Below are 109,563 nucleotides of genomic sequence, written 5' to 3'. Positions count from 1 at the left end.
ATCGCCAACGGCGCACACGGCGGTACGGCACTGTATGAACTGGCGCCCACGGGCATCGACGGGTGAATACCTCGGCTCACTCCACCTGGCCCGTACGGACCGGCACACGTCGCACGGAGACCGGCCGACGACGAAATTGCCCGTCAAAGGGCCCTCCCGACGGCCGCGCGGATGCCGAGGACGTCCGTCCTCAAGCAGCCGCGGGGCAGTACCCCGCTTGGCGTGCCCGAGGCCGCGACCGCGGTACGGCATCTGCAGCGGTCGCACAGGGCGGCGGCCGCGTGGGGGTCGAGCGGGGCCCTCGAACGCGGGACACGCACCGGCCGCGACCGGCAGTTGATGACAGTCCCTGACGTGTACAGCACCATCGCTGGTACACACCGCACAACCACAAGCCTGAAGGGGTAGGAAATGACGGGAAGTTCGATACCCGAGGAAGAACTTGCATGGCTGGACGCGACGGCGCAAGCCGACCTGGTCCGCCGCAGGGTGGTGTCGCCGACGGAGCTCGTGGAGGCGGCGATCGGGCGGATCGAGCGGCTCGACCGCAGGCTCAACGCCGTGGTCACGCCGCTGTTCGAGAAGGCTCTCGCCGCGGCGGGTGCGCCCGGGCTGCCGGACGGCCCTTTCCGCGGAGTGCCCATGCTGCTCAAGGATTTCCTCTGTCTCACCGAGGGCGATCCCGCCTACGGTGGGATGCGCGCGCTGCGGGACCGGGACTGGCGCGCTCCTGAGGACTCCGCCCTCGCGGCCCGTTTCCGCGCGGCCGGATTCGTGTTCTGCGGGAAGACGAACCTTCCCGAACTGGCGACCAGCACCACCACGGAACCGCTCGCGCACGGGCCGACCAGGAACCCCTGGGACCTCACCCGCTCCCCGGGGGGATCGAGCGGCGGATCCGCGGCCGCGGTGGCCGCGGGCATGGTCCCGGTGGCACACGGCAACGACATGGCGGGCTCGATCCGGATGCCGGCCAGCGCCTGCGGAATCGTCGGCCTCAAGCCCTCGCGGGCGCGTACCACGCTGGGCCCCGCATACGGCGAATACTGGGGCCCGGTGACCCACGAACACGTGCTGACCAGGTCGGTCCGCGACACCGCGGCCGTGCTGGACGCGACGGCGGGGCCCTCGTCCGGCGACCCGTACACCGCCCCTCCCGCCTTGCGGCCCTACCGCGAGGAGGTCGGCGCCGATCCCGGCGTCCTGCGGATCGGGTTCCGTACGACTCCGCCGGGCGCGACGATCCCGGCCCACAAGCACTGCGTGGCGGCGGTCGAGCACGCAGCCCGCCTGCTCGACTCGCTCGGCCACCGCGTTGAGCCGACGAGCGCCGCCTGCCTGGACGATCCGGCCCTCTTCGAAGCACTGGTGCCGATGTTCTCGGCGGTCCTGGCCTGGGAACTCGACCAGTGGTCGGAGCGTGTCGGTGAGCGCCTCGAACCGGCGGACCTCGAACCGATGAACGGGCTGCTGGCCGAGGTGGGCCGCTCGGTCACGGCCGCGCAGTGGCTCTCCGGCACCCAGGCGTGGCAGCGGTGGGCGCGTGGCGTGGCAGGGCTCTGGGACGAGGAGGTCGATGTGCTGCTCACGCCGACGCTGCCCGCGCCGCCCGCGCTGCTGGGCGAACTCGCGCCCACGGCGCAGAGCCCCGAGGAACTGGTGGCCGCCGTGAGCGGGGGCATCGCCTTCACGGTGCCGTTCAATGTCACCGGCCAGCCCGCCATCTCCCTCCCGCTGTACCGCAGCGACGACGGGCTGCCGATCGGTGTGCAACTCGTTGCCGCCTACGGACGGGAGGACGTGCTGATCCGGCTGGCCTCACAACTCGAACAGGCCGCTCCCTGGTCGGGGCAGCGCCCCCCGTCCTTCGACTGAACGAATCGGTAAGGAAGGGGCGCGCGTGCCTGGCACACAGCGCCACGCCGGCACGTGCGCACCGGCCTTCACCGAACTACGCGTCCCGACCCGGTCGTTGGGGGCCCTATGGGTTTGGTCAAGGTGATGGTGCGGGTCGGGGTTCGCAGAAGGTGCCGTCGCGGAGCATCGCGAAGAGGAGACCCCCGCCGAAGCGCGCAGGGCCCTCAAACGACGTCTCTCAAATGTCGTCTATCGGATCATGAAACGAGACCAGCGGAGCCGGCTTGCACCAGCGGCTTGACACACAGAGGCGCTAATCAGCGGTCAGTCAGTGCCTCCGGGCTCGGTGACACCACCCGCCGGATCACGGTCAACAAGGGGGGAAGTCATGCCGAGCCCGGAGGCCGGTAGCCCCGTTGCGGGGTCACCGAAACGATAATGGGGGGAGCGACGCGGGGGGAGCGAGTGGCACAGTGCTCGTTCCCCCGCGCTGACGTGGCCGCCCTGATGGTCTGGTGCACCGTCGTCCGACTCGCCCCCTCGCCCGCCCGGGTCGCACACCATGCGGCCCAGCCCTGTCCGCCGTTCGACGGCCACGCTCCCTGCTCTGCGGTCACCGTCCGGCGTTTGACACTCGCCTTCCAGGCAACTACTTTCCTATCAGGAAACAGGTTCTGATCGAGAAACACCAAGGAGGCCATCATGACCCGAAACCCCACACCCGCCGAGGCGTCAAGCGCGCTCCAGGACGTCCAGCAGCGGCGGGAGGAGGCGCTCGGCTCGGCGCGGGACTCGCGCTGGGTCGCCGTCCTCTTCGGCATCGCCGTTTTCGCCCTGCTCGCCGCGCCCGACTTCTTCGGGCAGGGCGTCGAGTCCGCGGTGAACGTCGCCTTCGCGGCCGTGGCCGTCGCCTACGCGGCACTGCTGCGCAGCAGGCGCGGTTCAGCGCTGCTGGGGCGGCGGACCAAGGTGCGGCAGGACGCGGTCTCGCCCCGGTTCGCACTGTGGAGCAGGGTCATCATCCTGACGGTTCTGGCCGTCGGCATCGTCGCCGCCTTCGTGCCGCACCCGGGCCTGTCCGTCCCGTACGCGCGGACGATTGCCGGCGCGGTACTGGGCGCGATCCTGATCCTCTTCGGGAGCCGTCTCCAGAGCGCTCTCGCCTCTCGCGCCACGGGCGCGGAGCGTGGACGATCCGGGGCGCTCGATGGATCGGCCTGACTTCGACCCGGTGCTGCTGGACCCCACCCGCCTGTCGATCGTGTCGTTGCTCGTCGGCACCGAGTGGGCGGAGTTCGGCTGGGTGCGCGAAGCGGCGGGACTGTCGGCCTCCGCACTGTCCAAGCAAGTGGGCACGCTCGGCACCCACGGATACGTCGACGTGGAGAAGGGCTACGTGGGCAAGCGCCCCCGCACATGGCTGAACCTCACCACCGCGGGCCGCGAAGCCCTGGAACGCCAGGTCACGGCATTGCAGAAGATCGTCGACGACTCCCGGGCAGAGGGCTCCGAAGCACGAGTCCAGAACCCCGGACCCGGCGAACGCGGCGGGCGCACCACGCGCGGGACGTGAGCGTGCGCGGCGGCGGGAGGCCGCCAGCACCGGCGGGATGCGAGAGCTCGCGGCCCCCGGACCGTCGCAGCGACGGTCGGATACGGTCCTGATTCAACCGGTACGGCCGCTCACACTGCCCTCGTCCGAGCCGGTGCCGCGCTGCTGCTGGTACCCGCTCAGCACGGCGTGCAGGAGGCGCGGCTTCAGCCGGTAGTCGCCGGTGCCGGTGCTGGTGCTGGTGCTGGTCAGAGTTCGCTTCCGACCAGTGAGATCCGACGTGATCACACCAGGCGGCCGCCGGTCACTCGGGTGGCGGCCTGCTTGAGCCTGCTGAGCAACGGGACGACCTCGACGTGGGCCACTCCGGGGAGGCTGCCCAACTGCTCAGTGACAAAGCTGAAGAGTTCGGTGCTGTCGCGGCAGGTCACTGCGGCCACGATGTTCGCGGCGCCCGTGACCGCGGCGACCCAACTGGTCTGTCGACAAGCGGAGAGCGTTTCGCAGATCGTGACGATGCGGTCCGGCGAGACATGAAGGAACAGCGTGGCCGAGGTGTGGTAGCCGAACGCTTCCAGCATCACGTCCACGTCCACTGTGACCGCGCCACTGTCCAGTAGCGCCTGGAGACGGCCTCTGACGCGAGAGAGCGGCCAGTCGAGGGTGCGGGCCAGCGCTGACGCGGTGGATCTGCCGTCCTCGCGCAGTTCCTCCAACAGCGGGCGGTCTTCGAGGAGGACCGGACTGTACGTCGCCTTCCGTCGGCGCGGATCGCAGCCCTGGAGAAGATCTCGTTTCGCGTCCTCCCTCAGCGGTTCCTCGAAGCCCGACCACTCGGCAGGGCCGCCGGAGTACGAGTGCAGCACCAGGTGGGTGGTGAACGAGAGCACTTCTGATGTATGCGAGATCCGGGGCAGCACTCCCGTGCCTCCCGCAGCATCGGCGGGCAGGGTCGTGGTGCACATCAGCTCCGCGCCGCCGGAGTGCAGAGCGACCCAGAAGACGTCGTTGCGTGCGGCCAGCGCATGGCCGAGGCGTACGGCGGCAGCGGGGCGGCACTGCAGCCGCAGCAGCCAGAGCGGATGTCTGGCGGAGGCGGCCGCCTCGCTGACCAGGACGCGGAGCACACCTGCCTCGCGCATGGTGCGGTAGCGGCGGGTCGCGGTCTGCTCCGATACCCCCACTACCTCGGCGATTCGTCTCATTGGGGCTCGCCCGTCGAGCATCAGGCATTGGAGGATTTGCTGATCCACAACATCCATCACTGAAGTTTCGTTCTTCTGGGCGGACCGCATGGGAGTTATTGGCAGATTCTAGTAGGCTCCCTGGAGCTTTCGCCGTTGCGTGGCGAACACTCGGTACATGAGCGTTTTGAACCACCAGATCGTCTGGTCCCGCGATGCAGGGGCCTCCGCCCGTTTTCTGGCCGACATGATGGGCTTCGAGCCTCCGGTGAAGCTGGGCCACTTCGTGATGGTGCGGGTGAGCCCTGACGTCACCTTCGACTTTATGAGCACCGACCGCGACATCACGGCGCAGCACTACGCCTTCCTGGTCAGCGAGGCGGAGTTCGACGTGATCTTCGCCGGGGTGCTGGAGCGGGGCCTGGAGTACTGGGCTGACCCCCGGCATCAGGACGCGGGCAACATCAACCGCCTCGACGACGGCCGCGGAGTCTACTTCAACGACCCCAGCGGTCATGAGTTGGAGATTGTCACACGCCCCTACGGCAGTGGCGGGCTCGATGCCGAGCACGTCAACCCGCTGCTCATCGAGGAGGTCACGGTGAACGGGAAGTTGCCGGATCTGTCATCACCGAGCCGTTGACCGACCGTCCCCTCGTCCAGTTCCCGATCGCCGGCACCCAGCCGAACCGTGCGGGCAAACCCACCGCTCGGTGGATCGCCGAACAGGCCGCCGGGAGCGGCGTCTTCGACATCAAGGCCGTCGACCTGGCCGAGACCGACCCGCCGGTACCCGCCGAACCGGGGCACCCGAGTACGCGCGAGTACGACTGACATCCACGCGGGCGTTCAGCGAACCGCCGTGGCACTCGAACCGGCGATGATCTCGCTCCGGCTGCACGTTGTCGCCTTCGTCCCGATCCCGCTCATCGACGACTTCTCCACCCGCGGAGGGACGCCCTACCGAACCGATCGAGCACGGCCCCACCAAAGCCTTGGACGCTCTGCACCGGGCATTGCAGCCGAAGACGGCCTGACCCGAGCGCCGGATCACCCCGCCAGTCTCTGAAAGCGAACCATCATGCCGAAATTCCACGAGTTGGACGCCCACGTTGCCCTCGCTGACCAGCTCAACGAGGAGGGCGGACCTGTCATCCTCGTCAACGTCCTGTCCGTCGCCCCCGAAGATGTCGACCAGCTACTGCTGGCCTGGTCCACCGACGCGGCCGCTCTGAAGAATCAACCGGGCTTCATCTCAACCCAGTTGTACCGCGGTATCGCAGGCAGCAGCACGTTCCTCAACCACGCCGTCTGGGAGTCGACGGGCCACTATCGTGCGGCCCGGCTCGACGACAGCGTGCGTGCACCCGCTCGCGAGCTCTACCCGGCCAGCCTCGTCGCCACCCCGCACCTGTTCCGAGCGCAGGCCGTACCGGGGATTTGCGTCGCCTGACACGTTGGCGCACGGCAGCGCTGTGCTCCGAACTGACCGGGAACGGCAGGTTGCGCCGCCGGATAGCCGTACTACTGCTGGGGACACCCGGGCCGAGCGGCGGCGCCTGCTGGTGGAACGCGTACGGGGAGGGCTGGCCGGAAGGAGGAAACGCCGCACTACAGAAGAGCGGTACGAGCGAGATCGCGCCCAGCGCGGCGCTCACAGTCGCGACCACATCGCCCAGTGCGGCGATGGCGTTGGCATGCGACGAGAGCCATTCGACTGCGGCGGCCACGCCTGCATCGATCGCGTCGAGCACGGCGTCATCGAGCTTGCCCGGCACCTTACCGATGTCCTTGAGGGCACTGCCCAGCTTGTGGAGTGCTCCCGGTTCGTTGGGAGCGATGTCCATTGCTTTGTCCAGGCGTCGCGCGACAGACTGCTCTTCCAAGGCGTAATCACTGGCCGGTTTGCATGCTTGGGCCCGGATCTTTTCCAGTTCACCCTCCGCGATGCCTGCCGCCAGCTCGGTGGATGACGGGTCCTTCTCGGTCCGCTCACGCTTGCGCGCTTCGGCACCGTCCTTCGGACTGTCGAAGGAGGCGTGCTTGGGCGGCAGGCCGGCGAGCTTGCCCTTCAGCGCATCATGCTTGTCGCGCGCGTCCTGGGCCCTGCTCTCCAGAGCAGCTGCCTTGCTCCGCCATTCCTGCATGCCCTCGAACCAGTCCCGCAGGGCCGTGGCCGCCTTTCGGAACGACCGCTTCGCCTCGTCGATCTTGGGGCGGAAATTGTCGTCGAACTGCTCACGGAACGCCTCGGCGTGCTTCCCCTGGTGACGCTTCGGGTCCGTCTCCGCCTCGTCTAAGCACGAGTGACGGCCCAGCACACCAAAAAGCCCCCCACCACGCGGAGAACCCGCAGGTGGGGGGCTTACAGCTGCCTGCTTACTTCTTCTTGCCCTGGTTCTTGACCGCCTCGATGGCCGCCGCTGCCGCGTCCGGGTCCAGGTACGTGCCGCCCGGGTTGACCGGCTTGAAGTCCGCGTCCAGTTCGTACGCGAGCGGGATGCCCGTCGGGATGTTCAGGCCCGCGATGTCCGCGTCCGAGATGCCGTCCAGGTGCTTGACCAGGGCGCGCAGCGAGTTGCCGTGTGCGGCGACCAGGACCGTGCGGCCGGCCAGCAGGTCCGGGACGATGCCGTCGTACCAGTACGGCAGCATGCGGACCACGACGTCCTTGAGGCACTCGGTGCGCGGGCGCAGTTCCGGCGGGATCGTCGCGTACCGGGCGTCGTCGCTCTGCGAGTACTGCGCGCCGTCCTCGAGGGCCGGCGGCGGGGTGTCGTACGAGCGGCGCCACAGCATGAACTGCTCCTCGCCGAACTCGGCGAGCGTCTGTGCCTTGTCCTTGCCCTGGAGCGCGCCGTAGTGCCGCTCGTTCAGCCGCCAGGAGCGGTGCACGGGGATCCAGTGGCGGTCCGCGGCCTCCAGCGAGAGCTGGGCGGTGCGGATGGCGCGCTTCTGGAGGGAGGTGTGCACGACATCGGGGAGCAGGCCGGCGTCCGTGAGCAGCTCACCGCCGCGGACCGCCTCCTTCTCGCCCTTCTGCGTCAGGTTGACGTCCACCCAACCGGTGAACTGATTCGTCGCGTTCCATTCGCTCTCGCCGTGGCGGAGGAGGATCAGCTTGTACGGTGCGTCGGCCATGCCCCCGAGCCTAATCGACGGCCCGGGGGCCGCCGATTGACGCCCTGGGTCAATTGAGTGGCAGCCCGGAAGAGCCCCCACGTAATGTCTCCTCAGTCGGAGCACCACTTACATCCGGCCCGTTCGGCGCTCACTCGCAGGCCCGCCCGCTCGCGTGTGCGGAGACGTGTGCAGAGGCGTGCGCGGAGGCGTGCGCGGAGGCGTGCGCGGAGGCGTGCGCGGTTGCGTACGCGCCCGAACCCGCCGGGCCACTCAGCCATGGGGGAATGCACCATGTCCGCAGCCGTTCTCACCGGGCTCAGACGGGCCGCACGGGAGAGTGTCTCGGGTCTGCCCCGGGAGTTCTGGTGGCTGTGGACCAGCACCCTGATCAACCGGCTCGGTGCGTTCGTCGCCACCTTCATGGCGCTCTATCTGACGCTCGACCGCGGCTACTCCGCCTCGTACGCGGGTCTTGTCGCCTCCCTCCACGGCCTCGGCGGTGTCGTGTCCTCGCTCGGCTCCGGTGTCATGACCGACCGGCTCGGCCGGCGGCCCACGCTGCTCGTCGCGCAGGTCTGCACGGCCGTCTCGGTGGCGCTGCTCGGCTTCATGCGGGATCCGGTGGCCATCGCCGCCGTCGCCTTCCTGGTCGGTATGGCGTCGAACGCCTCCCGCCCGGCCGTGCAGGCGATGATGGCCGACATCGTGCGGCCCGAGGACCGGGTGCGCGCCTTCTCGCTCAACTACTGGGCGATCAACCTGGGGTTCGCGGTCTCATCGGCAGGCGCGGGCCTCGTCGCGCAGTACAGCTATCTCGCGGGCTTCATCGGCGAGGCGGCCCTGACCCTGGTCTGCGCGGTGCTGGTCTTCCTCAAGCTGCCGGAGTCCCGTCCGGTGCGTACGGCCGTGGAGCAGGCGGACGAGTCGGCGGTCCGGCTGGGTACGGTGCTGCGCGACGGCCGGTTCATGAGCGTCGTCGGGCTCTCCTTCCTGGTCGCGCTCCTCTTCCAGCAGGCGTCGGTCGGGCTGCCGGTGGCGATGGGCCGGGACGGCTTCAGCAGCGCCGACTACGGGATGGCCGTCGCGGTCAACGGCGTACTGATCATGGTGCTCCAGATCCCGGTGACCCGGTTCATCGAGCACCGCGATCCGCGCCGGCTGCTGATCATCTCGTCGGTGGTGGCCGGGTACGGGTTCGGGCTCACCGCGTTCGCCGGTTCGATCGGTCTTTACGCGCTGACGGTCTGCGTCTGGACCCTCGCCGAAATCGTCAACGCCCCCACCCAGACAGGGCTGGTGGTCCGCCTCTCCCCCGTCCACGGCCGGGGCCGCTACCAGGGGATGTACATGATGTCCTGGGCGGGGGCGGCGCTGGTGGCCCCGCTGATGTCCGGGGTGATCATCGACCGGTTCGGGGCGCGGTGGCTGTGGGCGACGTGCGCGGTGCTGGGCACGGTGGCCGCGCTCGGGTACGGGGTGCTGATGCGGCGGCTGACGGGCGACGGAGCGGCCACCCCTACCGCCCCGGCCAACCGATCCACCTCGCGCGTCTCCCCCGCCCCGGCCAACCGATCCACCTCGCCCGTCTCCCCCGCCCCGGCCAACCGATCCACCTCGCCCGTCTCCCCCGCCCCGGCCAACCGATCCGCTTCGCCCACCTCGCCGATCTCGCCCGCCCCGTCCACCCCTCGGCGCCGTCCCGTCACACCCGCGCGCCGTCCCCCGTCCGCTGTTGTGGGGGCTGCGGTTCCGCCGTCACCCGGGTGCCCGGATGGAAGTACGAGCAGATGAAGGCGAGGGCGAGCGCGCCTGCCATCCCGTAGAAGACCACCCGGTTCGCCTCGGCGAAGTCCAGCCGGATCGCGCCCATCGCATGCCGCGTCGCGCTCGCGACCGGCCCGCTGCCCGTCGGCCCGCTCGTATCGGCATGGCCGGTCACGGCCTCGGCGATGCTGTGCGCCGTGCGTTTCGCCGCGCTGTCCGGCAGGCCGTCGGCGCGCAGGGTGCGGGTGACCCGGTCGGTGGTGACATGGGTGAGGACCGTGCCGAACACCGCGAGGCCCACACTGGCCGCGTAGTTGCGCACCGTCTGCGTGATGCCGGTGACCTCCCCGTACGACGCGTCGATCGCGCGGTTGACCGCGTCCGTGGACGCCGGGGCGAGCAGGAATCCGATACCTGCCCCGGCCAGCGCCGCGTAGGGCCACTGGTCGTGCATCGCCAGTGTCGTCATCCGGTGCGCCCACAGGGCGAATCCGATGGCGCCCAGCGCGCAGCCCAGCTTCAGGGCAGGCCGGGCGCCGCGCCGGTCCAGGATGCGTCCGCCCCACTGGGAGGCCAGGCCGAAGCCGACGAAGAAATAGAGCAGGTAGAGGGCCGCCTGGTTCGGTGAGGCGCTCAGCGACACCTGCGCGTACACCGAGGCGAAGAAGAAGACCGGTACGAACGCGAGCATCGCCAGGAACAGCACGACCACATCGACGGTGAAGGCCCGGTCCCGGAACACCCGGAGCCTGATGAGCGGATGCCCGGTACGCAGCTCCAGCGCGCCGAACACCACCAGGACCAGCAGACCGCCCACGATGCAGAGCCAGGTGGCGGCACTGTCCCAGCCCCATGCGGACGCCTGCTGGAGTCCGAAGACGCTCAGCCCCATCCCCACCGCGACAAGCACAGCGCCCGGCACGTCGAGGGGCTCGTGGGTCGCGTTGCGGGGGATACGGGCCTTCGCCGTCAGGACCAGGGCGATGACGGCGACCGGCACGTTGACCCAGAAGATCGCCCGCCAGGTCCAGTCGGTGAGCCAGCCGCCGAGCAGCGGTCCGACACATGTCAGGGCGCCCGACAGGCCGAAGAAGAGCGCCAGCGCGCGCCCCCGGCGCTCCACGGGGAAGACCGCGACCACCACGGCGAGCGCCGCGGGGAACATCAGCGCCGCCCCCACGCCCTGCACCGCCCTGAAGGCGATCAGCCAGGTCTGGGCGCCTCCGCCCCTGGGCACCGCGCCGCACAGCGCCGACGCGATCACGAAGACCAGCGTGCCGGTCACCATGATCCGGCGGTGCCCGAAGATGTCCGAGAGCCGGCCGCCGAGCGCGAAGAACGCGGCCAGGGTCAGCAGATAGGCGTTGACCACCCACTGCATCCCGGACGCGGAAAGTCCCAGCTCACGGATGATGTCCGGCGCCGCGACGGCCACGATCGTCTGGTCGATGAACGTCATCGAGACGGCGAACAGCATGGCGGCCAGCGTCAGCGTCTGGTTCGGCGCGAATCTGCCGGCGGCGGGTGCGGAAGAGGAGGAGTGATCCCCTTTGTCGCTCATGGACGAAATAGTCCACCGGGGCCGGGCATCCCGCACGCGGGGAACGCCCGGCCCTACCCTGCCCCGGGTCGGGCCGGGCCGGGCCTGGCAGGACGGCTACGGGTGCAGCCCCCGCTGGGCCTCGTGCAGATTGGCGGGGCGTACGGATTCCGGCGCACCGTACGCCTCCAGGCGCGTATGCAGATCGCCGGTGAAGTCCGGCACGTCGATCTGGCCGAACGGTCTGACCTTGCTGATGCCGACGCTCGCGCTGTACGGGGCGAGGCCGTCGATCTTCATCAGGCCCTCGCGGCCGTTGGTGACCCGGATGTTCCAGTGGGTGAACCGGGCGCCGAAGAGCGGACCGGCCGAGGCGTCCCCGCCATGCTGACCGTCGTTGTTGACCGTGATGTCGGTGCGCACATTGGCGAACGGCAGGCCCCGGTGCGAGTCGAAGGTGCCCATCTCCATCACCCCGCGCGACCAGACGTTGTGACTGGAGAGCCCCTCGACGTTGATGCCGTGCAGCTGGGTGCCGGCCGGGGCGGGCACCGTGCGCTCGGCGATCGTGAAGTCCTCGACGAGATTGTCGTGCGACCCCTCCCGGCAGAAGTACGGGTGGTGCGAGCCCCGGCCCTCGACGCGCGTGCGGCGCAGGGTGGTGGCGGAGGCGGCGACCAGACCGAAGCCGTTGTCGACGTCGCGTACGACGACGTCGTCGGCCCAGCAGTCGTACGCGCACTGGAACGCGACGCCGTTGTACCCCTTGTCGAGCAGATGCGGCGACTGCGGGGTGAGGACCGCTTCGAGCGTGAGCCCCTCCACGGCCGACCCGGTCAGCGGTGCGACATGGGTGGTGAGCCGGGGGTCCCACTCCGGGCGGATGTCGAGCGGGAGGGGGCGCTCCAGGGTGAGCCTGCGGCCGTGCACCGCCGTGATGCGCACCGGCCACTCGTAGGGGACGTACGAGGTCAGCTTGGTCTTGTCGTCCCACTCGTACGCCTCGGGGCCCGGGCCGCCGCCCGCCATGTGCTCCAGGAGCGTGTGCCCCGCGTCGTCCGCGAGCCGGAGCAGTACGAGGTCGCCGCGGCCGAGCTTCGCGGTGTCCGCGACGGTGACCGTGCGGTCGCCCTGTCGCGCCGGGGCGACAGTGGTGAGGGTGCGCCACTCGTCGCGTCCGTTGCCCGTCCATCCCTCGAAGGGCCAGGCCGCGGAGGTGATGGCGGCCGTCAGGCTCGCGAACCGCGCCTCGGGGCAGAGCCAGATGAGCCCGCCCGCCCAGGACCACGAGGACTTGTCGCCGCCGTACCGGGAGCCGTAGGGACCGATCAGCTCGGTGAGGCTCTTCGTCGCGTGGAGCGTGGTGCGGCCGCTGCCCGCGCCGCGCAGCACGACGTTGCTGTGCCCGATACGGATGAGGTCGTCGATACGGAAGGTGCCGGGCGGGACGAGGACCGTGCCACCGCCGCGCCTGCCGGTGTCGGCGATGGCGCGGTTGATCGCGGCCGCCGAGTCGGCGGAACCGTCGGGGACCGCGCCGTACTCCCGGACGTCGGCCACGACGGGGAGCCGGGGGAAACGGCGCTCGCCCGTACGCCGGCCCGCGCCGCCGATGTACGGGATCTGGGGGTGGGTGTACGGGGTCCGGGTGAACTCCCGCCAGAGCGGGCCGGCGGACGGGGCCGCCCGCCCCTGCGGTGCGGCCTTGGCCGCCCCTCCCGTCGCGACGACGGCCGCGACGGCCGTGGCGCTGCCGAGCAGTGCACGTCTGCTGATGATCCCCACGAGAGCCACCCTTTCCCGGGTCTTCACGTATATGAACATCGTTCATGAGTGCGTCGGGACGTGAGCATGCCACGGCAGCCGGGAAGCAGGGAAGGGGTGTGCATACGGGAGTCGCACCGCGCTGGTAGCCGGTACAGACCGTGCGGGCGGACGCGGGTGCGTCAGTCCTCGACCTCGCGGGTCAGATGCGTGAACGCGTCCAGGTTCCGGGTGGGCTCGCCGCGCGACACCCGCCAGGCGTACTCCCGCTTGATCGCGCTCGCGAAACCGAGTTCGAGCAGCGTGTTGAAGGGCCCGTCGGCCGCTTCGAGCACGGATCCCAGCAGCCGGTCGATCTCGTCCGGTGTGACCACGGACAGCGGGAGCTTCCCGGCGAGGTAGATGTCGCCGAGCGAATCGATCGCGTAACTCACCCCGTACAGACGGAGGTTTCGCTCCAGCAGCCACCGGTGCACGGCCGCGTCGTTCTCGTCGGGGTGCCGGATCACGAACGCGTTGACCGAGAGCGAGTGCTTTCCGACGATCAGCGAGCAGGTGGTGGAGAGCTTCCGGGTGCCGGGGAGCTGCACCACGTAGGAGCCGGGCTCCGGGCTCTCCCACTGCAGCTCGGCGTCCCTGAACGCCCGCTCCAGAACCTCTCGTACGTCCGGGACGTCTCGTCCGTCCGCGACCTCTCGTCCGTCCGCGGCGTCTCCCGCGGCGGCACCGCCAGCCTGATCAGCCATGGTGCGAGCGTACGCGACGACGGTGTTCGTGCACGGCCGCCGTGTAGACGTCCGCGGTCGCCGAAGCCGCCGTGTCCCAGCCGAACCGGCCCGCGCGGCGTGCGGCGGCCCCGCCCATCTCGTCCACCAGCCCCGGGTTGTCGATGAAGCGGCGCAGCGCCACCGCGTACCGCTCCGGGTCGTGGCCGGGTATGAGGAAGCCGGTCGACCCTTCGCGTACGGCGACGGGCAGCCCGCCGACCTCGGCGGCCACCACCGGCGTTCCGGCCGCCTGGGCCTCGATGGCGACCAGGCCGAAGGACTCGTTGTACGAGGGCATGACCAGCACGGACGCGGCCCGGAACCAGTCGGCGAGCTGGTCCTGGCCGACCGGCGGGTGGAAGCGCACGAGATCAGCGATGCCGAGGCGGGCGGCCAGCTTCTGCAGGCCCTCCGGCTTGGCGAGGCCGCTGCCGCTCGGGCCGCCGACCACCGGCACCACCATGCGCTTGCGCAGCGAGGGGTCCTGGTCGAGCAGGACCGCCGCCGCGCGCAGCAGGATGTCGGGGGCCTTGAGCGGCTGGATCCGGCCGGCGAAGAGCGGTACGAAGGCGTCCTGCGGCAGCCCGAGGCGGGCCCGGGCCGCCGCCCGGCCGTCCGCGGGGCGGAAGCGGTCGAGGTTCACCCCGGGGTGGACGACGGCGACCTTGCCCGAGTCGGCCTCGTAGTGGCGTACCAGCTCGTCGGCCTCCTCGTCGGTGTTGGCGATGAGCCGGTCGGACGCCCGCACGATCTGGGTCTCGCCGATGACGCGCGCCGCGGGCTCGGGGGTGTCGCCGTCGGCCAGCGCGGCGTTCTTGACCTTCGCCATGGTGTGCATGGCGTGGACGAGCGGCGCGCCCCAGCGCTCGGCGGCGAGCCAGCCGACGTGGCCGGAGAGCCAGTAGTGGGAGTGCACCAGGTCGTAGTAGCCCGGCCGGTGGCCGGCCCATGCCTGCATCACGCCGTGGGTGAAGGCGCAGAGCTGGGCGGGCAGCTCCTCCTTGGCCAGGCCCTCGTAGGGGCCGGCGTCCACATGGCGTACGAGGACGCCGGGCGCGAGATCGACGAGCGGCGGGAGGCCGCCCGTGGTGGCGCGGGTGAAGATCTCCACCTCGATGTTGATCGCGGCCAGCCGCTTCGCCAGCTCCACGATGTAGACGTTCATCCCGCCCGCGTCGCCGGTGCCCGGCTGGTGCAGGGGGGAGGTGTGCACGCTGAGCATGGCGACCCTGCGCGGCTTGCGGAGCCCGGCGAACTTCAGCCGGGGCGGCCGCGCGGGTCCCGTGATCCGGCCGCCGAGCCGGGACACGTACTGGCTCACGTGGGCGGTCCTCTCCTCGCGCGGGCACGCTCGACTCCAGGGCAGGCGCACCCCGTCAGACGTCTGGAACAGCGGGACGCGCCGTCGCATTTCCGCTTTACCGAATAATTACCTTGACGCTGCTCACCTACGCTCAGCACATGGCCCAGTCGTCACCACCCCGCCGCTCCGCAGCCGCCCGTCCGGTGGGCGCGGTGACCCGTGGGACCACCAACCCCAACCGGCTGCGTCGTATGGACCGCTGGATCGCCGCCGTCCACGGGCCCGCCCTGCGGCGCTCGGCCGACCCCGTCGCGGTGGACCTCGGGTACGGGGCGGCGCCCTGGACCGCCGTGGAACTCCTCCAGCGACTGCGGACGGCCGCGCCCGCAGCCGAGGTCGTCGGCATCGAGATCGAACCGGCCCGGGTCGCGGCCGCGAAGCCGTACGAGCGGCCGGGGCTCACCTTCCGGCACGGCGGTTTCGAGGTGCCGCTGGGCGGCCGCCGCCCCTCGCTGATCCGGGCGGCCAATGTGCTGCGGCAGTACGACGAGGAGCAGGTGGCCGCCGTCTGGGAACGGCTGTGCGCGCGGCTCGCCCCGGACGGGCTGCTGGTGGAGGGGACCTGCGACGAGATCGGGCGGCGGCATGTGTGGGTCGCGCTCGGGCCCGGCGGGCCGCGCACGGTGACGTTCGCTACCCGGCTCGGCTCGCTGCACCAGCCGTCCGACCTGGCGGAGCGGCTGCCGAAGGCGCTGATCCACCGGAACGTGCCGGGCGAGCCGGTGCACGCCTTTCTGCGCGACTTCGACCGCGCCTGGGCGGCGGCCGCCCCGTACGCCTCGCTCGGCGCCCGGCAGCGCTGGATCGCGGCGGCGCGTTCCCTCTCCGCCGACTGGCCGCTGGCCGACGACGTCCGTAGATGGCGGCAGGGTGAAATCACCGTGAACTGGGCAGCGCTGGCGCCTCTGCCGGGAACTCGGGCCTGACTCCGTTCGTCGGACCAGGCAGGGAGTGACGCGGGGAGCGGGTGGGGCCGGGGAGTTGTTGTACACCTCTGTCGCATTCGTGCGGGGCATGGCACTATCGCGCCAGCGCCACCTAAGTTACTGACGGTAAATCAGGTCTGTTTCAGCTCTGGAGGGGGAGCTCGTGAACCGACGCCGCTGTGTTGCCGCCGCAGTCCCGCTGGTCTGCGCACTGACCGTGCTGACCGCGCCGACTGCCGCGTACGCCGATCCCGGGCCATCGGGATCCGCGTCCGCCGGCTCGGGCTCTGACTCCGGCTCCGGCTCCAGTACCGAGCGGCTCGAAGCCGTCCGTAAGAAGATCGACGGCCTCTACCGCCAGGCCGGGTCCGCCACCGACGCGTACAACCTGGCCAAGGAACAGGCCGAGAAGCAGTCGTCCGAGATCGTGAAGCTGGCCCAGCGCATCGTCCAGGGCCAGTCGAGGATCACCGCGCTGAAGAAGCAGGCCGGCGCCGAGGCCCGTGCCCAGTACCGGGACAGCGGTCTGCCGCCGGCGGCGCAGCTGATGCTGAGCGGCGATCCGGACAGCTTCCTGGACGGCGCCGACCAGCTGCGCGCGGGGCAGCAGGCGCAGAAGAACCTGCTGGCCGAAATGGACCGGACGCAGAAGGACTTGACGGCGTACACCCAGGACGCGAGCGACCAGTGGCAGAAGCTGGAGTCCAACCGCAAGGAGCAGGCCAAGAAGAAGAAGGACATCGAGCAGAAGATCAAGGCGGCCAAGAAGCTCGAATCGGGCCTGGCCAAGAAGGAACAGGCGCGGCTCAAGAAGCTTGAGGAGCAGCAGGAGTTCAAGGCGCAGACGGCCTGGCTCAGCTCGGGAATCCTCAAGGAGATCAACAACAAGGCGAGCGCGGAGGGCAAGAAGGCCGTCAAGTTCGCCACGGACCAGATCGGCAAGCCGTACGTGTGGGGCGCCACGGGACCGAAGTCGTACGACTGCTCCGGGCTGACCTCCCAGGCGTGGGCCGCGGCCGGTGACCCGATCCCGCGCACGTCGCAGGAGCAGTGGAAGCAGCTGCCGCACATCCCGGTGAAGGACATGCGCCCCGGGGACCTCATCATCTACTTCTCGGACGCGACCCACGTCGGGATGTACATAGGCGACGGAGCGATGGTGAACGCCCCGCGGCCCGGCAGGAACGTCACGATCGGCGGCGCGGGCTCGATGCCGATCCTGGGCGTGGTCCGGCCGGACAAGTAGCCGGCCGGCCCCGTGTGGGCCGCTCCTGTCGGCCCGCTCCGTCGGCCCGCTTCCCGGCCGCTCCTTCGGCTGCTCTCCCTGCCGTTCCTCCGGCTCTTCATCCGACCGGCTCCCCCAGCCCTTCTCCCGGCCGTTCCTCAGGTCACCCCCATCCCCCTTCCGTGGCGTGCGTCACCCCGGGCAGGCCCGGCGGCCGAGTGACGTTCGTCATGGGCCGGCACACCGCCAAACCGCCGGATGCGGGCCTGGAGTGGGCATATGACCCCGGTGGTTTCTCCGGCGCCATTCCGCTGGAGCCCCGCCAACCGCTAAGGTCCCCGTCTGGTGGTGCGTCGACTGGCGCTCCACCGCGCCCTCGGGGGGAGGGAAGGAAACCGAAGCGATGGAGAACGGTCAGACCGTTCTGCCCCACCAGACCAGGGGACCGGACTCCACCGGCAGCACCGACCTGACGCTGCTGGTGATCGAGAACGATCCAGCGGGCACTTTCACGGTCCCGGAGCTGCTCGACGCCTCCGGGACGCGGGTACGCGTCCGTACCGCGCGGAACCTCACCGAGGCCGAGCGGCTGCTCACGGACGACGTGCACTGCATCCTGCTCGACCTGGCACTGCCGGGAGCGGACGCGGACGACGAGCTGTCCGTACTCCGCCATGTCCTGAAGCTCGCGCCCGGCCATGCCGTACTGGCCCTGGCCTCCTCGGGCCATGTGGAGAGCGCGGCGGACGCGGTCCGGGTCGGGGCGCAGGACTACCTGCTCCGCGAGGAGCTGGACGGCAGGCTGCTGAACCGCGCGGTCCGGTACGCCGTGGAGCGCAAGCGCGCCGACACCGCGCACTACAAGCTGGCCGAGTCCCGGCTGCGCGCCCAGGAGAACGCCCGCCTGGAGCGCGGCCTGCTCCCGACGCCGCTCCTCGGGGGCTCGGACCTGCGCTTCGCCGCGCGCTACCGGCCGGGCCGCTCACGCGCGCTGCTCGGTGGCGACTTCTACGACGTGGTGCGGACCCCCGACGGCACGGTGCACGCGATGATCGGCGACGTCTGCGGGCACGGCCCCGACGAAGCCGCGCTGGGGGTGGAACTGCGCATCGCCTGGCGGGCGTTGACGTTCGCCGGACTGTGCGGGGACCAGCTGCTCTCGACGCTGCAGCGGGTGCTGGAGCACGAGCGGGAGAGCGAGGAGCTGTTCGCGACGCTCTGTACGGTCGACATCGCCCCGGACGGCCGCCGCGCCGGGCTCTGCCTGGCCGGGCACCCCGCCCCGCTGATCTCCCGCGACGGCGGGACCGCGCAGCTCCTCCCCCAGGACGACGGCGGCCCGGCACTCGGGCTGCTCCCGCAGGCCCGCTGGCCCCGGCGCCAGGTCGAACTCGGCTCCGCCTGGAACCTGTTGATGTACACGGACGGCCTGATCGAGGGCCGGGTCGGCCAGGGGACGCAGCGGCTCGGCCAGGAGGGCATGGTCGGGATGATCGACCGCCAGCTGACGGCGGGGCTGCGCGGCGAGAGCCTGCTGGAGGCCGCGGTGGCGGAGGTCCGCGACCTCAACGGCGGCGAACTGACCGACGACGTGGCGGTACTGCTGCTGGAGCGCCGACGGGGTACGCACCTGTAGGCACCGGCCGGCCGCGACCAGCGGGTGCGACCAGCGGGTGCGGGGACGGGGACGGGAAACGCCCCGGATGCCATGGCGTCCGGGGCGTTACGTGCCGGTGGGGGGCGGGATCCCCAGTCCGGATCCACAGTCGGGAGCGGCGGTCGGGATCGGCGGTCGGGATCGGCGGTCGGGATCGGGGCGGAGGGGGCTACCGCCCGCCGTTGTACGGGCCGTACGGTCCGTCGCTGCTGGAGCCGCCGCCTCTGCGGCCGCGGCCGCCACCGCCCGAGATCTGCCGGACCGCGGGACGCACATCCACCATGTAGACGATCGTCGCGATCAGCCCGATGACGGGCAGGAACGACAAGATCGAGAACAGCCAGTTCACGACGAACGCGATGGACAGGATGATCAGCCAGAACGGCTTCGTCTGCTTGCTCGCCGCCCGGTACGCGTCCTCCCGGCGGATCGCCGCGTCCACCACCGCGAAGCCGCTGAAGAGGATCAGCGCCAGACTCAACAGCGACATCAACCCTGCGAAACCCTGCATCAACACTGCACAACACCGCCTGTTCGACCGGCCATCAACACGGCCAAGCTACCGGGAGAACGGGCCGGGCACCCAGGAGGTGCCCGGCCCGGCCCGATCCATCCGAGTCCGTCCCATGCGGAGGGCTTCCCCGCTTCGCGGACTTCCCCGGAAGCCCTACTTCCCGGCCGGCGGCGTGTTCTTCTTCGCCGCCGTGCTGCGCGGGGTGGGGCTCTTCCTGGCCGCCGCGGGCTTGGCCTCGGCCTTCACCTCGGACTTCGAGGCCGCGGCAGAGGTGGGCGAGGACGTGGACGTGGAGGTGGACGCGGGCTTGGCAGCGGCGCGGGGCTGAGCGATCCGCGACTCGGACCTGGCGCCCGGCTTGGGCGCGGCCTTGGCCTCCGCACCCGGCTTCGGGGCGGTCCCGGTCCTGGCCTCGGTCCTGGACTTGGGCGCGGTCCGGCTGCCGGCCGCGGTCCGCGTGGTGGTCTTGCCGGCCGGCTTCGCGCCGGACTTCGGCTTGGCCTGGGTGTCCGGCTCGACGACCGTGCCGAACACGACGATGTCGTCGGCGGCCTCGCCCCGCCACTGCCGTACGGACTGCTCGCCGCGCTCGGCGACCTTCTCGTACGTCTCACGGGCCCGGACCGCGTACTCCGCGGCCACACCCACACTGCGCAGCGCCAGATCCTGCGCGGTCTCACCGAGCTTCTTCAGGTCGGTGTCGAACGCCCCGATCACCTCGTTGACCTTCGCGGTCACGGTGGCCTGGGCCTCCTTGGCCTGCGTGGTCACACGGTCCTGGACGTCCTTGGGGTCGGTGTTGCGCACCGCGTCGATACGGGCGGGCGCCTCGGCCTGGAACTTCTCCAGCAGCGCGGGCACCTTCTTGGCCTGCTGCACGGCGAGATCGGCCGTGCCGGCCGCGAAGTAGAGGGGGGTCGGGTCGGTGAGGGTCTTGCGCAGGTCATCGGTGATGGCCATGACTGTGGTCCTCCCGGATCAGTTCTGTTCGTGGTCGTCGCGTACGTCTCGTACGCCGCGTACGTCGTTCTGTACTTCTTGATGCACGTCTTCGCGCACGTCTTCATGCACGTCTTCGTGCACGTGTTGTTCGCCGTGCGCTGCGCGCTGGGGCGGCCGCGCGGCATCACTGCCGCCCGCCTGGCCGGTGTCCGCCGTGCGGGGCGCGTCCGGATCGAGCCCGTTCTCCTTGCGGAAGGACTCGTAGATCTGGAGCAGCACCTGCTTCTGGCGCTCGGATATGGAGGGGTCGGCCAGAATGACGGCGCGCGTCTCCAGCTCGTCCCGCTCCCGCTCATCGAGGATCCCGGCCTGGACGTACAGGGTCTCCGCGGAGATCCGCAACGCCTTGGCCAGCTGCTGGAGGATGTCCGCGCTGGGCTTGCGCAGGCCGCGCTCGATCTGACTCAGATACGGATTGGACACCCCGGCCGCATCGGCAAGCTGGCGCAGCGAGAGCTGCGCGGAGCGCCGCTGCTCGCGCAGGTACTCACCGAGATTGCCGACGTTGAGTGATGCCATACGACGACTCTGCACCCAAGTCGCTAACTTTTGCAAGCAGGCGCTTGCAAAAGTGTTACATCTGACCCGCGGGGCGGGGTACGACTTTCAGTTGCTGAGCGTGGACGCCCTTGAGGCCGGTCTCGCCGATGAGGTCATCCTGCTGTGGTGGGACAGGGGCGGTACGGGTCAACGCGACTTCAGCGGGCATTCCGGCGCGCGACGCTCCAGGAGCGCGCCGAGATCACCGGGTGTCCTGTCCGGCCATGTCGATGTTTTCCTCGACCCAGGTCCGCAGGAGGTGCAGCGGTACCGCTGCACTACGGCCGAGGGCAGTCAGGGCGTACTCCACGTGCAGGGGGACCGCGGGGTAGATGGTGCGGTCGACGAGCCCGGCACTCTCCAGGCGTCGCAGGGTCTGGGTGAGCACCTTGGGGCTGACGCCCTGCAGGAGTCGTTGCAGCGCGCCGAAGCGCTGGGGGCCGTCGTCCAGGGCCCCGATGGCCAGTGCTGACCACTTGTTCGCCAGGAGGTCCAGCATGGCGCGGCAGGGGCACTGGGCCGAGTAGACGTCGTGATGGGCGTGCTGGCCGGTCAGGCAGTCGGTGGTCACGAAAGCGCTCCTCAGCTGCATGCTTCCCATAGGGAAGTAGGTTCCCTTGATGGTAACTACCTCCCCATGGATACGTTCAAGCCCATGAGACGGAGGGCCGGTAAGCGGCTTTTCGGCATATGCGTTTCGAGGGAGATGGCCCATGGTGTCGATGCGCGCGGTGGTGCAGCACACGTTCGGTGGCCCCGATGTCCTGCAGGTGGCGGAGGTGCCCCGGCCCGTGCCGCTGCCGACCGAGGTTCTGGTTCGGGTGCTCGCCGCCGGGATCAACCCGGTCGACTGGAAGACCCGGAGCGGCGGCGGCATGGCCCAGGTGCTCGGCGAGCCCCCGTTCACCCTGGGGTGGGACGTCTCCGGCGTCGTGGAGGAGGTCGGCTTCGGTGTGACCACCCTCAAGCCCGGCGACGAGGTCTACGGGATGCCGTGGTTCCCCCGCGCGGCGGGCGGATATGCCGAATACGTCACCGCTCCGGCCCGCCAGTTCGCCCGCAAGCCGCCGAGCATCAGCCACGAGCAGGCCGCCGCCGTACCCCTGGCGGCCCTCACCGCTTGGCAGGCCCTGGTCGACACCGCCGACGTCCGACCGGGCCGGCGCGTGCTGGTCCACGCCGCCGCCGGAGGCGTCGGACACTTCGCCGTCCAGTTCGCCAAGCACTTGGGCGCCCACGTCACCGGCACCGCCAGCAGCCCCCGTCACCAGTGGCTCACCACCCTCGGCGCCGACGAACTGATCGACTACACCTCGGTCCGCTTCGAGGACGCCGCCAAGGACATCGATGTGGTCATCGACCTCGTCGGCGACGCGCACGACAACACCAGCACCCGATCGCTCGACGTGCTGCGCCCCGGCGGACTGGTCGTCGCGATCCCCGCCGGCGTCTCACCCGAACTCCACGATGCGGCCCGGTCCCGGGGGCTGCGCACCAGCGCCTTCCTGGTCGAGCCCGACAGCCCGGCCCTGACCCGCATCGCCGAACTCATCGACGCCGGCGAGGTGAGCGTGGAGGTCGAGGAGGTCTTCCCGCTGGAGCAGGCCGCCCAGGCCCACACCCGCGGCGAGAACGACCGCACCCGCGGCAAGCTCGTCCTGAACGTCTCCTCCTGACTCCTGCTCAGCCGCTGCCTGGCACAAGGGAGTTCGCTGTGTTCTACGAGATTCGGCGCTACCGGACCCGGCCAGGCGAAATCCCTGCCCGCACGGTCGATCACCCGCTCCGCCGCCACTGCCCTCGTCGAAGCGGTGCGCACGGCCGCCGAGGAGATCGGGTTCGAGGCAGTGGGTCAGTCTCCGAACCTGGTGACAACTCGCCCCAGAAGCACTCGGAAGTGACAGCTACCGCGTGAATCCAGTGACAGAAAGAGCTGGAATCCCAAGAGGACGTTCCAGGTCAGAGACCGTCACTGGTGACAGCCGGCGCTGGAAGGCACACGGGGTCAGGCAGTCGACTGCCCGTTCCGGAAGAGCTGTCCGGTGGGTCCGTCGGCGCCGAGCATGGCGGCCTTGACGATGTCGCGGGCGCTCTCGGCGGCCGGGCGGTCGTTTGCGTCGTCGCCGCGCTCGGGGTGGGTGGCGGTGTTGCCGGGATCGACGGCGTTCACGAGGATCGGGGTGTCGGCCAGGGCCCGGGCGAGGACCGTGGTCAGGGCGTTGAGCATGTACTTGGCCATCGAGTACGCCGGGGAGCGCAGGGGCGCCCCGAGGTCGAGCCCGGTGGCGATCTGCTGGGCCGACAGGCTGGAGACATTCACGATCCGGGCGGCGGGCGCGGCCTTGAGCAGCGGCAGCAGCGCCTGGGTCAGCGCCCAGGGGCCGATCACGGAGACCTCCATCGCCATGCGCAGGGTGTCCATGTCGGCGTCCAGCGCGTCGAGAACTCGGAAGTCGGGCATCGCGCCGGCGTTGTTGACCAGGACGTCCAGGTGACCGGAGGTCTCAGCGAGCCGGCCGGCCAGTTCATCCACGCCTGCGGGGTCGGACAGGTCCAGGCGCAGAGCAGTGGCCGCGTGCCCTTCCTGGCGCAGCTGGGCGGCCAGCGGCTCGGCAGCTGTCTGGTCACGGGCGGTGAGGAACACCTGGTAGCCGCGCTGGGCCAGGTCCCGGGCGACGGCGAAGCCGAGTCCGGCCGGGCGGCTCGCTCCGGTGATCAGGGCGGTCCTGGTGGCCATAACGCACACCTTTCAATTACTGGGGGGTGATTTGCGGCAGATTCGCGATGCTTCGATGCCACACCACGGCATGGCACGGCACGGCACGCGAACGCCATTCGACAGTAGAGCACTGCTCGTGCTTACGCGAACGATGCTCGTTCCAGTGGAACGTCGTCCGTCCGGGCGGTACGGTCGGGGCATGGCATCGACCCCCCAGCAGCGGCGCGCCGCGCGGCACCACCAGCCCGTCTCCGAAACGGGCCCGAGGCGGGGCCGGCGCGCGCAGCCGATCACGGTTGACGCGATCATCGAGGCGGCGCTCGACATCGTGGCGCGCGAGGGCTATCCGGCGCTGACCATGCGCCGCGTGGCAGCCGCTCTGGACACCGGATCCGCGTCGCTGTACGCCCATGTCGTCAACAAGGACGACCTGGACGAGCTGCTCATCGGCCGCCTGAGCGCCGAACTCACCCTGCCCCACCCGGATCCCGCCACCTGGCGGGAGCAACTCACCGGCGTCTGTGGCCGGCTGCGCGACCAGTACCTGCGCTACCCGGGCATCTCCCGGGCCGCGCTCGCGGCCGCGCCCACGAACAACGACACACTGCGCCTCGCCGAATGCATGCTCGCCCTGCTGCTCACCGGCGGCGTGGCTCCGCAGGCCGCCGCCTGGGGCATTGACGCCCTGTCGCTCTACATCAGCTCCTACACCCTGGAGATCTCCCTGCTCGGCCGCAGCGACCGCGAGTGGCTTGTCGGCCGCGACGACATGCTGCAGCGGTACGCCGAGCTGCCCGACGCGTTCCCGCAGACCAAGCGCTACGCCGCCGAACTCACCGCGGGAGCCGACCACGAACGCTTCGACTTCACCATCGGGCTGATCCTCGACGGACTCACGCGCCGCAGCTGACGCAGGGCCAGGACGATGGCCACGTCGGCCGACCAGGCACTCCCGTGGTCGGAAGAACAGCCGGTCCCCCGATAGTTGACCTTCACCTTGGGGGAAGCCACAGCATCGGTGGGGCCGGGCGACGCGCTCGGCATGAGGAGGAACGGGGGGAACGCGCATGGGGCTGCTGACCATCGGGGCCTTCGCGAAGGCGTCCCGTCTGTCGCCGAAGGCGCTGCGCCTTTACGACGAGCTCGGCCTGCTGCCCCCGGCCCGCGTCGACCCGGTGAGCGGCTACCGCTTCTACGCACCGGCACAACTCGACCAGGCCCGCCTGGTCGCCTGGCTCCGGCGGCTGGGGATGCCCCTGGCCCGTATCCAGTACGTCTCCACGCTGGAGCCGGGCCCGGCGGCCCAGGAGATCCGGTCGTTCTGGGCCCAGGTCGAGGCCGACACCGCCACGCGGCGGGACCTCGCTTCCTTCCTCATCGACCATCTGTCCCGGAAGGACCCCGCCATGTCTCCGACCACCAAGCCCCTGGGCATCCGCTACGCCGCCCTTTCCGACACGGGCCTTGTCCGCGAGAGCAATCAGGACACCGCCTACGCGGGCCCCCGTCTGCTCGCCGTCGCCGACGGCTGCGGCGCCCAAGGGGCTCCCGCCAGCGCGGCCGCCGTCGACGCGCTCAAGCACCTCGAAACCGGGACCATCGCGGAAGGCGATCTCCTCAACGTCCTGGAGGAAGCGGTCGAGCAGGCCAAACAGGCCGTGCACGACGTCACCCGGGCCGCCTCCGCATCGGACGGGACCACGCTCACCGCCATGCTCTGGACGGGGTCACAGCTGGCTCTCGTCCACATCGGCGACTCCCGTGTCTGCCTGCTGCGCGACGGAGAACTGTTCCAGATCACCCACGACCACACCCTGGTGCAGTCGATGGTCGACGAAGGCCGCCTCACCCCGGAGGAAGCCGTCTCCCACCCCCAGCGGGCACTGCTGATACGCGCCCTGGGCCATGGAGCCGCCGACGGCACCGCGGATATGCGCCTGCACGACGCTCAGCACGGAGACCGGTACCTGCTCTGCTCCGACGGCCTGTCCACCGTCGTACAGGCCACGGAAATTCGCCGGGTGCTCACCGACGTCAGGGATCCCGAACAGGCCGTACGCGAACTCGTCGCCCTCGCCAACGGCTACGGCGGTCCCGACAACGTCAGCTGCGTCGTCGCCGACGTCATGGAGCTGCGGCGTTGACAACCGATGAGAGCCGATGAGAGCGGATGAAGGGTCCGGTCCGCACACAGGGCACTTGCGACGCAACGGAACCACGCAGGAGCGGATCGGCGTCCGTCCCTGACATACGAGTTACAGGATCACGGATCACAGCTCCCACATCGCGGATCACCGATTCGCTGGACACGACAGAGCCGGGGACATGACAGACACAGACACAGAGAAAGCCACCCGATACCTCTACCTCGCCCGGCACGGTGAAGCCTCGGCGGACGAGACCACCCTGACGGACAGCGGTCGGCGTCAAGCCGTTCTGCTCGGGGAGCGGCTCCGGAGTGCCCCGCTCTCGGTGATCCACCACGGGCCGCTCCCCCGGGCGCGGCAGACGGCCCAGTTGATCGGCGCGCAGCTCGACGCCGTCCCGCTGCGCCAGTCGGAGCCGGCCGGTGACTACATCCCCTACCTGCCCACGAAGGAGGAGCTGCCGCCGGATTCGGCCGATGCCCTGCTCGGTTTCCTCGCGCAGTTCTCGGAGGAGGAGCGCAACGGCGGTCCGGCGCTGGCCCGGCAGGCAGTCGCGGAATTCACCGGCCCGGCCGACGGCGACGGTCCCCGCCATGAGCTGGTCGTCACGCACAACTTCCTCATCGGCTGGCTCATCCGGGCCGCCCTCGACGCACCCCAGTGGCGCTGGCTGGGCATCAACCACAGCAACGCGGCTCTGACGGTCCTCCGCTACACACCCGGCAAGCCGTCCGCCGTGCTCTTCTACAACGACATGCGGCACCTGCCCGAAGAGCTGCGCTGGACCGGCTTCCCGCCCGAGCTCCACATCTGACCCGCCACGGTCAGGCGCCCGGACGCGCAGCGCCCTCCTGGGCTTTGCGGGCGAGCAGATGGATCTCCTGGAACTGCCGCCGGTCGGTCGGCTGAGGTGCGCGAACCATCCGTGCCACCTCGGCCAGCCCGGCCTCGCGCAGCATCGCGGCCAGCTGGTCCGGCGACCAGCGGTACGCCGGCGCGACCGCGTGATCGAAGACCTGCGGCGGCTCGGCCGGATCGTCTCCGGCCGAGAAGCCGATCAGGAGGTGGCCGCCAGGTGCCAGCACACGGTGGAGCTCCCGCACGACGGCGGGGAGTTCCTGGGGCGGGGTGTGGATGATGGACCACCGCGACAGTACGCCGGCCAGCGCACCGTCAGCGATGTTCAGGGCTGCCATCGAGCCCACGTCGAACCGCAGGTCCGGATAAGCCCGCCGGGCCAGCTCGATCATCACCGGAGAGGCATCGACACCGAACGCCGCCAGCCCCAACTCACCCAGATACGCCGTGACATGACCAGGACCACACCCCACATCAGCCACCCGGCCCTCTCGCCGCACGCCGACCTCACCGACAGCGCCGACCGCGCCGACCGCCTCGGCGAAGACATTCAGGAACGCGCGGTCCAGGGGGCTGTCCCGCAGCGTGTCGTCGCGGAACAGCTCCGCGTAGGTGGAGGCCGCAGCGTCGTAAGCCTCCCGGGTCGTACGGCATGCATCGTGTTCGGCCATGCCCGCGACAGTACGTCCCCCGCCCGCCGTCCGTGGATGCCGACCGGTATTCACCCCGTCCAGCGTTAGCGTGGTTCCCGTGATCGTATGGCTCAACGGCACCCATGGTGCAGGCAAGACGACGACCAGTGCGCTCGTACAGCAGCTGATGCCCGGCTCACGGGTGTTCGACGCCGAGAAGGTCGGCGAGACGCTCATGGACATCACGCCCGGGCTCCCCTGGACGGGCAACTTCCAGGACTGGCCGCCCTGGCGGCCCCTCGTGGTCGAGACCGCGCGCCACGTACTCGACTACACCGGCGGCACTCTGGTGATGCCCATGACCGTGCTGGTCGAGCAGTACTGGCGCGAGATCATCACGGGCCTCGCCCAGCACGCCATCCCCGTACGGCACTTCGTCCTCCACGCCGACCAGGACACCCTCCGCGGGCGCATCAGAAGGGACACCGTCGTCGGCCCCGACTCCCCGTTCCGCCTCCAGTACCTCGAGCCCTACGCCGAGGCGGCCCGCACCTGGCTGCACGACGCTGCCGAGGTCATCGACACCACACACATCACCCCCGCCCGGGCCGCCCAGCAGATCGCGGACGCCGTCAAGGAGTGAGCGAGGCGTCACGCCCCGTGGTGGAGGTGCCGGGATCACCGGAAAACGGCTGGTTCGCGGGGCCTGCGGAACCGGGTAACGTCTTTGGCATGTCCTTCCAGGTCATGTTCTTCCAGACGCCGATTCACGAGTGAGAGCGTGACGGGCCTCTGCTGACGTCCTTCGACGTCGCCGCCGCCCCCTCCCCCACCGACGCACCCGTAGATCACTTCACATCACCACCGGGAGAACCCATGACCGTCAGCAAGAACATCAACAACCCCGTGGGCATGGGCGGCGGCCAGCGCAAGAAGCTGTCCCGCGCCGAACGGCAGAACAACGGCCCGCACCGCAACCTCGACCGCCGGGGTGCAGCCGACCAGAAGGCCGAGCTGGTGCGCAAGATGCGCGAGAAGGCAGCCGCAGCCGACGGCGCCGCGCAGGCGGGCGACGAAGGCACCGCACCACAGAGCTGACGCACCGCCGCCGCAGTGCCGTCCGGCCCCTGGGAGGGCCGACGCCCGCGCCGGCCCGCGCTACGCCTTCGGCGCCTGCGAGATGCGCACCATGTTGCCCGAGGGGTCACGGAACGCGCAGTCCCGCGGCCCCCACGGCTGCTCGATGGGCTCCTGGAGCACCTCGGCGCCGGATGCCCGTACCTTCTCGAAGGCCGCGTCGAGATCGTCGGAGCAGAAGACGATGTTCGGCAGGACACCCTTGGTGAGCAGTTCCTGCAACGTGTCGCCGTCGGCCTGGGACCGGCCCGCGTGCGGTTCCGAGATCACGATCTCGAGGCCGGGCTGGGCCGGGCTGCCCAGGGTGACCCAGCGGAACGCGCCCGACGTCACGTCGTTGCGGACTTCGAGCCCGAGCGCGTCACGGTAGAAGGCGAGGGCCTCGTCCGGATCGTTGACGGTGATGTGGCAGTACTGCAGAGCGATGGTCATGCGGCCCAAGCTAAGTCCTGTCCTGGCCCGTTTCCGCAATTCCGCCGCTTGCCGCCGGTGTGTTCCTGGTCGGACGGGTACGGACCTTCGCCACACACGCGGGCATCGCCCGCACGGCACTGTGTTCCCGGGCGCGGTACGCGGTCGGCGACTCCCCCACGAGTTCACTGAACCGCGAGCTGAACGAGCCGAGCGACGTACAGCCGACCTCCATGCACGCGTCGGTCACACTCGTGCCGCCGCGCAGCAGCGCCATCGCCCGCTCGACGCGGCGGGTCATGAGATAGCTGTACGGCGTCTCGCCGTAGGCCGCGCGGAACTGCCGCGAGAAGTGTCCGGGCGACATGAGCGCGTGCCGGGCCATCGCGGGCACGTCGAGCGGACGCGCGTACTCCCGGTCGATCAGATCCCGTGCCCGGCGCAGCTGCGTGAGGTTTTCGAGATCACGCGATTTCATGGCTCCCAGATTACCGCTCACGCCCCCGACCTGCGTAAACAGTGGGCACTGAACGCTCACCCGCCTGGACCCCGTGCGGCGGCCGCTGTCTCAGCGCGGTCAGCCCGCCGTGGCGCGGAACCGGAGGCGGTACTCCGTCGGTGTCGTGCCGAGCCTGCGGCGGAACGCCCGTACCAGCGTGTCCGTCGTGCCGAACCCGCAGGCGGACACGATCCGTTCGAGCGTGGCATCGGTGGATTCCAGCTGATGGCGGGCCACTTCGACGCGCGCCGATTCCACATAGGCGCTCGGGGTCATGCCCAGCTCGGCCTTGAAGATCCGGGTGAGCTGCCGCTCCCCGACATGGGCGTACGCGGCGAGGTCCGCGACGGTGAGCCGTTCGGTGATGTGCCGCATGATGTGGTGGCGGAGGTCCTCCACGCGCCGCGTCGTGGAGAGAGGTTCGAGGGGGACGCTGAACTGGCTCTGCCCGCTCGGCCGTTTCAGGTACATCACCAGCTGGCGGGCGACACGGAGCGCGAGCGCCTCGCCGAAATCGTCGGCGACCAGGGCCAGTGACAGGTCGAGGCAGGCGCTGATTCCCGCGCCCGTCCACACGTCGCCCTCGCGGATGAAGATCGGGTCGGCGTCGACCTCGACCCCGGGGTGATCGGCGGCCAGTTGCTGCGCGGTCGACCAGTGGGTGGTGGCGCGCTTGCCGTCGAGCAGACCGGCGGCCGCCAGCAGATGCGCGCCGACGCAGACGGAGGTGACCCGCCGCGCCCCGGCGGCGAGCGTCCGCACCCGGGCGACCACGGCCGGGTCGGCGAGAGCATGGACACGGCGGTCGCTGTCGATCTCGACCGCACCGGGCACCAGAAGCGTGTCGATGCTCCTCGTGGACACCTCGTCGAAGGTGGCGTCGGGCAGGACGCGCACACCGGCCGATGTGGTGACGGGGTCCATGGTCCCGGCGGCGAGGACGACGTCGTACCCGGCCGCAGCGCCTGCCTCCCCGGCACCTGGTTCCGCGCCCGGCTCCCCGCCCGTCGATCCGCCCGTCTCCCGTCGCACAAGCGAGAACACTTCCGGTGGTCCGGTGATGTCGAGCAGGTCGACGCCGTCGAACAGGACGATGACGACGAGTCGTCCGACCGTACGCATGGAGCCCCACCCGGTTGTTGTTCCTGTGTTCCTGGCCAGGCCGGCCCCGTGTCTGCCCAGGCCGGCCATGTCTGGATCTGCAGGTTAGACGACATTGCCGACACTCTCCGGCGGGCCGTAGCTTTCTGGACACAGCTCATCGAGCTGGACGCACTCACCGAGCGCGTGACATCCGGCACGGATCCCGAGGCGGTACTCCCATGGCTACGACGACCCTGCGCGAGCTCAACGGCTTCGACGAGACGCCCGCGTCGCTCGCCGACGCGACCCTGGTCCTCGTCGACTACCAGAACACCTACGTCGGCGGCGTACTGGAGCTGGAGGGCTGGCGGGCCGCACTCGACTCCGCCGCCGCGCTGCTGGCCAGGGCCCGTGAGGCCGGTGCCGGGGTCATCCACGTCATCCATGACGGCGGCGCGGGCACCCCGTACGACATCCGCGCCGAGACCGGCCGGATCCACCCGGCCGTGGCGCCCGTCGAGGGCGAGCCCGTCGTCGTCAAGACCGCGCCGAACGCCTTCGTCGGCACCGATCTGGGCGAGCGCGTCGATGCCGCCGGCCACCAGGACGTCATCATCGCCGGGTTCATGACCCATATGTGTGTGACGTTCACCGCCGAGGGCGCCTTCCTGCGCGGAAACCGGCCCACCGTGGTCGCCGACGCCTGCGCGACACGCCCCCTGCGCTCGGCGGGCGCCGAGGGAGGCATCGGCCTCGGCGCCGCCCAGATCCACCACAGCGCACTCGCGACGATCAGCGACCTGTACGGGGTCGTCGTCACGTCCGGGAGTCTCTGAGCCGTCACGTCCGGGAGTCTCCGATCCGGAGGACATGGGGAACCCCGACTCCGGACCGGGCCGCGGCTCAGAGAGTCAGGCGGTACTGCCACCAGCGGTGGCTGATCCGCAGCTTGGCCGACTTGAGCGCCGCGCCCAGCACCTCGTCGTCCTGCTCACGCACCTGGAAGGACTCAACGGACGGGTGGTCCTCGCGGACCTGCTCGACGAAGTCAGCCACCAGGGAGCCCAGTTCGGGCGCTTCCACGCCGTGGTGGCCGACCTTCTCGACGTACACCTCGGGGCCCGCGACCACGGCGGCGATCCGGGCCGCCGTACGTCCGTCGGCCGTCAGCAGCTCCAGGCCCTGCCACCCCGTGCCCCCCGGGGCACGGCGGGTCCGTACGGCCGGCATTCCCTCGGGGCGCTGCCAGCGGGCCAGCGCCGAGACGCCCCACTTGCGGCCCAGCTCCCGGTGTACGGAAGCCTCCAGCTCGGCCGCCGCACGGGCGTCCAGCTCCGCTCCGGTGTCACCGCGGTCCAGCCAGTCCAGCGCCCGGAATCCGGCCACGCGCGCCGCGTCGGCCGCCGCGCGGAAGAGGGCGACCAGGGCCGCCTCCTCGTCCCCTGTGCCGTCGGGATCGGCCACGGAACCGTGGACGATGCGCTCGCGCTCCCGGGTCACCAGCAGCCACTCGACGGTCGCCGCCTTCGGCTCACGGCCGGTGAACACGGGGGCCCACCCGAGCAGCGTGCCGTCGTCCGAGCGGGCGGTCGCCACGCCCAGCGTCCCGGGGTGCGGGCGGCTCCCCGCGGGCGCCGGGGTACCGGCGGGCAGCCCGGCGCACAGTTCCTGCCACAACTGGTGCTCCGCCCGGGGGGTCCGGTCGAACTCCACCACGATTTCCATGTCGTCCCCACTCACGCAGCCCACAGGTGACCGTCCCCGGCACCCGCGAGCGTCGACGAAGACCGGCGGGCGGGCGGGGACGCGGCCTTCCCGCGCCCCTCATCTGCCTGCTCAACCATGGTCCTCAATATGCGCCATGCCTGCTTCAGGGGGTGCACCCGGCCCCCGCACGAGTGATCGAACGAATATCACACCCCTGCGGCGGGACTCACTCCCCACCGGAGGACGCCATGAGTTCCGCGGGCAGTTCCCGGCAACCGCCGGCCACCCCGGAGCCACGGGCCTACCGGCACCCACCTACCGGCCCGCCCCCGCCTACCGGCCCCACAGGATGTCCAGGACCGGCTCCCAGGTGTTGAGCACCAGGTCGGCGCCCGCCGAGGCGAGTTCGTCGACGGCCGGGTCGCTCGTGGCGTAGCCCAGGAACGGCAGGCCGATCTCCTGGGCCGCCCGCAGGTCCGGCACCGAGTCGCCGATCACCAGCGTCGTCTCGCGGTCCGCGCCCAGCCCCGCCAGCGCCTGCTCCAGTGTGTGCGGGTGCGGCTTGAGCAGCGTGAGGTCCGCCGTCGCCCGGCCGTGGATGTGCGGCCCGAAGCACGCGTCGAGGCCGCGGCCCTTCACGTACGCGCGCACCGTCCGGGACGAGTGGTTCGTGGTGACGGCCAGCCGCCCGCCGGTCGCCGCCCAGGTGCGCACGACGCCGTCCGCGTACATCGCGGGCCACGCCCCCGCGACGGCACGCTGCTCCTGGCGCGTCAGCCACTCCTCCAGGTCCGCCACGAGATCGCTGTCCGGGTGGAGGGCCCCGACCGTACGCAGGATGGCGAGCGGATCGGTGAGCCCGCCGAGATCCGTGTCCGGGGCGAGTGCGGTGACCCCGCGCTCGTCGAGGAAGGCCCGCATCCCGTCGGACGCGGCCCGCTCGGCGCTCGGGCCGAACAGCCGGCAGAGCGGTCCGTCGAAGCCGAACAGTACGGAGCGGGTCGCGGTGATCCGGTCTCGGAGGTTCTCACGGATCACGGATACCGCCTGTTCGCTTCGCGTCGGGCCGGCCGTCGCAGTCGGGTCGGTCTCATCGGTCACATCAGCCGCCTCTGAAGTCACTCGGACAGGCTGCCCATGTCCGGTCCCTTCGCAGTCCTGACTGCATCGAACCACTTCTGAGGCTCTTTCACCACGTTCCGCTTTCCCTGCGGACGCTTCTGCCCGTACGTCAAGACGCCCGTCGCCGGACGGGCGTTCCACATCGGGGGCACATCCCGTACGTTCCGCTGCCACACCGCGCAGGCCGCCGCGATCCGTTCCGTATCCGGCACCCGGCGCAGCCCCAGCGGCCCCCGCGCGGCGGCGAGCACGGCGCGGATCCGCTCCGCGGTCGCCGCACGCTCCGCCGGGCCCGCCCGGTGCGGCAGCGCCAGCGTCAGCCGGATCACGTCGATGTGGACGGAGAGCAGCCGCTCGAAGTCCAGATAGATCCGCAGCGCGCCCCGGTGGCCGCTCAGCGCGCCGGGCCGGCTCGCCGCGACCGCGGAGCGCCAGGCCCGGAGCGCCGCCCTCCGATGGCTGCCCGTGGCGTACCGCATCCGGCCCAGATGGGCGGCTATCTCGTAGACCGGATCGCCGAAGAGCGCCAACTCCCAGTCGATCAGCGCCAGTTCACCGCCAGGACCGACGATCAGGTTCCCCGCGTGGGCATCCGTGTGCAGCAGCGCGAACGGCCGCTCGCCCAGCCCGGCCGCCCGCTCCCGCAGCCTCCCGAGCGCCCCGTCGTCCACTCCGAGCGCGGCGAAGAGCTCTTGGTGGGCCCGGCTGCCGCGGCCCTTGACCTCGGACTCGGTGAAGTCGACGAGCGTACGCAGGAATCCTCCGCAGTCCCCGTCCGCGGGCCAGCCGTCGGGCAGTGGCGGCAGCACGTGGGAGGGTACGGCGGCCATCTGCCGGAACAGCGACTCCAGTTGGCCCGTGTACGTACGCCCGGGGCGGCGCCCCGCCACGCCGCCGCGGCCGGAGAGCGGCACGCCCTGCGCGAAGGAGTGCACGCTGAAGCCCGGCCGGTCGGCGAGCACCCGGGGGCTGCCGTCCACCCGGCCCGCGATGGCGCGCAGCAGTTCGCCCTCCGGCCAGATCCGCAGATTGAACTGGACCGCTTCGGGAATGGGCGCGCGCACCTTCACCGGCGTACCGGCGGGGAGCGCGGCCGCTTCGGCGAGGTCGGGCGGCAGCCGTACGCGGTAGTTCCGGTGGTAGTAGCCGCTGAGAGGCTCTCCTTCACCGGCGGCTCGGTACAGCAGGTCCCAGCTGTCGGCCGTACGGCCGGAGGCGCTGCGGGCTACATCAGGCATGCGGCTCCTGCGCTCTCGTGACCGGAAGCTCGCCGGCGGACCGTCCCTGGCCGCTGCCCACCTTCATACCAAGAGTACCGATGGCCTCAAACCCGCCGAGGTGAAAGGGAGTTGAAACGAACGGCTGCGCCCGTGAGCCGCCGGGCCGCGCCCGTGAGCCGCCCGCCCGCGCCCCGGCCGACCGGGCCTGCCGTCCCCGCGGCCTACCCGCCGACCGCCTCCGTCAGGGCCGCCAGATCCTCCACGAAGTACTCGGCGCCCGCCTCAGCGAGCCGCAGCAGCTTGGCCGGACCGGTGCCGTAGCCCACGAACGGGACGCCGAGCGCGGCGGCCGCGAGCGCGTCGGCCGGCGAGTCCCCGATCATCAGCCCGTCGGCGGCGGCCGTACCGGTCTCGGCCAGCAGCCGCTCCAGGCAGTACGGGTGCGGTTTCATCAGCCGGGGGTCGTCGTGCCGTCCGACGACCGCGCCGAAGTACTTCTCGATTCCGTGCAGTTCCAGATAGGCGCGGGCGGCGGCCTCGCTGTTGTTGGTCGCGATGACCAGCTGCTTCCCGGCCGAGAGCAGCTCTTCCATCAGGTCGAACGCACCGGGGGTGGGCTCCGCCGTGGCGGCCGCCTCCGTCTCCAGCTCCTCCAGCCGCTTGCGCAGGGCGGCGACCAGCCCGTCCGGATCACTGGGGAAAGCGTTGTGGGCGCGCCTGAGCACCGCCAGGGGGTCGTGCGGGTCGTCCGGCTTCGACCAGTGCGGCAGCCCCGCGGCGGCCATGGCGCGCAGTTCGGCGGCGATCGCGGGGGCGCGCAGCCCGGCGAAGAGCCCGCAGACCGGGCCGTCGAAGTCCCAGAGGACCAGCGAGGCACGGGAGAGCAGCACGCGCAGCCCGGGGACGGCAGTGGCAGCGGGCGGCCGGACGAGAGGCAAGCGGGCGGGGGAGGAGGGCATAGGGGAGACAGGAGAAGGGCCGCCGGAGGAGGGGGCACCGGGAGAGGGGGCGCCAGAAGAAGGGCCACCGGAGGGGAGGGCACCAGAAGAAGAGGCGCCAGAAGAGGGGGCGTCGGAGGAAGGCAGCACGTCAGTCGCCGAAATCCGCATCTTGGGCCAGCTGGTCCCAGTAGGAGTCGAAGAATTTCTGCGCCGCTTCCACCTTCAGTGCCTGTCCGGGCTTCGTGTACGGGAAGAGCGTCGCGCCCACACCGAGCGAGTCGAGGATGGTGACCTCCACGCCGTCGATGGGCTCAGGTGTCCACTGCTCCAGGGTGTAGTAGCCCTCCAGCAGCTGGTCCTTGTTCAGCAGGTACAACTTCAGCGGCGGGGTGAAGGGCACGGTCCGGATCTGTACCGACACCTCGGGCACCAGCCCCTGGTGGCGCAGCCGCAGCAGGGAGTGGCGCAGCGACCTGGCGTGGTTGATCACCATGTCCCGGTGGCGTTTGCGCGGCCGGTCGTCGTCGGGGTCGTCGACCCCCCGCGGGAAGGCGAGCCGTATCCCGGTGATGTCGGGGAGCATCAGCCGCAGCGCGATGCTCTGCGGGCGGATCTCGCCGTCGCTGATCCGGGCGACCTGCGCACCGAGGTGCTGGGCCATCGTCTCGGAGGTCAGCGAGAGGACGTCCATGGTGATCGACTCGGCATCGAAGGCGGCCCGCAGCCTGGGCTGGAGGGTGACCTGCGCGGGCTGCGCCGACGGTACGGAGTGCGCGACGGCCGGGTCGGCGGGGCCACCCGTCACGGTCGCAGGGCGGCCCCGGCTGGACGTGATCAGCCCCTCGGCCCTGAGCACTTCGAGCGCCCGGCCGACGGTCTCGCGCGATACGCCGTAGGCGGCCTGGAGTTCACGCTGGGAGGGCAGTTGGCTGCCCACCCGGTGCACTCCGTCGGCGATCCCGGTCCGCAGGTCGTCCGCGATGACCTGGAACTTCCTGCCGTCTGTGCTGCCTGCGTCACGTGGGGCCACCGGACCACCGTACAACTACCGGGCACCTCAGCGTAATTGACAGGACCGAACAGGCAGGGGCACTTTCCCGGCCAACCAACCAGGCCAGTGACCAGACAAGTTTACGGACATCCAACCAGCGGGCATACCACTGTCAGGCCAACCAGGCCAACTTGTCTGGTACTTGACTGCAAGAACTCTCCACGGGGCATACGAGCCGATACAACGGTGTGCAGGCAACGGGTGCTCCCCGCCATCCCGAAGGAGGGAACCCCATGCCTACCGCAGCTCTCCTGGTCGCAGGACTCGGATTCATCATCGAGCAGACCGTTCAGTCCGCGTTTGGAATCGCAGGTCTCATCGGATTCGGCATGCTCACCATCGGCGTGAAGGCGGGCAGTGTGCCGTGCAGCTGTCTGGGCGCCTTCATGCTCTTCGTCCAGGTGAAAGCCCTGCTCGGCTGACGGCCCCGGCTCGGCCGACGACCTCGGCCGGCCGTGACCCTGCTCAGAAGCCGTCGGAGCACCAGGGCCTGACCGCCGTACGGAACAGTGCCTCCGTGACGGCGACCGCACCCGGCCTCTCCTCCGAGATCCGGCCCAGCGCGGCCAGCCGGACGGCCGAGGTGTCGCCCAGATACAGCGCCCCCAACTCCCCCACCTCCAGGGTGACATCGGCCGGGTCGGAGGTCGGCGCACAGGCCGCGCCTCCGGGCGCCGCGTCCAGCCGGTAGCGGCCCGCCGCGAGCCCGTCGTGGTCCCGTACCTCCAGGACCACCGTGCCGGTCGCCTCGTACGTCCGGGCCTCCAGCGCCCGTACGACATCGAGCAGCCGGATCCACAGATAGTCCGCCTGCTGGGTGATCCTGGCCGCGCGCGGGTCGGGCAGCAGCGACGGCAGCAGATCGTCCGGGCTCCGGTGCTCGGCCTTCACCGTGGTGATCCAGTCCACCGAGCAGAGGAAGTGCCACAGGGCGCGTTCGGCGGCCGTGGACACGGCGATCAGGTCCTGCACGGTCGCGGTGTTGAGCGGCTGCTTGGCGGCGCCCCAGTGGTCGTCTGCGGTGTACACGAGCAGGCCCTCGATCTCACCCCGGGGCGAGCGGTAGACCGCGTAGAAGGGCTCGGTCCACGGGTGGCCGGGCCCCGCCGGTTCCAGGCCCGTGCGCACGGCCCACCAGCGCTCGTCCCTGCTGATCGCGCCGGGCTGCGACTGCCGGAAGCGGGCGTGCAGTTCGGGGCCGAGCTTCCGTACGTCCGCGCCGTCGGCCAGATCGATCCGGCCGCCGCACTCCGGGCGGGCCCAGCGCCGGTCGAGCCCCGCGCGCGGCACGTCGACCGTCCAGTCGGTGGCGCAGGCGGCCGGGCCGAAGCCGAACCGGCCGTAGATCGGGTACTCGGCGGCGATCAGCGTGGCCAGCGCATCCCCGCGCTCCTTGGCCGCCGCCAGGTCGACCGCCATCATCCGGCTGAGCAGACCGCGCCTGCGGTGCGTCGGCGTGACCGTGACGCTGGAGACCGCGTCCGACGTGAGCGAGGCTCCGCCGACGACGGTGATCTCGTGCGCGAAGGACCGGAAGGTCGCGACACAGCGCCCGCCGTCGAACGCCCCCTGAGTGCGCGCCAGATCGGTGTGCGGGCGGCGGCTGCGGACCTCCTCGTCGGAGACCACAGGTGACTGGAGGAAGCCGGTGCGACAGGCGCGCAGCCAGTCGGGGAACTCGGAATCGGAGACCGTACGGACGTCAACTGCCATGGTGGCCACGGTAAGCACCCATCCTTCGGACTGTCGCGCGAATTTAGGACCGCCCCGTCAGGACGACCGTCGTCCGGCCCGGACAACCGTCGTCCCGTCCGGACGGCTTCAGACCGTCGCGCGGATCTCGCCGACCTTGGCGGCGCCGCCGAGCAGCGGCGCGTCCGCCAGCCTGGCCAGCACCGGGCTCTCCACGCCCATCCGTTCCAGAGTCCGCGCCAGCACCGGGCCGAGCACCCGGGTGGCGCCGTCGTCGACCTTGAAGGCCAGCGCCCGGCCGTCGGGGAGCGCCAGCGCCTGGACCGCCTCGGCGCCCATCTTGGAGAGCGTTCCCGGCAGTGCGCGCATCACCCAGGTGTCGGGCCTGCGGGTGCCGGCGACGTACTCGGGGTGGGCCCGCATCGCGTCCGCGACCCGGCGCTCCGGTGAGCCCTCGGGGGCCAGCACGAACGTACGGAACGCACGGGCCAGGCCCACCAGGCTGATCGCCATCAGCGGCGCCCCGCACCCGTCCGTACCGACCGATGCCACCCGCTCGCCCGCCGCTTCCTCGACCACCGTCAGGACCAGCCGCTGGAGCGGGTGGGAGGGGTCGAGGTAGGAGTCGGTGGGCCAGCCGTTCAGCGCGCAGACGGCCAGCATCGCGGTGTGCTTGCCCGAGCAGTTCATGGTGACGCGCTCGCGCTCGTGGCCAGCGGCGAGATATCCCTCGGCCTCGACGGGGTCCAGCGGCAGATCGGCCGGGCACTGGAGGTCGCTCTCGTGCAGCCCGTACTCGCCGAGCATCGTCCGTACCAGCGCCCGCTGGAACTCCTCGCCCGAGTGGCTGGCCGAGGCCAGCGCCAGCCGCTCGCCGGAGAGGTCGAGCCCGGCCCGCAGCACGGCGGCCGCCTGCATCGGCTTGTTGCTGGAACGGGGGAAGACGGGCAGTGACGGGTCGCCGATCGCGTAATCGACGCTCCCGTCGGCCGCGAGCACCACCAGTGAGCCCCGGTGCCGGCCCTCCACGAAGCCGGAGCGCACGACCTCCGCGAGGACCGGGGATACAGGGGCGGTGGTGGTGGCGGTCATCATCGGCCTTCCGGAACGGGGCCGCCCACCGGAAGGATCGCCTCAGGTGAGCAGGTCGTCTACTTGCGCTTCGCCCTCACGGTACCTGCGGGCGATCTCCGCGCTGCAATCGTCCGCGGTGCGCTGGAGGTGCTGTCTGCGGCTGGAGACCTGCTGCTCGTAGCGGACGAGGCGGCCCATTCCGGTGTGCAGCTCTTCGTCCGTACGGGCGCCGAGGTCGGACAGCTCCACCTCGGCGAGCATGTCGGCGGCCAGCCTGCTGTTCTCCGCGCTGCGCGGCGTCGAGAGCGTCACATGGCGGGCGGACGAGCGGTGCGACGACGGCACGTCGGCCAGGATCTCCGAGAGCCGCTCGACGACCGGGGACTCCGGGCCCGTGCGCCGGGACAGCTCGGCGCGGAGGATGTCGATCCGCCCGTGCAGCATCCGGCGTACGTAACTGAGGTCGGCCTCGTCCCGCTGGGCGTCCCTGCGCAGCGTGCGCAGCTCGGGCAGGCGCAGCCCGCCGATGTCGTGCTCGGTGACCGCGGGGAGCATGGCGCCCGCTCGTTGCGCGGGTGCCCGTTGTACGGAGCTGATCCGGGTCATGGATACGGGACCGGACGACTGCCCGGCGCCAGATGTGCTCATATGCGTATTCCGTCCCCTCGACCGGTGCGGTGCACCGCCTCTCGTGCATGGTGCCACTCCCGGTGGTGCCACTGCTGGCTCTCCGCGCCCGTTCGGCCCCGGATAGGTTGGACCGCATGCGTGCAGTGGTGCAGAGGGTGGACGGCGCGAGCGTCGTCGTGGCTGGTGAGACGGTGGGTGAGATCACCGGCGAGGGTCTGTGCGTCCTGGTGGGGGTCACCCATGAGGACACAACGGAAAAAGCGGCGCAGCTAGCCCGAAAGGTATGGTCGCTCCGGATCCTGTCGGGCGAAAAGTCGTGCTCGGACGTGAATGCACCTTTGCTGGTGATTTCGCAGTTCACGCTCTACGGAGACGCCCGGAAGGGCCGCCGCCCGACCTGGAACGGGGCGGCGCCCGGCGAGCTGGCCGAGCCGCTCGTCGACGAGGTGGTGGCGCAGCTGCGCGCCCTGGGCGCGACGGTCCGCACGGGCCGCTTCGGTGCGAGCATGCGGGTCTCGCTGACGAACGACGGCCCGTTCACGGTGCTGCTGGAGATCTGAGGCGGTCCTGCGCGCCCCTGCGGGAGAGCGGGAGATCCGGGCCGGGCTCGGTCCGGGCAGTCCGAGCAGTCCGAGCAAGTCCGTGCTCAGGCCGCGCAGTCCGGGCTCAGGCGTACTCAGGTCGTACTCAGCCCTTCGGCGCCTTGATGATCTTCCCGTTCCTGTCGACCGTGTGGGTCTGCCAGTAGGTGTCCCACTTGTCGCCGACGTGCTCGGGCACCTTGCCCTTCGGGTAGCGGGTGTAGCCCTTCGGCGGCTCGTGGCCCTTGGTTTCGCAGGCGCTGCCGGTGGAGCCCACGTTCAGGACCGGGTACTCGCCGCCGCCGCAGACCGCGTCCGCCTGGGAGCAGCCGGTGACGGCGAAGGCCGTCGATACCGCCGCCAGCACGAGGAGGGGCACGGAGCGCCGGCCGCGTCGGCCGCGACGGCCTCCGGACGGGGCGGTACGGGGACGCAGGGACGCGCGCATGGTGCACTCCTCGGGATCGGTGTAGCAGCCACTCTGCCCCGCCCCGGCGACCCGATCATGAGTACGGCTACTCAAAGCCCCTGTAGTCACCCCCGGACACCGCCTACGGCTCCACGACGACTTCCTGGGCCGCCGCGGTGTCCCCCGCCAGCAGCTCCGCGTCCACCGGCACATTGCGCTTCACCAGCGCCAGCGCGATCGGCCCCAGTTCGTGGTGGCGGGCCGACGAGGTGACGAAGCCCAGCCGGCGGCCCTCCGCGCCGTCCGACGCGAGCCGGACCGGCGTACCGGGCCCCGGCAGCACCACCTCGCTGCCGTCCAGGTGCAGAAAGACCAGGCGGCGCGGCGGCTTCCCCAGGTTGTGGACCCGGGCGACCGTCTCCTGCCCCCGGTAGCAGCCCTTCTCCAGATGGACCGCGGTGCCGATCCAGCCCAGCTCGTGCGGGATGGTCCGGTGGTCGGTCTCCAGGCCGAGCCGCGGCCGGTGCGCCTCGATCCGCAGCGCCTCGTACGCGAGGAGCCCGGCGACCGGGCCGTGCTCGGCCGCGTACGACTCCAGCTGCTCCCGGGGCAGGAAGAGATCACGGCCGTACGCCGTCTCCCGTACGACCACGTTGTCCGGCACGTCGGCGATCGAGCCGGCCGGCAGATGGACGACCGCGATGTCCTCGGTGCGGTCGGCGATCTCGGCCCGGTAGTAGAACTTCATGCTCTCCAGGTACGCGATCAGCTCCTGCTGCGTGCCCGGCTCCACATGCGCCCACACCGTCTCGCCGTCGTCCACGAGATAGAGGGCGTGCTCGATGTGGCCGTTGGCGGAGAGGATCAGCGCCTCGGTGGCCACACCCTGCGGCAGCTCGCTGACGTGCTGGGTGAGCAGCAGATGCAGCCAGCTCAGCCGGTCGGGTCCGGAGACGGTGACGACGCCGCGGTGCGAGAGGTCCACGAGGCCGGTGCCGTCCGACAGCGCGCGCTGTTCGCGGAACAGGTCCCCGTAGTGGGCGGCGACACCTTCGTCCCGGCCTTCGGCGGGGACGGCACCGGGCAGTGACAACAGCGGACTCTTCATGTCCGCAAGCCTACGGCCGCCCGGCGGAAGGCTACGAACCGCCGCCGGAAGCCGGGGGCTCGACGGCCTTGGCCGCGCACTTCGCGCACCGCCCGAAGATGGCGAAGTGCTTCATGTCCGTCTCGAAGCCGAACGACTCACGCAGCTGCCCGGTGAAGCCCGCGGCCACACTGATGTCCGCCTCGATGACATCGGTGCAGTCCCGGCAGACCAGATGGATGTGGTGGTGCCGGTCCGCGAGGTGGTACGTGGGAGCGCCGTGCCCGAGATGGGCGTGGCTCACCAGGCCCAGTTCCTCCAGCAGCTCCAGCGTCCGGTAGACGGTGGAGATGTTCACGCCGCCCGCCGTCTTCCGCACCTCGGTGAGGATGTCGTCGGGCGTCGCGTGCTCCAGCGTGTCCACGGCCTCCAGCACGAGCTGTCGCTGCGGGGTCAGCCGGTACCCGCGGCTGCGGAGGTCGCTCTGCCAGTCAGTGGTCACCACACCCCCAGTGTAGGAGCGGCCTACTTGAAGAAGGCGACTCCGTCGTCAGGAAGGTCCTTCAGATCCTTGACCCACTCGCTGGGGTCGACGGTCTTCTTGAGATGCGCGGACATGTACGGCCGCAGCTCGACCTCGGGGGTGGACTTCTCGCCCACCCACATCAGATCGCTGTTCACATAGCCGTAGAGCCGCTTGCCGCCGCTGTACGGGCCGGACGCCGCGGTCCGCGCGACCGCGTCCGTCACCAGGTCGATCTGCGGCTTCTGGTCGGCCAGCTCGCCGTACCAGATCTCGACGACGCCCTGGTCGCGGACCATCACGACCTCGACCTTGCGGTCCTCGTCGACGCGCCAGTACCCGGACTCGGTCTCCAGCGGCCTGACCTTCGCGCCCTCGGAGTCCAGCACCCAGGTGTGCGAGGTGTACTCGAGGAAGTCGCGGCCGTCGTGGGTGAAGGCGACTTCCTGGCCGAAGTTGCACTTCTCCTCACCGGGGAAGTCCGCGACACCGGCCCCCGTCCAGTTACCGAGGAGGAAGACCAGCGGGACGAGGCTCGGATGGAGGTCCGACGGAATCTCGATCATGAGGGCTCAGACGATCTGTGAGAGGGGGGTTCGGGCTGTCGCTGCGGGCCGCCCGGCGGTCAGCGCTGGCCCTGGTACAGCTTCTTCACGGAGAGACCGGTGAAGGCGATGACGCCGACGCAGACCAGGATCAGCAGGGCGATGTAGAAGGCTTCAAGCACGAGGTGCTCCTTGTATGAGCGACTGCACGGACAACGGCGGCCGCGTGAACGTGAAAGCATGAGGGGCCGGGTCCTAGCCTAATGGGTGGGCGCCGAGCCTTCTCTGCGAGGCCCGGTCCGGCTCCGCGGGGCAGGTCAGGCCGGGCCGCGGGTTCCGGTTCACCGTCCGGTTCTCGGATTACAGTTCGGCCATGGCGCAGAAGAAGCTAGTGATCAAGGTGACCGCGGGATCCGACGCCCCCGAGCGCTGCTCCCAGGCGTTCACCGTGGCCGCGGTCGCGGTGGCCAGCGGGGTGGAGGTCTCGCTCTGGCTCACCGGGGAGTCCGCGTGGTTCGCCCTGCCGGGCCGGGCCGCCGAGTTCGAGCTGCCGCACGCGGCGCCGCTGCCCGATCTGATCGACTCGATCAGGGCCGGCGGACAGATCACCGTCTGCACTCAGTGCGCGGCCCGCCGTGACATCACCGAGCAGGACGTGCTGGACGGCGTACGGATCGCGGGCGCGCAGCTCTTCGTACAGGAAGCGATGGGCGACGGCGTCCAGGCGCTCGTCTACTGACAGCTGACGGGTGACAGCTACCGGCGCCGCTTCTTGCCGTCCAGCTCGTCCCACCACTCGTCGGACGTGCGGTCGCCCGACGGCGGCAGATCCTTCTGCTTGTCGTCGGATCCCCGGCCCGGTGGCGGCTCGTCCCACCAGCGGTCGTCGGGGCCGCGCCGGTTGCCGACGATCGCCGCGACCGGCGGGATGACCATCGCCACGAAGCACATGGCGATGGCGGCAGGCACCGACCAGAGACGTACGAAGGCCCAGGCGGAGATGAAGAGCAGCAGACAGCCGCCCATCAGCAGGAAATAGCCGCGCCGACGTCGCGAGTACATGCCTCCAGCGTAAGACCGATCGGTAACTCCCCGCCCCCGGAAGGCGCTCGGCATTTTCCCGGCCATCCGCCCGCCCCGGAACGGCGCGGAGGGCCGCACCCGGTCCAAGTGGCGTCCAACCCCCTGGGGTGCGGCCCTCCGGCCGGATCGGATGGCCCGATGGCCTCCGACAGCTCCGTCAGACAGCGATCGCGATCTCCGCGAGGCCGCCGGTCTGCGCGACGACCGTACGGTCGGCCGTGCCGCCCGGGACGAGGGCGCGCAGCGTCCACGTGCCCTCGGCCGCGTAGAAGCGGAACTGTCCGGTGGCCGAGGTCGGGACCTCGGCGGTGAACTCGCCGGTCGAGTCCAGCAGGCGTACGTAACCGGTGACGGGCTCGCCGTCACGGGTCACGCTGCCCTGGATCGTGGTCTCACCGGGCTTGATCGTCGAGGCGTCCGGGCCGCCGGCCTTCGCTCCGCACATGCTGTTCTCCTGAGGGGCCTGAGAGGTTGAGGGGCCTGAGGTGGGTGAAGGCCGGTCCTACTTGTTGGCGCCGAGCTCGATCGGCACGCCCACGAGCGAGCCGTACTCGGTCCACGAGCCGTCGTAGTTCTTGACGTTCTCCTGGCCGAGCAGCTCGTGCAGGACGAACCAGGTCAGCGCGGAGCGCTCGCCGATGCGGCAGTACGCGATGGTGTCCTTGGCCAGGTCGACCTGCTCGCCCTCGTAGAGAGCCTTGAGCTCGTCGTCCGACTTGAAGGTGCCGTCGTCGTTGGCGTTCTTCGACCACGGGATGTTGCGGGCGCTCGGCACGTGGCCGGGGCGCTGCGACTGCTCCTGCGGGAGGTGCGCGGGGGCGAGCAGCTTGCCGCTGAACTCGTCGGGCGACCGGACGTCGACCAGGTTCTTGTTGTTGATCGCGGCGACCACGTCGTCGCGGTAGGCGCGGATCGACTCGTCCTGCGGCTTGGCCTTGTACGTGGTGGCCGGGCGGGACGGCACGGCGTCGACCAGGTCGCGGGAGTCGAGCTCCCACTTCTTGCGGCCGCCGTCGAGCAGCCGGACGTCGCTGTGGCCGTAGAGCTTGAAGTACCAGAAGGCGTACGAGGCGAACCAGTTGTTGTTGCCGCCGTAGAGCACGACGGTCGTGTCGTTGCCGATGCCCTTCTCCGACAGCAGCTTCTCGAAGCCGGCCTGGTCGATGAAGTCACGGCGGACCGGGTCCTGGAGGTCCTTGGTCCAGTCGATCCGGATCGCGTTCTTGATGTGGTTCTTCTCGTACGCGGAGGTGTCCTCGTCGACCTCGACGATGGCGACCTGCGGGTCGTCGATGTGGGCCTCGACCCAGTCGGCGTCTACCAGAACGTCGCTGCGGCTCATGCGGAATCTCCTCCGGGGATGGGGAATCCCCTGCTCCTGCGGAGCCCGGGGACGGTGCGGCGGGATGGTGCGATGGTGTCGGCGTACGGATCCACGGAGACCGGGAGACAGAGCGCGTCCGGCACCGCGGGGGTCCCGACGGACGGTCGGGGGACCCGGGGGATACGGGAGTCGGAGCTCCCGCTCAGAAGGCGCGACAGAGCATGGCGGCGACGCGGCACAGGTCGACTGCCCGCCGCTTCGTGAGATCCGCCTGTTGCTTCATGGGGTCGATCGTAGGGAAGTACGGCCGGAGATGTCACCGCCGTTTCAGACAGTGAGACGCGATCGTCCACGATGCGGGACAATCTCTCGACACGGCACACACGGCCCGGAATTCCCACGCCTGCGTACCTGCCCACCATCTACGGACCGGACGCCTCCGTCTCACGGGCCGGACGGACGGGCCGGGTCACCGGCGGGAGTGCGCCTCTGGCTCCACGGGTCACACCGGCCCCCACGGGCCGCACCGGCTCCAGGGGCCTCACTGACCGGTCAGCGCGACATTCGTACCCGTGACACCGATGTCGACACCGTCCGGTGTGGCCCGCAGCTCGCTGAGCTTCAGACCGGACGGCAGCCCGCCGATCGCGCTCTCGAAGTCGGTCTGGCCGCGGACCAGACCCTCGAGACCGGGGATGCCCTCGCCAGGCACCGTGTCCGCGTGGACCTTGATCCGGTTCGTCCCCACCATGGTCACCGACGACGTCACACTGCGGCTGACCGTGCGCCCCAGGATGGCGACCGAGCCGGTGACCTTGACCTTGCCGTTCCCCGCGTAGGCGACCTTGGCGCCGGAGTCGGACGCCTTGGTGAGGTCCGCGTACGAGATGTGCGCGCTGCCGCTGGCGCGCGCGGCCACGGCGCTGCTGAAGCTGCTGGAGACCGTGACGTCGTGCAGTTCGGCCCGCACCTCGGTGATCCGCATCTGGCGGCCCGACGCGTTCGCCTCGACGCCCTTGAGCGTGACGTCGACCCGGCCGAGCTTCTTGTCGAGCACCTGGGTCAGGAACGGGAAGCCCTTGATGTCCACGTCGGGCGAGGCCGAGAGGTTCTCGCTGCTACGTATTCGGTCGGCCGCCTTGTTCTCCGCGACATGCACCGCGATCCGGTCGGCGAGGACGAAGAGCCCGCCCAGCACCACGACGACGATGAGCAGTGTCCGCAGTGCTCGCATGAACGGTGTCCCCCTGCTCGTACCCGAGTCCTCGTGTGCCGGTGGCACAGGCCCGAGCCTAACGGCCTGTTCAGTTGATGATCCGGCCGATCAGACAGATCGCGGGTGCTGCGGCCGACAGCGGCAGGGCCACCCCGGCCGTCATGTGGACGAACCGGGACGGGTAGTCGTAGCTCGCGACGCGCAGCCCGATCAGGGCGCAGGCGCCGGCCGCGAGCCCGAGCAGCGCGCCCTGCACCCCGAGGCCGGTGACCGCGCCCGCCAGGGCTCCGGCCGCCGCGGCGGCGATCAGGGCGGCGACCGCTCCTGCGGGGCCTGGCAGCGGGAGCGCGCGGACGACTGCGGCGGCCGCCACCGCCGTACAGCCGACCGTCACCGCGTCCGTCGAAGCGGCCAGGATGCCGGTCGCGACGATGGTGAGCGCGGACGAGGCGATGGTGGCCATCAGCCCGGCCATCCGCTCGTCGGCCGGTGCGTGGCTGCGCAGCTGGAGTACGAGGGTGAGCAGCACCCAGACACCGAGGGTGCCGATGATCGCGGCCGGCCCGTGGCCGGCGCCCGCGACGAGCAGGGCGATGTCCGCGACGACACCGCCGAGGAAGGCGAGCGCGATGCCCTGCCGGGCGGGCCACATCCCGTTCAGCCGGAACCAGCCGGCCGCGGTGACGGCCTGGAGCACCAGCAGCGGCACGACCAGCGCGTACCGGCCGCCGAACGCGGCCGCGGCGAGCACGATCCCGAGCCCGGCCGTCAGCGCGGCCGGCTGCATCCCGGGAGCGATGATCGGCGACCGCCCCTCGGCGCGGGCCCGCTGCGCGTCGGTGACCCGCGCCTGGCCGACGGTGCTGGGGGCGCTGTACGCGGGCCCGTCACCGGGAGCGGCCGCGGCGGGCGCCTGCGCGACGACGGGCTCGGGCCGCGCGGCGTACGGGGCGGGAGCGGGCGCCTCGGGCGGGAGGGGAAGCGACTGCGGCGGAAAGTAGGTGGACCCGGTCCCGGCGTAGGGCTGCTGAGTCTCGTGCCGCGGGGGCTCGGGGTTGCTCTGCTGGTACGGGGGCTGCTGCTGCCCCTGCTGGGAGGGGGCCTGCTGGGAAGGGGCCTGCTGGGAGGGGGCCTGCTGGGCGTACGGATCCTGCGGATACTGGCCCTGACCCTGCCCCGGGTACTGGCCCTGCCCCTGACCCTGGCCCGGGTACTGGCCCTGCCCGGTTCCCTGCTGGGGATACGGATGGGCGTACGGGCCCTGCGATGCCTGCTGGTCCCGCGGTGCCTGCTGGGCGTACGGGTCCTGCTGGTACGAGGCGGTCTGTGGTGCCTGCTGGGCCTGCTGGGCCTGCTGGGCCTGCTGGGCCTGCTGGGCGTACGAATCCTGCTGGTACGGAGCGCCCTGCGGTGCCTGCTGGTACTGGGCGGCCTGCGGCGGAGCCGTGTACGGCTCCTGGCCCGACTGCTGCACCGGCTGCTGCACCGGCTGGAACTGGGTGTCCCAGGTCTGCCCGCTCCAGGTCTGGGTGAACGGATCGTGCGGGTGCGGTTCCTGGGACCCGTCCGGATCCTGGTAGGCCCGCGGGTCGGGCTGCGGCGGCGGCTGCTGCCCGTACGGATAGGACTGCTGATCACTCATGTGGGGGGTCACCCTCCTGCGAACGGCGGGAGCACCTCGACCGTGCCGCCCTCGGCAAGCCGTACCGTCTCATGGCCACGGGTCCCCACGGGATCGCCGTCGACGAGGAACGAACACCGCCGCAGGACCTGCGGCAGTTCCCCGGGGTGCCGCTCGCGCGCCGCGTCGAGTGCTTCGGCCAGGGTGGCGCCGTCGTACGGCTCCTCGGCTGTCCCTGCGGCGGCCTTGGCGGCGGCCCAGTAGCGGATGGTTCCCGCGGGCATGGGTACTCCTCATTGGTTTGCGTCGCGCGGGTCCATGATGCCGGGTGCGCCGGCGGGGACAGCGTCCGCATCGACTCCACATCAGTCCACCAGCCACTCCCCCACCCGCGCCAGCAACTCGTCCGCCGCCGCGTTCTCCGCGTGCCCCATCCCCGGCTCCACCCAGAGTTCCGCCCCCGCCCCGGCGGCCGCGGCCAGCATCCGGGGGTGGTCCAGCGGGAAGTAGGGGTCACGGTCGCCGTGCACGATCAGCAGGGGCGTCGGGGCGATCATCGGCACCGCCTCCACCGGTGACAGCGGGACCGGGTCCCAGTCCTGGGTGTGGATCCGGGTCCGGAGGCCGAACCGGCCCACCGCCCGCCCCAGCGGCCGGGTGACCACCCAGTGCAGCCGCCGCATCGGGGCCGTCCCCCGGTAGTACCACCGCGCCGGGGAACTCACCGCAACCACCGCATCCGTACGCGCCGCGTCCGCACGGGCCCCACCCGTACGCGCCCCACCAGCACGCGCCCCACCCGCACCCGCCGCGTCCTTGAGCGCACCGTCCGTACGCGCCCCCGCAAGCTCCCCGCCCGCGGACCCGCCGCTCCCCGCCCCGTACAGCGCCGCGTGCCGCAGTACCACCGAGCCGCCCATCGAGAAGCCGACCGTCACCACCCGGCTGTGTCCGAGGCTCCGGGCCCACTCGACCGCCGCCGCCAGGTCGAGCACCTCCTTGTCGCCCACCGTCGAGCGCCCGCCCGACCGGCCGTGTCCACGGAACGAGAACGTGACCACGGCCGCACGCTGCGCGAACACCCCCGCCGCACGCCGCACCGCGGGCCGGTCGACCGCGCCGGTGAAGCCGTGCGCGACCACGATCGCCGTGCCGCCAGGACCCTGCGCGAACGGCTCGTACAGCGCCTCGATCGGGACCCCGTCCCCGGTGCGGAGGATCACTCTGAGTTCGCCCGGAGTGACCAAGGGAACAGAGGCCCTCCGGAAACGGTCTTCTGGCGCGGAAGTCATGTGGGCTATTCTGGTGGGATGAGGACCTGGGCAAAGTTGCCCCCAGGTCCTTTTGTGCTTTCGGCGCGTTGTATACGAACCGCGTATACGGAAACCCGTGCCGGCCGCCCGCGCAGCAAGCCCCGGGCGCGGGGTAGGCGCAGAGAAAAGCTGAGCGCAGAAAAAAGCAGTGCCCCATCGCAGGGACCGAGGAGGAACCGACGTAATGGGCGAGCGAAATATGCACGACCGTATGACGACCACGGCAGGTGGAGCGCAATGAGTTCTCTGCTGCTCCTGACCAACGCCCTCCAGCCGTCGACGGAGGTGCTGCCCGCGCTCGGACTTCTGCTGCACAGCGTGCGGGTCGCTCCCGCCGAGGGTCCGGCGCTCATCGACACCCCGGGGGCCGACGTGATCCTCGTGGACGGGCGCCGGGACCTGCCCCAGGTGCGCAGCCTCTGTCAGCTGCTGCACTCCACGGGGCCCGGCTGTCCGCTGGTCCTCGTCGTCACCGAGGGCGGCCTCGCGGCCGTCACGGCGGACTGGGGAGTGGACGACGTCCTGCTCGACACCGCGGGCCCGGCCGAGGTCGAGGCGCGGCTGCGGCTCGCGACCGGCCGCCAGCAGATCACATCGGACGACTCCCCGACCGAGATCCGGATCGGCGACCTCTCGGTCGACGAGACGACGTACAGCGCGAAGCTCAAGGGCCGGGTCCTGGACCTGACCTTCAAGGAGTTCGAACTGATCAAGTACCTCGCGCAGCACCCTGGCCGGGTCTTCACCCGGGCCCAGCTGCTCCAGGAGGTCTGGGGGTACGACTACTTCGGCGGTACGCGCACGGTCGACGTCCACGTACGCCGGCTGCGCGCCAAGCTGGGCCCCGAGCACGAGTCGCTGATCGGGACCGTCCGTAACGTCGGCTACCGCTTCGTCACCCCCGAGAAGGTGGAGCGCGCCGCCGAGGAAGCGCAGGCCAGGGCCGCCGAGCGGGCGGCCGGGGCACTGACCCGGACGGAGGACACGGCGGACTCGACGGAGCCCGCGGTCCGGCCCGTAAAACGGTAGGTCCACCAGCAGGTCCATCCGCGTAGACTGCCGCGCGTGGCCAAGGTGACGCGGGACGATGTGGCGCGACTGGCGGGGACTTCGACCGCGGTCGTCAGCTATGTCATCAACAACGGACCGAGGCCGGTCGCCCCGGCCACGCGCGAGCGGGTAGTCAACGCGATCAAGGAGCTGGGGTACCGGCCGGACCGGGTGGCTCAGGCCATGGCCTCACGGCGCACCGATCTCATAGGGATGATCGTGCCGGACGCCCGGCAGCCCTTCTTCGCGGAGATGGCGCACGCGGTCGAGCAGGCCGCGGCCGAGCGCGGAAAGATGGTGCTGGTCGGCAATTCCGACTACGTCGACGAGCGCGAGGTCCACTATCTGCGGGCCTTCCTCGGGATGCGCGTCTCCGGTCTGATCCTGGTCAGCCAGGGCATGAGCGAGCGCGCGGCCGCCGAGATAGAGGCGTGGGACGCCCGGGTGGTGCTGCTGCACGAGCGGCCCGAGGCGATCGACGACGTCGCGGTGGTCACGGACGACGTCGGCGGCGCCCAGCTCGCCACCCGCCACCTCCTGGAGCACGGCTACGCGTACGTGGCCTGCCTGGGCGGCGTCGAGTCGACGCCCTCCGTCGGTGACCCGGTCGCCGACCACGTCGAGGGCTGGCGGCGCGCGATGCAGGAGTCGGGCCGCTCCGTCGAAGGCAGGCTCTTCGAGGCCCCGTACAACCGCTACGACGCCTACCAGGTGGCGCTGAAGCTGCTCGCCGGCCCCGACCGGCCGCCGGCGATCTTCTGCTCGACCGACGACCAGGCCATCGGTGTCCTGCGGGCCGCCCGGGAGCTGCGGATCGATGTGCCGACCGAGCTGGCCGTGGCCGGTTTCGACGACGTCAAGGAGGCGGCCCTCACGGACCCGCCGCTGACGACGGTGTACTCGGACCGCCCGGCGATGGCGCGCTCCGCGGTCGATCTCGTACTGGACGACGCGCTGCGGGTCGCGGGGTCGCGGCGGGAGCGGCTGAAGCAGTTCCCCTCGGCGCTGGTCGTGCGCCGTTCCTGCGGCTGCGGCTGACGGTTCCGCCCGCGCGTCCTGCCCTCGCGGGCCGGACCGACCCCGTCCGGCTGTCCGGACCAACCCCGCCCGCCCGTAGGGATGTCGGGAGGGGCGGCGGGCCTTTATATCGGGCATACGGGGTTCTGTCGGGCTTCTCAGCGGGCACTCAGGAAACTCTCATGGTCGGTGGCAAGGCTATGAGACATGACCGAGAACCCGGAGCAGTACCCCAACCCGCAGCAGGACGATGCGTACGCGGCCCGGTCCTACCCGCCGCCGCCCGCACACCAGCCCTCGGCGGCCTGGCCGCCCCCGGCTCCGGCCGCCCCGGCGGATCACATCAAGCCCAAGCGCGCCAAGCGGCCGGTCGCCCTCCTCGCCGCTGTCGCCATCGTCGCCGCGGTCATTGGCGGCGGTTCGGCGGCGCTCGCCGAGTCCCTGATGGACAACGGCAGCAACGGGGCCAACCCTGCGGGCACCGTCTCCGGCACCACCGTCTCGCAGTCGAGCAAGGGCACGGTCTCCGGTGTCGCCCAGGCCGTCTCGCCGAGCATCGTCGAGGTCAAGGCGACCTCATCGGCCGGGCAGTCCACCGGGGCAGGCGTGATAGTCACCGCCGCCGGTGAGATCGTCACCAACAACCACGTCATCTCCGGTGCCGACTCGGTCAAGGTCTCCCTGAGCGACGGCAAGACGTACACCGCGAAGGTCGTCGGCACCGACCCCGACAAGGACCTGGCGCTCATCAAGGTGGACGGCGCTTCCGGCCTCAAGCCCGCCTCGCTCGGCGACTCGTCCGACGTGGCGGTCGGCGACCAGGTCGTCGCGATCGGCTCCCCCGAGGGCCTGACCGGCACCGTCACCAGCGGCATCATCTCGGCGCTGAACCGGGACGTCACCGTCGCCAAGGAAGAGAGCCAGGGGCAGGGCCAGGACCAGGGCCAGGACGGCCAGGGGCAGGGCGGCCAGGGCTACGGGCAGCAAGGCGGCGGCGACGGGAACTGGCCGTTCCAGTTCGGCGGGCAGCAGTTCAACGGCGACACCGGCGACTCCACCACCACGTACAAGGCGCTCCAGACCGACGCCTCGCTCAACCCCGGCAACTCCGGCGGTGCGCTGATCAATATGAACGGCGAGATCATCGGCATCAACTCGGCGATGTACTCGGCCAGTTCGCAGAACAGCGACAGTTCGAGCGACGCCGGGAGCGTGGGGCTCGGCTTCGCCATCCCGATCAACACCGTCAAGGCCGACCTCGCCCACCTGAGGGCGGGCGGCACCAACAGCTAGTGCCTGTCCGGTCGGTCTTCGTGGATCGGCCCACGGCGTCCGGTGCGGTGCCTCGCAAGGCGGCCCGGGCCCACCAAGACCGACCGGACAGGACCTGCCACCCGCCGGCGCACCCACCGCGCCGGCCGTCCCCCCGGAGGGCCCCGTGACCGTCACTGTCACCGTCAACCGAGCCAGGCACGCCCTGCTGACCGCGGTCTCCTGGAGCAGTCCCGCCGACCTCGGACTCGCCCTGGCACTGGTGCAGTCCCAGGCCGAGCAGACCGAGCAGACCGGCCGGACAGACCGGAACGGCCGGACCGGCCGGCCAGGACAGCCCGGGCAGCCCGGGCAGCCGGAACAGGCCACCCGGCCAGGACAGGCCGCGGCGCGGGCCCCCGAGGTGCGCGCCGCAGCGACCTCGGCGCCGGCCTCCGCCGCCCGCCCCAAGGGGCGTGCCGCACGCCGCCGCCGGTCCGCCGTGCGAGGCTGAGGGACGCCACACGAAAACCGACGCCCCGCCAGCGAACGAGGACAGAGAACCGATGAGCCCCGCCGAGGACGGCCACGACCAGCAGCGCATCCTGATCGTCGACGACGAGCCCGCCGTACGCGAGGCGCTGCGCCGCAGTCTCGCCTTCGAGGGGTACGGGACGGAGGTCGCCGTCGACGGTCTGGACGCGCTGACCAAGGCGGGCCCGTACGAGCCCGACCTCATCGTCCTCGACATCCAGATGCCCCGCATGGACGGACTGACCGCGGCCCGCAGGCTGCGCGCTTCGGGGTCGACGACCCCGATCCTGATGCTCACCGCCCGCGACACCGTCGGCGACCGGGTGACCGGACTCGACGCGGGCGCCGACGACTACCTGGTCAAGCCGTTCGAGCTGGACGAGCTGTTCGCCCGCATCCGCGCCCTGCTGCGGCGCAGTTCGTACGCGGCGACCGCGGGCGAGGTCCCGGACGACAACGTGCTGTCCTTCGCCGACCTGCGGATGGACCTCTCGACGCGTGATGTGGTGCGCGGACAGCGGCGGGTGGAGCTGACCCGTACCGAGTTCACCCTCCTCGAGATGTTCCTGGCGCACCCGCGCCAGGTGCTCACCCGGGAGCAGATCCTCAAGGCGGTGTGGGGCTTCGACTTCGAGCCGTCGTCCAACTCGCTCGATGTGTACGTGATGTACCTCCGCCGCAAGACGGAGGCCGGTGGCGAACCGCGCCTCGTGCACACGGTGCGGGGCGTGGGGTACGCGCTGCGGACCGGGAGCGCCGAGTGAGATCCAGCCGGCCCGTGCGCTGGTTCCAGCGGCTTCCGCTGCGCTCCCGGCTGGCCATGCTGACGGCTGCCGCGGTGGCGTTCGCGGTGGCCGTCGTCTCGGTGATCTGCTGGTTCCTGGTGCAGGGGAAGCTGTACGACGAGATCGACGCCAGGCTCGCCGGGCAGATCACCACCAAGACCGTCCCGCCCTCGACCCTGCGCAGTGTCCTGGACAGTTGCCAGCCGCCGCAGCACAACGGCAGCTTCGGCCAGCAGCCCTCCCTCTCGTACTCCCAGCTGGTGCAGTCCGACGGCACGACCTGTCTGACCGGCGGCCCCGCCACGGTGAAGGTCACCGAGAGCGACAAGACACTGGCGAAGTCGGGCAGAACCGAGATCGCCAAGTACCGCAACGGCACCGACTCCGACGGGCGCGCCGTCCGCGTCCTCACGGCGCATGTGTACGCCGACCCGGGCGTGCCCTACCAGGGCATCGTGCAGATGGTCGCCTACCCGCTGGACGACACCCGCAAGACGCTCAACGAGCTGGCCCTGCTCCTCCTCGCCGTCTCCGGCATCGGAGTCCTCGGCGCGGGCGCCGCCGGTCTGTGGATCGCGCGGGCCGGGCTCAAGCCGGTCGACGAACTGACCGAGGCCGTCGAGCATGTGGCCCGCACGGAGGACCTGACCGTCCGTATCCCGGTCGAGGGCGAGGACGAGATCGCCCGGCTCTCCCGCTCCTTCAACTCGATGACCGCCGCGCTCGGCGACTCCCGCGACCGTCAGGCGCAGCTCATCGCGGACGCGGGGCACGAGCTGCGCACCCCGCTCACCTCGCTGCGCACCAACATCGAGCTGCTCGCCCGCAGCGAGGAGACCGGCCGCCCCATCCCGCCGGACGACCGCAAGGCCCTGATGGCATCGGTCAAGGCACAGATGACCGAACTGGCCGCGCTCATCGGTGACTTGCAGGAGCTGTCCCGCCCCGATGCCGCCCATGCGCCGGAGACCCTGGACGTGGTCGCGCTGCACGACATCGCCCGGTCGGCCCTGGACCGGGCGCGGCTGCGCGGCCCCGAGCTGACCATCACCGCCGACCTCGGGCCCTGGTACGTGCAGGCCGAACCGGCGGCGCTGGAGCGGGCCGTGATCAACGTCCTGGACAACGCGGTGAAGTTCAGCCCGCCCGGCGGGACCATCGATGTCGTCCTGGCCGATGGCCGGCTCTCCGTACGGGACCACGGGCCGGGCATTCCCGCCGACGATCTCCCGTACGTCTTCGAGCGGTTCTGGCGGTCCCCGTCGGCGCGTTCCCTGCCCGGCTCGGGCCTCGGCCTGTCCATCGTGGCCCGTACGGTCCAGCAGTCCGGCGGCGACATCGCGCTCAACCCGGCGCAGGGCGGCGGCACGGAGGCGGTCATCCGGATCCCGGGCGCCGCGACACCGCCACCGGAGGAGCCCCCGGCGCCCGGGGAGACGCCCGGGGAGACGCCCGGCGAGTGACGACCTGTACCTACGCGCGCGGTTTTCCCCGCGCTGCCTGCCGTCGGGTGGCGTCGATGGTGCCGAGCAGGGAGAGCGCCTGGGCGCTGGGGCTGCCGGGTTCGGCGTGGTAGATGACGAGTTGCTGGCCGGGGGCGTCCCGTACGTCGAAGGCTTGGTAGGTGAGGGTGAGCGGGCCGACGTCGGGGTGGTCGAGGTGTTTGGCCTCCTGGGTCTTGCCGCGTACGGAGTGGGCCTGCCACAGGGCGGAGAAGTCGGCGCTCTGCGCGGTCAGTGAGCCGATGAGCGCGAGCAGCCTGGGGTTGTCGGGATCGAGGCCCGCGGCCTGGCGCAGGTTGGCCACGGTGGCCTGTGCGCTCCACTCCCAGCGGGTGTAGAAGTCCCGGCCCGCGGGGTCGACGAAGGTCATGCGGGCGAGGTTGTCCGCGGGGTCGAAGGGCGAGTACAGGGCCTCGGCCAGGGCGTTGCCCGCCAGGATGTCCAGGGTGGTGTTGAGGACGAACGCGGGGGTGTGGGGGTAGCCGTCCATGAGCCGGCGCAGTGCCGGGCTGACCGTGTCGCGCTGCTGGGCCGGCCGGTCGGCGGGTGCGGTGCCGGCCAGCCGGCAGGCGTGTGCGCGGGCGTCGCTGTCGAGGTGCAGGGCCCGGCTGAGGGCGTCGATGACCTGGGCGGACGGGTGGCGCTCACGGCCCTGTTCGAGCCGGGTGTAGTAGTCGGCGTTCACTCCGGCCAGCACCGCGACCTCCTCGCGCCGCAGCCCGGCGACCCTGCGTACGCCGTAGCTCACCATGCCGACGTCTTCGGGCCGCAGGCCGGATCGCCGGGCGCGCAGGAAGTCTCCCAGTGCGTTGTCAGACATATCTCCAGGTTAGGGCGCCGTCCTGGGCGCTGCCTGGGTGTGCGGCACCCAGGCAGCACACGCCCTGGCCGGAGGCCGGCGGGGCGCCCAGACTCGGCCGGGGCGAGGGGCGGCACGGGGGAAGACGCGCAGGGAGAGCAGAGATCGTGATGACGACGACAGACACCGGACGGCACACCACGTCCGTGGACGACGACGGCCTGAGCGGCACGGTGGCGGTGGTCACCGGCGCCGCGCGTGGTGTCGGCAGAGCCACCGTGGCATGGCTGCACGCCCGGGGCGTGCGGGTTCTGGCCGAGGACATCAGGCCCGAAGTGGAGCACCTGGCCGTGGAGTTCGACGGTGTGGCCACCCTGACCGGTGACGTCTCCCGGGAGGAGACGGCCCTGCGGGCGGTGGAACTGGCCCGGGAGCGTTTCGGCGGGCTGGACATTCTGGTCAACAACGCGGGGCGGACGCTGAACAGGCCGTTCACCGAGACCACGGCGGAGGACTGGGACTCCCTGATGGCCGTCAACGCCCGCGGCGCGTTCCTGCACGCACGGGAGGCGTTCCGCACCATGCGCGAGAACGCACGAGGCGGGGCGATCGTCAACGTCGGCTCCTACACCTGCACGGTCGGGCTGCCCGAGGGATCGGCCTACACCGCGTCGAAGGGGGCCCTGGCCCAGCTGACGAAGGTCATCGCCCTGGAAGGCGGCCCCCACAACATCCGGGCCAACGTCGTGGCACCGGGCGTGATCGAGACCGACATGCTCGACAACATCCGCGCCGACAGCCGCGCCTACCTGCGCTCCTTCGCCGCCGCCCACCCGCTGGGCCGCGTCGCGCAGCCGGAGGAGATCGCCGAGATCATCGGGTTCCTCGCCTCGGCCCGCTCCGGCTTCATGACCGGCGCGGTCGTCGCCGCCGACGGCGGCTTCACCGCGGCCTGACCGAGAACCAAGAACCAAGAACCGAAGGCCGAGAACCAAGAACCGTGCACCGCGCACCGCGCACCGCGCACCGCGCACCGCGCACCGCGCACCGCGCACCGCGCACCGAGAGAGGAAAGCGCACCACCATGACCGGACAACGACTTGACGGCAAGGTCGCACTGATCACCGGCGCGACAGGCGGAATCGGCGCGGCGACCGCCGAACTGTTCGCCCGCGAAGGCGCACGCCTGATCATCACCGATGTGACCCAGGCACCCCTCGACGCACTCGCCCGGCGGATCGAGGAGACCGGCGGCGAGGTGGCGACCGCGGTCCTCGACGTCTCGTCCGCCCAGGAGTGGGACGACGTGATCAGCACCGTACGCGAGCGGTTCGGCACCCTGGACGTACTCGTCAACCTCGCGGGCATCGTGGACTGGCCCGGCATCGAGGACACCAGGGAAGGCGCCTGGGACCGGGTCATCGACGTCAACCAGAAGGGGACCTGGCTCGGGATGCGGGCCGCCATGCCCCTGCTCCGCGCCACCGGCAACGCCTCGGTGATCAACACCTCGTCCGTCCTGGGGATCGTGGGCAGCGGAGCGGCCGCCGCCTACCAGGCGTCCAAGGGCGCCGTGCGTCTGCTGAGCAAGACAGCCGCCGTCGAATACGCCGGCCGGGGCGTACGGGTCAACTCCATCCACCCCGGTGTCATCGCCACGCCCATGATCCAGGAGCTCCTGGACGAACAGGGCGACCAGCAACCGGACATCGTGCGCACCCCCATGCGCCGCGCGGGCCGCGCCGAGGAGGTCGCCTCGGCCATGCTGTTCCTCGCCGGTGACGAGTCCTCGTACGTCACAGGCTCCGAACTCGTGGTGGACGGCGGCCTCACCGCCCACTGACCCCTGCCCCCCCTTGCCCCTGCCCCCGTACACGTCAGCGGTCGAGCGGTTCTCAGCCCTGCTTGCCCAGGTGCAGACCGGAGCCCGCCAGATCCGCCCTGATCCCCTTCTTCTCCACCACCACATGGCGCAGGCTGATGTCGCCGGGGGCCTTGGGCAGCTTGAAGGAGAGCGAGAACTGGCTGGAGAGCTCCGGCGGGCGCAGGCTCATCACCGCGCTGATCAGCTTGGGGTCGATACCGGCCTTCTGCAGCAGCCAGGGGTGGGCGACGATCTCGTCGACCAGATTGACCTGCATCAGCTGATGGGCGAAGCGCGGTGTCCCGGTCAGCCGGTGCAGCTCGTCGTCGCTGTGCAGCGCCTGCTTGACCCGCTTCTGCGGTACGCCGATCCGGTCGACCACGGACGGCACCGACAGCAGCGCCCTGATGTGGTTCTTCTCGCGGGCGATCCGGGCGGCCGCCTCGGGGGCGAGCCGCAGCCCGGAGTGCGCGCGGTCCCTGCCGGGCGTGTACGTGGCGATACCGGGGACGTCGACCCGCATGTGGTCCACCGTCGTGGAGACCGCCCGGCCGCCGTCCCGCTGGACGTGCGCCTGGGCCCTGACCCGTACCTGCGTACCGGCTACCGGCAGACCCCCGCGCACGTTGACCGAGTCATGGCCCAGGTCGGTGAACTTGACCTGGGATGCGCCCAGTTCGCGGTTCATGTCCTCGAAGGAGAGGAAGACGTCGCCGTCCATCGAACCGACCACGGCGCCCTTGATGGAGGTGGGGAGGTCTCCGTTGATCCGGATGTCCTTGGCGGAGGCGTGCACCTCGGCGAGCGAGACACGGTCGGCCGGGACGTCGGGCACGGACACGTCGACCCGCTGGAGGTGCTTGTCGAGCACCTGGGTGAGGAACGGGAAGCCGTGGATGTCGACCTCGGGCCGGGTCACCAGGTGCATCGACTGCTGGAGCTTCTCGGCGGCCTTGTCCTGCGCGTACAGCTCGGCGAAGCGGTCGGCGAGGAAGAGGAAGCCGGTGCAGACCAGGGCGGCGATGGCGACCTTCGCTACGGTGGAAACGGCGGCGAAACGGCTCCGGGCCCGGTGATTGGGCGGCGACCAGGCGTCGTCGCCGATGTCGGCGGTGTCGCCCGGGTAGCCGGTGTGGCCGCCGGAGCCGATACCGTCCTCCGGGTCGGGCTTGAGCCCCAGACCGAGGGGGTCGCGCTCGTCGTAGCCGTACGGCTCGAAGCCCGGCTCCGGGTCGCTGAGTTGTGCCAGTTCATCGTAGGGATTGGGCGGATGCGAGGGTATGCGTGTGGGGGGTCGCATCGGCTCATCCCACCACGTGTACGCCCCCCGAACGCAAGTCGTACCTGAGGTAGCCCCCTGGTTTGCGCCCTTTGTCGGCCGGCGGCGGATGTGAGTCCGGCCACGGGCCCGGCCGTTTGAAGGGACATGCTGCGGACAGGCGCTGGACTGACCCTGTTTTCGAGTACGTCAGGACGTGAACGATCATGGCTGCGGACGAAAAGGCACAGGCCACGGGCGAGCAGGCCAAGGGAAAGATCAAGAAGGCCGCCGGTGACGCGGTGGGCAACGAATCACTCCAGGCCGAGGGCCGCACCGAAGAGACCAAGGGCGACGCACGCAAGGCGAAGGAAGCCATCAAGGACGTCTTCAAGCCCAAGTAACAACCCGCCCCCTGTGCCGCGCGACCGCACGGTACGGGGGCCGGTCACCCGGCGGCGGCCAGGCTCGGGCTGCGGTCCAGGGCGGTGGAGAACTGGTCCACGACCTGTTCCAGCGCCAGGGCGGCCGCCGGATCGACGGTCACGGTGTCGTCGGGCGCGACAGTGATGTGCCGGTCCAGCACGAACCAGCCCTGCACTATGTGCGCGGCCCCCATGGAGGAGAGCACCGGCCGCAGCGCGTAGTCGATGGCGAGCACATGCGCGGTCGAACCACCGGTGGCCAGCGGCAGGACGGTCTTCCCCGTCAGCGCGTACTGGGGCAGCAGATCGAGCAGGGACTTCAGGAGGCCGGAGTAGGCGGCCTTGTAGACGGGCGTTCCGATCACCACGCCGTCGGCCGACGCGAACAGCTCGGTGGCGCGGACGATGTCCGGGTGCGCGAAGTCGGCGCCGAGCAGGGGCCCTGCGGGCAGCGTACGCACGTCGAGCGGGACGACCGTGTGGCCCTGGGCGGTGAGCCGGGCGTCCAGGTGACGCAGCAGGCGAGCGGTACGGGAAGTGGCGGAGGGACTTCCCGAGACGGACAGGACGGTGGCCATGGGCCCTCATTTCCGGGTACGGCGTTTCCGGGTACGACAGGTGGCGGTACGGCAGTTGGCAGTACGGCCAGTACTCAGGTGCACGCTCGGCCCGAGGCGGGCGGCGCGCGAAGCGGGAGGTCTCAGCTCTCGTCAGGCTTCGCGGCGACAGAAGGCACTGGAGACGCGGGCGAGGTCGATGTGGCGGCGCTTCGTCAGGCAGCTCATACCGATCTCTCCTCTCACGTGCTCCGTACGGTGCGTTTCGGAGCCCACAGTACGGCCGTCCCGGTACCGCGGTCGAGTGGGCAACCACACACTGGGATGGGAGCCCGGCCGTCCGGGAGGAATTCGAGGTACGGGCGGACGGACCATTCGGTCCACCGGCCCTGGTGACTGAGCGAGAACCCGCACGGCTCCCCCCGGTGCAGCGCCCCCATCGCACCGACGCAGCCACCACCGTCGACCCAACTCAGCGCCCGGTGGCGCTCGATGGGCGGCAGGGCGTACGCCAGCGCGCGTACCTCGGCACGGATACGGCGGATCGCTTCGGCGGGTGCGGTCGTGGCGTACCGCGATACGTCCGCGACGTCGTCGGCGTCCAGCGTCCGGTAGGTGATCCGCTCGCACCAGAAGGCCAGGGTGGGGTGCGGTGCGCGCATGATGTGGCCTCCCGACGCGACGTCGGGGCCGCCCCCTGCCCACTGCCGGCGTGACGAGCCGTGGGTAGCGGGGCGGCCCCTTTTGCTCCTCTCAATCGACGCAGATCGAGAGGGAGTTGCGGCGTCGAGCCGAGGCCCTGCCGAAGGGCCATTCAGTCGGCGCCGCATCACGAAGCTAGCGTTATATGGAATCTCGTATCAAGTGTTTGAACCCTAACGGGTGAGAGCTGCCCACTCACCGGCTCAGGCAAAAAGCAGGGCGGCACTTCACCTGCGCCGGTGAAGTGCCGCCCGAGGACGACCGTGGCGACTTTTCAGGCCAAGTCGTCGAACTCGCCTTCCTTGGCGCCGCCGAGGAAGGCACGGAGCTTACTGCGGGACGTGTGGATGACCACGTCGGGATTGTCGCTCTCACGAAGGAGGATCTCGCCTCCGTGCACGGCGAGTTCGAGACAGTTGTCCCCGTCAGCGTCCGCCGACTTGGAAGACTTTCGCCACTGAATGTCCATACTTCTCACGCCTTCATACTTGTTGTGCGATTTCGTTGATGAAGTCCCTTGAACTCTGCGGATCGAGCGATCGCCCCTCGGTCCGGTCAAGGACGGCTCGGAAGTTCAGGAGACGCGTCTCGGCATCCACGAATCCTGAACCGGTCGGGGTGTCCGTCTGCACGGTGTCGAGCTGCGGAACAGGGCCGTACACATAGTGCGTCGAACTACCGGCATTCGGAAAGCCGCCTGCCGCGAACGGGATCACGCGCACGGTGACGTTGTCCCGTTCGGATTCCTTCAAGAGATGGTCGAGCTGCCTGACTGCGACCTTCCGGCCGCCGTACTGCATCCGCAGAGCGGCTTCGTGGATCAGGAAAGTGCAGGTGGGCGGGGACACGCGATCAAGAACATCCCGACGCCTCAGCCGGTGCGAAAGACGACGGCGGAGGTTCGCCGGAGTCGGCGCGGGCAGAGCCTCTGCGTACACCGCCCGGGCGTAGTCCTCGGTCTGGAGCAGGCCCGGCATATGCATAATCTGAACGGCCCGGAACCCGACAGCGTGGTGCTCCAGTTCGGCCAGATCGAGTGCGCCCACGGACAGTTCACCGCGGTAGTCCTCCCACCAACCCTTCGTCCGCTCCTCGGCCATATCGGCAAGCGCATCGACGTACGCCTGGTCGGGGCACGCATAGCAGTCGGCCCAGGTACGCACCCGTGTACTGCTCACACCGAACCGGCCCGATTCAGTGTTACTGATGGTGGTACGGTCCGTGCCGAGCAGAGACGCAGCCTCAGCGGGCGCGAAGCCGGCGTGCTCCCGCATCTTGCGCAGCTCGGAACCCAATCGGCGCTGCCGCGCCGTAGGCGGCTTCCTCGGTGGCATCGACCTCTCCCTCTGTCGGGTCCAGTGTGGCCCGCGTCCCTCGAAGGGGTCCACTTCCAGCAAAGATTATCGCTACAGATACAACAATTGATACCTAGACGCTAACGTCATCACAGCAGTCGCGCCGCACGTCGGTACGCCCGAAGTGCAGCCACTTCGGCGCGCGTTCACATCGGCGCGCCCGGGTGGCCATCGCCACGGACAACACGAGCGTCGCACCCGTTTCGGATCGCATCGCACAGGGAGAACCACATGGCCCCCGCCGCACCACGCCCCCCACAGGGCGGCGAGTTCTACCGCATCGCCCTGCCCAACACCGCCAACGCACCACGCATCGCACGGGACTTCGTCACCTCACTGCTCACCGTGAGCCGTCACCGCGACCTCACCGACGACGCGAGGCTCTGCGTCGCGGAGGTGGTCACCAACGCCCACCGTCACACCCGTACACCCCGGATCCAGCTGTACGCGAGCGTCAACCGCAAGCAGATCACCGTCTCCGTGGCGGACAACGCGCCCTGGTTCCTCCCCGTACTCACGCCCTCCCGTGCGGACGACCAACTGGAGTGCGGGCGCGGGCTGTTACTGGTCGACCGGCTCGCGCTCGCCTGGGGATGGACCCTCCTGGGCGGCTGCACCCCCGACCGCAAGGCTGTCTGGTTCACACTCACCAGGCCCGGGGCCGGCGAGCCCCGATAGCGCCGCACGCCCCTCCCCACCTGCTGTTTCCCCGTACGCCGACAAGGTCGGCGCCCGGCGCGCATGATCGGCAACGCAGGTCGACTCCGTAGCTCATTGGAGTGGATGCCCTGGGCTGATCTTCTGCTCGAAGCAGTCGGTCTGTATACCTATGGCTACGGAGGGTTACTTATTCAAGTGGCCCGTCAGCGCCAAGGAGCATCTGGTGAAATTCCGTAATTCTCTCTGCGTCGCGGCCGTATCGGCCACGCTGATCCTCGGCGCGGGAAGTGCCTTCGCGGCTCCCGCCATCGCCACAACTCAGGCCGGAGCGACCAAGGTTGCCGCCGCGCGTCCCACCAGTGACACCATCATCCGGCCGCGTGCGCAGATCTGTAAGAACGGCGCATGGACGTCGGGCAACGGCCGGACCATCCTCCGCATGCAGTCGGACGGCAACTTCGTCCTCTACAAGGACGGTCACCCGGTCTGGCAGGCGCCCCACACCTGGTCGCACGGGAACTGCGCCGTGTTCCAGGAGGACGGCAACTTCGTCGTCTACAACTCCGCGAACGAGCCCGTGTGGGCGTCCGGCACCTGGCACAAGGGCGACTACCTGGCCATCCAGGACGACGGCAACGTCGTCATCTACAACAACGCCCACCGCCCCGTCTGGGCGACCAACACGGGTGACTGAACCGGCAGTTCCCGGTCCGGGAGCTGAAAGCTGAAAGCTGCAAAAAAAAGGGGGCGGCGAGCCGTCAGGGCCCGTCGGGTCTCCGCCCCACCATCCACACACCGGGACCACCGGCCGGGACACCGGCGCGGTCCTGCTTCAGCAGTCGAACATCGACCAGCAGATGTCGTTGCGCAGCCGCTGGTCATCGAGTACGAGCGCACGGATCTCCTCCGGGAGCTGATCCCGCTGCCACCGGCACTCGATGCGTCGCGCGGTCTCGCTCTCACCCTCCGGTGCTGCCGCGCGTGCGGCCTTGATCGCATAGGCGGCGGCGCCGAGCTCATGTGCGGCGACGTGGGCGACGGCCCCGGCCTGCCCGGCGGCGTACGCGGCATGCCGCGCCGCTCCACGCAGGTCCCTGGCCGCCCCCATCGCATGACCGCCCGCCGCCCGGGTCTGCATCATCCTGACCTCACCACGCACCCAGGCCCTGGCATGCCAAATCGCCTGGCGCGGCCGCGGATCCTCGGGCCGGGACGACTCGAAGAGCCCAAGGACGTGCTCCGCACAGGCGGCGGCCCACAGCGCGAGGAGACGGTGATCCGCATCAGTGAGAGTCCCACCACGGCGGATCGTCACGAACCGAGGATCGCGCACCTTCGGGAGAATCACGCTCCGCACTCATTCCCGCGCCCGTCGGCGCCGCTCGCTGCGCTGTCTCCCGGCACCAAGTCGGCAGCCTGGCGCAGGGAATGGTCCAGGGCGCTCATCAGCCGGGCGACCCGGCTTCCGCCGCCCGTCACGGGCGGGTAGCGGCAGAGCACATCGATGAGCACCGGTGACGCTCGCTGCCGCGGCCGTTCCAGCAAGGCATCCCCGATCGTGGGGTCACCGCCCGCCTCCAGCTCTCCGATGTGCGCGGCGCTCGCGCAGGCCCGCAGGATGTGGCCGACCTGGCCGGCCTGAGCAATGGGGTGCAAGTAGGCAGCCGACGCGGCGTCACCGGCGGATCGCGCGGCCAGCCGGGCGGCTTCGGAGGGCGCGGACCGGGCGGCTCGATGAGCGTCAAGGGAGGTGACGCGCTGCAGTTTCGCCCTGGTGGCACCGTTGATGAACGTCCAGGCCGCGTCGATCGCCGCGCGGGGACGGGGATCATCGGGAACGGCCTGTTCGAAGACCGGCAGGACATCCTCGGCGTGCCGCACCACGTAACGCGCCACGACGCGCAGCTCGGCCATCGTCAGATCGAATTCTCCGGACATGGTGTGCGTGCTCCGTGCCATGTTCCTGAATCGTATCCTTGAACACCCGGTGGAGACTCTGCGACGAATCGTCCGCCCAGTTACGTCAGAACCTTCAACCGGAGGTCGTATGCGGCCCGTGGACCTGGCTCGCCGCCATGGCCTCTCCACACAGGCGGTCCGCAACTACGAGGACGCCGGCATCATCCCGTCGGCCCACCGCAGCCGCACGGGGTACCGGGACTACACCGCCACTCATGCCGTCGGGCTCGCGGCCTATCTGGCGCTCGTTCCCGCCTTCGGCCACTCGACGAGCCGCCGCATCATGCGTGCCGTCACCGGCGGACGGCTCGACGAAGCGCTGGAGTACGTCGACGACGGGCACGTGCTACTGGCTCGCGACCGCACCACGCTACGGACCGTCGAAGCAGCACTCGCAGAACTCGGAGCCGTCACCCCCGATACGGCGTCCGACGCTCGGCCGCCGTACAGCATCGGTGAGCTCGCCCGCCACCTCGCGCTCAACGGCGCCACCCTGCGTGCCTGGGAACGGCTGGGAGTCCTCGCCCCGCAGCGCGACCCGCGCACCGGGCACCGCCGGTACGTCGCGCAGGACGTCCGCGACGCCGAACTGGCGCACCTGCTGCGACGGGGAGGTCAGCCCCTCGGCGCCATCGCCACCGTCCTCGGGGAACTCCGCGACGCAGGCAGTCCCGAAGCGCTGAACAGAGCCCTGGAAGGATGGCGGCGCGACCTCACGTCCCGCGGAACAGCCCAGTTGCACGCAGCCGGTCGGCTCGCCGCCTACTTGGACGTCTTGGACCGCTCCGGGACAACCGGCTGAGCCCGGAGTGCGGCTCACCGGCGTTTCAGGAAGGCTCTGCTTCAGTCACCTAAGACACCGCTGCGCTCCCCGACTGCTCGCGCGGCGCCAGCCATTCCTGGAGTTCGATCAGGTTCCCCTCCGGGTCCGCCAGGTACGCCACCCGCATCCGCTCGCCCATCGGGCCCGGGTCCCTGGTGAACTCCGCGCCCTTCGAGGTGAGCTCTGCGTGGGCTGCGTCCAGGTCGTTCACCCGTAGCACCACCAGCGTGCGGTATCCCTCCGGCTCCGTCCCCAGCTGCTTCAGCACCTCGGCCATCTGCGCCCGGTCCTGCAGCGCGATCGCTGCGGGTCCGGTGTCGGGGCTGAGCTTGGCGTACGGGCCGCTCTCGGCATCGAACTGCGGCTTGAGCCCGAGCACGTCCCGGTAGAAGCGGTAGACGGCCGGGAAGTCGGACACCAGCAGGCGTATCTGGGTGAGTTCCATACCGGCCTTTCTAGCCCAGTTCTCACGACGGTTCCGGCTCGGTCGCGAACTGTGAGAGCCTCGGCGGATTTCATCGACGTACTCCGAGGACGTGCCCCTGCCCGGACTTCACCGTCGCCACGGGCCGCGGCCCCGTACGCTCGTCCGCATGACGAATGCGCCCGTATCCCCCGCCTCCGGCCGGCAGATCCAGACCCTCGACACGCTCACCGCCGACCAGGAGCAAGCCGTGCGCGCGCTGCTCGCCGAGGCCGCGCGGACCGACGGTCAGCAGGCCGTGTCCGAGCAGGGACGGCTTCAGCTGCGCGGAGAGCGTCGTGAGGGGGTTCAGCACTTCCTGGTCAGCATCGGTGACACCCTCACGGGGTACGCCCAGCTGGAGGCGACCGATCCCGTCGAGGCGCCCGCCGCCGAGCTGGTCGTCCACCCCTCGCACCGGGGACAGGGCCACGGCCGCGCCCTCGGTTCGGCGCTGCTGGCCGCTTCCGGGCGGCGGCTGCGCGTCTGGGCGCACGGCGGACACGCCGCTGCGCGCCACCTCGCGCAGGTGCTCGGGCTCGCCAAGTTCCGTGAACTGCGCCAGCTCCGCCGCCCGTTGGTCCCGCTCGACATCCCCGAGCCGGTCTACCCGGAAGGGATCACCGTACGGACCTTCGTCCCCGGTCAGGACGATGCCGCCTGGCTCGCCGTGAACGCCGCGGCCTTCGCCCACCACCCCGAGCAGGGGTCGCTGAGCCGGCGCGACCTGGACGACCGGAAGGCCGAGTCCTGGTTCGACCCGAAGGGGTTCTTCCTGGCGGTACGGGACACCGGTGCGGACGGCGGCCCCGGCGATGAGGTCGTCGGCTTCCACTGGACGAAGGTGCACGCCGACGAGCAGCTGGGCGAGGTGTACGTGGTCGGCATCCGCCCCGACGCCCAGGGCGGCGGCCTCGGCAAGGCGCTCACCGCTACCGGTCTTCGCCACCTCGCGGCCGAGGGGCTGCCCACGGCGATGCTGTATGTGGACGCCGACAACACGGCCGCCGTCACGGTGTACGAGCGGCTCGGCTTCACCACGCACGAGGTCGATCTGATGTACCGCTCGGAGTCCTGACCTGCGGAAACCCCTTGTGACCCACCGCCCTCCCCGAGCTGCCGGGGAGGGCTTTTCCGCTCCCGGGGCCGGCTCGGAGTTGACACCTGCGCGGCCCTGCATCACCCTTTCACTACTCAACTAGTGAAATGGGGGTGGGCACGTGATCGAGTTCCGTATCGACCGGCGCAGCGGTGTCTCGACGTATCTCCAGATCGCCCAGCAGGCCAAACAGGCCCTGCGCCTGGGGCTGTTGCAACCGGGCGACCAGCTGCCCACCGCGCGTGCGGTCGTCGAGTCCACCGCCATCAACCCCAACACGGTCCTGAAGGCTTACCGCGAACTGGAACGCGAGGGCCTGGTCGAGGCCCGGCGCGGCATGGGCACCTTCGTCCGCAAGTCACTCGGGCGCACCCCGCCCGAGCGGCTCGCCGACTCCGCGCTGCGGGCCGAGCTGACGGACTGGGCCACCCGGGCCCGTACAGCCGGGCTGGAGAAGGACGACGCGGCCGCGCTCTGCGCCTCCGTACTCGACGACTGTTTCCAGCTGGACCCCACCGGCATCACCGAGCCCGTCAGCACCACCGGCGCCACGAGGACCACCGGGGCCACGAGCACCACCGGGGCCACCAGCACCACCGGCACCGTCAGCACCACCGGCACCGTCAGCACCACCGGCACCACCGCCGCAGCCCGTTCCAAGGGGGACACACCGCTATGACCGATACCGCCATCGAAGCCTTCGGGCTCGGCAAGACATACGGGAGGCGGCGCGACTGGGCGTTGCGGGGCTGTTCCTTCCGGTTGCCCGTCGGGCGGATCTGCGCACTCGTGGGCCCCAACGGCGCCGGCAAGTCGACGCTGCTCGCCCACGCCGCGGGGCTGCTGCGGCCCACCGAGGGCGCCGTCCAGGTGCTGGGGGCGTCCCCCGCCGCCGCCCGTGAGCGGATCGCCTTCGTCGCCCAGAACAAGCCGCTGCTCGGGCAGTTGACCGTCGCCGACACCCTGCGGATGGGTTACGAGCTGAACCCGGCCCGCTGGGACGCGGCGGCCGCCGAACGGATCGTCGCCGGAGGCAAGCTGAACCGGGACAGTCTCGTCCGCTCCCTCTCCGGCGGCCAGCGCACCCGCGTCGCCCTCGCCCTGGCCCTCGGCAAGCGGCCCGAGCTGATGCTGCTCGACGAGCCGATGGCCGATCTCGACCCGCTGGCCCGGCACGAGCTGATGGGCGCCCTGATGTCCGAGGCCGCCCAGCACGGCACGACGATCGTGATGTCCTCGCACGTCCTGTCCGAACTGGACGGCGCCTGCGACTACTTGCTGCTGGTCGACGGCGGCCGGGTACGGCTGGGCGGCGAGACCGAGGACCTGCTGGCCGCCCACACCCTGCTGACCGGTCCGGTGGCCGCACTCGACCCGCACACCGTCGTCGAATCGCGCACCACAGGACGGCAACTGACCGCGCTGGTACGCCGGGACGGGCCCGTCTCCGGCGACTGGCAGACCATGGAGCCCTCCCTCGAAGAGCTGCTCCTCGCCCATCTGCGGTCACCGGGCGTGCCCGCCCTGCTGACACCGAGCGCCGAACACCGTACGGAGGCAAGGGCATGAGCACCCTGCACCAGAACAGCACCCCCCACACCGGCAACGGCAACGCCACCGGCATCAGCACCGGCACCGGCACCGGCACAGACGCCGAAAGCGGCAGCGGCACCGGCGGCGCGCCCGGCGGGCGGACCGGCTCGCAGTGGCTGCGCGGCCCCTACTGGGTGGCCGCCCGGATGCACCGCGGCACCCTCCAGTGGGCCGCCGGGCTCACCGCCCTGTGCCTGGTCCTGCTGATCGCGATCCGCGTATGGGGCGGCGGCGTGACCGGCGGCTACTGGACGGACACCAGCATGGTGGAGAACGCCGCTTCGCTGATCATGCTGCTCCCCTATCTGATCGCCGCCTTCGTGGCCGGGCCGCTCGTCGCCCGGGAGCTGGAGTCGGGCAGCCATCAGCTGCTGGGGACCCAGTCCGTCTCCCCCGTCCGCTGGTTCGCGGCGAAGCTCGCCGTGCCGACCGCGCTGGCCGTCGTCGCCTCGGTCGTACTCGACGGCGTCTACCGCTGGGTCTGGACCGCGGTCCCCCACCAGAACCCGACCCTGGACTGGTACCCCGACAGCGTCTACCACGCCATCGGCCCGACCGGTATCGCCACGGCCCTGCTCGCGGTCCCGGTCGGCGCCCTGACCGGTCTGCTGGTCCGCCGCACCGTGCCCGCCATCGTGACGAGCCTGGTCGCATCCGTGGTCGTGTTCCGTCTGTTCGACGACGTACGCGCCCACCTCTGGCCGGTCGTCACCGTCCGCACCGGCCTCGCCGAGGGCTACCCGGCGATGAACGGCATGGTCACCGCCGAAGGCGCGGTCACATCCAGCGGCGCCCACGTGGCCGACCCGATGTGCGTGGACGACACGAAGTGCCAGGCGGCCCACAACCTGGCGGGATACTTCCGCTCCTCCCACCCGGTGTCCCACTTCTGGCCGCTCCAGCTCGTCGAGACCGGCATCCTGCTGGCCCTGGCCGCCGTCCTGACCCTGGTGGTGTTCCGCATCGTGAAGCGGAGGGCCGCCTGAGCCACGCCGGCACCCTCCGGCGGGGCCCGGCTCAGGCCGGTGCGTACCGCTGGAGGGTGATCCCGCCGCGGAAGGCCCTCGACTCCAGGAGGCGCAGCCGCGGAATCCCGTACCCCTCGGGGAAGAGCCGGCGGCCGCCGCCCTGGACCACCGGATAGACGAAGAAGCGGTACTCGTCCACCAGACCGGCCGCGATCAGGGTGTGCGCCAGGGTGATGCTGCCGGTGAGCACGATGTCCTTGCCGCCCGCCCGCTCCTTGAGCGCGGCCACCTCGGCGACCGGGTCGCCCCGCAGGACCGTCGAGTTCTCCCAGGCAGGATCGGTGAGCGACGCCGACACGACGTACTTCTGCACCCGGTTCAGATAGTCGGTGACCCCGGTGGTGTCGTTCGTCTGCCGCGGCCAGTAACGACGGAAGTCCTCGAAGGTCCTGCGCCCCACGAGCAGGGCGTCGGCCCGGCTGTCCTGCCGGTGGCTCTCCTCCAGGACGTCGCTCATGTCCGGGGCGCCCGCTGCCTGCGGGTCGAACCAGTCGGTCAGCATCTCGACCGCGCCGTCGACGGTGACGTTCTCGGTGATCGCGAGGGTACGCATTCCGGTCCTCCTGTACAGCTGATGCTCCCGCGTACCCGGGTGGTACGCCTCTTCTGTCCTTCTGTACTGACCGTGCGGGAGGCCGGGAATCATCGGTCGCGGCCCGCCCCTGCCGCGGAGAGCCGGAGAAACCCAAGAGCCGGAGCGCCGGAGCACCGAGGGCCCGAGGACCCGAAGAGCCGGAGCAGCCCCGCTTCCCGGACGTCATGGCGCGCTTCCCGGACGTCATGTCCTCGTTACCCGTCATTCAGACGCGCTTGCGACCCTCTCGGAATGCAACCCGTCACCGCGCCCGCCGACCCTCCCGCGCGGAACAATGGGCATATGAGCCAGCAGCCCAGTGCAGAGGTCCCGGTCAAGCACCTCCAGCCCTCCGTCGGTTCCATCGCAGCACACCGCCCGCACACCGTCGCGGCGGCCGTTCCCGACCTGGATCCGGGCATCGACGCCGACGTCGACGCGTACGAGGAGGACGGCTCCGGCACCGAGCTGCCGTCGGGCCGCTTCCTCGACCGGGAACAGAGCTGGCTCGCCTTCAACGAACGCGTCCTCGAACTGGCCGAGGATCCCACCACGCCGCTCCTCGAACGGGCTAATTTCCTCGCCATCTTCGCGAGCAACCTCGACGAGTTCTTCATGGTCCGGGTCGCCGGCCTCAAACGCCGTATAGCGACCGGCGTCGCCACCCGCTCCGCGTCCGGCTTCCAGCCCCGCGAGGTGCTGGAGCAGATCTGGACCAGGTCGCGCGAGCTCATGGCCCGGCACGCCGCCTGCTACCAGCAGGACGTCGCCCCCGCCCTCGCCGACGAGAACATCCACCTGATCCGCTGGGACGACCTGACCGACAAGGAGAAGGCCCGGCTCTTCACCTTCTTCCGGCAGCGGATCTTCCCCGTGCTGACCCCGCTGGCCGTGGACCCCGCGCACCCCTTCCCGTACATCTCGGGGCTCTCGCTCAACCTCGCCGTGGTCGTCCGCAACCCGGTCAGCGGTCACCGCCACTTCGCCCGGGTCAAGGTGCCGCCGCTGCTCACCCGCTTCCTGGAGGCGTCGCCCCAGCGGTATGTGCCGGTCGAGGACATCATCGCGGCGCATCTGGAGGAGCTGTTCCCGGGGATGGAGGTGCTGGCGCACCACATGTTCCGGGTCACCAGGAACGAGGACCTGGAGGTCGAGGAGGACGACGCCGAGAACCTCCTCAAGGCCCTGGAGAAGGAACTGATGCGGCGCCGCTTCGGGCCGCCCGTCCGGCTGGAGGTGGAGGAGTCCATCGACCCGTACATCCTCGACCTGCTGGTCCGCGAGCTGAAGGTGTCCGACGCCGAGGTCTACCCGCTGCCAGGCCCGCTCGACCTGACCGGCCTGTTCGGCATCGCGTCGCTGGAGCGGCCCGAGCTGACGTACCCGCCCTTCATCGCGGGCACCCACCGCGACCTGGCCGAGGTCGAGTCCGCTTCGGCGCCCGACATCTTCGCCGCCCTGCGCGAACGGGACGTGCTGCTGCACCACCCGTACGACTCGTTCTCCACCTCCGTCCAGGCGTTCCTGGAACAGGCCGCGGGCGACCCGGACGTGCTCGCCATCAAGCAGACGCTGTACCGGACGTCCGGCGACTCCCCGATAGTGGACGCCCTGATCGACGCGGCCGAATCCGGCAAACAGGTGCTCGTCCTGGTCGAGATCAAGGCCCGCTTCGACGAGCAGGCCAACATCAAGTGGGCCAGGAAGCTGGAGGAGGCCGGCTGTCATGTCGTCTACGGCCTGGTGGGGCTGAAGACGCACTGCAAGCTGTCGCTCGTCGTCCGGCAGGAGGGCGACACCCTGCGCCGCTACTCCCACGTCGGCACCGGCAACTACCACCCGAAGACGGCCAGGCTGTACGAGGACCTCGGGCTGCTCACCGCCGACCCGCAGGTCGGCGCGGACCTCTCCGACCTGTTCAACCGGCTCTCCGGCTACTCGCGGCGCGAGACCTACCGGCGGCTGCTCGTCGCCCCCAAGTCGCTGCGCGACGGCCTGGTCGTCCGGATCGACAAGGAGATCGCGCACCAGCGCGCCGGGCGGCCCGCCTACATCCGTATCAAGGTCAACTCGATGGTCGACGAAGCGGTCATCGACGCCTGTTACCGGGCCGCGCAGGCCGGGGTCTCCGTCGACATCTGGGTGCGCGGCATCTGCGCCATACGCCCCGGCGTCACCGGCCTCTCCGAGAACGTCCGGGTCCGGTCGATACTGGGGCGCTTCCTGGAGCACTCCCGGGTCTTCGCCTTCGGCAACGGCGGCGAGCCCGAAGTCTGGCTGGGCAGCGCCGACATGATGCACCGCAACCTCGACCGCAGGATCGAGGCGCTGGTCCGCGTCACCGACCCCGCCCACCGTGCGGCACTCAGCCGGCTCCTGGAGACCGGTATGTCCGACACCACGTCCTCCTGGCACCTGGGCGCCGACGGCAACTGGACGCGTCACGCGACCGACGCCGAGGGCCGGCCGCTGCGCCATGTGCAGGAAATGCTGATAGACGCCAGGAGGCGCCGACGTGCGACCCCTTGATGCTCCCCGGAGGCTCAGCCGTGCGACGCCCTGACCCGACGGCGACAGCGGGCGAGCTGCTCGCCCGCTATCTGCACGACCAGGCGGCGGAGTTCCTGCGCAGCCTGCGCACCTACTCGGAGGGGGACGAGGAGGCCGCGCGCGCCCTGCGCCGCTCGGCCCGCCGCATCAGCGGCACCCTGCACACCTTCCGCGGCCATCTCGACGCGGCCTGGGCCGACCAGCTGCGGGCCGAACTGGCCTGGCTCTCCGGCACGCTGGCCCGCGAGCACGCGTACGCGGCCCGGCTGGCCCGGCTGCTCGAAGCGCTCGGCAGGCTCTCGGCCGGTACGGCCTCGCTGCCGGGCCCGCGCGACGGGACGGCCCCGCACCCCGGGCTCGCCATGGGCGCCGCGCGCGCCGGCGCACTCCTGGAGCGGCAGCTGACCCTGGCCAGGACCCGCGCCCACTCGGCGGCGCTCCAGGCGCTGGGTTCGTCGCGCTTCCACGCGGTCGCGGACGCCGTCGCCCTGCTGGCGTCGGATGTGCCCTTCGCGCCCGCTGCGACCACGTACGCGACCGAGACCCTGCCGCCCGCGGCCGAGACGGCGGTCCGCAAACTCACGGACGCGGTGGCCGCGCTGCCGCTGCACCGGGCCGCGCACCCGTACAACGCGGAGGGGCTGAGCGACGCCCAGGACGCCCCCTGGCACCAGGTCAGACTGCTGCTGCGGCTGCACCGCTACGCGCAGGAGGCCCTGCACGCCGGGCTCGACGACCGGCCGGGCCCCGACCTGCGGCTCTACGGCGCGGGCCAGGCACTCGACCAGCACCGCGAGGCGGCCGAGGCCGCGTCGGCGGCCGCTTCGGCGGCCCGTACGCCGCGGATCGCCCCGGCGACGGCGTACGCGCTGGGCGTGCTCCACGCCGACCAGCGCCACGAGGTCGAGGCCGCCCGCTACACCTTCCAGCAGACCTGGCAGCGCACGGCGGTGAGCGCCTCATGACCGGCGGAGCGGGTGTTCCGGTACGGGCGGCGGGCTGCGTGCTGTGGCGGCGCGCGCCGGGCGGCGCCCTGGAGATCTGCCTGGTCCACCGGCCGAAGTACGACGACTGGTCGCACCCCAAGGGCAAGCTGAAAGCGGGCGAGGACCCCCTGGCCGCCGCACTGCGCGAGGTCCAGGAGGAGACCGGCCACTCCTGCGCCCCCGGCGCACGCCTGCCCACCGTGCGGTATGCGGTGAACGGGCGCCCCAAGGAGGTCGACTACTGGGCCGCCGAGGCGACGGGCGGAGCGTTCACACCGAACAACGAGGTGGACCGGGTCAGCTGGCTCACACCGGCAGCCGCCCGCACCCGGCTCACCCAGCAGCACGACAGGGAGCTCCTCGACGCGCTGCACGGCGCGCTGCGCTGACCACCGCACCGGGCGGGCCGCACCGGGCCGCCCAAGCCTTGGGCCGCACCGGGCCGCCCAGGGCCGAAGCCACGCCGGCCTCCCACGCTGCCCCCACGTCGACCGCCGCACCGAGCTGACCGCTGCCCCGGCCCCGGGTCCGGCACGTCCCGGCCCCCGGCCCCCGCTCCGGCCCCGGCCCCGGGGGCGGACGGTGGGTGAGCGTGCCGTCACGCGCACGGACCCGCACCCGGTCGTCCGCCGAGGTTCACTCTCCGTTCACTCACCCCCGTCGGCCACTTCACCTGATCTGCCTAATTTCGGCCTTACACGGTGCACGGCAGCCCGCCGCACCGGTCACCTCTTCGCACGCCGCCGTACAACGAATCGAAACCCGGCGGCTCCTGGAAGGAACACCCGAAGTGAAGCTTCAGCAGCGCAAGACCCGGCTTCGCGCCGCCGCGCTCGGCGCCCTCGCCGTATCCGGCGCCCTGGTCCTCACGGCGTGCGGTTCGGACAACAACAGCGGCTCGACCGGAGGCACCGGCACCAGGACGAGCGCCGCATCCGACGTCAAGTGCGACGGTGCGAAGGGCCAGCTGCGCGCCTCAGGTTCGAGCGCGCAGAAGAACGCGATGGACCTGTGGGCCAAGAGCTACATGGCCGCCTGTTCCGGCGTCGAGATCAACTACAAGTCGTCCTCGTCCGGTGAGGGCATCGTCGCCTTCAACCAGGGCACGGTCGGCTACGCCGGTTCGGACTCACCCCTGAAGCCCGCCGAGGTCGCGGACTCCAAGAAGGTCTGCACCGGCGGCGGCCAGGGCATCGACCTCCCGATGGTCGGCGGCCCCATCGCGGTCGGCTACCACCTGGAGGGCGTCGACAACCTGGTCCTGGACGCCCCCACACTGGCGAAGATCTTCTCGACGAAGATCAAGACCTGGGACGACCCGGCGATCAAGAAGCTCAACCCCGGTGTGAAGCTGCCGTCCAAGGCGATCCAGCCCTTCCACCGCTCCGAGGACTCCGGCACGACGGAGAACCTGGGCAAGTACCTGACCGCCGCCGCGCCGAACGACTGGAAGTACCCGGGCGGCAAGTCGTGGCCCGCGCCCGGCGGCCAGGCAGCGGCCGGTTCGGCCGGTGTCTCGCAGCAGGTGAAGCAGGTCGACGGCTCGATCGGCTACTTCGAGCTCTCGTACGCCACCTCGCAGAAGATCTCCACGGTCAAGATCGACACGGGCGCCAGCGACCCCGTCGAGGCGACCTCCGACAACGCCTCCAAGGCCATCGCGGCCGCCAAGGTCGTCGGCACGGGCCCCGACCTGTCGCTCAAGCTCGACTACACCACCAAGGACGAGGGCGCCTACCCGATCGTCCTGGTGACGTACGAGATCGTCTGCGACAAGGGCAACAAGGCCGACACCCTCGGCACCGTGAAGTCCTTCCTGAACTACACCGCGAGCGACGAGGGCCAGAAGCAGCTCTCGACCGCCGGTTACGCCCCGATCCCGGCCGAGATCAACGCCAAGGTGCGCAAGACGCTCGCCACGATCTCGTAACCCGGCTCGACCGGCCCCACGAGCCCCAAACGCTCCACCAGCTCCACCAGCTCCACCAGCAGTGATGGCGTCCGGTCCGGAGCGTCCCTCCGGACCGGCCGCCGCCCCCATCCGGTGCACCGCCGCCAGGGGAGCAGCGGCTCCCCCACACAGACCGGAAAGACCATGGCTACCACCACACAGATAGACACCCCTCCACCGGAAACCCCCCTCCACACCGAGTCAGGCCGGTCCACCGGCCGACTGGGCGACCGGGTCTTCCTGGGCCTCAGCCGGGGCTCGGGCGTCCTGCTCCTCGTGGTGATGGCAGCGATAGCGGGGTTCCTCACCTACCGCGCCTCCATCGCCATCTCGAAGGACCACGGCAACTTCCTCACGACGTTCGACTGGCTGCCCTCGCAGACACCGCCGGTCTTCGGCATCGCGGTCCTGCTCGTCGGCACCGTCATCAGCTCGGTCATCGCGATGGTCATCGCGGTCCCGGTCGCCGTCGGGATCGCGCTCTTCATCTCGCACTACGCACCGCGCAGGCTGGCCACCACACTCGCCTACGTGGTGGACCTGCTGGCCGCGGTGCCGAGCATCATCTACGGCATCTGGGGCGCCCTGATCCTGGTGCCCTACCTCGGCGGCCTCAACGTCTGGCTCGACCAGTACTTCAGCTGGACGTACATCTTCGACCAGACACAGCCCGGCGTCTCCAGGAACATGCTCACCGTCGGCATCCTGCTGGCGATCATGATCCTGCCGATCGTGACCAGCGTCAGCCGGGAGGTCTTCCTCCAGGTCCCGCGGATGAACGAGGAAGCCGCGCTCGCCCTCGGCGCCACCCGCTGGGAGGTCATCAGGCTCTCCGTGCTGCCGTTCGGACGCTCCGGCATCATCTCCGCCTCGATGCTGGGCCTCGGCCGCGCGCTCGGCGAGACGATGGCCGTCGCCACCGTCCTCTCCCCCAGCTATGTGATGTCGCTGCACCTGCTCGACCCGGGCGGCGGCACCTTCGCCCAGAACATCGCGGCGAAGTTCGACGAGGCCAACCCGCTGGGGCGTGACGCCCTGATCGCGTCCGGTCTGGTCCTCTTCGTCCTCACCCTGCTCGTGAACGGCGCGGCCCGGCTGATCATCGCCCGCCGCAAGGAGTACTCGGGGGCCAACGCATGAGCGACACAGCCGTAGAGACCGGGCAGGAGCAGTCCCCCCGGGTCCACGCCGCACCGAGCCTCAGCGGGCGCAGCCTCCCCCGCTGGGCCCCGGCCGGCTTCGCCGTCGCGGCGATCGTGATCGGCGCGGGCATCGGCACCGCCGCAGGACTCAGCAGCAAGGTCCAGTGGGGCCTGATCGCCGTCGTCGCCTTCCTCGCGCTCTCGTACGTCACCACGGCGGTGGTCGAGAACAAGCGCCAGGCCAAGGACCGCTTCGCCACCAGCATCATCTGGGTCTGCTTCATCCTGGCCGTCATCCCGCTGCTCTCACTGCTCTGGACGACCGTCGGCCACGGCGTGAAGGACCTCAGCGTCAACTTCCTCACCCACTCGATGGTCGGCGTTCTCTCGTCCGACCAGGGCGGCGGCGTCTACCACGCGCTGATCGGCACCCTGGAACAGGTCGGCATCGCCACCGTCATCGCCGTCCCGATCGGCCTGCTGACCGCCGTCTATCTGGTGGAGTACGGCAAGGGCGCGCTGGCCAGGGCCGTGACGTTCTTCGTGGACGTCATGACGGGCATCCCGTCCATCGTCGCCGGGCTCTTCATCCTGTCGATCATGCTGATGACCGGCATCGAGCCGTCGGGCCTGATGGGCGCGCTCGCCCTGACGATCCTGATGATCCCCGTCGTGGTCCGCTCCACCGAGGAGATGCTCAAGCTCGTCCCGAACGAGCTGCGCGAGGCCGCGCTGGCTCTCGGCGTACCGAAGTGGCGCATGATCCTCAAGGTCGTCCTGCCGACCGCGATCGGCGGGATCACCACCGGGGTGATGCTGGCCATCGCGCGCATCGCGGGCGAGACCGCGCCGATCATGCTGCTGGTGTTCGGCAGCCAGATGATCAACACCAACCCCTTCAAGGACGGCCAGTCCTCCCTGCCGTACTACATCTTCGAGCAGTACAAGCTCGGCGAGCCGCCCGCGATCGACCGGGCCTGGGCAGCGGCACTGGTGCTGATCGCCTTCGTCATGATCCTGAACCTCGTCGCCCGCGGCATCGCCCGCTGGAAGGCCCCGAAGACCGGCCGCTGAGGCCGAGAGAAGAAGCTGATTTCCATGGCCAAGCGAATCGACATCAGCGGCCTGACCGCCTACTACAGCTCCCACAAGGCCATCGAGGACATCTCGATGACCGTGGAACCCCGCTCGGTGACCGCCTTCATCGGCCCGTCCGGCTGCGGCAAGTCGACCTTCCTGCGCACCCTCAACCGGATGCACGAGGTCACCCCCGGCGGCCGCGTCGAGGGCAAGGTGATGCTGGACGACGAGAACCTGTACGGGAGCCACGTCGACCCCGTCGCCGTACGCCGTACGGTCGGCATGGTCTTCCAGCGCCCGAACCCGTTCCCGACCATGTCGATCTTCGACAACGTCGCGGCGGGCCTGCGCCTGAACGGCTCGTACAAGAAGAGCGAGCTGAACGACGTCGTCGAGAAGTCGCTCAAGGGCGCCAACCTCTGGAACGAGGTCAAGGACCGCCTCAACAAGCCGGGCTCCGGGCTCTCCGGCGGCCAGCAGCAGCGGCTCTGCATCGCCCGCGCGATCGCGGTCGAACCGCAGGTCCTGCTGATGGACGAACCGTGCTCCGCGCTCGACCCGATCTCCACCCTCGCCATCGAGGACCTGGTCGGCGAGCTCAAGGAACGCTTCACGATCGTCATCGTGACGCACAACATGCAGCAGGCGGCGCGCGTCTCGGACCGCACGGCCTTCTTCAACCTGTCGGCGGTGGGCAAGCCGGGCCGGCTCATCGAGATCGACGAGACCGAACGGATCTTCTCGAACCCGTCGGTCCAGGCGACCGAGGACTACATCTCGGGGCGCTTCGGATAGACGTCACGGCTTGCGGTGCTGCATGGCGGTGCCACCGCAAGGCAGAAAAAAGGGCCCGCCTCCCGTGGATTCCGGGAGGCGGGCCCCCTTCCGTACGGCGGTCCGCGGGTGTGCGCCTGCGGTCAGAAGAGCAGAAGGACGACCCAGTAGCTGAGGGCCGCGACGACCGCTGCGGCCGGCATGGTGATGAACCAGCCGAGCACGATGTTCTTGGCCACGCCCCAGCGCACGGCACGCGGGCGCTTGGTGGCACCCACACCCATGATCGCCGAGGTGATGACGTGCGTGGTCGAGATCGGCGCCTGGAAGAGGTACGAGGAGCCGAACATGATCGCGGCACCGGTGGTCTCCGCCGCGAAGCCCTGCGGCGGGTCCAGCTCGATGATCTTGCGGCCGAGGGTCCGCATGATGCGCCAGCCGCCCGCGTACGTACCGAGCGAGAGCATCAGCGCGCAGACCAGCTTGACCCAGACCGGGATCGCGTCCTGGAAGGACTCGTGACCCGAGATGACCAGGGCCATCATGACGACACCCATGGTCTTCTGCGCGTCCTGCAGACCGTGGCCGAGCGCCATGCCGGCGGCGGAGACGGTCTGGGCGATACGGAATCCGCGCTTCGCCTTGTGCGGGTTGGACTTACGGAACAGCCACAGGATCGCGACCATCACCAGATAGCCCACCACGAGCCCGACGACCGGGGACAGGAACATCGGGATGACGATCTTCTCGACCACCCCGCTCCAGTGCACCATCGTGCCGCCGGCGAGCGCGGCGCCGACCAGTCCGCCGAACAGGGCGTGCGAGGACGAGGACGGCAGCCCGAAGTACCAGGTGATCAGGTTCCAGACGATCGCGCCGACGAGCGCGGAGAAGAGGATTCCCATCCCCTTCTGCCCCGTGGGTGTGGCGATCAGCCCCTCACTGACGGTCTTGGCGACCCCGCTGCCCAGGAAGGCGCCCGCGAGGTTCATCACAGCGGCCATCGCCAGAGCCGCACGCGGGGTCAGCGCCCGGGTGGACACCGAGGTGGCGATGGCATTGGCGGAGTCGTGGAAGCCGTTCGTGTAAGTGAATCCGAGCGCGACAGCGATGGTCACGATCAGAGTGAAGGTGTCCACGAGGTTCAGGACTCCTTGACCGCGATGGTCTCCACCGTGTTGGCGACGTGCTCGAACGCGTCGGCCGCCTCTTCCAGCACATCCACGATCTGCTTGAGCTTCAGGACCTCCATGGCGTCGTACTTGCCGTTGAAGAGGTGGGCGAGCAGCTTGCGGTGGATCTGGTCGGCCTGGTTCTCCAGCCGGTTGACCTCGATCCAGTACTCGGTCAGGTTGTTCATCGTCCGCAGGCTCGGCATCGCCTCAGCGGTCAGCACGGCCGCCCTGGCCAGCACCTCGATCTGCTGCTCGACGCCCTTGGGCAGCTCCTCGACCTGGTACAGCACGACGAGGTCGACGGCCTCCTCCATGAAGTCCATGATGTCGTCGAGGCACGAAGCGAGGTTGTAGATGTCCTCGCGGTCGAACGGCGTGATGAAGGAGGAGTTGAGCTGGTGGAAGATCGCGTGTGTCGCGTCGTCCCCCGCGTGCTCCGCTGCCCGCATCCGCTCCGCGATCTCGACCCGGCCGGATGCGTCCGCGCCGAGCAGTTCCATGAGGAGCTTCGAGCCCGTGACGATGTTGTCCGCGGATGCGGCGAACATGTCGTAGAAGCTCGTCTCCCTGGGGGTCAGACGAAAGCGCACGTGGGGTCCTCGGGGCTCTGGATTCGGTCAGGCTGATGCTAGGCGCATCATCCGGCCACGGCTAACCGGCGTTGTTCAGTGTCGCCCATGGGGCACAGTGATCAGCACGGGGCCCGCCCCGATTTTCGGAAGGATCGGTATTATATACCCACGAGGGGTATCAAGAACCTTTCTGGACAACAGGTCACCATCATTCACAACGGTTCCACAACGGGAGGACGCGATGACAACCACCGAGGCGGCCGGCGCGCCCGACCGCATGGGCCAGGAGCCGGGCACCGAGCCCGTCGTGCACGGCTACCACAAGCAGAAGGACGAACATCTCAAGCGGCTGCGCCGGATCGAGGGCCAGATCCGCGGACTCCAGCGGCTGGTGGACGAGGACGTCTACTGCATCGACATACTCACCCAGGTATCGGCCTCCACCAAGGCCCTGCAGTCCTTCGCGCTCCAGCTCCTGGAGGAACATCTGCGGCACTGCGTGGCGGACGCGGCGGTCCGCGGCGGCGAAGAGGTCGACGCGAAGGTCGAGGAAGCCACCAAGGCCATCGCCCGGCTGCTGCGCACCTGAGTGACCCCTCCTGGCGGTGGCTGAAAATCGCCGGTGGGGCGGCCGGTCAGCCGGTCGGGCAGCCGACCGGCCGGTCCGGTCAGCGTTCGTGGTCCCGGCGGGCCTGCGGGCGCCCCTCCGGGAGCGCGGTCCGCGTGGTCCTCACCATCAGCACCTCGTCGATACGGGCCTGGCTGAGCCGCTCCTCCAGCGAGGCGGCAGCCGCGATCATCAGCTCTCCGCACAGTTCGATCTCGACGAGGGCGATGCGGTCCTGGACGGTGAGCACTCCGGCCATGGCCATCACCCCTTTCTGAGCCGACTTCCTGAGCCGACTTCCCAGCGTAGGGAAGCGCCCACGTGCCGCGCATGGCACGTACGGACCATTTCCCACTGGTTCCTGCCGGTTCCTACTCGACGGTCCCGGCGTAGATGTCGCCGATGGGCGGCAGTGTCACCGCCACCGGTACGCCGAAGTCGTAGAGCAGCGTCGTCGACGCCACCTGGACGGTCTGCCCCTTGTTGGCGAAGCTGAACGTCTCGCGGAGCTTGCGCAGCCGGCCCTGCGCGTCGAAGTACGCGTCGAAGGGCACACCCGGCCCCGCGAACCCCTTCGCCGCGGCGGCCAGCACCGGCCGGGCCTGCGGCGCCGCGTTCCGGGCGGCCACCGACAGATCGGCGGTCCCCTTGTAGTGCCTTACCCGCGTGCCGGCCAGCTGCTCCGTGCCGGCGTACGAAGCCCCGCGCGCACCGCACAGCACCTCGGCCGCGACCAGCGGATCGGTCGCCCCGTTCGTCACCAGATTCCCGTCCGGGAGCTTCGCGGGCTCGATCCTGACCCACTTGCTCGCGGGGACATTGGCGCCCCGGTTCTTCATGTAGACCGCGGCGGGCGTCAGGACTTCGGTGATCGGCGGGTGCTCCTCGGCCCCCGCGGCATCCGGCGGCAGGACGACCCTGAGCCGGCCGCTGCGCCGTGCGAAGTCGAAGCCGCCGGTGCCCCTGATCGTCACCCGGGTCCCGCCGGTCGCCATCGTCATGGCCGTCCTGGCCCGGGAACTCCCGGCGCCCGACAGGACGTGCGCCGCCTGCCTGACCGCCTGCGGCCCGCCGTTCCGGTCGTCGGCCGACGCCCCGGCACCACCCGTGCAGCCACCGGCGCCCACCACTCCCACCAGAGCGAACGCGGCACCGGCGAGCGCCCTGGTCCTGCTGCTGTACTGCTTCACCATCGCCTGCCAACCCTCAACGCCCGGCCAGTCGTCGGCCGCGCCCGCCTGCTTCGCCTAACGACTCCCGCGAACCGCCGTCACGCCCAACGGCGTCCCCCTGAGCCGGCCGCGGGCCACCGGCCGGTCTGAGTACCGTGGACGGGTGCGCGAAGACGACCCCCCACCGAACGCCCGGCAGCACGCCACCTCGACCTCCGAACGCGGCTCCTTCTGTACGGCCCACTGCGTCTGCGGCTGGACCGGCCCGGCCCGCCGCTCGCGCGAACGCGCCCGTACGGACGCGGCGCAGCACTCGGCGGCGGCCTGACCTGGGGCTGGGGCTGGGGCTGGGGCTGGGCTGAGGCTGTCCGGCGGCCGCAGGCGGACCCGAGGCGTACCTCACAGAGGAACAACCGGGGCAAACCGGGCGGGGGTTGATAGAAGCGCCACGGCAGGGAACCCGTAAGTACCGGCGGCACGTCTCGTACGCCGGGAGGTCCTCTTATGCAACGCCGCACGCTGCTCACCGCCGTACCCGTCCTGGCCACCGCCGCCGCCTGCCGCGGCACCGGGAGTTCGGGCGGTTCCGGCGGCACCGACCAGAAGCCCCCGGGCACCACGGCCGGTTCCGGCACCGGGACCGCGACAGGCGCACCGTCCGGCTCGGGCTCGATGCCCCGCGCGGCCGCCGACTGGACCGCGCTCGGCCGCGGGCTCGACGGCAAGCTCGTCCGCCCCGACGACGCCGACTACCCCACGGCCCGTCAGCTCTACAACACCCGCTACGACAGCCTGAAGCCCGCCGCCGTCGCGTACATCGCGGGCGACGACGACATCCGCGAGTGCCTCGCCTACGCGCGGGCGCACCGCATACCCGTCTCGATCCGCAACGGCGGCCACTCCTACGCGGGCTGGTCATCCGGCAACGGCCGCCTCGTCATCGACGTGTCCAAGCTGTCCCGCATATCGGCGGACGGCACGATCGGCGCGGGCGCCAAGCTGGTCGACATCTACGAGACCCTCGGCAGGAGTTCGCGCGCCATCCCCGGCGGCTCCTGCCCCACGGTCGGCATCTCGGGGCTCACCCTCGGCGGCGGCCACGGCGTCGCCTCCCGTGCGTACGGCCTGACCTGCGACAGCCTCACCTCCGCCACCCTGATCACAGCCGACGGCAGGCGCCTGACGGCCAGCGCCAAGGAGAACAAGGACCTGTTCTGGGCGCTGCGCGGCGCGGGCAACGGCAACTTCGGCGTCGTCACCGGTCTGACCTTCCGTACGCACGACGCACCGCAGACCGTCTCCGCCTATATGTCCTGGCCCTGGTCGAAGGCGCACGCGGTCATCGACGCCTGGCAGAAGTGGGGCCCCGGCCAGGCCGACGAGATCTGGTCGTCGGCGCATCTGGAGGCGGCGTCGGGCGGGGCGGCCCCGAGCGTCTCCGTGGCGGCGTTCTCCCTCGGCAGTTACGGAGACCTCCAGAACGCGGTCGACCGCCTCGCCGACGCGGTGGGCGCCCCGGCGCGCTCCGTCTCCCTGCGCAGGCGCGGCTTCGAGGACGCGATGCTCGTGTACGCGGGCTGCGGGAGCCTCAGCGAGGACCAGTGCCATCTGCCGGGTCCGACGCCCGGCCGCCGGACCCAGGGCACGCTGCAGCGCGAAACGTACGCGGCGGCGTCCGACTTCTACGACCGGGCGCTCCCCGCGGACGGCATCGACGCCCTGCTCTCCAGGACCAGCGCCTTCGCCGGCCTGAGCGCCGCCCAGGGCGCGGGCTCGGTGGCGCTCACCGCGCTGGGCGGCGCGATCAACCGGGTCTCCCCATCCGCCACGGCGTTCGTGCACCGGCGTTCACGTGTGCTGGCCCAGTACATAGCGTCCTGGCAGCCCGGCACCGCGGGCAGCGCCCAGCAGAGCTGGCTCAAGGACACCCACCGGGCGATGGGCCCGTACGCGTCGGGCGGCGCCTACCAGAACTACATCGACCCGAAGCTGACGGACTGGCGGACGGCGTACTACGGGGCGGGGGCGCCGAAGCTGGCCCAGCTCAAGAAGCAGTACGACCCACAGCGGCTGTTCGACTTCCCGCAGGCGCTCTGACCCGTCGTGACACGTCCTGGCACGTCCCCGATGGTGCACGCGCGTCACGCGAATCCGGTGACGGTCACGCCGACCGTCACGGCGGCCGGGTCCGCGACCGCCCGCAGCACCGCCGCCCGGACGGCGCGCGTGACGTCGACGGCGCGGTGGCCCTGCCGCAGCACCACGAACACCTCGGCCGTCCAGCCGTCGCCGCCGTCCGTGTCGGCCCGCCCGATCCGTACACCGGCCGGCCCGCTGCGGCCCGCCGTACGCAGCAGCCCGGCGAGCCCGGGCCGCAGAAACGCGACTCCGGGGACGCCGAGTGCCGCCTCCGCGACCGTCGCCGACAGCTGCGCACGGGTGTCCTGATCCGTCATCGCACACCTCCAGTGGCGCCGTTGAAACCATCGGGGCCATCGGGGCCATCGCCCGCGTCGGCGACATCCGCGGCATCGGTGACATCGGTGACATCGGTGATGGTCACATCGATCGAGGCCACCTCCATCCCCAGCGCGCTGTCCGCCGCGGCCGCGATCCGCTGCCGGATCTCGTCCGCCGCCTCCTGAAGGTTCCAGGTCAGCGCGACGGACGCCTCGACCCGTACGCGTACGGGACCCCGCGGATCTGTTCCAGTCGCCGTCCCCGTTCCAGTCGCCGTTCCCGTTCCGGTCGCCGGGGCGTCCCGGTCGAGGGGGGCGATCCGGCAACTGCCCACCTGCACGCCCGGCACCAGCTCGGCCGCCGCCCGGAACGTCCTCGCGGCCGCCGCCTCGACGATCCACGCGTCCTCGTCCGGTTCGCCGAGCGGCAGCGTGCGGCCGGGCCGCAGTTCGAGCCGGACCACGTCCATCACCCGCTCGATGAGGGTGAAGGCACCGGCGCCGGACTCCGGTTCCGCGCCTTCCGTGTCCCGGGCCTGCTGCACCGCGACGCCGAGCAGGTCGAGATCGCCCAGCGCGGCAGCGCAGTACTCACAGCCGGCCGTATGGGCATCCGTACCGCCGGTGTCCCACTGTTCCCACACCTCGGACAGCAGCCGGCCGCAGGGCAGCCGCTCGTCGTCGGCGCCTTCGCCGCCCGCCGCGTCCTCGGGCGGCCCGGGGTTCGCAGTCACCGCCATGCGCCCATCGCCTCCGTCAGATAGCGCCGTGCGCGGAAGACCCTGGCCCGGACCGCCTGCTGGCTGATCCCGACGGTCTCCGCGATGGTCTCGTTCGGCAGTCCGTGCAGCTCCCGCAGCACCCAGCAGGCGCGCTGCTCGGGCGAGAGCCCGGCCATGGCGACCGAGAGCGCCTCCACCGCCGCATGCGACTCGGCCGCCCGCGCGGGCGAGAACGCGTGCTCGGGGGCCTGCGGCTCCGGCACGGATTCGAGCCCGGTCACCGGCCGTCTCGCGCGCAGCGCGTTCAGACAACGGTTGGTGACGATCCGGTACATCCAGGTGCGAAAGGCGGCATCCCTGCGGAATTCGGGCAGCTTGCGCCAGGCGGCGATGAAGGAGTCCTGCACGGCGTCCTCCGCTTCGGTCCGGCTGCCCAGGAGCCGGGTGGCCAGTTGCAGCAGTACGGGACCGTGCCTGCGCACCAGTGCCTCGAACGCTTCCTCGTCGCCCTCACCGGCGCGTACCGCCAGCAGCCCGTCGGCCCGCCAGGGGTGGCCATCGCCTTCGGCCGGCGTCTTGTCCAGGTCTCCCGGCACGCGGCGGCTCCTCTCCTCTGCTCACGGGCTTGGACACCGGCCGGGCGTCGGTGTGACGCGACCCGAACAGATCAGACCGACCGATTTTCCATGGCGTCTTCGCGTAACGCCACGCGCACCGCTGTGTCGAAGGAAGTGAGGGCCTACGACGTGAAGCCCACCGGCCACAGCGCACCTCCCAGTGGCCCCCATTCACAGCCCCCACTCACGAGGAGAACCCGATGACCACTCAGGAACTGTCCACCGCGAAGAACAGCACGAACAACACGGGCAGCACGGGCAGCACGGGCACCGGCCCGAGCGGCAGCACCCGGAAGACCCCCGGCTCCACCACGGTGAGCGGTGGCGTCAGCGGCGCGACGGAGCCCGCGGCCTCGCGCGGCAAGACGTCCATCGCCGATGTCGTGGTCGTGAAGCTCGCGGGCACCGCGGCGCGCGAGATCCCCGGCGTGTACGACATGGGCGGCGGCCTCTCCCGCACCCTCGGCGCGGTGCGCGACCGCGTACCCGGCGGCCGCCCGAACGTCGGCCGTGGCGTGAAGGTCGAGGTCGGCGAACGGCAGACCGCGATCGACCTGGACCTGGTCGTGGAGTACGGCGTCGCCATCACCGATGTGGCACGTGACGTACGCGAGAACGTGATCGCGGCCGTCGAGCGCATCACCGGCCTCGAGGTCGTCGAGGTGAACATCGCGGTCAACGACGTGCACCTGCTGGAGGACGACGAGTCCGACACGGGCACCGACACCCGCGTGGAGTGAACGGGCCGGAACAGGTCACATGCACACACCTGCACATCGAGCGGGGAGCGGGCAGCGGACAGCGGACAGCGGCAAGGTGAGGTGAGGTGAGTCGTGAACAGATCGTTGGTGGGGCTGCTGGTGGGAATGGCCCTGGGATTCGCCGGCTGGTTCGGCGGCTTCGGAGCGTTCCTGCTGGTCGCGGCGCTCGGCGCGATCGGCTGGGCGGCGGGCCGGGTGTCGGAGGACGAGGGGTTCGACTGGCGCGAGTTCCTCGCCACCCGTGACCACCGCGGCCCGCGCGACAGCGGACGCTTCCGCGACAGCGGCAACTCCCGTGGCCGGGACCGCCGATGACGGCCCCCGCCGAACGCGGCACGACGACGGTGGCTGACCGCGCGGTGCGCAGGATCGCCGAACGCGCCGCGGGCGAGGCCCTGTTGCCCGGTGACGTACGGGTCACCCATGGATCGGTCAGCGTGCAGGGCCGCCGCGCCCGGGTCGCGGTGGATGTCGCGCTGCCGTACCCGGCGGCGCTCGACGAGGCGGGCAGCCGTATCCAGCGGCGCGTGACGGACCGCACCGCCGAACTGACCGGCCTCACCGTCCCCGAAGCCCGTGTCCGCATCCGCGACCTCCCGGCACGCCCGGCGGCCCCCACCGCCGGGGACGCGGCGGGCCACCCCCCGCAGGACGGCGCCGCCACGGTGGCCGCCCCCGCCGGGAACACTCCCGGGCTCCGCACCCCGCACCGCACCTGGGCACAGCGCCGCATCCCCGTCGCCCTGCTCGGGCTCGCGGCAGCGGCGGCGTGCGCGCTGCTGCTGTACGACGTGGTCCAGGTGCACGCCGCCCACCACGCCCCGGCCCGCTGGCGCACCGGACTTGTCGACTGGCTGGCCGGGCACGATCCGGGCGACGCGGCGGTGACCGCCGGCGGCGCGGTGGCGGCGGTGGCCGGACTGTGGCTGCTGCTGCTCGCCCTGACCCCGGGCGCACGCAAGCTGCTCCCGATGGTCCCGCCCGCCCCTGACCTGCGCGCCGCGCTGGAACGTGCGGCGGTGGCGGTACTGGTACGGGACGCCGTCGCCGCGGTCCCCGGTGTCACCCGGGTCCGTACCCGCGTCGGCAGACACCGGGTCACCGTGCGGGCCCGGCTGGGCTTCGGCGACCGGGACACCGCCCGCCGCGAAGTGAAGGAAGCGGCCGCCTCCACCCTCACCGGATGCGGCCTGGCCCACCCGCTCCGCCTGCGCACCACGGTGACACCGGAACCACACTGGCAACACGGGCCCGGCGCGGACCACACCGGCGCGGACCACACGCCCGCACCACCGCCTGTGGCCGGAGAAGCGACCACGCCCGGCGCCACGACCCCCGATTCCCCCACCCGGGAAGGCACAGGACCCGATGAGCCGACTCCGTAACGGAACGAACCGGGCCGCCCTGGCCGGCGCCGGTCTCGTACTGCTCGCCGGGGGCGGCCTGCTGATGGCGGCCGCGCCCGGCGTACGGCGCCGGCTGCCCTCCTGGTGGCCCCGCCCCGGGCACGGCACCGTACTCCTGGACCGCGCCGGTGCGGCCCGGCTGCGGGAGAACGGCTGGTGGACCCCTGCCGTGATCGCCGCGCTCGCGGTCGCCGCCCTGCTGCTCCTGTGGTGGGTCATCGCCCAGTTCCGCAGCGGCGCCCGCGGCCCCGTACCGCTCACCAGGCCAGGCGTCACCCTGCGCACCCGCGCGCTCGCCGCCGCGATGACCGGGCGGGCGGCCCAGCTGCCCGGGGTGCACCTCGCCCACATCGCGCTGCACGGCCGCCCGCACCGCCTCACCGCCCGCGCCACCCTGCTGCTCACCCAGGACGCCGAGCCCGCCGCCGTCCTGCGCCGGGTCGCCACCGACACCCTCGCGCAGGCCCGCACATCCGCCGCCCCCCGCCCGGTCGCGGCCGACGTACGCCTCGGCATACCGGCACACCGCACCCGCCGCGCCACCTGAGCCCTGCCCCGACCGGGGTAAACCCCCAGGCCGGGGGCAGGAACCAGCAAGGACCACCGCGGAGACGAACGCCAAAACCGGCACCGGCCACCGGCACCGATGCGCGGTGACGAATAAACGAATGCCCGAATGAACGAATGACCGCATGAACGAATGAACGGACGTACCGAACCGTCTGTGCACCGACGGCCCGCTACGTCAGAAAGGCACGCATGGAGCGACGGACCGCACCGGAGCCCCGCGAGAGCCCGGCCCTGCCGTGGATCCCCCGCCCCGGCCGCCGCCCGCCGCACCCCCGGCCGGCATCAGACGCCTGGTCACGCGGGGGCCTGGCGCTGCGCCGTACCCCGCTCTCCATGTGGAACGACGACGTGTCCGACTGGGCCGCCGCTCTCACCTACTACGCGATCCTCGCGCTGGTCCCCGCGCTCCTGGTCACCATCTCGCTCATCGGCCTGGTCGCCCCCGCGACGACGGACGAACTCATCGCGGACGTGAGCGCCTGGGCCCCCGCCGAATCGGGCGCGGCGCTGCATCAGGCGCTGAACCATGTGGCGGGCCAGCGCTCCGCCGCCCTGACGGTCCTGATCGGGGGCGCGTTCAGCGCACTGTGGTCCGCCTCCAGCTACCTCGCGGTCTTCCGTCGCGCCCTGCACTCCATGTACGCGGTCAAGGACGAACGCCCTGCCATCCGCAAGGCGCACCGCATCGTCCTGACGGCTGTGGCCCTGCTGGGGCTGCTGGTGGTGAGCGCGCTCGTCCTGGTACTGAGCGGCACCGTGGCCACCTCCCTGAGCCGCGCGCTGGGCCTGGGCAACGCGGGGACCGACGTCTGGAACCTGCTCAAGTGGCCGACGCTGCTGTGCTGCGTGGCCCTGCTGGTCCTGCTCCTCTTCCGCTCGGGCCCACCGGTGGCCCGCGCCACCCACCGCGGCCTGCCGGGCGGCGTACTGGCGGCGCTGCTCTGGCTGATGGCATCGGCGGGCTTCACGGCGTACGCGGCCGGATTCGGCACCTACAGCAGGCTGTACGGATCGCTGGCGGGCGTGGTCGTGTTCATGGTCTGGCTCTGGGTATCGAACCTGTCCCTGCTGGCAGGGGCCCAGTTCAACGCAGAACTGACAAGAGACACCCGCGAAAACCCACAAGTTCCGGCAAACTCAGCCCCGTCACAATCGAGCCCGGCACCTTCACCCCCGGCACAATCAAGCCCGGCACAATCAAGCCCGTCCGGCGATTGAGGACCGGGGCCCGGGGCAGAGCCCCGAAACCCCCCAGCGGCCCGCACCCGCACCCCGCAGCCGGCCGCCCACCCCCCTGTCACGCGGCCAAGTCATTCCGCCCCGACTCGGACCGAGCCTCAGGAATATCCACGGCGGCGGCAGCGGCCACACTCCGCACCCGACGCGACCGCACCAGCACCCGCCCCCGCTCGGAACGAGCGACGGCCCGCACCAGCGGAGTCAGCAGCGCCATGGCGAGCGGCGAGAGCAGCAGTGTCACCGCCGTCCCCAGCGCGAACCCGCCGACCACGTCGGTCGGATAGTGCACGCCCATGAAGACCCGGCAGAACCCTTCGGCCAGCGCGAGCGCGATCGCGGCGAGCCCGAACTTGCGGTGGGCGACGAAGAGTCCGGCCCCGACGGCCATCGTCAGCGTCGCGTGGTCGCTCACGAAGGAGAAGTCGGTCTTGCCCTTCACCAGGACATCGAGCCCCTGATGCTCGACGAACGGCCGGGCCCGCCCCACGAATCCCCGGATCGGTACGTTCACCAGGACCGCGATCCCGGCCGCCAGCGGCGCCCAGACGATCCCGGCGACGGCCGTCACGGCCGACTCGGTGTCCGGCCGCCTGCGCGCACTCCACCAGCACCCGAGCACCAGCAGCACCACCGCGAGCAGGATCCCGTACTCGCCGATGAACTCCATGGCCCGGTCCACCCAGCCGGGGGCCGACTTCGCGAGACCGTTGACGTCGTAGAGCAGCCGGACATCAGGGTTCGACCCATCACTTGCGAGCCCAGCCATTCGCTGCCCCTTGCCTTTGCTTCACTGCGCGGCGTGCGTCCGTGCAAGCCGCTCTACCAACCCCCGCGGTCAGTGCGCACTCTTGTCGGTGTCCCGGACAAGGGAACGCCCGGCGCACCCACGGCGTTCCGCTCTCTACCGAAAGATCACCAGGACGTTATCGAAGAGTGACTCATCGTCGCAGCTCAGAGGAGGCGGAGTCACCGTGAGTTCAAGCCAGGCGACGGAGCGTCTCAGGGTTTCTAGGTGTTTTTGGGGAGTGCTTTTGCGCCATCCTGAGTGACCCGGGTGGCCCCGAAGTAGTCCGGCGAGTCGATCTTGTCGAAGCGGATCACCGAGCCGGTGTAGGGCGCGTCGATCATGTAGCCGCCACCCACGTACAGCCCCACGTGGTGGATGGCACGGGAGTTGGACAGGTCGTTCGAGAAGAACACCAGGTCCCCCGGCAGCAGCTGATCGCGGGACGGGTGCTCCCCGGCGTTGTACTGGTCGTTGGCCACGCGCGGCAGCGTGATCCCGACACTGTGGTACGCGGCCTGCGTCAGCCCCGAACAGTCGAACCGCCCACCCTGCCCGGCCGTCCCGGTCCCGCCCCACAGATACGGCGTGCCGAGCTTCTGCTGCGCGTAGTAGATGGCGGCGGCGGCCTGCTGAGAGGGCGCCACCCCGTTGACCGGACGGGCGAAGCTCTTCTCCAGGGTGCGGATGACCTTGACGTAGTTCTGCGTCTCCCGGATGGCCGGCACGCCGCCGGCCTTGATCACCCGGTACGCACCCGCGTTGTACGAGGCGAGCATGTTGTCACTGATGTCGCCGGGCACGTTCTTGACGTACTTGGCCAGTTCGCAGTCGTAGGAGGCGGCTGACGGAATCGCGTCGGCCGGATCCCAGATGTCCTTCTTGCCGTCGCCGTTGCCGTCGATACCGTGCGTCGCCCAGGTACCAGGAATGAACTGCGCTATTCCCCGGGCGTCGGCAGAGCTCTTGGCATCCGGCCGCCAGCCGCTCTCCTGGTACAACTGCGCTGCCAGCAGGGCTGGGTTGAGAGCGGGGCAGAGGTCCCCCCACTTCTGGACGATCGACGCATAGGCCGCGGGGACAGCCCCCTTGGCCAGCCCGACAGCACCCTGCGCCGCGCCGCCGAGCCCGGCCGCGGCCGAGTACGTACCGACGACGAGCAGGGCCACGAAGCTCAGGCAGAGCCCGATCCCGATCCCGCCGAACATCCAGATTTTCCGCACACCTCCACCCTCCCGCATCCGGTCCGGGTTCATGCCCGTTTCCCGGTTGCACCTCCGATCAGTACTACTTGACCGTGAATCCTCGGCAGTCGACCAGTGCGTAGTCCTTCGGAGCCCGCACATGCTCGGTCAGCAGGGACCAGTCTCCCGGGTCGTTGTCGACAGGGACGGCGGGCCGCAGCTTCCCATTCACCGCCACGCTGAAGTCATCCGGATAGGTCAGATAGAGCCATTTGGTGGGGTCCGCCGAGACATCGGCGGGCTTGCTCGCGTAGCCGAGATCGAGGTTGTTCCCCCGCTCCCCGCTGATGGGCCGTCTCGTGTTGGGGTCGATGGCATCAGGAGACTTGACGACCAGTGAGATGTAGTACGGCTTGGTGAGCTCCGGGGCGTACTCGAGCCGGAATCCGATTCTGAACTTGCCGGAGACGGATTGGGCCGTCGGATCCTCCGCGTCCGTCACTGACGTCTGGATATGTTCGAGGCGCTCCTCCGCCGGAAGGTTGCACGACTGCGTCGCCGAGTCGTAGGCGTCCCGGTTCGGGTTGGTCTGCTCGATGTACTGCGGCACCACGAGGGGCTTCTTGTCCGTGGAAGACGGTGTGCGCTGGGCGCTGCCGGACAGCCCCGGGGAGGGCGCCCGTGAGGCGTCGTCCTTTTTGCCCGGAGCCAGTTGTACAGCGACGACGGCGCCCACGGCCAGCACCAGCCCGGCGGCCCCCGCCACCAACCATGGCTTCGCCCGCCGTGGGTGCGTCGGGGGCGCGAACTCCGTAGGCGTGTAACCGGGAGCGAAGGAGCCCGAGGTCACCGTAGGCAGCCCGTGAGGCCCCGGAACGGGCCCCGCGGCCCCCGCCGCCCCACCAGGCCCCACCGTCCAGCCCGGCCCCACCGGCCCCACCGGCCCCGCAGGTCCGGCCGGCCCCGAAAGCCCCACTGGCCCCGAAGAGGCCGCCTCCGCCAAGCCCGCCAAGGCGCCGTAGAACGTGTCGTCCACCAGCGCCGCCCGTACCGAGCAGTCCGCGATGACCTCCGTGAGCGAGGGGCGGGATGCCGGGTCCTTGGCCACGCACCGCGCGATCAGCGCGGCCAGCGCCGGCTCGACGCCGTCCAGGTCGATCTCCTCGTGCACCACCCGGTAGCCGATCGCGGCCGGCTGCCCGCCGCCGAACGGAGCGCGTCCGGTCGCCGCGTACGCCATCGTCGAGCCCAGCGCGAAGACGTCCGCCGCCGGACCCACCTGATTCGCCATCAGCACCTCGGGCGCGGCGAACCCGGGGGTCCCGGGCGCGAGGCCCGTCTCGGTGAGCGCCGCGTCCCCGGTGCCGCGGGCGATCCCGAAGTCGATCAGCTGGGGCCCCTGCGCGGACAGGATGATGTTCTGCGGCTTGAGGTCCCGGTGCGTCACCCCGTACGCGTGCACACTCGCCAGCCCCTCGGCGAGCGCCGCGAACACCCCCCGGCAGGTCGCCGCCGGGAACGGCCCCCGGTCACGCACGGCATGACTGAGCGTCGGGCCCGACACATACTCGGTCGCCAGCCAGTACGGCGGCGCGGCCAGTGAGGCATCGATCAGGTTCGCCGTGTACGCGCTGCGCACCGCCCGTACGGTCTCGACCTCACGGCGGAAGCGGCCGAGCGCCTCGGGGTGGTCGGTGATCTCGTCCCTGATGACCTTGATCGCGACCAGCCGCCCACCGGGCGAACGCCCCAGATAGACCTGGCCCATGCCACCCGCCCCGAGCCTGGCGAGCAGTGCGTGCGCGCCTATCCGCGACGGATCCTGAGGTCTGAGTGCGTCCACTGGACCCACTGTTTCAGCCGATCCGGCGCCAATCAAGGGGCGTTGGCCCGCACCGCCACCGCCTCACCGGCCGCCCGCACCCTCCGGCCGGAGCTTCTTGAAGGTGTACGCACCACCGCGCGCGGCCGCCACGGATGTGCACCTCACCAGCGACCGCTGACCGCCCGACCGCGCACGCCGGTACTCGACGAGGTACGTCCCGTGCAGGACGACATGGCTGTCCGGGTCCAGCGAGCAGGTGATCGTCGTACGGGTCTCGGTACCGGTACTGGCCACCCCCGCCGGCGGCCCGGCCGCCACCCCCTGCGCAGCGCCCTCCCCATCCGCCGAAGCACCGGCAGACGCACCGGCCGACGCACCCGCAACCGCCCCGCGCTCCCGCACGGCCCGCAGCGTGATGCCGCTGACCGGCGTGCCACTGCCCGTACCGCCGCCCAGCCGGACGCCCGGCGCGGGGTGGACGAGCGCGGCGACGAACCCGCCGCCCGGGACCGCGGCGGCGAAGTCACCGTCCCAGGACCAGCCGGACTCGACGTCGTACGACAGGTCGGCCGGGCTCATCCGGTCCAGGTCGACCTGGACCGCGGGCCCGGGAGCCGTCTTCACCACCGACCCCGGCGCGGGCGAGCCGGTCGCGAAGGCCAGCACCACCTGCCCCACGGGAAGGACCACGGTCTGCCCCTGCCCCGCCAGCGGCAGCGCACAGACCGGCACCGGCGCACCCCCCTCGGGGGCGGGCTGCGCCAGCCCGCACGAGAGCGGTGTCGCGGTGGTGTCCGAGATGGTGACCGCCCCGGGCGTACCCCCGCCGATGACGGTGGAGCGCACCCCGGGGCCGACGTCGAGGGTCTGCCCCGGCGCGACCCTGGTCAGGTCCACCCCGGCGAGCCGGGCGCCCTCCGGGGTCTCGCCGGGTGTGACGAAGGCGTAGTACTGCTCGGTCCAGGCCAGTTCGGTCCGGGTGCGGTACGTGCTCGTGGAGCTCCACAGCACGGGCAGCCCCCCGGCGCTCTGCTCGCTCTGTACGGCCTTGAACATCAGCAGCCGGTGACCGGTGGAGGTCAGCTGATCCACCGTCGCGGCGGGCATGTTGACCCGGACCGCGTACCGCACACCGGGTGCGGCGAACCGGTGGGCGGCCCGCCGGGCGGGACCTGCGTGCGGGGCGGTCCGGCCGGGCTTGGCGGACGCCGTCCCGTCCGCCCCGCCCAGCAGCGCGGGGACCAGGGCTGCGGCGCCCGCTACCGCGCCGCCCGCGGAAACCTGCCTGAGAAAGGTGCGCCGGGACTGCTCAGCCATGGGATGTCCTCCGAGTCTCGCGGTGACAGGGCCGCCGGAGTCGGTCAGAGGGGCAGCCCCCGCGGGCACCTCAGCACACCCCCGTACGGCACGGTGCGAGGCACACGGCCCGGCAGGGGCGCCTGCACCCGCACGGCCGAAGAACGGGACGGAGCACGCCGCCTTCTCCCACAGCGGCGTCATTGCCCGGCGTCACCCCCCGTGATACACAGAGTAACCATGCATGTTCGACCGAACACGAGTCCGCGCCGCAGGTCAGAGCAGCATCTTCGGACAAATGTGCGGGCAAGTGGGTAAAGAGAGCCGCCGGGTTACACACGGGGGCTGTTTCATCAGCGAAGATAGGGCGTGACCCATGCACCGGAGCATGGGCACGAACTACCCGATAGGGGCGGTGAGTTACATGAACCTGGCAGCCGACAAGGGCGACATCAGCACCATCATCGGCGGAATCGCCCCCAACTGGGGGCCGTTCGGCAGCCTCGGCAACGAGGCGCGGATCATGGTCGAGGTCGTGATGGCGGTCGCCATCCTCCTCTGCCTCGGCATCGCGATCTGGGGTGCGGCCAAGCAGCGTATCGGCGCCACCGCACTGCGGGACACCTTCAGCGCGGAACAGGGCAAGGGCCTCATCGTCGCCGGACTCACCGGCGTCTTCATCATCGGCTCGCTGGGAACCGTCTTCACCATCGTGTACGGGATGGCCGTCTGACCCCGCATCATCCGTCCCGCTGTCCCCGGGCGTGCCCGGCCCACCCAGAGGTTGCGCATCCCTGATGTCGAGTCACCACTGCCCGCCCGCGCGGGAACCAGCACAGTTACCGTCGTACTGCACGACACGGCAAACGGTTGAGGGGGCGTCCGCGGCATGAGTCTCGGAGACGAGAACGACTACCGGAGCGACGCGGGCCGCTCCGACGGCCCGGGCGGCTCGGGCCAGACCCGTACCCGCCTGCCCGAGGGCGAGGGCGACCCGTACGGCGGCGCCAGACGCCCCGTACGCGCCTCGCGCTCCCTCATCACGGTCGTGGGCGTCGTGGTGCTCCTCATCGCCGCCATCGCCTTCGCCAACCGCGGCAACGGCAGCGGCGGCGACGCGTCGGACGGCAGCGACGGAGCGAAGAGGCCCGGCTCGAACGCCACAGCGGCCTCCGGCGTCAAACCGGTCACGGGCAGCAACAGCGGTATCGCGTCGGGCTTCGCCCACACGGCGCAGGGGGCCCAGAGCGCGGCGGCGAACTACGCGGTGGCACTGGGCTCCGACGGCATGTTCAAGACGGACACCCGGCACAGCATCGTGAAGGCGGTGTACGCGCCGGACGTGGCCACCGCGAGGATGAGCGATCTCGACCATGCCTACTCAGGGCAGAAGTTCCTCGCGAGCGTGGGCCTCAAAGCGGACGGCTCGGCACCCGCGGGCATGACTTTCGTCTCTCGTACCAACCCCGTCGGCACCAAGGCCGTGAAAATCGCCGCGGACACCGCCAGCATCTCAGTCTGGTACTCCTCCCTGTTCGGACTGACCGGCCAGGGCTCGACCAACCCCGTATCCGAGAGCTGGTACACGAACACCTACGAACTGAAGTGGGTCGACGGCGACTGGAAAGTCACCGGCTCCAGCCAGAAGGACGGCCCGGTGCCCGTCGGCCGCGACCAGACCGCTTCCAGCGCCAAGGACATGGCGGACGCCGTGAAACAGTTCGGAGGGTTCACGTATGCCAGGTAAGAACTCCCGTCGGACCCTCTCACTGGCCTCCATCGTCGTGACCGTACAGACAGTCGCTGTCCTACTCGCGACCCGTGCCGCTGCCGCCCCGTCACCCACTCCCAGCCCGAGCAAGGGAGGTAACGGGGGCGCCTGCAATCTGTACCAGGGCAGCGCCCGGGACCTCTGCGAAGGCGGCACCCCCGACACCAGCAACACCCCCCCGGCCGACTCCCTCGACCCCCTCTCCTCCCTCGCCAAGGGCTGCGCCGACGCCGCCGCCTGGATCGTCGGCAAGCTCTCCGACGCGGTGAAGAGCACGGCCAACGTCGACTTCACCAACAGCTCGTTCCTGCGCCAGTACGCCGTCGTCTTCGCCGCATCCACCATCCTCACGCTCGTCCTCTGGCTCCTCGCCGTGGCCAAGCGCGCCGTCCGCGGCGTCCCCCTCACCACCGCGCTCTCCGAGGCCATCGGCTTCCTCTGGCTGACCGTCATCGCCTCGGCCTTCACCCCGCTGATCCTCTACACACTGGTCTCCGCGACCGACAGCGTCACCGACGTCATCGCATCCGCCACCGGCGGCAAGAACGACGTGTTCTTCGGAGCCTTCGCCGAAGCGCTCAAGAAGGGCTCCGACATCGGCGGCGGCCCGATCATGCTGATCGTCACCTCCCTGGTGTCGATCCTCGCCGCGGGTGTCCTCTGGCTCGAACTCGTCATCAGAGCCGCCCTCCTGTACGCGGGCGCCCTCCTCGGCACCGTCGTGTACGCGGGCCTCGTCGACAAGAACATGTGGGGCCACGTCCGCCGCTGGGCCGGCATCATGATCGCGGTGATCATGGTCAAACCGGTCATCGTGATCGTGCTCGGCCTGGCCGGGGCGCTCTCCTCGGGGAAGGGCCCCAACTCCTTCTCGGCCGTCGTCTCCGGCCTCGCGATCATCCTCCTCGCCATCTTCGCCAGCGGCATGATCTACCGCTTCGTCCCCGGCTTCGGTGACGAGGTCGCCGCCTCCCGCACCAACCGCAAGTCCGCGACGGACGGCTCCCAGGCCGCCGCCATGATCAGCTCACCCGCCGCCCTCGTCTCCCAGGGCATCAAGACCCACAGCAGCCGCGGCGGCGGAGGCGGAAACGACAGCGGGAGCGGCGGCGGAGGCGGCGGACGCCCCGCCAACCCCATCTCCGGAGGTGTGGCGGCCCACAGCAGCCGCGGCGGCTCCGGCGGACAGAGCGGCGGACAAGGCGGCCAGGGCGGCGGCGGAACCGGCGGAAGGATCCCCAAGGCCGCGTCCCCGCCCGGTAAGCCGAGCAGCTCCGGAACCCACAGCACACGCAACAACGGCACAGGAGGAGGAGGGCGTTGACGACCCAGTCCCAACCGGTCGCGCCCCGCCGGACGTATCTGATCGGCCGCGCCCGGCCATCGGCGATCGTCGGCAAGAACCGCGAGACGGGCGAGATCGCACTGATCATCGCGGGCGCCTTCATCGGCATGATGTGCGGACTCCTCGTCCCCGTCCTGCCCCTGCGCATCGTGACGCTGACCGGCTTCCCGCTGCTGGCACTCGCCGCGGTGTACGTCCCGTACAAACACCGCACGTTCTACAAGTGGTTCGAGATCAACCGCAGCTACAAGCGCTCCCTGCGCCGCGGCACCGCCTACCGCTCCCCCACCATGGAGGCGGGCATCGCGCTCGACGGCCGTGAGGTCGAGGTCGGCCCGCCGCCCGGCATCGGCCGGATCAACTGGCTGGCCGCCCCCTTCGGCCCCGACGAGATCGCCGTACTCCTGCACGCCGACCGGCGCACCGTCACCGCCGCCATCGAGATCGAGGGCCCGGGCGTCGGCCTGCGCGACTCGGAGGACCAGGAAGCCCTGGTGGACCGGTTCGGCACACTGCTCAAGCACGTGGCCAACGGCGACGGCTTCGTCACCCGCCTGCAGATCCTCGCCCGTACGCTCCCCGCCGACCCCGACGCGCACGCCAAGGACGTCGCCCAGCGCGGCGACCCCCGCGCCCCCGGCTGGCTCCAGGACTCGTACGACCAGCTCGCCTCCATGGTCTCCACCTCCAGCGAGCAGCACCGCGCGTACCTGGTCGCCTGTATGCACTACACCCGCGAACTGGCGTCCGAAGCCCACACCATGGCCCGCGCCGCCCGGCCCTCCGCGGGCCGCAAGCTCGACAAGGACGCCGGCCTCGCGGTCGTCATGGCCCGCGAGCTCACCGACATCTGCGCCCGTCTCGCCGAGGCCGACATCCGGGTACGCCAGCCCCTCGGCCAGGGACGGCTCTCCTCGCTCGTGCACTCCATGTACGACCCGGACCACCCCATCGACCACATCCAGGCGATGACCAAGCGCAACGCCTGGCCCGCCGAACTCGACGCCATGGAGCCCACCTACCTCCAGGCGAAGACCCGCGAGTCCTCCACCCGCGCCCCCTGGTGCCACGCCACGGCCTGGGTGAAGGAGTGGCCGATGACCCCCGTCGGCGTCAACTTCCTCGCCCCGCTGCTCGTCCACACCCCGGACGTGATCCGCACGGTCGCCGTCTGCATGGACCTCGAACCGACCGAGGTCGCCATCGAGCGCATGCTCACCGAGAAGACCAACGACGAGGCGGAGGCATCCCGCGCCGCCAAGATGAACCGGACCGTCGACCCGCGCGACGTCGCCACCCACGGCCGTCTCGACCAGCGCGGCGAAGACCTCGCCAGCGGGGCGGCCGGCGTCAACCTGGTCGGGTACATCACGGTCTCGTCCCGCTCACCCGAAGCACTGGCCCGCGACAAGCGGACCATCCGCGCATCGGCCGGCAAGTCGTATCTCAAGCTCGAATGGTGCGACCGCGAGCACCACCGGGCCTTTGTGAATACGCTGCCGTTCGCGACCGGCATCCGCCGATAGGGGACCTGTGATGCGAGATCCGATGTCAGCCGTCACCGACGCCTTCTCCGCGTTCCTCTTCGGCAAGGTCGAGACGACACGCCTCCCCGTCCGTACGTCCACCGGCCAGGCCCAGGCGGTCTACCTGCCGACCGCCGCACCCGGCCTCGGCGACTCCGGCGTGATCATCGGCCGCGAGGTCTACTCGGGCAAGGGGTACATCTACGACCCCTTCCAGCTGTACGGACAGCAACTGCCCGCCCCGCACTGGCTGGTGCTCGGCGAATCCGGCAACGGCAAGTCCTCCCTGGAGAAGACCTACGTCCTGCGCCAGCTGCGCTTCAAGGACCGCCAGGTCGTGGTCCTCGACGCCCAGGGCGAGGACGGCGCCGGTGAATGGGCCCTCATCGCCCAGCAGCTGGGTATAACCCCCATCCGGCTTGACGCGATGGCCGCGCTCGACCACGGCATCCGGCTCAACCCGCTGGATCCGGCCATCGCCACCACGGGCCAGCTCGCCCTGCTCCGTACGATCATCGAAGTCGCCATGGGCCACGGCCTGGACGAACGCTCGGGGTTCGCGCTCAAGGTGGCCCACGCCTATGTCAACGAGACGATCACCGACCGCCAGCCCGTCCTCACCGACATCGTCGAACAGCTCCGCCACCCCGAACCCGAGTCGGCGGAAGCGATGAACGTCGGAGTCGACGACGTACGGGCCTGGGGCCTCGACGTCGCGCTCGTCCTGGACCGCCTGGTGGACGGTGACCTGCGCGGCATGTTCGACGGCCCGACCTCGGTCGGTATCGACCTGGACGCCCCGCTCATCGTCTTCGACCTGTCGCACATCGACCGCAACTCCATCGCCATGCCCATCCTGATGGCGATCGTCGGTGTCTGGCTGGAACACACCTGGATCCGCCCCGACCGCAAGAAGCGCATCTTCCTGGTCGAAGAGGCGTGGCACATCATCAACAGCCCGTTCGTGGCCCAGCTCTTCCAGCGCCTGCTGAAGTTCGGGCGCCGGCTCGGCCTGTCGTTCGTGGCGGTGGTCCACCACCTCTCGGACGTCGTGGACGGGGCAGCGGCCCGGGAAGCGGCGGCCATCCTGAAGATGGCTTCGACCCGGACGATCTACGCCCAGAAGGCCGACGAGGCCCGGGCGACCGGCCGGGTACTCGGCCTGCCGCGCTGGGCCGTCGAGATCATCCCCACACTCACCCCGGGCATCGCCGTCTGGGACGTCAACGGCAACGTCCAGGTCGTCAAACACCTGATCACCGAGGCCGAACGCCCGCTGGTCTTCACCGACCGGGCCATGACCGAGTCGTCCACCCCGGACGCCGACGACGCGCTCACCCTCCAGCTGGAGACGGAGGCGGAGGAGCGGGCGGCCAGGATCGAGCGGCAGCTGAACGAATCCTCAGAGTCGACGGTGGCCTGATATGCGCGACACCCCGCACCACGGGCACCCCCAGCCGCACGAACAGCACCAGCCCTACCCGCCACACCAACACCACGCGTCACAGCAGCACCCGTCACCGCACCACCCGTCACAGCAGCAGCCGCCCCGGCCGCAGCCCCGCGGAATCCCGGACGGACTGCTGATCGCGCTGATCGTCTTCCTGCTCGGCCTGACCTTCCTGGTCTGGCTGGCCACCGGCCTCGCCGCGCTGTTCGCCCACGGGGCGTGGCCGCACGGCGTGACCGTGCAGCACACCCCCGTGGCCATGCGCGAACTGGCCGCGTCCCCGCACGACATCGCCGCCGCCTGGCCGGACACCCCACCCGACGCGCTCTCGGGCTACGGGCTGTTCTGGGGCCTGCTCATCAGCGAAGTCCTGGTCCTGGTGGTGCTGACCGTGTTCATCCTCGGCACCGTGACCCGCTGGCGCGCGGTACGCGCCGCCCGGCGGGAAGCCGCGGCCCGACCGGGCCCGGACCCCGCCGGCACACCGCGCGTCACACCCCCGAGGTCACCGGAACGGACCACGCAGGACCCGCACACGCCCCCAGAGCCGTACGCGGCCCAGGGCACCGAACAGTCCGCACCCGCGGCCACCCCCGACCCGGGCATCCCGGCCCCGGCCACCCCGAGCACCTCGACGACCCCGGCGCCCCTCACCCCCGACCTGATCGCCCCCGTCCCGTCCACCGCCGAGGCACTCCTCCCGGTCCCCCTGCTCCGCCTCGGCCCGGCGCCCGCCCGCCGGGCCGCCGCGGTCCAGGCCCTGAGCGACGCGGCGGGCCCCGCACTCGTCGTCACCTCGTCCCCCGCGGTCTGGTCGGAGACCAAGGACGCCCGGGCCAAGCTCGGCCCCGTCCTCGTCTACGACCCCGGCCACCTCTGCGACACCCCCGCCCGCCTCCACTGGTCCCCCACCAGCGGCTGCGAGGACGCCGACACCGCGACCGCCCGGGCCGTCGCACTGCTCGCACCGGTCAGGCCGACCGCCCGGATCGACTCCACCATGGCCGACACCGCCGAGACGCTCCTGGCCGGCTGGCTTCACGCCGCGGCCGTGGACGGCCGCCCCTTCCGGCAGGTGCACCGCTGGGCCCAGGGCGCCGGCCAGGCACAGGAGCCCGTACGTATCCTGCGCACCCACACACGGGCCCGCTCCGGAGCGGCAGGTCTCCTTGAGTCGGCGCTCACCGCCCACCCCGAACGCCGGGACATGGCACAGGAGCTGACGGTACGTGCGCTGAACGCGCTCTCCTCGGTCCACATCCGCGAAGCCTGCACACCGAACCGAACCGATACGGTCACGCTGGAATCATTCATCCACGAGGGGGGCACTCTCTATGTGGTGGGTGAAGCAATCGAGGACCCGCGCACGCACCCCGGCGCCATGCCGTTGCTCACCGCACTCACCTCCAGCGTGGTCGAGCACGGCCGCCGCTTGGCCGCACGGTCAACTGACGGTCGGCTCGACCCACCAATGACGCTCGTCCTCGACGACGTCGCCGCCGTGGCGCCCTTCCCTTATCTGCCCGAGCTGCTGACGAACGGCCAGGAGCAGGGTCTGCACCCGCTGGCGCTGCTCCGCTCCCGCGAACAGGCCCGCACCCGCTGGCCGCACCACGAACTGCCCGACGCCACCCCCTTCTGACGGCGAGCGGCCCACTCGGCGGAGCCCTGCTCACGGCCCGGAACCCTGCTCACGGCCCGGAGCCCTATTCCCAGCCCCGGGGCCCTACTCCCAGTCCCAGTCGATCCCGACCCGCCCCGGCCGTACCTCCTGCTCCACCGTATGGACGGACCGGTAGAGACCACTGAGCGTCAGATCCCTGCGGGCCCCCCGCGCCGTCCCCGCCGTGGCCTGCGCGAAGCGTCGGCACCGCACCGGGAGCGCGTGCTCGTCGAAGCGGACCTGAAGGACGTACTGCCCGCCGGCGAAGCTGAACCCGCGCACATACTCGCTGCTGGGCCCCCCGGTGCCGTCCTCGAACCCGTACCCGAACACATAGGTCTCCCCCGCCCGCAGCCGGGCGTCGAACAGCAGCTCCGCCACGACCACCCCGGTCTCCCGCTCCCACCGCACCCGCCCGGTACGGCAGTTCTCCCCGGCCAGGACCTCCACCCGCGCAGGATCGCACCCCGGATCCCCGTGGTGGATGGCCACATAGCGGTCCACCCCGTCCCGGTGCGCGCGGACCACATGCTGCGAGGAACGGCCGACCAGACGGCGGTCGGCACCGATCCGTACGGACTCGTGGTGGCCCACCGTGTGCAGCCCGCCGTCCGCCGGGCTCTCCATCTCGGCGAGCAGCCCCTCCAGGACGGCCGCGCCCGCCACCAGCGAACGGTACGAGCGTCCGGGCGGCCGCTCACCGGCCCCTCTCGCCCCACCGCGCGCCCCACCGCCCGCCGCCCCGCCGGGCCCGTCCGCGAGCAGCCGCACCAGTGCACCGGGCGGCAGCCGCAGCACCTCCTCCAGCGCACCCACCGCCCGCAGCGACTCGGCCCGCATGGGCCTGCGTACCCCCTGCTGCCAGTAACTGAGGCTCGTCACACCGACCTTGATGCCCCGGCTCGCCAGATGGTGCTGGACCCGGTGCAGCGGCAGCCCCCGCACCGCGAGGGCCGTACGCAGCGCCAGGTGGAAGGGGCCGGTGTGCAGGGCCCGGGCGAGTTCGGCCCCGTCAGCCACCGGGCCGGGCCCCGTGGTCCGTGCCCTCTCCTCCATCTCCTCCATCAGCGCCTCTCCGGATCCGGTGAACATTCACGGCGGCCGGCGGACCGGCACGGCGGCCGGAGCAGCCGTGCAGGTGGGGAGGGGGGCCGTTCACAGCCGGCCACGCGCCATTCACAGTGCCGTGTACCCGCGTATTCAACCGCGTTGACCGGGACGCAACAACACCCGATGCTCACCACAGCGTCCGGACGCACTCCTCCAATCCACCCCCACCCCGGGAGGAACGCGATGCGCACCCACAGGAGACGGCTGGCCCTGGCCGCCATCGGCACAGCGGCGGCCCTGTTCGCCCTGCCCACCACCACAGCGGCGGCCGCCCCGGCGACCGGCACCAACGCCGCAGCCGGCACCCCGGCCACGACCACCACAGCAGGGGCGGCGGCGGGCGCCAAACGCCTCGACATCACCATGCAGGAGCAGGAACAGACCAACTGGTGCTGGGCCGCGACCGGCAACACCATCGCCGGCTGGTACGGCCGCGACTACAGCCAGAACCAGTTCTGCAACGCCGCCTTCGGCCGCAGCCAGAACGGCACCTGCCCCAACGACCAGGCGACCCTCGCCAACGTGCAGACCGGCCTCAACTGGGCGGGCATCAGCCCCGGTTCGTACGTCACCGGCTGGCTCCAGTACTCCACCGTGCAGACCGAGATCAACGCCGGCCGCCCGATAGCCGACCGCATCCAGTGGTCGAGCGGCGGCGGGCACATGAATGTGATCTACGGGTACGACACGGCAAGCGACTGGGTCTACTGGGGCGACCCGTGGCCGTCGGACAACCGCTACAACTGGGCGGCGCACGACTGGTACGTCAGCAACAACGAGTTCTCCTGGACCCACTCGCTCTACCGGATCGGGGCGTGACCACCATGCAGCGACCCCTCAGCCCCACGCACCCCACCCCGCACGGCCGCACCATCCTGCGAGCGGCTGTCGCCGGAGCCGCGGCCACGGCGGTACTCGCACTCGCCCCCAGCGCCTCGGCCGCCGACCACTCCACCGGCCACCCCACCGGGCAGACCCCGCGCCTCACCGCTTCGGCGGCCGACCGCGACGCCGCCCAGCGGGCAGTGACCTCCCCCGCCACGCTGCACACGCTGGCACGCTTCTTCGCCGAATCCCCGGGCGCCCGCCCGCAGTCGGCAGCGGCGGCGAGCCCGGCATCGGCCCCGGCCCCGCAGATCAAGGGCCAGGCCGTGCCCGTCTATACACTCTCCCCGGACTTCGTCGCCGCCCGCACGGGCGCCCCGGTGGCCCGGCTGGACTTCCTGGCCGGCACCGCGGTCTCGGCCGACGGCCGGAAGGCATCGGTGTGGACGGTCCCCGAGGGGACGTCCTGGCAGGTGGTGAACATCGCCACCGGCGACGACGAGACCCGGTACGCGGGACAGGGCGCGGCCAAGCTCCCCGGCGGCACGGTCTTCCGCGAGCCGCAGATCAACGCCTGGTACGTCACGAAGGGCACCCGGGTGCTGCCCCTGGACTCCGAAGCCGTACGCGCGGTGGGCGCCGGGGGAACGACACTCGCCGCCTACCAGCACCGCGTGCACCAGGCGTACGGCGACAAACTCCCGGGCTCCGCCTACGCGAAGAAGGGCGAGGCGGGCGGGTACGCCGAGAACACGGGCACGGGCACGGACACGCACCGCACCGCCCCGCACACCACCACGGCGGCCCACTCCGCGACCGCCGCACCGGACTCGCCAGCGACGGCTCTGCTGGCAGGCGGGGCGGGGGTGCTGGTGCTGGGCATGGGCGCCCTGTTCGTACGCCGCACGGCCCGTCACTCCGGGCGGTCGACCACCATCTCCAACTCGTGCTCGCCTGCCTCACCGGGGGCCGGGACGGAGTAACCGGTCGGCACGAAGCCGATCTTGCGGTAGAAGCCGGCAGCCCGGCCGTTGGCCTGGTGCACGAAGAGCCGCACCCGCTCGATCCGCGGCTCCTTCAGCGACCAGGCCCACTCCATCGCCACCCGGAAGAGCTCCTGGGTGAGACCCGTCCCACGGCACTCGGGGCGTACGTACACAGCGACCAGGTGGGCCTGCGACACAGAACTCACTTCCCCGAAGACCCCCTCGGCCCCGACGGGCTCGACCAGCACGACCACCGTGCCGGACCAGACCCCGTCGGGGCCCTCGGCGATGAACTGCCGGGCGGCACCACCGTGCGAGGCCCCGGCGGCCCGGTCCTGCCAGAAGGAATCGGGGCGGGCCGCGGCGTCTTCGTAGGTCTCCAGATAGGCAAGGGGTGCTACGGGATCCTGGAGGGCGATCAGCCGCAGCTCCTTGGCCTTGAGCCACTCATCGGCACGCAGGGCTCGTATGACGTCGTCCATGCCGGGATCCTGCCAGACAGGCCGGCAGGACCGCACATGGATTTGCCCTGCTGGTGAACTGCACGTGGACGCAGAAATGCCTCAGCCCCGAACCAGTAAATGGTCCGGGGCTGAGGCTAAAAATTGTTCGGCGGCGTCCTACTCTCCCACAGGGTCCCCCCTGCAGTACCATCGGCGCTGAAAGGCTTAGCTTCCGGGTTCGGAATGTAACCGGGCGTTTCCCTAACGCAATGACCACCGAAACACTATGAAATTAACCAACACCGGATACAACACGGTCGTTCGTTATTTCAGAACTAACACAGTGGACGCGAGCAACTGAGGACAAGCCCTCGGCCTATTAGTACCAGTCAGCTCCACCCGTTACCGGGCTTCCACATCTGGCCTATCAACCCAGTCGTCTACTGGGAGCCTTAACCCCTCAAAGGGGGAGGGAACACTCATCTCGAAGCAGGCTTCCCGCTTAGATGCTTTCAGCGGTTATCCTTTCCGAACGTAGCCAACCAGCCATGCCCTTGGCAGGACAACTGGCACACCAGAGGTTCGTCCGTCCCGGTCCTCTCGTACTAGGGACAGCCCTTCTCAATATTCCTACGCGCGCAGAGGATAGGGACCGAACTGTCTCACGACGTTCTAAACCCAGCTCGCGTACCGCTTTAATGGGCGAACAGCCCAACCCTTGGGACCGACTCCAGCCCCAGGATGCGACGAGCCGACATCGAGGTGCCAAACCATCCCGTCGATATGGACTCTTGGGGAAGATCAGCCTGTTATCCCCGGGGTACCTTTTATCCGTTGAGCGACAGCGCTTCCACAAGCCACTGCCGGATCACTAGTCCCGACTTTCGTCCCTGCTCGACCCGTCGGTCTCACAGTCAAGCTCCCTTGTGCACTTACACTCAACACCTGATTGCCAACCAGGCTGAGGGAACCTTTGGGCGCCTCCGTTACTCTTTAGGAGGCAACCGCCCCAGTTAAACTACCCATCAGACACTGTCCCTGATCCGGATCACGGACCGAGGTTAGACATCCAGCACGACCAGAGTGGTATTTCAACGACGACTCCACAACCACTGGCGTGGCCGCTTCACAGTCTCCCACCTATCCTACACAAGCCGAACCGAACACCAATATCAAACTGTAGTAAAGGTCCCGGGGTCTTTCCGTCCTTCTGCGCGAAACGAGCATCTTTACTCGTAGTGCAATTTCACCGGGCCTATGGTTGAGACAGTCGAGAAGTCGTTACGCCATTCGTGCAGGTCGGAACTTACCCGACAAGGAATTTCGCTACCTTAGGATGGTTATAGTTACCACCGCCGTTTACTGGCGCTTAAGTTCTCAGCTTCGCCACACCGAAATGTGACTAACCGGTCCCCTTAACGTTCCAGCACCGGGCAGGCGTCAGTCCGTATACATCGCCTTACGGCTTCGCACGGACCTGTGTTTTTAGTAAACAGTCGCTTCTCGCTGGTCTCTGCGGCCACCCCCAGCTCACACCGTAAAGATGATCACCAGGAATGGCCCCCCTTCTCCCGAAGTTACGGGGGCATTTTGCCGAGTTCCTTAACCATAGTTCACCCGAACGCCTCGGTATTCTCTACCTGACCACCTGAGTCGGTTTAGGGTACGGGCCGCCATGAAACTCGCTAGAGGCTTTTCTCGACAGCATAGGATCATCCACTTCACCACAATCGGCTCGGCATCAGGTCTCACCCACATGTCATCCGGATTTACCTGGACAACGGGCTACACCCTTACCCCGGGACAACCACCGCCCGGGCTGGACTACCTTCCTGCGTCACCCCATCGCTTACCTACTACCACCTTGGTTCAGCGGCTCCACCACTCCCCTTTCCCCGAAGGGTCCAGGACGGCTTCACGGCCTTAGCATTAATGGGCTCAGTACTGGGCGTTTCAAAGCGGGTACCGGAATATCAACCGGTTGTCCATCGACTACGCCTGTCGGCCTCGCCTTAGGTCCCGACTTACCCTGGGCAGATCAGCTTGACCCAGGAACCCTTAGTCAATCGGCGCACACGTTTCTCACGTGTGTATCGCTACTCATGCCTGCATTCTCACTCGTGAACCGTCCACAACTCGCTTCCGCGGCTGCTTCACCCGGCACACGACGCTCCCCTACCCATCCATACAGGCGTTAGCCCTATGTGTATGAATGACACGACTTCGGCGGTACGCTTGAGCCCCGCTACATTGTCGGCGCGGAATCACTTGACCAGTGAGCTATTACGCACTCTTTCAAGGATGGCTGCTTCTAAGCCAACCTCCTGGTTGTCTCTGCGACTCCACATCCTTTTCCACTTAGCGTACGCTTAGGGGCCTTAGTCGATGCTCTGGGCTGTTTCCCTCTCGACCATGGAGCTTATCCCCCACAGTCTCACTGCCGCGCTCTCACTTACCGGCATTCGGAGTTTGGCTAAGGTCAGTAACCCGGTAGGGCCCATCGCCTATCCAGTGCTCTACCTCCGGCAAGAAACACACGACGCTGCACCTAAATGCATTTCGGGGAGAACCAGCTATCACGGAGTTTGATTGGCCTTTCACCCCTAACCACAGGTCATCCCCCAGGTTTTCAACCCTGGTGGGTTCGGTCCTCCACGACCTCTTACAGCCGCTTCAACCTGCCCATGGCTAGATCACTCCGCTTCGGGTCTAGAGCGTGCAACTCAAACGCCCTATTAGGACTCGCTTTCGCTACGGCTTCCCCACACGGGTTAACCTCGCTACACACCGCTAACTCGCAGGCTCATTCTTCAAAAGGCACGCAGTCACGACCCACATTCCGAAGAACATGAGCGACGCTCCCACGGCTTG

The 109,563-nt window shown here is 70.4% G+C and carries 118 protein-coding genes, 2 rRNA genes and 2 pseudogenes (1 of these 122 running past the window's edge); 59 read left to right on the top strand and 63 right to left on the bottom strand.

Features of this window, described 5'->3' with window-relative positions; translation table 11 throughout:
• Positions 1–411 precede the first annotated feature (411 nt).
• The 3 genes from OG510_RS20335 (at position 412) to OG510_RS20325 (ending at position 3,430) form a co-directional block, all read left to right on the top strand.
• Positions 412–1,875, top strand: a complete 1,464-nt coding sequence (locus tag OG510_RS20335) for an amidase (protein WP_406138552.1) — start codon at positions 412–414, stop codon at positions 1,873–1,875.
• A 684-nt stretch (positions 1,876–2,559) separates the two neighbouring features.
• Complete coding sequence (locus OG510_RS20330) at positions 2,560–3,078, top strand: hypothetical protein (RefSeq protein WP_406138550.1); 519 nt, start codon at positions 2,560–2,562, stop codon at positions 3,076–3,078.
• Entirely contained in the window at positions 3,065–3,430 is a 366-nt protein-coding gene (locus tag OG510_RS20325; protein ID WP_406138549.1) for a winged helix-turn-helix domain-containing protein, read from the top strand. The genes OG510_RS20330 and OG510_RS20325 overlap by 14 nt, the downstream gene beginning before the upstream one ends.
• A gap of 93 nt (positions 3,431–3,523) precedes the next feature.
• Here the strand turns inward: OG510_RS20325 and OG510_RS20320 are convergent, their stop codons facing one another.
• The gene (locus OG510_RS20320; protein WP_406138547.1) at positions 3,524–3,697 is read right to left on the bottom strand and encodes a hypothetical protein; all 174 of its coding nucleotides are present in this window, start codon (positions 3,695–3,697) and stop codon (positions 3,524–3,526) included.
• Positions 3,694–4,671, bottom strand: coding sequence for an Lrp/AsnC family transcriptional regulator (locus OG510_RS20315; protein WP_406138545.1), 978 nt, complete (start codon positions 4,669–4,671; stop codon positions 3,694–3,696). Before OG510_RS20315 ends, OG510_RS20320 begins: the two co-directional genes overlap by 4 nt.
• A 100-nt stretch (positions 4,672–4,771) precedes the next feature.
• Here OG510_RS20315 and OG510_RS20310 point away from each other — a divergent pair, with 100 nt between their 5' ends.
• The 3 genes and pseudogenes from OG510_RS20310 to OG510_RS20300 all read left to right on the top strand — a co-directional run.
• Complete coding sequence (locus tag OG510_RS20310) at positions 4,772–5,236, top strand: VOC family protein (RefSeq protein WP_406138544.1); 465 nt, start codon at positions 4,772–4,774, stop codon at positions 5,234–5,236.
• A complete protein-coding gene (locus OG510_RS20305) occupies positions 5,233–5,427 on the top strand; it encodes a hypothetical protein (RefSeq protein ID WP_406138542.1) in 195 nt (64 codons plus the stop codon). Before OG510_RS20310 ends, OG510_RS20305 begins: the two co-directional genes overlap by 4 nt.
• Positions 5,428–5,674: 247 nt before the next feature.
• Positions 5,675–5,878, top strand: a pseudogene (locus OG510_RS20300) (antibiotic biosynthesis monooxygenase family protein); the annotation flags it as partial.
• A gap of 13 nt (positions 5,879–5,891) precedes the next feature.
• Here OG510_RS20300 and OG510_RS20295 read toward each other — a convergent pair.
• Together OG510_RS20295 and OG510_RS20290 are read right to left on the bottom strand one after the other, a co-directional pair.
• A complete protein-coding gene (locus tag OG510_RS20295; protein ID WP_406142732.1) occupies positions 5,892–6,914 on the bottom strand; it encodes a hypothetical protein in 1,023 nt (340 codons plus the stop codon).
• 58 nt (positions 6,915–6,972) lie between these two features.
• Entirely contained in the window at positions 6,973–7,734 is a 762-nt protein-coding gene (locus tag OG510_RS20290; protein WP_164259757.1) for a phosphoglyceromutase, read from the bottom strand.
• Positions 7,735–8,007: 273 nt separating this feature from the next.
• Between OG510_RS20290 and OG510_RS20285 the strand changes: the two genes are divergently transcribed.
• Positions 8,008–9,507, top strand: a complete 1,500-nt coding sequence (locus tag OG510_RS20285; RefSeq protein WP_406138540.1) for an MFS transporter — start codon at positions 8,008–8,010, stop codon at positions 9,505–9,507.
• Here the strand turns inward: OG510_RS20285 and OG510_RS20280 are convergent.
• The 4 genes from OG510_RS20280 to mshA all read right to left on the bottom strand — a co-directional run bounded on the left by OG510_RS20280 (position 9,419) and on the right by mshA (position 14,872).
• Entirely contained in the window at positions 9,419–11,041 is a 1,623-nt protein-coding gene (locus tag OG510_RS20280; RefSeq protein WP_406138538.1) for an MFS transporter, read from the bottom strand. The two genes, OG510_RS20285 and OG510_RS20280, sit on opposite strands and share 89 nt — an antisense overlap.
• A gap of 96 nt (positions 11,042–11,137) precedes the next feature.
• Positions 11,138–12,832, bottom strand: coding sequence for a glycosyl hydrolase family 28-related protein (locus tag OG510_RS20275; protein WP_406138536.1), 1,695 nt, complete (start codon positions 12,830–12,832; stop codon positions 11,138–11,140).
• Between the two features lie 134 nt (positions 12,833–12,966).
• Positions 12,967–13,530, bottom strand: coding sequence for a YbjN domain-containing protein (locus OG510_RS20270; protein WP_406138534.1), 564 nt, complete (start codon positions 13,528–13,530; stop codon positions 12,967–12,969).
• Complete coding sequence (gene mshA, locus OG510_RS20265; RefSeq protein ID WP_406138533.1) at positions 13,523–14,872, bottom strand: D-inositol-3-phosphate glycosyltransferase; 1,350 nt, start codon at positions 14,870–14,872, stop codon at positions 13,523–13,525. Before mshA ends, OG510_RS20270 begins: the two co-directional genes overlap by 8 nt.
• A 140-nt stretch (positions 14,873–15,012) precedes the next feature.
• Between mshA and OG510_RS20260 the strand changes: the two genes are divergently transcribed.
• The 3 genes from OG510_RS20260 (at position 15,013) to OG510_RS20250 (ending at position 18,701) form a co-directional block, all read left to right on the top strand.
• Positions 15,013–15,840, top strand: a complete 828-nt coding sequence (locus tag OG510_RS20260; protein ID WP_406138531.1) for a class I SAM-dependent methyltransferase — start codon at positions 15,013–15,015, stop codon at positions 15,838–15,840.
• Positions 15,841–16,003: 163 nt separating this feature from the next.
• Positions 16,004–17,086, top strand: coding sequence for an NlpC/P60 family protein (locus OG510_RS20255; protein WP_406138529.1), 1,083 nt, complete (start codon positions 16,004–16,006; stop codon positions 17,084–17,086).
• A gap of 382 nt (positions 17,087–17,468) precedes the next feature.
• Complete coding sequence (locus tag OG510_RS20250; protein ID WP_406138527.1) at positions 17,469–18,701, top strand: PP2C family protein-serine/threonine phosphatase; 1,233 nt, start codon at positions 17,469–17,471, stop codon at positions 18,699–18,701.
• Between the two features lie 190 nt (positions 18,702–18,891).
• Here the strand turns inward: OG510_RS20250 and OG510_RS20245 are convergent, their stop codons facing one another.
• The 4 genes from OG510_RS20245 to OG510_RS20230 form a co-directional block, all read right to left on the bottom strand.
• On the bottom strand, positions 18,892–19,239 hold the full coding sequence (locus tag OG510_RS20245; RefSeq protein WP_164259741.1) for a DUF2516 family protein: 348 nt from the start codon (positions 19,237–19,239) through the stop codon (positions 18,892–18,894).
• Positions 19,240–19,389: 150 nt separating this feature from the next.
• The gene (locus tag OG510_RS20240) at positions 19,390–20,196 is read right to left on the bottom strand and encodes a hypothetical protein (protein ID WP_406138526.1); all 807 of its coding nucleotides are present in this window, start codon (positions 20,194–20,196) and stop codon (positions 19,390–19,392) included.
• An 18-nt stretch (positions 20,197–20,214) separates the two neighbouring features.
• On the bottom strand, positions 20,215–20,757 hold the full coding sequence (locus OG510_RS20235; RefSeq protein ID WP_406138524.1) for a helix-turn-helix domain-containing protein: 543 nt from the start codon (positions 20,755–20,757) through the stop codon (positions 20,215–20,217).
• Positions 20,758–20,980: 223 nt separating this feature from the next.
• Positions 20,981–21,349 (bottom strand): winged helix-turn-helix transcriptional regulator, encoded by a 369-nt coding sequence (locus OG510_RS20230; protein ID WP_406138522.1) that lies wholly within the window; start codon positions 21,347–21,349, stop codon positions 20,981–20,983.
• A 151-nt stretch (positions 21,350–21,500) separates the two neighbouring features.
• On the opposite strand from OG510_RS20230, the gene OG510_RS20225 reads away from it, so the two are divergent.
• Positions 21,501–22,454, top strand: a complete 954-nt coding sequence (locus OG510_RS20225; RefSeq protein WP_406142464.1) for an NADP-dependent oxidoreductase — start codon at positions 21,501–21,503, stop codon at positions 22,452–22,454.
• Positions 22,455–22,783: 329 nt separating this feature from the next.
• On the opposite strand, the gene OG510_RS20220 is transcribed toward OG510_RS20225, so the two are convergent.
• Positions 22,784–23,515, bottom strand: a complete 732-nt coding sequence (locus OG510_RS20220) for an SDR family NAD(P)-dependent oxidoreductase (RefSeq protein ID WP_406138520.1) — start codon at positions 23,513–23,515, stop codon at positions 22,784–22,786.
• Between the two features lie 181 nt (positions 23,516–23,696).
• On the opposite strand from OG510_RS20220, the gene OG510_RS20215 reads away from it, so the two are divergent.
• The 3 genes from OG510_RS20215 (at position 23,697) to OG510_RS20205 (ending at position 26,458) form a co-directional block, all read left to right on the top strand.
• Complete coding sequence (locus tag OG510_RS20215; protein WP_406138519.1) at positions 23,697–24,407, top strand: TetR/AcrR family transcriptional regulator; 711 nt, start codon at positions 23,697–23,699, stop codon at positions 24,405–24,407.
• Between the two features lie 157 nt (positions 24,408–24,564).
• Positions 24,565–25,641, top strand: a complete 1,077-nt coding sequence (locus tag OG510_RS20210) for a MerR family transcriptional regulator (protein ID WP_406138517.1) — start codon at positions 24,565–24,567, stop codon at positions 25,639–25,641.
• Between the two features lie 181 nt (positions 25,642–25,822).
• Positions 25,823–26,458, top strand: coding sequence for a histidine phosphatase family protein (locus tag OG510_RS20205; RefSeq protein WP_406138515.1), 636 nt, complete (start codon positions 25,823–25,825; stop codon positions 26,456–26,458).
• Positions 26,459–26,468: 10 nt separating this feature from the next.
• Here the strand turns inward: OG510_RS20205 and OG510_RS20200 are convergent, their stop codons facing one another.
• Positions 26,469–27,173, bottom strand: a complete 705-nt coding sequence (locus OG510_RS20200; RefSeq protein WP_406138514.1) for a class I SAM-dependent methyltransferase — start codon at positions 27,171–27,173, stop codon at positions 26,469–26,471.
• Between the two features lie 79 nt (positions 27,174–27,252).
• On the opposite strand from OG510_RS20200, the gene OG510_RS20195 reads away from it, so the two are divergent.
• Positions 27,253–27,777 (top strand): ATP-binding protein, encoded by a 525-nt coding sequence (locus tag OG510_RS20195; protein ID WP_406138512.1) that lies wholly within the window; start codon positions 27,253–27,255, stop codon positions 27,775–27,777.
• Between the two features lie 233 nt (positions 27,778–28,010).
• Entirely contained in the window at positions 28,011–28,232 is a 222-nt protein-coding gene (locus OG510_RS20190; RefSeq protein WP_406138511.1) for a DUF6243 family protein, read from the top strand.
• A 60-nt stretch (positions 28,233–28,292) separates the two neighbouring features.
• On the opposite strand, the gene OG510_RS20185 is transcribed toward OG510_RS20190, so the two are convergent.
• From OG510_RS20185 to OG510_RS20175, 3 genes are all read right to left on the bottom strand, one after another.
• Positions 28,293–28,703, bottom strand: coding sequence for a VOC family protein (locus tag OG510_RS20185; RefSeq protein WP_406138509.1), 411 nt, complete (start codon positions 28,701–28,703; stop codon positions 28,293–28,295).
• Between the two features lie 10 nt (positions 28,704–28,713).
• Complete coding sequence (locus OG510_RS20180) at positions 28,714–29,160, bottom strand: helix-turn-helix transcriptional regulator (RefSeq protein ID WP_406138508.1); 447 nt, start codon at positions 29,158–29,160, stop codon at positions 28,714–28,716.
• Positions 29,161–29,259: 99 nt separating this feature from the next.
• Entirely contained in the window at positions 29,260–30,303 is a 1,044-nt protein-coding gene (locus tag OG510_RS20175) for a GlxA family transcriptional regulator (protein ID WP_406138507.1), read from the bottom strand.
• Positions 30,304–30,503: 200 nt separating this feature from the next.
• On the opposite strand from OG510_RS20175, the gene OG510_RS20170 reads away from it, so the two are divergent.
• Positions 30,504–31,100 (top strand): isochorismatase family protein, encoded by a 597-nt coding sequence (locus OG510_RS20170; protein WP_406138505.1) that lies wholly within the window; start codon positions 30,504–30,506, stop codon positions 31,098–31,100.
• Positions 31,101–31,167: 67 nt separating this feature from the next.
• Here OG510_RS20170 and OG510_RS20165 read toward each other — a convergent pair whose 3' ends face one another.
• The 5 genes from OG510_RS20165 to OG510_RS20145 all read right to left on the bottom strand — a co-directional run bounded on the left by OG510_RS20165 (position 31,168) and on the right by OG510_RS20145 (position 36,284).
• Positions 31,168–31,989 (bottom strand): hypothetical protein, encoded by an 822-nt coding sequence (locus OG510_RS20165; RefSeq protein WP_406138504.1) that lies wholly within the window; start codon positions 31,987–31,989, stop codon positions 31,168–31,170.
• Between the two features lie 315 nt (positions 31,990–32,304).
• Positions 32,305–33,009, bottom strand: a complete 705-nt coding sequence (locus OG510_RS20160; RefSeq protein WP_406138502.1) for an HAD family hydrolase — start codon at positions 33,007–33,009, stop codon at positions 32,305–32,307.
• A gap of 80 nt (positions 33,010–33,089) precedes the next feature.
• Positions 33,090–34,331 (bottom strand): phosphotransferase, encoded by a 1,242-nt coding sequence (locus tag OG510_RS20155; protein ID WP_406138501.1) that lies wholly within the window; start codon positions 34,329–34,331, stop codon positions 33,090–33,092.
• 203 nt (positions 34,332–34,534) lie between these two features.
• The gene (locus OG510_RS20150; RefSeq protein WP_406138499.1) at positions 34,535–35,272 is read right to left on the bottom strand and encodes an HAD family hydrolase; all 738 of its coding nucleotides are present in this window, start codon (positions 35,270–35,272) and stop codon (positions 34,535–34,537) included.
• A 130-nt stretch (positions 35,273–35,402) separates the two neighbouring features.
• Positions 35,403–36,284, bottom strand: coding sequence for a winged helix-turn-helix domain-containing protein (locus OG510_RS20145; protein ID WP_406138497.1), 882 nt, complete (start codon positions 36,282–36,284; stop codon positions 35,403–35,405).
• 254 nt (positions 36,285–36,538) lie between these two features.
• Here OG510_RS20145 and OG510_RS20140 point away from each other — a divergent pair, with 254 nt between their 5' ends.
• Positions 36,539–36,727 (top strand): hypothetical protein, encoded by a 189-nt coding sequence (locus OG510_RS20140; RefSeq protein ID WP_406138496.1) that lies wholly within the window; start codon positions 36,539–36,541, stop codon positions 36,725–36,727.
• 43 nt (positions 36,728–36,770) lie between these two features.
• On the opposite strand, the gene OG510_RS20135 is transcribed toward OG510_RS20140, so the two are convergent.
• From OG510_RS20135 to OG510_RS20125, 3 genes are all read right to left on the bottom strand, one after another.
• Positions 36,771–38,018 carry a GNAT family N-acetyltransferase gene (locus tag OG510_RS20135; protein WP_406138494.1) on the bottom strand — a complete coding sequence of 416 codons (1,248 nt, stop codon included), beginning with the start codon at positions 38,016–38,018 and terminating at the stop codon, positions 36,771–36,773.
• Positions 38,019–38,126: 108 nt separating this feature from the next.
• Entirely contained in the window at positions 38,127–39,092 is a 966-nt protein-coding gene (locus OG510_RS20130) for an asparaginase (RefSeq protein ID WP_406138493.1), read from the bottom strand.
• Positions 39,093–39,131: 39 nt separating this feature from the next.
• The gene (locus OG510_RS20125) at positions 39,132–39,719 is read right to left on the bottom strand and encodes an ABC transporter substrate-binding protein (RefSeq protein ID WP_164259694.1); all 588 of its coding nucleotides are present in this window, start codon (positions 39,717–39,719) and stop codon (positions 39,132–39,134) included.
• Positions 39,720–39,835: 116 nt separating this feature from the next.
• Here OG510_RS20125 and dtd point away from each other — a divergent pair, with 116 nt between their 5' ends.
• The gene (gene dtd / locus OG510_RS20120; protein WP_164259692.1) at positions 39,836–40,261 is read left to right on the top strand and encodes a D-aminoacyl-tRNA deacylase; all 426 of its coding nucleotides are present in this window, start codon (positions 39,836–39,838) and stop codon (positions 40,259–40,261) included.
• 127 nt (positions 40,262–40,388) lie between these two features.
• Here dtd and OG510_RS20115 read toward each other — a convergent pair whose 3' ends face one another.
• The 4 genes from OG510_RS20115 to OG510_RS20100 all read right to left on the bottom strand — a co-directional run bounded on the left by OG510_RS20115 (position 40,389) and on the right by OG510_RS20100 (position 42,867).
• A complete protein-coding gene (locus OG510_RS20115) occupies positions 40,389–40,730 on the bottom strand; it encodes an SCO0607 family lipoprotein (RefSeq protein WP_406138492.1) in 342 nt (113 codons plus the stop codon).
• A 103-nt stretch (positions 40,731–40,833) separates the two neighbouring features.
• The gene (locus OG510_RS20110; RefSeq protein WP_406138491.1) at positions 40,834–41,799 is read right to left on the bottom strand and encodes a YgfZ/GcvT domain-containing protein; all 966 of its coding nucleotides are present in this window, start codon (positions 41,797–41,799) and stop codon (positions 40,834–40,836) included.
• A gap of 31 nt (positions 41,800–41,830) precedes the next feature.
• Positions 41,831–42,283 carry a Fur family transcriptional regulator gene (locus OG510_RS20105; RefSeq protein WP_406138490.1) on the bottom strand — a complete coding sequence of 151 codons (453 nt, stop codon included), beginning with the start codon at positions 42,281–42,283 and terminating at the stop codon, positions 41,831–41,833.
• Positions 42,284–42,303: 20 nt separating this feature from the next.
• Positions 42,304–42,867 (bottom strand): FABP family protein, encoded by a 564-nt coding sequence (locus OG510_RS20100; protein WP_164259684.1) that lies wholly within the window; start codon positions 42,865–42,867, stop codon positions 42,304–42,306.
• Positions 42,868–43,219: 352 nt separating this feature from the next.
• On the opposite strand from OG510_RS20100, the gene OG510_RS20095 reads away from it, so the two are divergent.
• Positions 43,220–43,585, top strand: coding sequence for a DsrE family protein (locus tag OG510_RS20095; protein ID WP_406138488.1), 366 nt, complete (start codon positions 43,220–43,222; stop codon positions 43,583–43,585).
• A gap of 17 nt (positions 43,586–43,602) precedes the next feature.
• Here the strand turns inward: OG510_RS20095 and OG510_RS20090 are convergent, their stop codons facing one another.
• From OG510_RS20090 to OG510_RS20055, 8 genes are all read right to left on the bottom strand, one after another.
• Positions 43,603–43,908 carry a DUF3099 domain-containing protein gene (locus tag OG510_RS20090; RefSeq protein WP_406138486.1) on the bottom strand — a complete coding sequence of 102 codons (306 nt, stop codon included), beginning with the start codon at positions 43,906–43,908 and terminating at the stop codon, positions 43,603–43,605.
• Between the two features lie 178 nt (positions 43,909–44,086).
• On the bottom strand, positions 44,087–44,374 hold the full coding sequence (locus OG510_RS20085) for a DUF1416 domain-containing protein (protein ID WP_164259678.1): 288 nt from the start codon (positions 44,372–44,374) through the stop codon (positions 44,087–44,089).
• 57 nt (positions 44,375–44,431) lie between these two features.
• The gene (locus OG510_RS20080) at positions 44,432–45,271 is read right to left on the bottom strand and encodes a sulfurtransferase (protein WP_164259676.1); all 840 of its coding nucleotides are present in this window, start codon (positions 45,269–45,271) and stop codon (positions 44,432–44,434) included.
• 184 nt (positions 45,272–45,455) lie between these two features.
• A complete protein-coding gene (locus OG510_RS20075; protein ID WP_356828304.1) occupies positions 45,456–45,536 on the bottom strand; it encodes an Ms5788A family Cys-rich leader peptide in 81 nt (26 codons plus the stop codon).
• A gap of 258 nt (positions 45,537–45,794) precedes the next feature.
• Complete coding sequence (locus tag OG510_RS20070) at positions 45,795–46,487, bottom strand: DUF2993 domain-containing protein (protein WP_406138485.1); 693 nt, start codon at positions 46,485–46,487, stop codon at positions 45,795–45,797.
• A gap of 70 nt (positions 46,488–46,557) precedes the next feature.
• Positions 46,558–48,111, bottom strand: coding sequence for a hypothetical protein (locus OG510_RS20065; RefSeq protein WP_406138484.1), 1,554 nt, complete (start codon positions 48,109–48,111; stop codon positions 46,558–46,560).
• Between the two features lie 8 nt (positions 48,112–48,119).
• Complete coding sequence (locus tag OG510_RS20060; RefSeq protein WP_406138482.1) at positions 48,120–48,374, bottom strand: MoaD/ThiS family protein; 255 nt, start codon at positions 48,372–48,374, stop codon at positions 48,120–48,122.
• Between the two features lie 81 nt (positions 48,375–48,455).
• Positions 48,456–49,382, bottom strand: coding sequence for an alpha/beta hydrolase (locus OG510_RS20055; protein WP_406138480.1), 927 nt, complete (start codon positions 49,380–49,382; stop codon positions 48,456–48,458).
• Positions 49,383–49,640: 258 nt separating this feature from the next.
• Between OG510_RS20055 and OG510_RS20050 the strand changes: the two genes are divergently transcribed.
• From OG510_RS20050 to OG510_RS20025, 6 genes are all read left to right on the top strand, one after another.
• Complete coding sequence (locus OG510_RS20050; protein ID WP_406138479.1) at positions 49,641–50,432, top strand: winged-helix domain-containing protein; 792 nt, start codon at positions 49,641–49,643, stop codon at positions 50,430–50,432.
• Between the two features lie 36 nt (positions 50,433–50,468).
• Positions 50,469–51,491 carry a LacI family DNA-binding transcriptional regulator gene (locus OG510_RS20045; protein ID WP_164264377.1) on the top strand — a complete coding sequence of 341 codons (1,023 nt, stop codon included), beginning with the start codon at positions 50,469–50,471 and terminating at the stop codon, positions 51,489–51,491.
• A gap of 186 nt (positions 51,492–51,677) precedes the next feature.
• Complete coding sequence (locus OG510_RS20040; protein WP_406138477.1) at positions 51,678–52,763, top strand: S1C family serine protease; 1,086 nt, start codon at positions 51,678–51,680, stop codon at positions 52,761–52,763.
• 145 nt (positions 52,764–52,908) lie between these two features.
• Positions 52,909–53,235: a hypothetical protein gene (locus OG510_RS20035; protein ID WP_406138476.1), complete on the top strand. Its 327-nt coding sequence runs from the start codon at positions 52,909–52,911 to the stop codon at positions 53,233–53,235.
• Positions 53,236–53,287: 52 nt separating this feature from the next.
• Entirely contained in the window at positions 53,288–54,019 is a 732-nt protein-coding gene (locus OG510_RS20030; protein ID WP_406138474.1) for a response regulator transcription factor, read from the top strand.
• 56 nt (positions 54,020–54,075) lie between these two features.
• Entirely contained in the window at positions 54,076–55,503 is a 1,428-nt protein-coding gene (locus tag OG510_RS20025; protein ID WP_406142463.1) for a sensor histidine kinase, read from the top strand.
• A gap of 10 nt (positions 55,504–55,513) precedes the next feature.
• Here the strand turns inward: OG510_RS20025 and OG510_RS20020 are convergent, their stop codons facing one another.
• Positions 55,514–56,362, bottom strand: coding sequence for a helix-turn-helix transcriptional regulator (locus OG510_RS20020; RefSeq protein ID WP_406138473.1), 849 nt, complete (start codon positions 56,360–56,362; stop codon positions 55,514–55,516).
• A 149-nt stretch (positions 56,363–56,511) separates the two neighbouring features.
• Here OG510_RS20020 and OG510_RS20015 point away from each other — a divergent pair, with 149 nt between their 5' ends.
• Both OG510_RS20015 and OG510_RS20010 read left to right on the top strand, forming a co-directional pair.
• On the top strand, positions 56,512–57,297 hold the full coding sequence (locus tag OG510_RS20015) for an SDR family NAD(P)-dependent oxidoreductase (protein WP_406138471.1): 786 nt from the start codon (positions 56,512–56,514) through the stop codon (positions 57,295–57,297).
• A gap of 128 nt (positions 57,298–57,425) precedes the next feature.
• Entirely contained in the window at positions 57,426–58,184 is a 759-nt protein-coding gene (locus tag OG510_RS20010; protein WP_406138470.1) for an SDR family NAD(P)-dependent oxidoreductase, read from the top strand.
• Between the two features lie 52 nt (positions 58,185–58,236).
• Here OG510_RS20010 and OG510_RS20005 read toward each other — a convergent pair whose 3' ends face one another.
• Entirely contained in the window at positions 58,237–59,505 is a 1,269-nt protein-coding gene (locus tag OG510_RS20005; RefSeq protein ID WP_406138469.1) for a DUF2993 domain-containing protein, read from the bottom strand.
• 185 nt (positions 59,506–59,690) lie between these two features.
• Here OG510_RS20005 and OG510_RS20000 point away from each other — a divergent pair, with 185 nt between their 5' ends.
• Positions 59,691–59,867, top strand: a complete 177-nt coding sequence (locus OG510_RS20000) for a CsbD family protein (RefSeq protein ID WP_406138468.1) — start codon at positions 59,691–59,693, stop codon at positions 59,865–59,867.
• A 44-nt stretch (positions 59,868–59,911) separates the two neighbouring features.
• Here OG510_RS20000 and ssuE read toward each other — a convergent pair whose 3' ends face one another.
• The 5 genes from ssuE to OG510_RS19975 form a co-directional block, all read right to left on the bottom strand.
• Positions 59,912–60,466 carry an NADPH-dependent FMN reductase gene (gene ssuE / locus OG510_RS19995; protein ID WP_406138466.1) on the bottom strand — a complete coding sequence of 185 codons (555 nt, stop codon included), beginning with the start codon at positions 60,464–60,466 and terminating at the stop codon, positions 59,912–59,914.
• A gap of 132 nt (positions 60,467–60,598) precedes the next feature.
• Positions 60,599–60,673: a putative leader peptide gene (locus OG510_RS19990; RefSeq protein WP_356828300.1), complete on the bottom strand. Its 75-nt coding sequence runs from the start codon at positions 60,671–60,673 to the stop codon at positions 60,599–60,601.
• Between the two features lie 14 nt (positions 60,674–60,687).
• Complete coding sequence (locus OG510_RS19985; RefSeq protein ID WP_406138465.1) at positions 60,688–61,107, bottom strand: hypothetical protein; 420 nt, start codon at positions 61,105–61,107, stop codon at positions 60,688–60,690.
• Positions 61,108–61,421: 314 nt separating this feature from the next.
• The gene (locus OG510_RS19980) at positions 61,422–61,616 is read right to left on the bottom strand and encodes a DUF397 domain-containing protein (RefSeq protein WP_406138463.1); all 195 of its coding nucleotides are present in this window, start codon (positions 61,614–61,616) and stop codon (positions 61,422–61,424) included.
• 13 nt (positions 61,617–61,629) lie between these two features.
• On the bottom strand, positions 61,630–62,481 hold the full coding sequence (locus OG510_RS19975; RefSeq protein ID WP_406138462.1) for a Scr1 family TA system antitoxin-like transcriptional regulator: 852 nt from the start codon (positions 62,479–62,481) through the stop codon (positions 61,630–61,632).
• A 252-nt stretch (positions 62,482–62,733) separates the two neighbouring features.
• Between OG510_RS19975 and OG510_RS19970 the strand changes: the two genes are divergently transcribed.
• A complete protein-coding gene (locus OG510_RS19970; protein ID WP_406138460.1) occupies positions 62,734–63,180 on the top strand; it encodes an ATP-binding protein in 447 nt (148 codons plus the stop codon).
• A 205-nt stretch (positions 63,181–63,385) separates the two neighbouring features.
• On the top strand, positions 63,386–63,856 hold the full coding sequence (locus OG510_RS19965; protein ID WP_406138458.1) for a hypothetical protein: 471 nt from the start codon (positions 63,386–63,388) through the stop codon (positions 63,854–63,856).
• Positions 63,857–63,994: 138 nt separating this feature from the next.
• Here the strand turns inward: OG510_RS19965 and OG510_RS19960 are convergent, their stop codons facing one another.
• Complete coding sequence (locus OG510_RS19960; RefSeq protein WP_406138457.1) at positions 63,995–64,510, bottom strand: putative immunity protein; 516 nt, start codon at positions 64,508–64,510, stop codon at positions 63,995–63,997.
• Positions 64,507–65,121, bottom strand: coding sequence for a putative immunity protein (locus OG510_RS19955; RefSeq protein ID WP_406138456.1), 615 nt, complete (start codon positions 65,119–65,121; stop codon positions 64,507–64,509). Before OG510_RS19955 ends, OG510_RS19960 begins: the two co-directional genes overlap by 4 nt.
• Before the next feature lie 88 nt (positions 65,122–65,209).
• Between OG510_RS19955 and OG510_RS19950 the strand changes: the two genes are divergently transcribed.
• Positions 65,210–65,923, top strand: coding sequence for a MerR family transcriptional regulator (locus OG510_RS19950; RefSeq protein WP_406138455.1), 714 nt, complete (start codon positions 65,210–65,212; stop codon positions 65,921–65,923).
• 49 nt (positions 65,924–65,972) lie between these two features.
• Here OG510_RS19950 and OG510_RS19945 read toward each other — a convergent pair whose 3' ends face one another.
• Positions 65,973–66,389, bottom strand: a complete 417-nt coding sequence (locus tag OG510_RS19945) for a VOC family protein (protein WP_406138454.1) — start codon at positions 66,387–66,389, stop codon at positions 65,973–65,975.
• Between the two features lie 148 nt (positions 66,390–66,537).
• Here OG510_RS19945 and mshD point away from each other — a divergent pair, with 148 nt between their 5' ends.
• From mshD to OG510_RS19925, 4 genes and pseudogenes are all read left to right on the top strand, one after another.
• Positions 66,538–67,485 carry a mycothiol synthase gene (mshD, locus tag OG510_RS19940; protein WP_406138452.1) on the top strand — a complete coding sequence of 316 codons (948 nt, stop codon included), beginning with the start codon at positions 66,538–66,540 and terminating at the stop codon, positions 67,483–67,485.
• A gap of 142 nt (positions 67,486–67,627) precedes the next feature.
• A pseudogene (locus OG510_RS19935) lies at positions 67,628–68,017 on the top strand (GntR family transcriptional regulator); the annotation flags it as partial.
• Positions 68,018–68,181: 164 nt separating this feature from the next.
• Complete coding sequence (locus tag OG510_RS19930) at positions 68,182–69,075, top strand: ABC transporter ATP-binding protein (protein WP_406138451.1); 894 nt, start codon at positions 68,182–68,184, stop codon at positions 69,073–69,075.
• A complete protein-coding gene (locus tag OG510_RS19925; protein WP_406138449.1) occupies positions 69,072–70,085 on the top strand; it encodes an ABC transporter permease in 1,014 nt (337 codons plus the stop codon). Before OG510_RS19930 ends, OG510_RS19925 begins: the two co-directional genes overlap by 4 nt.
• A 31-nt stretch (positions 70,086–70,116) precedes the next feature.
• Here the strand turns inward: OG510_RS19925 and OG510_RS19920 are convergent, their stop codons facing one another.
• Positions 70,117–70,680, bottom strand: coding sequence for a dihydrofolate reductase family protein (locus OG510_RS19920; protein WP_406138447.1), 564 nt, complete (start codon positions 70,678–70,680; stop codon positions 70,117–70,119).
• A 324-nt stretch (positions 70,681–71,004) separates the two neighbouring features.
• Here OG510_RS19920 and OG510_RS19915 point away from each other — a divergent pair, with 324 nt between their 5' ends.
• From OG510_RS19915 to pstB, 7 genes are all read left to right on the top strand, one after another.
• Positions 71,005–73,230, top strand: coding sequence for an RNA degradosome polyphosphate kinase (locus tag OG510_RS19915; protein WP_406138446.1), 2,226 nt, complete (start codon positions 71,005–71,007; stop codon positions 73,228–73,230).
• Between the two features lie 20 nt (positions 73,231–73,250).
• Positions 73,251–74,216: a CHAD domain-containing protein gene (locus OG510_RS19910; RefSeq protein ID WP_406138444.1), complete on the top strand. Its 966-nt coding sequence runs from the start codon at positions 73,251–73,253 to the stop codon at positions 74,214–74,216.
• A complete protein-coding gene (locus OG510_RS19905; RefSeq protein WP_406138442.1) occupies positions 74,213–74,626 on the top strand; it encodes an NUDIX hydrolase in 414 nt (137 codons plus the stop codon). Before OG510_RS19910 ends, OG510_RS19905 begins: the two co-directional genes overlap by 4 nt.
• A gap of 401 nt (positions 74,627–75,027) precedes the next feature.
• Positions 75,028–76,167 carry a phosphate ABC transporter substrate-binding protein PstS gene (pstS, locus tag OG510_RS19900; RefSeq protein WP_406138440.1) on the top strand — a complete coding sequence of 380 codons (1,140 nt, stop codon included), beginning with the start codon at positions 75,028–75,030 and terminating at the stop codon, positions 76,165–76,167.
• 165 nt (positions 76,168–76,332) lie between these two features.
• Positions 76,333–77,328 carry a phosphate ABC transporter permease subunit PstC gene (gene pstC, locus OG510_RS19895; protein ID WP_406138439.1) on the top strand — a complete coding sequence of 332 codons (996 nt, stop codon included), beginning with the start codon at positions 76,333–76,335 and terminating at the stop codon, positions 77,326–77,328.
• Positions 77,325–78,404 carry a phosphate ABC transporter permease PstA gene (gene pstA, locus OG510_RS19890; RefSeq protein WP_406138438.1) on the top strand — a complete coding sequence of 360 codons (1,080 nt, stop codon included), beginning with the start codon at positions 77,325–77,327 and terminating at the stop codon, positions 78,402–78,404. The genes pstC and pstA overlap by 4 nt, the downstream gene beginning before the upstream one ends.
• Before the next feature lie 24 nt (positions 78,405–78,428).
• Positions 78,429–79,205: a phosphate ABC transporter ATP-binding protein PstB gene (gene pstB / locus OG510_RS19885; RefSeq protein WP_164266359.1), complete on the top strand. Its 777-nt coding sequence runs from the start codon at positions 78,429–78,431 to the stop codon at positions 79,203–79,205.
• A gap of 122 nt (positions 79,206–79,327) precedes the next feature.
• On the opposite strand, the gene OG510_RS19880 is transcribed toward pstB, so the two are convergent.
• Both OG510_RS19880 and OG510_RS19875 read right to left on the bottom strand, forming a co-directional pair.
• Positions 79,328–80,323: an inorganic phosphate transporter gene (locus OG510_RS19880; RefSeq protein ID WP_164266360.1), complete on the bottom strand. Its 996-nt coding sequence runs from the start codon at positions 80,321–80,323 to the stop codon at positions 79,328–79,330.
• Between the two features lie 5 nt (positions 80,324–80,328).
• Positions 80,329–80,949, bottom strand: a complete 621-nt coding sequence (locus tag OG510_RS19875) for a DUF47 domain-containing protein (protein WP_164266361.1) — start codon at positions 80,947–80,949, stop codon at positions 80,329–80,331.
• Positions 80,950–81,172: 223 nt separating this feature from the next.
• Here OG510_RS19875 and OG510_RS19870 point away from each other — a divergent pair, with 223 nt between their 5' ends.
• Positions 81,173–81,520, top strand: a complete 348-nt coding sequence (locus OG510_RS19870) for a metal-sensitive transcriptional regulator (protein WP_406138436.1) — start codon at positions 81,173–81,175, stop codon at positions 81,518–81,520.
• 79 nt (positions 81,521–81,599) lie between these two features.
• Here the strand turns inward: OG510_RS19870 and OG510_RS19865 are convergent, their stop codons facing one another.
• Positions 81,600–81,803, bottom strand: a complete 204-nt coding sequence (locus OG510_RS19865) for a hypothetical protein (RefSeq protein ID WP_406138435.1) — start codon at positions 81,801–81,803, stop codon at positions 81,600–81,602.
• 106 nt (positions 81,804–81,909) lie between these two features.
• Positions 81,910–82,731 carry a hypothetical protein gene (locus OG510_RS19860; protein WP_406138434.1) on the bottom strand — a complete coding sequence of 274 codons (822 nt, stop codon included), beginning with the start codon at positions 82,729–82,731 and terminating at the stop codon, positions 81,910–81,912.
• A 142-nt stretch (positions 82,732–82,873) separates the two neighbouring features.
• On the opposite strand from OG510_RS19860, the gene OG510_RS19855 reads away from it, so the two are divergent.
• Together OG510_RS19855 and OG510_RS19850 are read left to right on the top strand one after the other, a co-directional pair.
• A complete protein-coding gene (locus tag OG510_RS19855) occupies positions 82,874–83,038 on the top strand; it encodes a hypothetical protein (RefSeq protein ID WP_406138433.1) in 165 nt (54 codons plus the stop codon).
• Positions 83,039–83,214: 176 nt separating this feature from the next.
• Complete coding sequence (locus OG510_RS19850) at positions 83,215–84,807, top strand: FAD-binding oxidoreductase (RefSeq protein ID WP_406138432.1); 1,593 nt, start codon at positions 83,215–83,217, stop codon at positions 84,805–84,807.
• Positions 84,808–84,851: 44 nt separating this feature from the next.
• On the opposite strand, the gene OG510_RS19845 is transcribed toward OG510_RS19850, so the two are convergent.
• Genes OG510_RS19845 through OG510_RS19835 form a run of 3 tightly spaced genes read right to left on the bottom strand, consistent with a single transcriptional unit; the run spans position 84,852 to position 86,475 of the window.
• On the bottom strand, positions 84,852–85,166 hold the full coding sequence (locus tag OG510_RS19845) for an Asp23/Gls24 family envelope stress response protein (RefSeq protein WP_406138430.1): 315 nt from the start codon (positions 85,164–85,166) through the stop codon (positions 84,852–84,854).
• Positions 85,163–85,909 carry an Asp23/Gls24 family envelope stress response protein gene (locus OG510_RS19840; RefSeq protein WP_406138429.1) on the bottom strand — a complete coding sequence of 249 codons (747 nt, stop codon included), beginning with the start codon at positions 85,907–85,909 and terminating at the stop codon, positions 85,163–85,165. The genes OG510_RS19845 and OG510_RS19840 overlap by 4 nt, the downstream gene beginning before the upstream one ends.
• Complete coding sequence (locus tag OG510_RS19835) at positions 85,900–86,475, bottom strand: RNA polymerase sigma factor (RefSeq protein ID WP_406142462.1); 576 nt, start codon at positions 86,473–86,475, stop codon at positions 85,900–85,902. Before OG510_RS19835 ends, OG510_RS19840 begins: the two co-directional genes overlap by 10 nt.
• Before the next feature lie 233 nt (positions 86,476–86,708).
• Between OG510_RS19835 and OG510_RS19830 the strand changes: the two genes are divergently transcribed.
• The 5 genes from OG510_RS19830 to OG510_RS19810 all read left to right on the top strand — a co-directional run bounded on the left by OG510_RS19830 (position 86,709) and on the right by OG510_RS19810 (position 90,463).
• Entirely contained in the window at positions 86,709–87,248 is a 540-nt protein-coding gene (locus OG510_RS19830; RefSeq protein WP_406138427.1) for an Asp23/Gls24 family envelope stress response protein, read from the top strand.
• Positions 87,249–87,341: 93 nt separating this feature from the next.
• Complete coding sequence (locus OG510_RS19825) at positions 87,342–87,584, top strand: hypothetical protein (protein ID WP_406138426.1); 243 nt, start codon at positions 87,342–87,344, stop codon at positions 87,582–87,584.
• Positions 87,581–88,654, top strand: coding sequence for a DUF6286 domain-containing Asp23/Gls24 family envelope stress response protein (locus OG510_RS19820; protein ID WP_406138425.1), 1,074 nt, complete (start codon positions 87,581–87,583; stop codon positions 88,652–88,654). Before OG510_RS19825 ends, OG510_RS19820 begins: the two co-directional genes overlap by 4 nt.
• Positions 88,638–89,222: a hypothetical protein gene (locus tag OG510_RS19815; protein ID WP_406138424.1), complete on the top strand. Its 585-nt coding sequence runs from the start codon at positions 88,638–88,640 to the stop codon at positions 89,220–89,222. The genes OG510_RS19820 and OG510_RS19815 overlap by 17 nt, the downstream gene beginning before the upstream one ends.
• Before the next feature lie 212 nt (positions 89,223–89,434).
• Complete coding sequence (locus OG510_RS19810; protein ID WP_406138422.1) at positions 89,435–90,463, top strand: YihY/virulence factor BrkB family protein; 1,029 nt, start codon at positions 89,435–89,437, stop codon at positions 90,461–90,463.
• A 79-nt stretch (positions 90,464–90,542) separates the two neighbouring features.
• On the opposite strand, the gene OG510_RS19805 is transcribed toward OG510_RS19810, so the two are convergent.
• From OG510_RS19805 to OG510_RS19790, 4 genes are all read right to left on the bottom strand, one after another.
• Positions 90,543–91,250, bottom strand: a complete 708-nt coding sequence (locus tag OG510_RS19805) for a phosphatase PAP2 family protein (RefSeq protein ID WP_406138421.1) — start codon at positions 91,248–91,250, stop codon at positions 90,543–90,545.
• A 242-nt stretch (positions 91,251–91,492) separates the two neighbouring features.
• Positions 91,493–92,491 carry an NlpC/P60 family protein gene (locus OG510_RS19800; RefSeq protein WP_406138420.1) on the bottom strand — a complete coding sequence of 333 codons (999 nt, stop codon included), beginning with the start codon at positions 92,489–92,491 and terminating at the stop codon, positions 91,493–91,495.
• Between the two features lie 64 nt (positions 92,492–92,555).
• Complete coding sequence (locus OG510_RS19795) at positions 92,556–94,295, bottom strand: serine/threonine-protein kinase (RefSeq protein ID WP_406138419.1); 1,740 nt, start codon at positions 94,293–94,295, stop codon at positions 92,556–92,558.
• A gap of 63 nt (positions 94,296–94,358) precedes the next feature.
• Entirely contained in the window at positions 94,359–95,594 is a 1,236-nt protein-coding gene (locus OG510_RS19790; protein WP_406138417.1) for a twin-arginine translocation signal domain-containing protein, read from the bottom strand.
• Between the two features lie 403 nt (positions 95,595–95,997).
• On the opposite strand from OG510_RS19790, the gene OG510_RS19785 reads away from it, so the two are divergent.
• From OG510_RS19785 to OG510_RS19760, 6 genes are all read left to right on the top strand, one after another.
• Positions 95,998–96,306, top strand: a complete 309-nt coding sequence (locus OG510_RS19785; RefSeq protein WP_164265700.1) for a hypothetical protein — start codon at positions 95,998–96,000, stop codon at positions 96,304–96,306.
• Between the two features lie 156 nt (positions 96,307–96,462).
• Positions 96,463–97,320 (top strand): hypothetical protein, encoded by an 858-nt coding sequence (locus OG510_RS19780; RefSeq protein ID WP_406138415.1) that lies wholly within the window; start codon positions 96,463–96,465, stop codon positions 97,318–97,320.
• Positions 97,310–98,668 carry a hypothetical protein gene (locus OG510_RS19775; RefSeq protein ID WP_406138413.1) on the top strand — a complete coding sequence of 453 codons (1,359 nt, stop codon included), beginning with the start codon at positions 97,310–97,312 and terminating at the stop codon, positions 98,666–98,668. Before OG510_RS19780 ends, OG510_RS19775 begins: the two co-directional genes overlap by 11 nt.
• The gene (locus OG510_RS19770; protein WP_164265692.1) at positions 98,665–100,215 is read left to right on the top strand and encodes an SCO6880 family protein; all 1,551 of its coding nucleotides are present in this window, start codon (positions 98,665–98,667) and stop codon (positions 100,213–100,215) included. Before OG510_RS19775 ends, OG510_RS19770 begins: the two co-directional genes overlap by 4 nt.
• A gap of 10 nt (positions 100,216–100,225) precedes the next feature.
• The gene (locus tag OG510_RS19765; RefSeq protein ID WP_164265691.1) at positions 100,226–101,638 is read left to right on the top strand and encodes an ATP-binding protein; all 1,413 of its coding nucleotides are present in this window, start codon (positions 100,226–100,228) and stop codon (positions 101,636–101,638) included.
• Between the two features lies 1 nt (position 101,639).
• A complete protein-coding gene (locus OG510_RS19760; RefSeq protein WP_406138411.1) occupies positions 101,640–103,307 on the top strand; it encodes a type VI secretion protein in 1,668 nt (555 codons plus the stop codon).
• 84 nt (positions 103,308–103,391) lie between these two features.
• Here the strand turns inward: OG510_RS19760 and OG510_RS19755 are convergent, their stop codons facing one another.
• Positions 103,392–104,393, bottom strand: coding sequence for a hypothetical protein (locus OG510_RS19755; protein ID WP_406138409.1), 1,002 nt, complete (start codon positions 104,391–104,393; stop codon positions 103,392–103,394).
• Between the two features lie 228 nt (positions 104,394–104,621).
• On the opposite strand from OG510_RS19755, the gene OG510_RS19750 reads away from it, so the two are divergent.
• Together OG510_RS19750 and OG510_RS19745 are read left to right on the top strand one after the other, a co-directional pair.
• Positions 104,622–105,257 carry a papain-like cysteine protease family protein gene (locus OG510_RS19750; RefSeq protein ID WP_406138407.1) on the top strand — a complete coding sequence of 212 codons (636 nt, stop codon included), beginning with the start codon at positions 104,622–104,624 and terminating at the stop codon, positions 105,255–105,257.
• A 5-nt stretch (positions 105,258–105,262) separates the two neighbouring features.
• On the top strand, positions 105,263–106,246 hold the full coding sequence (locus OG510_RS19745) for a hypothetical protein (RefSeq protein ID WP_406138405.1): 984 nt from the start codon (positions 105,263–105,265) through the stop codon (positions 106,244–106,246).
• Here OG510_RS19745 and OG510_RS19740 read toward each other — a convergent pair.
• From OG510_RS19740 to OG510_RS19730, 3 genes are all read right to left on the bottom strand, one after another.
• Positions 106,177–106,731 carry a GNAT family N-acetyltransferase gene (locus OG510_RS19740; RefSeq protein ID WP_406138404.1) on the bottom strand — a complete coding sequence of 185 codons (555 nt, stop codon included), beginning with the start codon at positions 106,729–106,731 and terminating at the stop codon, positions 106,177–106,179. The two genes, OG510_RS19745 and OG510_RS19740, sit on opposite strands and share 70 nt — an antisense overlap.
• A gap of 125 nt (positions 106,732–106,856) precedes the next feature.
• Positions 106,857–106,973: ribosomal RNA gene (rrf, locus tag OG510_RS19735) — 5S ribosomal RNA — on the bottom strand.
• A gap of 78 nt (positions 106,974–107,051) precedes the next feature.
• Positions 107,052–109,563, bottom strand: a 23S ribosomal RNA gene (locus OG510_RS19730); it runs 612 nt beyond the window's last position.

The organism is Streptomyces sp. NBC_01089 (assembly GCF_045162975.1).
Classification (GTDB): domain Bacteria; phylum Actinomycetota; class Actinomycetes; order Streptomycetales; family Streptomycetaceae; genus Streptomyces.
This window is presented reverse-complemented; position numbering and strand designations above follow the sequence as displayed.

What these genes read in the sequence shown, in the direction of transcription:
- OG510_RS20335 (WP_406138552.1), top strand. Translation starts at nt 412, where the DNA reads ATGACGGGAAGTTCGATACCCGAGGAAGAACTTGCATGGCTGGACGCG.
- OG510_RS20330 (WP_406138550.1), top strand. Translation starts at nt 2,560, where the DNA reads ATGACCCGAAACCCCACACCCGCCGAGGCGTCAAGCGCGCTCCAGGAC.
- OG510_RS20325 (WP_406138549.1), top strand. Translation starts at nt 3,065, where the DNA reads ATGGATCGGCCTGACTTCGACCCGGTGCTGCTGGACCCCACCCGCCTG.
- OG510_RS20315 (WP_406138545.1), bottom strand. Translation starts at nt 4,671, where the DNA reads ATGGATGTTGTGGATCAGCAAATCCTCCAATGCCTGATGCTCGACGGG.
- OG510_RS20310 (WP_406138544.1), top strand. Translation starts at nt 4,772, where the DNA reads ATGAGCGTTTTGAACCACCAGATCGTCTGGTCCCGCGATGCAGGGGCC.
- OG510_RS20290 (WP_164259757.1), bottom strand. Translation starts at nt 7,734, where the DNA reads ATGGCCGACGCACCGTACAAGCTGATCCTCCTCCGCCACGGCGAGAGC.
- OG510_RS20285 (WP_406138540.1), top strand. Translation starts at nt 8,008, where the DNA reads ATGTCCGCAGCCGTTCTCACCGGGCTCAGACGGGCCGCACGGGAGAGT.
- OG510_RS20280 (WP_406138538.1), bottom strand. Translation starts at nt 11,041, where the DNA reads ATGAGCGACAAAGGGGATCACTCCTCCTCTTCCGCACCCGCCGCCGGC.
- OG510_RS20270 (WP_406138534.1), bottom strand. Translation starts at nt 13,530, where the DNA reads ATGGCTGATCAGGCTGGCGGTGCCGCCGCGGGAGACGCCGCGGACGGA.
- OG510_RS20260 (WP_406138531.1), top strand. Translation starts at nt 15,013, where the DNA reads ATGGCCCAGTCGTCACCACCCCGCCGCTCCGCAGCCGCCCGTCCGGTG.
- OG510_RS20250 (WP_406138527.1), top strand. Translation starts at nt 17,469, where the DNA reads ATGGAGAACGGTCAGACCGTTCTGCCCCACCAGACCAGGGGACCGGAC.
- OG510_RS20240 (WP_406138526.1), bottom strand. Translation starts at nt 20,196, where the DNA reads ATGGCCATCACCGATGACCTGCGCAAGACCCTCACCGACCCGACCCCC.
- OG510_RS20235 (WP_406138524.1), bottom strand. Translation starts at nt 20,757, where the DNA reads ATGGCATCACTCAACGTCGGCAATCTCGGTGAGTACCTGCGCGAGCAG.
- OG510_RS20225 (WP_406142464.1), top strand. Translation starts at nt 21,501, where the DNA reads ATGCGCGCGGTGGTGCAGCACACGTTCGGTGGCCCCGATGTCCTGCAG.
- OG510_RS20220 (WP_406138520.1), bottom strand. Translation starts at nt 23,515, where the DNA reads ATGGCCACCAGGACCGCCCTGATCACCGGAGCGAGCCGCCCGGCCGGA.
- OG510_RS20215 (WP_406138519.1), top strand. Translation starts at nt 23,697, where the DNA reads ATGGCATCGACCCCCCAGCAGCGGCGCGCCGCGCGGCACCACCAGCCC.
- OG510_RS20210 (WP_406138517.1), top strand. Translation starts at nt 24,565, where the DNA reads ATGGGGCTGCTGACCATCGGGGCCTTCGCGAAGGCGTCCCGTCTGTCG.
- OG510_RS20205 (WP_406138515.1), top strand. Translation starts at nt 25,823, where the DNA reads ATGACAGACACAGACACAGAGAAAGCCACCCGATACCTCTACCTCGCC.
- OG510_RS20200 (WP_406138514.1), bottom strand. Translation starts at nt 27,173, where the DNA reads ATGGCCGAACACGATGCATGCCGTACGACCCGGGAGGCTTACGACGCT.
- OG510_RS20190 (WP_406138511.1), top strand. Translation starts at nt 28,011, where the DNA reads ATGACCGTCAGCAAGAACATCAACAACCCCGTGGGCATGGGCGGCGGC.
- OG510_RS20185 (WP_406138509.1), bottom strand. Translation starts at nt 28,703, where the DNA reads ATGACCATCGCTCTGCAGTACTGCCACATCACCGTCAACGATCCGGAC.
- OG510_RS20180 (WP_406138508.1), bottom strand. Translation starts at nt 29,160, where the DNA reads ATGAAATCGCGTGATCTCGAAAACCTCACGCAGCTGCGCCGGGCACGG.
- OG510_RS20175 (WP_406138507.1), bottom strand. Translation starts at nt 30,303, where the DNA reads ATGCGTACGGTCGGACGACTCGTCGTCATCGTCCTGTTCGACGGCGTC.
- OG510_RS20170 (WP_406138505.1), top strand. Translation starts at nt 30,504, where the DNA reads ATGGCTACGACGACCCTGCGCGAGCTCAACGGCTTCGACGAGACGCCC.
- OG510_RS20165 (WP_406138504.1), bottom strand. Translation starts at nt 31,989, where the DNA reads ATGGAAATCGTGGTGGAGTTCGACCGGACCCCCCGGGCGGAGCACCAG.
- OG510_RS20155 (WP_406138501.1), bottom strand. Translation starts at nt 34,331, where the DNA reads ATGCCTGATGTAGCCCGCAGCGCCTCCGGCCGTACGGCCGACAGCTGG.
- OG510_RS20150 (WP_406138499.1), bottom strand. Translation starts at nt 35,272, where the DNA reads ATGCCCTCCTCCCCCGCCCGCTTGCCTCTCGTCCGGCCGCCCGCTGCC.
- OG510_RS20140 (WP_406138496.1), top strand. Translation starts at nt 36,539, where the DNA reads ATGCCTACCGCAGCTCTCCTGGTCGCAGGACTCGGATTCATCATCGAG.
- OG510_RS20135 (WP_406138494.1), bottom strand. Translation starts at nt 38,018, where the DNA reads ATGGCAGTTGACGTCCGTACGGTCTCCGATTCCGAGTTCCCCGACTGG.
- OG510_RS20130 (WP_406138493.1), bottom strand. Translation starts at nt 39,092, where the DNA reads ATGATGACCGCCACCACCACCGCCCCTGTATCCCCGGTCCTCGCGGAG.
- OG510_RS20125 (WP_164259694.1), bottom strand. Translation starts at nt 39,719, where the DNA reads ATGAGCACATCTGGCGCCGGGCAGTCGTCCGGTCCCGTATCCATGACC.
- dtd (WP_164259692.1), top strand. Translation starts at nt 39,836, where the DNA reads ATGCGTGCAGTGGTGCAGAGGGTGGACGGCGCGAGCGTCGTCGTGGCT.
- OG510_RS20115 (WP_406138492.1), bottom strand. Translation starts at nt 40,730, where the DNA reads ATGCGCGCGTCCCTGCGTCCCCGTACCGCCCCGTCCGGAGGCCGTCGC.
- OG510_RS20110 (WP_406138491.1), bottom strand. Translation starts at nt 41,799, where the DNA reads ATGAAGAGTCCGCTGTTGTCACTGCCCGGTGCCGTCCCCGCCGAAGGC.
- OG510_RS20100 (WP_164259684.1), bottom strand. Translation starts at nt 42,867, where the DNA reads ATGATCGAGATTCCGTCGGACCTCCATCCGAGCCTCGTCCCGCTGGTC.
- OG510_RS20095 (WP_406138488.1), top strand. Translation starts at nt 43,220, where the DNA reads ATGGCGCAGAAGAAGCTAGTGATCAAGGTGACCGCGGGATCCGACGCC.
- OG510_RS20090 (WP_406138486.1), bottom strand. Translation starts at nt 43,908, where the DNA reads ATGTACTCGCGACGTCGGCGCGGCTATTTCCTGCTGATGGGCGGCTGT.
- OG510_RS20085 (WP_164259678.1), bottom strand. Translation starts at nt 44,374, where the DNA reads ATGTGCGGAGCGAAGGCCGGCGGCCCGGACGCCTCGACGATCAAGCCC.
- OG510_RS20080 (WP_164259676.1), bottom strand. Translation starts at nt 45,271, where the DNA reads ATGAGCCGCAGCGACGTTCTGGTAGACGCCGACTGGGTCGAGGCCCAC.
- OG510_RS20075 (WP_356828304.1), bottom strand. Translation starts at nt 45,536, where the DNA reads ATGAAGCAACAGGCGGATCTCACGAAGCGGCGGGCAGTCGACCTGTGC.
- OG510_RS20070 (WP_406138485.1), bottom strand. Translation starts at nt 46,487, where the DNA reads ATGCGAGCACTGCGGACACTGCTCATCGTCGTCGTGGTGCTGGGCGGG.
- OG510_RS20065 (WP_406138484.1), bottom strand. Translation starts at nt 48,111, where the DNA reads ATGAGTGATCAGCAGTCCTATCCGTACGGGCAGCAGCCGCCGCCGCAG.
- OG510_RS20060 (WP_406138482.1), bottom strand. Translation starts at nt 48,374, where the DNA reads ATGCCCGCGGGAACCATCCGCTACTGGGCCGCCGCCAAGGCCGCCGCA.
- OG510_RS20055 (WP_406138480.1), bottom strand. Translation starts at nt 49,382, where the DNA reads ATGACTTCCGCGCCAGAAGACCGTTTCCGGAGGGCCTCTGTTCCCTTG.
- OG510_RS20050 (WP_406138479.1), top strand. Translation starts at nt 49,641, where the DNA reads ATGAGTTCTCTGCTGCTCCTGACCAACGCCCTCCAGCCGTCGACGGAG.
- OG510_RS20040 (WP_406138477.1), top strand. Translation starts at nt 51,678, where the DNA reads ATGACCGAGAACCCGGAGCAGTACCCCAACCCGCAGCAGGACGATGCG.
- OG510_RS20030 (WP_406138474.1), top strand. Translation starts at nt 53,288, where the DNA reads ATGAGCCCCGCCGAGGACGGCCACGACCAGCAGCGCATCCTGATCGTC.
- OG510_RS20025 (WP_406142463.1), top strand. Translation starts at nt 54,076, where the DNA reads ATGCTGACGGCTGCCGCGGTGGCGTTCGCGGTGGCCGTCGTCTCGGTG.
- OG510_RS20020 (WP_406138473.1), bottom strand. Translation starts at nt 56,362, where the DNA reads ATGTCTGACAACGCACTGGGAGACTTCCTGCGCGCCCGGCGATCCGGC.
- OG510_RS20015 (WP_406138471.1), top strand. Translation starts at nt 56,512, where the DNA reads ATGACGACGACAGACACCGGACGGCACACCACGTCCGTGGACGACGAC.
- OG510_RS20010 (WP_406138470.1), top strand. Translation starts at nt 57,426, where the DNA reads ATGACCGGACAACGACTTGACGGCAAGGTCGCACTGATCACCGGCGCG.
- OG510_RS20005 (WP_406138469.1), bottom strand. Translation starts at nt 59,505, where the DNA reads ATGCGACCCCCCACACGCATACCCTCGCATCCGCCCAATCCCTACGAT.
- OG510_RS20000 (WP_406138468.1), top strand. Translation starts at nt 59,691, where the DNA reads ATGGCTGCGGACGAAAAGGCACAGGCCACGGGCGAGCAGGCCAAGGGA.
- ssuE (WP_406138466.1), bottom strand. Translation starts at nt 60,466, where the DNA reads ATGGCCACCGTCCTGTCCGTCTCGGGAAGTCCCTCCGCCACTTCCCGT.
- OG510_RS19985 (WP_406138465.1), bottom strand. Translation starts at nt 61,107, where the DNA reads ATGCGCGCACCGCACCCCACCCTGGCCTTCTGGTGCGAGCGGATCACC.
- OG510_RS19980 (WP_406138463.1), bottom strand. Translation starts at nt 61,616, where the DNA reads ATGGACATTCAGTGGCGAAAGTCTTCCAAGTCGGCGGACGCTGACGGG.
- OG510_RS19975 (WP_406138462.1), bottom strand. Translation starts at nt 62,481, where the DNA reads ATGCCACCGAGGAAGCCGCCTACGGCGCGGCAGCGCCGATTGGGTTCC.
- OG510_RS19970 (WP_406138460.1), top strand. Translation starts at nt 62,734, where the DNA reads ATGGCCCCCGCCGCACCACGCCCCCCACAGGGCGGCGAGTTCTACCGC.
- OG510_RS19955 (WP_406138456.1), bottom strand. Translation starts at nt 65,121, where the DNA reads ATGGCACGGAGCACGCACACCATGTCCGGAGAATTCGATCTGACGATG.
- OG510_RS19950 (WP_406138455.1), top strand. Translation starts at nt 65,210, where the DNA reads ATGCGGCCCGTGGACCTGGCTCGCCGCCATGGCCTCTCCACACAGGCG.
- OG510_RS19945 (WP_406138454.1), bottom strand. Translation starts at nt 66,389, where the DNA reads ATGGAACTCACCCAGATACGCCTGCTGGTGTCCGACTTCCCGGCCGTC.
- mshD (WP_406138452.1), top strand. Translation starts at nt 66,538, where the DNA reads ATGACGAATGCGCCCGTATCCCCCGCCTCCGGCCGGCAGATCCAGACC.
- OG510_RS19930 (WP_406138451.1), top strand. Translation starts at nt 68,182, where the DNA reads ATGACCGATACCGCCATCGAAGCCTTCGGGCTCGGCAAGACATACGGG.
- OG510_RS19925 (WP_406138449.1), top strand. Translation starts at nt 69,072, where the DNA reads ATGAGCACCCTGCACCAGAACAGCACCCCCCACACCGGCAACGGCAAC.
- OG510_RS19920 (WP_406138447.1), bottom strand. Translation starts at nt 70,680, where the DNA reads ATGCGTACCCTCGCGATCACCGAGAACGTCACCGTCGACGGCGCGGTC.
- OG510_RS19915 (WP_406138446.1), top strand. Translation starts at nt 71,005, where the DNA reads ATGAGCCAGCAGCCCAGTGCAGAGGTCCCGGTCAAGCACCTCCAGCCC.
- OG510_RS19905 (WP_406138442.1), top strand. Translation starts at nt 74,213, where the DNA reads ATGACCGGCGGAGCGGGTGTTCCGGTACGGGCGGCGGGCTGCGTGCTG.
- pstC (WP_406138439.1), top strand. Translation starts at nt 76,333, where the DNA reads ATGGCTACCACCACACAGATAGACACCCCTCCACCGGAAACCCCCCTC.
- pstA (WP_406138438.1), top strand. Translation starts at nt 77,325, where the DNA reads ATGAGCGACACAGCCGTAGAGACCGGGCAGGAGCAGTCCCCCCGGGTC.
- pstB (WP_164266359.1), top strand. Translation starts at nt 78,429, where the DNA reads ATGGCCAAGCGAATCGACATCAGCGGCCTGACCGCCTACTACAGCTCC.
- OG510_RS19870 (WP_406138436.1), top strand. Translation starts at nt 81,173, where the DNA reads ATGACAACCACCGAGGCGGCCGGCGCGCCCGACCGCATGGGCCAGGAG.
- OG510_RS19865 (WP_406138435.1), bottom strand. Translation starts at nt 81,803, where the DNA reads ATGGCCATGGCCGGAGTGCTCACCGTCCAGGACCGCATCGCCCTCGTC.
- OG510_RS19860 (WP_406138434.1), bottom strand. Translation starts at nt 82,731, where the DNA reads ATGGTGAAGCAGTACAGCAGCAGGACCAGGGCGCTCGCCGGTGCCGCG.
- OG510_RS19850 (WP_406138432.1), top strand. Translation starts at nt 83,215, where the DNA reads ATGCAACGCCGCACGCTGCTCACCGCCGTACCCGTCCTGGCCACCGCC.
- OG510_RS19845 (WP_406138430.1), bottom strand. Translation starts at nt 85,166, where the DNA reads ATGACGGATCAGGACACCCGTGCGCAGCTGTCGGCGACGGTCGCGGAG.
- OG510_RS19840 (WP_406138429.1), bottom strand. Translation starts at nt 85,909, where the DNA reads ATGGCGGTGACTGCGAACCCCGGGCCGCCCGAGGACGCGGCGGGCGGC.
- OG510_RS19830 (WP_406138427.1), top strand. Translation starts at nt 86,709, where the DNA reads ATGACCACTCAGGAACTGTCCACCGCGAAGAACAGCACGAACAACACG.
- OG510_RS19820 (WP_406138425.1), top strand. Translation starts at nt 87,581, where the DNA reads ATGACGGCCCCCGCCGAACGCGGCACGACGACGGTGGCTGACCGCGCG.
- OG510_RS19815 (WP_406138424.1), top strand. Translation starts at nt 88,638, where the DNA reads ATGAGCCGACTCCGTAACGGAACGAACCGGGCCGCCCTGGCCGGCGCC.
- OG510_RS19810 (WP_406138422.1), top strand. Translation starts at nt 89,435, where the DNA reads ATGGAGCGACGGACCGCACCGGAGCCCCGCGAGAGCCCGGCCCTGCCG.
- OG510_RS19805 (WP_406138421.1), bottom strand. Translation starts at nt 91,250, where the DNA reads ATGGCTGGGCTCGCAAGTGATGGGTCGAACCCTGATGTCCGGCTGCTC.
- OG510_RS19790 (WP_406138417.1), bottom strand. Translation starts at nt 95,594, where the DNA reads ATGGCTGAGCAGTCCCGGCGCACCTTTCTCAGGCAGGTTTCCGCGGGC.
- OG510_RS19785 (WP_164265700.1), top strand. Translation starts at nt 95,998, where the DNA reads ATGAACCTGGCAGCCGACAAGGGCGACATCAGCACCATCATCGGCGGA.
- OG510_RS19780 (WP_406138415.1), top strand. Translation starts at nt 96,463, where the DNA reads ATGAGTCTCGGAGACGAGAACGACTACCGGAGCGACGCGGGCCGCTCC.
- OG510_RS19775 (WP_406138413.1), top strand. Translation starts at nt 97,310, where the DNA reads ATGCCAGGTAAGAACTCCCGTCGGACCCTCTCACTGGCCTCCATCGTC.
- OG510_RS19765 (WP_164265691.1), top strand. Translation starts at nt 100,226, where the DNA reads ATGCGAGATCCGATGTCAGCCGTCACCGACGCCTTCTCCGCGTTCCTC.
- OG510_RS19760 (WP_406138411.1), top strand. Translation starts at nt 101,640, where the DNA reads ATGCGCGACACCCCGCACCACGGGCACCCCCAGCCGCACGAACAGCAC.
- OG510_RS19755 (WP_406138409.1), bottom strand. Translation starts at nt 104,393, where the DNA reads ATGGAGGAGATGGAGGAGAGGGCACGGACCACGGGGCCCGGCCCGGTG.
- OG510_RS19750 (WP_406138407.1), top strand. Translation starts at nt 104,622, where the DNA reads ATGCGCACCCACAGGAGACGGCTGGCCCTGGCCGCCATCGGCACAGCG.
- OG510_RS19745 (WP_406138405.1), top strand. Translation starts at nt 105,263, where the DNA reads ATGCAGCGACCCCTCAGCCCCACGCACCCCACCCCGCACGGCCGCACC.
- OG510_RS19740 (WP_406138404.1), bottom strand. Translation starts at nt 106,731, where the DNA reads ATGGACGACGTCATACGAGCCCTGCGTGCCGATGAGTGGCTCAAGGCC.